This window comes from Vibrio cyclitrophicus (assembly GCF_024347435.1).
GTDB lineage: Bacteria > Pseudomonadota > Gammaproteobacteria > Enterobacterales > Vibrionaceae > Vibrio > Vibrio cyclitrophicus.
Genome location: NZ_AP025480.1, coordinates 1,957,217 through 2,072,559, shown reverse-complemented (window position 1 = coordinate 2,072,559; position 115,343 = coordinate 1,957,217). Strand labels below are relative to the sequence as shown.

The window sequence follows — 115,343 nt, the reverse complement described above, 5'->3', positions numbered from 1 at the left end:
ATGGCCTTCTGCCATGCCATGAACTAGAAAGAAGATAAGATCAAAATCGGGTACCAATGCTTGTGTCGCCGCTTGATCTGCGAGATCAAGGTATTCCAGTGACAAGTTGTCGTGAGGTTCTGTTCGTGCCTTTAAATAGTCGATATGCCTTGCTGCTGCAGTAACTTGATAGCCTTGTTCAAGCAGGAGGGGGAGGAGCTGTGAACCAACATATCCAGAAGCGCCTAAAACCAGTACTTTCTTCATTGTTACTCCATTTATATCTGTGGTTAAAAACCGAACATTGATATAATAGCGTGATATTTATCTTTATTCATCAATACGTTCCGTTTAGGTATCTCTATGTTGCTCTCTTCCATTCTTCATCACACTCGCGGTGATTTTGTTCGTAGGCTTATTGCGATTGCTTTGCCTATCACTTTGCAGAGCATTATGTTTTCAAGCCGAGGCTTAGTGGATGTGTTGATGTTGGGTCAGCTTGGAGAAGCAGACATTGCGGCGGTTGGAGTAGCAAGCCGTGCGATGTTTGTGACGACCATTATGTTAGTTGGTGTTACCACGGGTGGCGCGTTGTTGACGGCACAATACTGGGGAGCGGGGGACAAACAAGGTGTGAGAGAAAGTACCGCTCTGACCTGGTTGGTTTCGACGTTGTTTGCCTTACTGACTATTGTTTTCTTTGTCTCTTTCCCAGCGCAAATCATGGGTGTGACGACAGACTCTCAAGAAGTCATTAACTTGGGTATGGAATACATCGTTATCACTTCATTTAGCATGTTGGCGGTATCCTGTGTGAGCAGTATGGCTGTTGGCTTGAGAGCGATGCATAAACCAGGGCTCAGTACTTTCTTTAGTGGTATTGGCATCCTTTCTAATGTGTTCTTAAACTGGGTACTGATCTTTGGTAATTGGGGCTTTCCTGCTCTTGGAATAAAAGGCGCAGCGATTGCGACGGTAATGAGTGGGGCTATTGAAGTAGCAACCTTGTTTGGTTACCTCTATTTCTCTAAACATTTATTAGCCTTTAAATTCTGTGATATCAAAGCGGCAGCGACCGTTGAAAAAGTGATTCGCTTTTTGAAGTTATCGTTGCCGACGACGTTTAATTTCTTAGCTTGGGCTGGTGGTCTTTTTGCTTATCACGCAATCATGGGGCAATCAGGTGTACAAGGTTTGGCGGCACTGTCAGTAATGACGCCGGTTGAGTCTATCTCGTTGAGTCTATTGATTGGCATGTCGAATGCAGCTTCTGTTTTGGTCGGGAATCAACTTGGCGCAAAGAATAATGAAGCGGTTTACTATCAAGCTCTCGGCCTAACCATTTTGTGTTTCTTGACCAGTATTGTTGTGGCGGTCTTCCTTTATTTTGTGCAAGTACCAATACTTAATGCGTTCAGCGCGTTGACTGAAGAAACCAGAGCGCTCTCAGAGAAGTTTATTCTCATTTTAAGTGTCGGAATTGTTATCCGTTCTATCCCAATGACAGTGATTGTAGGTGTATTGAGAGCGGGTGGTGATGTTAAGTTCTGCCTCTATCAAGACTTAATCGCTCAGTGGGTGATTGGCATTCCATTGGCCGCGATCGCTGCTATTTATTTCAAGTTCCCGCCTGAATGGGTGTATTTACTGTTTCTTACCGAAGAAGTCATAAAGTGGGGCGGTTCGCTCTATCGAATGAAAACAAGAAAATGGATTAAGAACTTAATAGGAAGTTGAAGTGAGGCGCATCAATCTAATGACTTTCTCGTTGGCGTGTGATCTATCTTTCAAAATACTTCCTCCTAACAGGGAATTAGTGTAGATTCTCCTTCCAAATTCTAACTAATGTGAGCTGTTTAATGTTAAAGCTGTCAGACCTATGTAAAGGCTATGTCGACGGGGGGGAGTTCCACCCTGTTTTGCAAGGTGCTGAGTTAACATTAAACCAAGGCGATCAACTCGCATTAATGGGAGAAAGCGGTTCAGGGAAAAGTACATTATTGAATCTTATCGCGGGTTTAGACCTAGCAGACTCAGGTGAAATTGCTTTTCCTCATTTCAACATGCACGCCTCCACTGAACGTGATCGTACTGCTTATCGCCGAAATAATATTGGCCATATCTTCCAGTAATTCAACTTACTGCCAACGCTTAATATTGCCGATAACATTCGCTTTTGCCGTCAATTAAAGGGTTTACCAGAAGATAAAGGACTCTGGAGACAAATTCTTTCTGCTTTAGACCTTATGCCTTTACTGGGGCGTTATCCTGAAGAGGCGTCTGGTGGCCAACAACAACGTGCGGCAATTGCTCGTGCTTTGTATATGGAACCTAAAATTTTGTTGGCCGATGAACCAACAGGAAGCTTAGATGAACGTAATGCGGAAGCGGTAATGCGTTTGCTTACTTCTTTGGCTCGTCAGTTAGAGTGTACCTTATTATTGGTGACGCACAGTGAAAAAGTAGCGCTCCATATGGATGGTCGTATCCGTCTACAAGGAGGGCAACTGCATGTCATGGCCCGTAGTTAAGGCACTACTCGGTCACTATCGACGTTACCCACTTCAGATTATTTTGGTATGGCTTGGTTTAACCCTTGGCGTATCACTTTTGGTTGGTGTTACTGCCATCAACCAACACGCCAAGCAAAGCTATGCGCATGGCGAGAAACTTTTTTCGAATCCTCTTCCTTATCGTATTCGACCAAAACACAACGCTAATAAAATCCCGCAAGGTTTTTATATCCAACTTCGCCGTGAAGGCTTTCAACAGTGCTCTCCTTTTGACCACCATCGTATCACTGATGAAAACGGCGCGAACTTCATGCTAATTGGCTTAGACCCTGTGTCTATGCTTCAGCTACAGCCGGGTGTTGCATTAAAAGATCTCACTACCTTAAATCTAATGAAACCGCCATACCCGATCCTAGTCAGTGATGATCTCGCTGAACACATGGAATGGAAACACGGCGACTACATCCATCTGATGGATGGATCTGAGTTAGGGCCAGTGGCTGTCGATCAAGACAATATTATTAATGGTACTCGCCTGATTGCGGATATCTCATTGCTCAGAATGCTAAAACGCAGTGCAGGGCTTTCGGTGATTGCGTGTTCAGATATGCCAACTGAAAAGTTTGAGCGTCTTAAGAACATGCTACCAAATGGATTAACGATTACTCGTAGTTCAAAGGCGGAGCTGGAATCTCTTACCAGTGCCTTCCACTTGAACTTAACCGCCATGGGTATGTTGTCGTTTGTGGTGGGCTTGTTTATTTTTTATCAAGCGATGTCGCTTTCATTTATTCAACGTCAGCCGTTAGTTGGAATATTAAGACAAACAGGTGTGTCCGGTTGGCAACTTGCGAAAGCGCTTTGTTTAGAGCTATTGATCTTAGTTTTACTCAGCTGGATATGCGGCAATATTTTTGGCTTGATGCTCGCGAATCAACTGTTACCTGCAGTTTCTTCAAGCTTGGGCGATCTTTATGATGCTAATGTGGGCTTAACGCTGAGCTGGAGTTGGCGTTGGAGTGGTTACAGCTTATTAATGGCATTACTTGGGGCATTCTTAGCGTGCGCTTGGCCGTTGGTACGTTTGCTTAAATCTCAGCCTATTCGTTTGACCTCTCGACTGTCATTAATGCGCTTCGCTGGCACCGAGTTTACTTGGCAAGCCTTAATGGGTTGTGGGTTCTGTGTCGCTGCGGTTGCTGTGTATCAAGCGCCCCAAACCCAAGAAACGGGTTTTGCAATTATTGCCCTGATGCTGGTGAGTGTCGCGTTGTTTACGCCATTCTTGATGTGGAAGCTGTTCAATAGTTTGTCTTACTCTTTGCGTTGGGTTCGTGCTCGTTGGTTCTTTGCTGATGCAGCCTCGAGTATGAGCTATCGTGGTGTGGCGACAATGGCCTTTATGTTGGCGTTAACAGCTAATATTGGCGTTGAAACCATGGTGGGCAGTTTCAGAGATACTACGGATAAATGGCTAACGCAGCGTTTGGCCGCTGATCTCTATATATACCCAACTAACAATGCCGCTGCTCGCATGAGCAACTGGTTGTCAGATCAACCTGAAGTGGATTCTGTGTGGTGGCGTTGGGAAAAAGACGTCGCTTCACCTGTAGGCAGTATTCAAGTTGTTAGTACTGGCCCATCAGAAGGTGAACTAGAAGCACTAACGATTAAGTTAGGTATTCCGAATTATTGGTATCACTTGCATCATTCTAAAGGCGTATTGATCAGTGAATCTATGTCTTTGAAACTGGGTATTCGTCCTGGTGACTACATTGATCTTTATGACAGCCTAGGCTCTGGTTGGCAGGTTGTGGGTGTGTATTACGATTATGGTAATCCTTACCATCAAGTAATGATGTCCCATCGAAACTGGCTGTATGGTTTTGCTGGCAGGGGTAATGTGGGGCTTGGCGTCATTTTAAAAGACGACGTGAATGCAATAGGCTTACGTAGCCGACTAGAGAATGTATTCAGGCTGGGGTCGGAACGTATTTTCGATAATAACAATATCCATAGCCAAGCGATGCGTGTGTTTGATAGAACTTTCGCTATTGCCGACACTCTAGGCAACATCACTTTAGTGATTGCGGTTTTCGGTATCTTCTTTGCGACTGTTGCGGGCGAGGTATCGCGTCAAAGGCATATTTCATTACAGCGTTGTTTGGGAGTTTCGGCTAAAGAGCTGATCCTAACTGGTAGTTTACAGTTGTTTGTATTTGGACTTATTTCCTCACTAATCGCCATTCCGCTTGGCTTAGCGTTAGCGAGCTTGATCGTGGATATCGTGATTAAGCAATCTTTTGGTTGGTCACTCGAGTTACAAGTGATTCCATGGGATTATTTAGTGACATTTGCATGGGCCATGGCAGCATTAATGCTTGCTGGTGCTTTACCGGTGATGAGAATGATTCGGAACACACCGATGAAATCATTAAGGGATGCGCTTTAATATGCTTCAACGCGATAATTCAATTAAATTCAGGCACCGATTGATCTCTTCTGTATTGTTGATCTGCTTCTTTGGTGCGCTTTTAAGTATCTGGGCTTACTACTCCTATTTCGTTGACGTCGGTGAAAAGGGCGTCAATGAAGTTAACTCGGTACTGGTCAGTGAGCATTTCAATGTATTTGAACCAGTGTTACCCGATAGAACGGTTTCTCTGCCGCGAGATTTCCAATTTCATCCAGAGTTTCAACACGAATGGTGGCATTATTTTGCGTCCCTAAAAGGGAAAGATGGTAAAAAGTACTCGGTTCAATGGAGTTTCTTTCGTATCGCAACAGATGAACGCGAAACTCCGGGGTGGCAAAGCCCGCAAATCTATATTTCAAATGTAGTGATCTCTTCTGAGATGAAAGTTTGGAAAGAGCAACGTTTAGCTCGTGGTGGCATTGGTCAAGCGGGAATGACAAATCGACCGTTTAGAATTTGGATTGATAATTGGAACTGGCGAGCATTGGGTAATACGCCGTTTCCTGGCCGTCTTCAAGTCAAAACCGATACATTTGGTCTCGAGTTGGACACTGTGGCTAAAGGGCCATACGTGCTTAACGGGGACAATGGCTATCAGAAAAAACACGATCTACTACCTGTCGCTTCTTACAACTTTAGCGCACCCTTTTTATCATTGAGTGGAGTGTTGAACCTTGATGGTGTTACCAAAGAAGTTGAAGGTACGGCGTGGGTGCATAAAGAGTGGGGCAGTGGCTTACTTGGAGTGGGTCAACAAGGTTGGGATTGGTTTGTGTTTAATCTTGATGATGGCACCGCGTTAAGTATCAATCGCTATCGTCACAACCAACAATTGCCTTATGTTTTTGGTACATTGGCAACTCGCTCAGGTAAGGTTTATCACTTAACAGACTCTGATATCTCTATCAAGCCTCTGCAGAACACAACGTTATTGAATGGCAGAAGAATGCCCCTTCAATGGATAATCAACGTGCCACAGCACAATATCAATCTCACGACGCGCATTAAACGCAGAGATATGTGGCTTCCATTTGTCATACCATATTGGGAAGGGCCAATAATGGCCAGCGGAAGCCATGAAGCGACGGGCTTTATGCAGTTAACCGGCTACTGAAAAACACCTAAGGCTATCATTTGATAGCCTTTTTTATGCTTGAGGTTTCTAAAAAGCTTAAACTAAATGTGCATACAGACTCGGCTATCTCATCTATACTTAATTTATGTGACATAATAACATTATGGAATATACGACGTATTGTTTAGTATTTGTAGGAAAAACCGAAGTTAAACATCCGAAGAAGTGATTATCTATCGAGAAAGCTTGGATATAAACTCATGGCTATTCTTTGTTATTCGTTTATTTAAATAATAAATATAAGGGCGAAATCATGACCGACGTCATCCGTGACTTCTTTAAAATGGAATCTGCTGGCGGCATCATACTAGTCATCGCTGCGGCGATCGCAATGTTTGTAGCAAACTCACCACTGAACGAAATGTACCAAGGCGTATTACATAGTTACGTTTTGGGTATGTCTGTGTCTCACTGGATTAACGATGGCTTAATGGCAGTGTTCTTCCTTCTAATCGGCTTAGAGGTTAAGCGTGAGCTTTTAGAAGGTGCATTAAAATCTAAAGAGACAGCAATCTTCCCAGCTATCGCAGCCGTTGGCGGTATGCTAGCTCCGGCACTTATTTACGTGCTATTTAACTCAAGTAACCCAGAAGCGCTTCAAGGTTGGGCTATCCCAGCGGCAACTGATATTGCATTCGCATTAGGTATCATGGCGCTTCTTGGTAACCGTGTACCGGTTAGCTTGAAGGTGTTCCTATTGGCTTTAGCAATTATCGATGACCTTGGCGTTGTTGTTATCATTGCACTGTTCTACTCAGGCGACCTATCAACGCTTGCGCTAACGGTTGGTTTCATCGCAACGGGTGTGCTGTTCATGCTAAACAACAAGCATGTAACTAAGCTGAGTGTGTATCTCATTGTTGGTGCAATTCTGTGGTTTGCAGTATTGAAGTCTGGTGTTCATGCAACGCTGGCTGGTGTAGTGATTGGTTTTGCTATCCCACTGAAAGGCAATAAAGGTGAACATTCTCCGCTGAAGCATCTAGAACATGCTCTGCACCCATACGTCGCTTTTGCAATCTTGCCAGTCTTTGCTTTTGCAAACGCAGGTATTTCATTGGAAGGTATCTCAATCTCAAGCCTAACAGGTATGCTACCGCTTGGTATCGCTATGGGTCTATTGATTGGTAAGCCTCTTGGTATCTTTGCATTCAGCTGGGGTGCGGTGAAATTGGGTGTTGCTAAGCTCCCTGAAGGTGTGAACTTTATGAACATCTTCGCAGTATCTGTCCTGTGTGGTATTGGTTTTACAATGTCTATCTTTATCTCTTCGTTAGCGTTTGGCCCAACGAATGTAGAGTTTGACACACTAGCTCGACTAGGCATCCTGATGGGATCTACAACAGCTGCAATTCTAGGTTACTTCCTGCTAAGCGTTTCTTTACCGAAAACAGCAAAGCAACAAGAAGTAAAACTATAATCAGCGGTAGGCTCGTTTAACGGCGAGCCTATTCACTGATTAACAAGCTAACTTCTGAGTAGCAAGACGAGTCACAGAATCATCCTCCCCGATTCATGTGACAGCAAAGAACAAAAAAGCCGTGATAGGGTTTCCTATCACGGCTTTATTGATCCTAACTGCTAGTATTTTTACTTTGGTTAGTTATTGATGATCTAAAACTCCTAGATTCAACTCATTATTTTGATCGGCATGAATTGCGGATCGTTTTGGATGACCAGAGTGACAGTGTCATGTTATTTTTCTAGCGTGGTAAATATGGTCCACTCCTCGACGATCTGCTCATTGAGCCCGACAACCGTTGCTGTTACTCGACGGTTCAGTGCATGAGAAGTAGCATCGTTGCCATCGCTCTCTAAGCGGTTTTCACCGTAACCGACAGCTCTTACTCGGCTCGGGTCTATACCATTCGACAATAATTCATCTTCAACGTGGTGAGCGCGCTTCTTTGATAACTCTAAGTTGTATTCACTCGCGCCGACTTTACTGGCGTAACCTTGAATTTCTATCGATGCACTTTGGTAGGTTTCTAAGAACTCAGCCATGGTAGTGATTTGATCTGAGAAGATAGGGTTAACTTCATAAGAGTCATTGGCGAAAAGGATGTTCAGCTGTCTGATTTCTTCTGAGCGTATAGTCTCGCCACAACCTTCATTATCAACTAATGACGCTCTAGGTGTACTTGGGCAGGTATCTCGTGCATTGACCACCCCATCATTATCATCGTCTTGCAGGTCTGAAATTTGCTCCGCTTCTGGCGTTTCTATATAGGGCTCTTCATTTTGGCTAGAGCATGCACATAGCGTTATCGTTAATGCGGAAAGCAATAAGTAAGGTATTTTCATCATTAATACTCCACGGCCGTTGTCCACTCGTCTGGAATGTCGACCAGTAGAGCGTTCAATAGAGAGCCTGTCGCGTTCATTACACGGTATTTAGCGTACTGTTCAGAGTAATGCGCATCTAAGTAATCTTTACGGGCTTCAAACAATTCGTTTTCAGTGTTAAGCAGGTCAAGGAGTGTACGTTTGCCGATTCGATATTGTTTCTCATAAGCGATAACGGTTTCTGACGCCGAATCCACGTGATCAGACAAGAAGTTCTTTTGTTGCAACGTCAGATCCAATGCACTCCAAGATAGGCGAAGGCCTTCTTCCACTTGTCGATAAGCACGATCTCTTAGATCCTTCGCTTTATTAAGTTGGTAAGCTGCAGCTTCTGAATTAGCACTATCGGTACCACCGTTGTAGAGGTTGTATCGCATTCTTAACATTGCCAACGTCTCTTGGCTCGAACCTTCATCGCCTCCCGCATCATCGCGCCATGATTGAGATGCCTCGATAGAGAAAGTCGGGTAGTTAACCCCTTTTGATTGTTTGTACTGGAAGTGCGCCGAATCGACATCTGCAGTTGCGACTTTGATTACCGGGTGTTGGTCCAGAGCATTAACAAGGGCGTCTGATAATGACAGAGGAATCATAGAAATATCGGCTCTTGGGTAAACTAAGCCAAGCGGTTCTTGACCCACTATTCTTCTAAATTGAGTGTGGGTATCAATTAGGTTGTTCTGTGCGGCTAATAAATTGCCGTGCGCTTTTGCAATCCTAGCTTCTACTTGAGATACATCTGCGGTTGAGCCTATGCCTGAGGCTGCTCGTTTTTTGATGTCTTTATAGATTTTCTTGTGGATAGCAAGGTTACTTTCCGAAAGGGCTAAAACTTCAGTTGCTTTGACTGCATCCAGGTAGATCTGTGTGACCTCTAGCGCTTTGTCTTCGGCATCTGCGAGTAATTGTAAGCGAACCGATTCCGCTTCTGCGGCAGTACGGTCAATATCATTGAGAGTCGACGAACCATCCCACAACAACTGAGTGAGGGATATGGTGGCTTCCTTTCGTGTGAGATCGGTATCAGGACCGTTGTTTGGCGCAGGGTTTATGCCTTCATAGCCAATACCAGCATCAAGATCGATACTCGGCCTATAAGCACCACCTGCGGCATCGTTTCGTTTTTGTACACTCACAAACTCATTAAAAATACTTTTTATCTCAGGATTGGTAGCCAAGGTAATGGCAACGGCCTGTTCTAAAGTCTGAGCAGAGAGTGGGGTTGCAATAGCTAAGCAACAGATGATGGGTAATTTAAACAGTCTCAAAGTAGGTCTCCTTCTACTTTTAAAAGCTCCCGCCTCCTCTCAACTAGCGTTTAACTACTTAATTGAGAAGGGTATTAAACGAAGCTTAGGACATCTGCTAGAAATTGCTAAGTTTGTTGGCTTTATTTCGAATGTAAGTCTCTATCGCTATTGATTAATTTACCAGTTGTGACAGGTGGTAAGCTTCGAGTAGATGTGTTGAAAATAAATGCAAGGCTAGAATTCGGCTTGGGCAGAGATTGATAAACGTTGGTTAGGGGGTTGTTTGAAATACGTATCTCAGTGATAGCAATGTGCCAAGCGTGGTAGTTCGATTTTCAGTAAAAAATGACAATATATAAAGAATCGATCGCGCTGTTTAGTTTGTAGTTGTAGCTGTGAAGAAGGGCAAGTAAGGTTTCACTCTAAACAACAAACAAAAAAAAGCCCAAACCAACACGGTTTGGGCGGATACAAGTATAGGAGTTAATAAGGAAAATGCAGTAATTAAGAAAGCAGTGAGAAGAACAAGTTTGACGGCCTGTTAAACTTCTAAATACTCTGTTTTCTACTTAATTTATGACCCTCCATTTCTATTTCAGTTCCAAGAAAATTCATTAATTTTTCCTTTTTTTGTAAACACACATCGATTCAATTGGTTAGTGTCGACTTCTTCCAACTGGTACGACCAATTTGTGAAAATGTGATGTTGCTTGCTTGTTAAATAAATGTACTAAGAGTATATTTCAAACAGTTGTTTAATACGAGTGATTGAAATGGCACCAAGAAGTACAACCAAAGACAAAATCTTAGATGTGGCTGAAGGCTTATTCGCTGAGCACGGTTTTAATGACACCTCTTTACGTACCATTACGGGTAAAGCCAATGTCAATTTAGCTTCAGTGAATTACCACTTTGGCGATAAGAAAACTCTGGTTCGTGCGGTACTCAATCGGTACTTAGAGGCATTCATGCCAGCTCTACAAGATGCGCTAGTGAACTTAAACTTGAACGAAACGTATTCTATGAGTGACGTGTTTGAGTCTTTAAGACAGCCATTAAGAGCACTCAACGATGTTAGACCAAACGGTACGAGTCGCTTCATGTTGCTTATCGGTAGAGGCTATACGGATGTGCAAGGGCACCTGCGTTGGTTTATTACTACTCGTTATAGCGAAGTACTTTCTTTGTTTACGACATCAGTAATGAAGGCGAATCCGAACCTTACTCAAGAACAGTTATTTTGGCGATTGCACTTCACCCTAGGGACTTGTGTGTTCACCATGGCATCTAGCCAAGCCCTCATAGAAATTGCAGAGAATGACTATGACAGAAAGATAGATGCGAAATCAGTGGTCGATATTCTCATTCCATATTTAGCCGCTGGTATGTCAGCAAAAGAATAAAACAATAAAAAGTAAAATATTCACAAACAATATAGTGAACAAAAGGATCTGAACTATGAGCTCTCTAAGACAAAAATGGGTAAGTGACCCAGCTTTTAAACTCTTTAAAAAAGTACTACCACCACTATCTAGCACCGAGAAAGAAGCGATGGAAGCGGGTAGTGTTTGGTGGGACGGAGAGCTGTTTTCTGGTAAACCAGATTTCACTAAGCTGCATCAATATCCAAAACCTCAGCTAACAGCAGAAGAGCAATCGTTCATGGACAATGAACTTGAGACCCTGCTCGCTATGCTTGATGACCACCAAATTGTAAAAGAAGACCGAGACCTTCCCGAGGAAGTTTGGAACTTCTTACGCAAAGAGCGTTTCTTCTCGTTAATTATTGCGAAAGGATACGGCGGTCGTGAATTTTCAGCGCACGCAAACTCTACTATCGTAACTAAGATTGCGACTCGCAGTATCAGTACTGCGGTTTCGGTAATGGTTCCAAACTCTCTTGGGCCTGGTGAGCTACTGTCTCACTACGGTACTCAAGCTCAAAAAGATTACTGGCTTCCACGTCTAGCTGACGGTACAGATATACCATGTTTCGCATTAACAGGCCCTGAAGCGGGTTCTGATGCAGGCGGTATCCCTGATGTAGGCACTGTGTGTATGGGTATGCACGAAGGCAAAGAGACACTTGGCATCAAGCTTAACTGGAACAAGCGTTACATTACGCTAGCACCAGTGGCTACGGTACTTGGCCTGGCTTTCAAACTGCACGATCCAGAAAAGCTACTGGGTGACAAAGAAGACATCGGTATCACTTGTGCGCTTATCCCAGCAGACCACGAAGGTGTTGTGATCGGTGAGCGTCATGATCCACTTGGTCTTGCGTTTATGAATGGTCCAACACGCGGTCACGATGTATTTATTCCTATGGAATGGCTAATCGGTGGCGCAGATTACGCAGGTAAAGGCTGGCGTATGCTGGTGGAATGTCTGTCTGCAGGTCGCGGTATCTCATTACCCGCACTTGGCACGGCGATGGGCCACCTAACAGCGAAAACGACCGGTGCGTACGCTTATGTTCGTAAGCAGTTCGGTATGTCGATTGGTAAGTTTGAAGGTGTTGCAGAGAGCCTAGGCCGTATTGGTGGCTTAACGTATCTATTAGAAGCGACTCGTACACTGACAACCACTTCACTTGATATGAAAGAGAAGCCGGGTATCGTAACGGCTATCGCGAAATATCACATGACAGAAATGGCACGTACTATTTTGAATGACTCAATGGATACCCATTCAGGTCGTGCAATTCAAGATGGCCCAATGAACTACTTGGCTGCGCCTTACCTAGGTATTCCAGTTGCAATCACAGTAGAAGGTGCGAACATTCTAACTCGTAACCTGATGATCTTCGGTCAAGGTGCGACACGTTGTCACCCATACGTATTGAGCGAAATGGAAGCGGCTGCGAACCCAGATGAGAAGCAAGGTGCAAAAGACTTTGATAGCTTGTTGTTCAAGCATATCTCACACGCAACTAAGAACACATTCGGTGCTTTTGGTGCAGCATTAACTGGCTCTAAATTTATTAAAGCCGACATGAGTGGTCCAACGAAACCTTACTACCAAGATCTAACTCGTTTGAGCCGTGCGCTTGCTGTCAGTGCGGATTTCGCAATGCTGACGCTAGGTGGTGAGCTGAAACGTAAAGAACTTATCTCTGCACGTTTGGGCGATGGCCTAAGTTACCTATACATGGCTTCGGCTGCGCTTAAGAAGTACGAGGATGAAGGTCGTCAACAAGCTGATCTAGACTACGTACACTACGCAGTTCAACACTGTTTCCACAATGCGGCTAAGTCACTACAAGAAGCGTACCGTAACTTCCCTAACAAGATGGTTGGGAAAGTGCTGAAAGGTTTAGTTTTCCCTGTAGGTAACCACTTTGAAAAACCGAGTGACAATCTAACGGTTCAATTAGCTGAAAGCTTGATGACTCCGGGAGCGCACCGTGAACGTCTGACTCATCTTTGCTACATCGGCAAGGAAGAGGATGACAGTATTGGTCTTATGGAGAACGCTTTTAACGCGATGTACAGCATCAAGCCTCTGGAACGTAAGATCTTCAAAGCAGTGAAAGAAGGCAAAGTGGCTCGTAAAGGCTTGCTGGCCGACAAACTGGCTCAAGCACTTGCTGCCGATGTTCTAACGCAAGAAGAAGTCGACCAAATTGTCGCTGCTGATAAACTGCGTTACACCGCGATTCAAGTTGACCACTTCAGTCATGACTTTAGTGAAACTTTGACGCGAAAAGAGTTAAAACCTAAGCTAAATAGCGTTGCTTAGATAAAGAAACGATAAAAGGCACCTAATAAGGCAACACCTATCATTTAAGGTGTTTAGATCGCACAGTGTAGCGAGTCTTACTAAAACGAACGGTCCTACCTTTGGGCCGTTTTTGTTTTTCGGGCAAAATATAACGTTTCACTCGCTCTCTCATAGCTCGCAGCTTTTTGGGAATAGAACCTGGAGAAGCGATAGCACACCACATTAGCTCATCTTGAATATCTCGAAGTGCCATCGTAAAGCTTATCCTAAGTGGTGAGACTTCTGCCTCTTTTGCTATTCGGCTAATCTCCAGACGGATTAAGTTATACGCGATAAGGATACCCCATACCTCTTGCTTTACACCCTCTACAGATTGACTGCGGAGCAGAATTTCATCTTCAAGCATGTCATGCTTAATCTCGCCATAACTCTTCTCGATTTCCCACCTTTCGAAGTACACGTCTAATAATGATTTTAAACTGTATTTTCTATCTGTTAGAGAAGTCAGCAGCCCTTGTATATGATTGGGTTGTTGTTCACCATCATCGGGGTATAGAGCCAGCCTCGCTTTCCACGTTTCCGGGAGGCTCGGGTCTTGCTTTCTAGCTTGTGGAGAGACTTTCATCTCTACAATCAGATCTCGCCCATCATCATCGAGTTGCTCGATGGTTTCATACTTCACATTCGACTTTATGGGCGTCATCCAGTGACTTGTCCCATGCTCTCGTTGCCAGTTAAGCATAAGCTCTGCGCTCAGGTAGCAACGGTCAAAAATGGTCAATGAATTCGGGACAGCTGATGAAATTAAATCTTTTGCATAGCTAATTTCACCTTTAGAACTTTCCCCAAAAGCCACATCATGAATAAGTCGACTCCGTAGGGATGTGAGTGCGCACATTCGAACGATTGGATATTCAGTGTGCCTGTCTTTTCGGTAGTAAACATATTGATAATGCTCAGCTAAGCTTGGGTTATCGTGCGTTCTAAACTGTGTGCCATCAATTGAAAATAGGCTCAAACCATTCCATTTATCACCCGCATCTTCCGACTGTGTCCAGTGCTTTGCTGTGATTGAGAATAATGACTCTAAAGGTTTAGCGGTGAGGCGCTTTCTCGCCTGGGGAATCGCACTAGGTGCAATAGACTCACCCAATGAGTTAGACAATTTGAGGTCGAGTTTATCGAGTACATCGGTAATCGGTCTATCTCGATAGAGACCAATACCAACGACTAACCATACAACAAGTTCGGCAGGTAACTTTCTACGACGCATACTCGCTTTGTTCGTTTCAGATAAAGCTTGGTTTATCCAATCTAGCGGAAGGTCTTTTTGGAACAAAGAAAGAGATTCTGGATTAGCAAAATCGTCAACATCGATTAACCAGTGTGACAGCATAAAAAATACCCTTAAACAGAAGTGCTTAAGGGTATTGTCAACCATCTGCAGGATCGTTCAACTGATCAGGAAAATGCTTAAATGATCAGTGTTACCTAATAAGGTGCCTTTTTTGTTTTTGTCGCAGAAGTCGCAATAGATGCGTTAACAAATGGTGACTTAGTCAGCAAATATCAGTTGAGTGCTCCAACCACTTGCATTTTCACCACATTTTTACAGAAATTAGATGCCATTTGCGTACGAAACTTTTATCCTTAACCTGATTTTTTAAGGAAGTTGAATATGATCATCAAACCTCGAATTCGCGGATTCATCTGTACTACAACACATCCAGTCGGTTGTGAAGCTAATGTAAAAGAACAAATTGCTTACACAAAAGCTCAAGGCCCAATCGCAAACGCACCTAAACGTGTATTAGTTGTTGGCTCTTCAAGTGGCTACGGCTTGTCTTCACGTATTGCGGCTGCATTTGGTGGCGGCGCTTCAACTATCGGTGTTTTCTTCGAGAAAGCCGGTACTGAGAAAAAGCCGGGCACAGCTGGTTATTACAACTCAGCAGCGTTCGACAAGCTTGCTAAAGAAGAAGGCCTGTATTCAAAGAGCCTTAATGGTGATGCTTTCTCTAACGAAGCGAAACAGAAAACAATTGACCTGATCAAAGAAGATCTAGGCCAAATCGATATGGTTGTGTACTCACTGGCATCTCCAGTGCGTAAAATGCCAGAGACTGGTGAAGTGATTCGTTCAGCTCTAAAACCTATCGGTGAAACATACACATCAACGGCTGTTGATACGAACAAAGACCTGATCATTGAAGCAAGCGTAGAGCCTGCTACTGAAGAAGAGATTAAAGACACTGTTACTGTAATGGGCGGTGAAGATTGGGAACTTTGGATCAACGCACTTTCAGAAGCTGGTGTTCTAGCTGACGGTTGTAAGACAGTTGCTTACAGCTACATCGGTACTGAACTAACGTGGCCAATCTACTGGGATGGCGCGCTAGGTAAAGCGAAGATGGATCTAGACCGTGCAGCATCAGTGCTAAACGAGAAGCTAGGCCAAACTGGCGGTACAGCAAACGTTGCTGTTCTTAAGTCTGTTGTGACTCAAGCAAGCTCGGCTATCCCTGTTATGCCTCTTTACATCGCTATGGTGTTCAAGAAGATGCGTGAAGAAGGTATCCACGAAGGTTGTATGGAACAGATCTTCCGCATGTTCAGCCAACGTCTATACAAAGAAGACGGTAGCGCTGCAGAAGTTGATGAAGTGAACCGTCTACGCCTAGACGACCTAGAACTTCGTGACGACATCCAAGAACATTGCCGTAACCTATGGCCTCAAATCACAACTGAAAACCTAAAAGAACTGACAGACTACGTCGAGTACAAAGAAGAGTTCTTGAAGTTATTCGGTTTTGGTGTTGAAGGTGTGGATTACGAAGCCGACGTTGATACAGCGGTTGAATTTGATGTAGCTGACATCTAATTCGAACAATCGAATAAAACGAAATAGGCGCTCATTGAGCGCCTATTTTTTTATCTGTAGTTTGAGAAAAATGACGAGCTGATTTGATATGCGCAGAGAGCTAAAAGACAGATGAGAAAGATAGGGAAAGAGAAGAATATAACGAGTAATAAAAATGCACTAATCCAAAGGTGAATTAGTGCATTAAAAATATCTAACCTAAAGCGCTCTTAACACCTAAGAGATTAGCTAATAATGATGATGAAGGTACCCGCTAAGGTCATCAATATATTGGCTATCGCATAGGTACCTGCATAACCCAGAGCCGGAATGGTTGAGCGAGCGTGGTCGTTTACGATATCCATCGCAGGCGCGCAGGTTCGAGCGCCAATGATGGCTCCAAATAATAAAGCTCGGTTCATCTTCAGCACATAAGCGCCGACCAAGTAGGCGAAGAATACTGGTAGAACACTCACCACCAGAGCAATACCAATGACCTGTGGTCCAACTTGGGTTAAGTGCTCGAATATCTTGCCACCGGCGCTTAAACCTATACCGACCATAAAGAACATCAAACCGAGGTCTTTGACCATGTTTAACGCACCCTGAGGTACGTAACCAAAGGTAGGGTGGTTTGCTCTTAAGAAGCCAAGCATGATCCCCGACAATAGCAGGCCGACTGCATTGCCTAAGCCAAACGAAACCTGACCGAATGTCATGGTGATCAAACCAAACAAAATGCCCAGAATGAAGAAGCTACAGAAAGCCATCAAGTCTGCCATTTGGCTGTGGATCGAGATGAAACCAATTTTCTCAGCTAAGCCGTGAACACGACTCTTTTCACCACTCACTTGCAGCACGTCGCCTTTGGAAAGCACGATGTTTAAGTCCATCGGCATTTCAATTTGAGCTCGAACTACGCGGTTAAGGAAACAGCCATACTCAGACAGATTGAGATCTGAAAGACGTTTACCTGCGATATTGTCACTTTTAACGACGATCTCTTCTTCTACGATTCGTAGATCGAGAAGGTTACGGTCGAAAACTTCTTTACCATTACGGAAGCTTGGGTCGAGACGAGCGTGGCTATCAGGGAAGCCTACCAATGCAATCTCATCGCCTTCTTGCAAAATTGCGTCACCATCAGGGTGGGCGAGAATACCGTTACGGCGAATACGTTCAATGTAACAACCCGTTTGACGATAGATACCTAGTTCACGCAGGTTCTTACCGTCTGTCCAAGATATAAGCTCTGGTCCCACGCGGTAAGCACGAATTATTGGAAGATAAACCTTACGTTGGCCAGATGCCCCTAGACCGCGTTCTTGAGCGATTTGCTCTGCTGAGTCATGCAGGTTTACTTTTTGAAGTTTTGGAATGAGGCGAGCGAACATAATCATACTGATTAAGCCGACTAAGTAAGCCATCGCATAACCCACAGAAAGGTTTTCGATGATCAAACCTAAATCCATATTTCTTGGTAATTCTGCAATCCCAGAATTGAGAGCATCTTGAGCACCAACTAATATCGGCGTTGCCGTTAGGGCTCCCGCCATCATGCCTGCTGATAAGCCAAAGTCTAAACCAAGGTAGTGGCTGCTGAAATACGTTAAAGCAATTGCGGTAGAGAGTACGACAAGGCTAAGAATAAGGTAATGCTTACCGTCTCTGAAGAAGATACCGAAGAAATTAGGCCCGGCTTCGATACCAACACAGTAAATGAAGAGCATAAAGCCAATAGTGAGCGCATCTGCATTAAACGAAAAACCCAGATGTCCCATGATAAGGGAAGTAATCAGAACACCGATTGAGTTGCCGAGTTGGAGGCTACCGAAACGAATTTTACCAATGGCTAAACCAATCGATAAAACAACAAAGATGAGAAGGATAGGGTTTTGTTCTAGCAGAAAAACAACGTCGATATTCACAGTGGTCGCTCAATAATTGGCGTGAAACACAGGGTAAGTTTGAGAGGTGAATTGTATCTAAATATAAATAAATTATAAGCGATATTTTGCTATTTTACTTGATTTTGACCTGATTCTTATTCGGTACGAAAACTTGTTATGAAAAAGCCCGCTACAGGGAGCTAACACTGATCATTTAAGCATTTTCCTGATCAGTTGAACGATCCTGCAGATGGTTGACAATACCCTTAAGCACTTCTGTTTAAGGGTATTTTTTATGCTGTCACACTGGTTAATCGATGTTGACGATTTTGCTAATCCAGAATCTCTTTCTTTGTTCCAAAAAGACCTTCCGCTAGATTGGATAAACCAAGCTTTATCTGAAACGAACAAAGCGAGTATGCGTCGTAGAAAGTTACCTGCCGAACTTGTTGTATGGTTAGTCGTTGGTATTGGTCTCTATCGAGATAGACCGATTACCGATGTACTCGATAAACTCGACCTCAAATTGTCTAACTCATTGGGTGAGTCTATTGCACCTAGTGCGATTCCCCAGGCGAGAAAGCGCCTCACCGCTAAACCTTTAGAGTCATTATTCTCAATCACAGCAAAGCACTGGACACAGTCGGAAGATGCGGGTGATAAATGGAATGGTTTGAGCCTATTTTCAATTGATGGCACACAGTTTAGAACGCACGATAACCCAAGCTTAGCTGAGCATTATCAATATGTTTACTACCGAAAAGACAGGCACACTGAATATCCAATCGTTCGAATGTGCGCACTCACATCCCTACGGAGTCGACTTATTCATGATGTGGCTTTTGGGGAAAGTTCTAAAGGTGAAATTAGCTATGCAAAAGATTTAATTTCATCAGCTGTCCCGAATTCATTGACCATTTTTGACCGTTGCTACCTGAGCGCAGAGCTTATGCTTAACTGGCAACGAGAGCATGGGACAAGTCACTGGATGACGCCCATAAAGTCGAATGTGAAGTATGAAACCATCGAGCAACTCGATGATGATGGGCGAGATCTGATTGTAGAGATGAAAGTCTCTCCACAAGCTAGAAAGCAAGACCCGAGCCTCCCGGAAACGTGGAAAGCTAGGCTGGCTCTATACCCCGATGATGGTGAACAACAACCCAATCATATACAAGGGCTGCTGACTTCTCTAACAGATAGAAAATACAGTTTAAAATCATTATTAGACGTGTACTTCGAAAGGTGGGAAATCGAGAAGAGTTATGGCGAGATTAAGCATGACATGCTTGAAGATGAAATTCTGCTCCGCAGTCAATCTGTAGAGGGTGTAAAGCAAGAGATATGGGGTATCCTTATCGCGTATAACTTAATCCGTCTGGAGATTAGCCGAATAGCAAAAGAGGCAGAAGTCTCACCACTTAGGATAAGCTTTACGATGGCACTTCGAGATATTCAAGATGAGCTAATGTGGTGTGCTATCGCTTCTCCAGGTTCTATTCCCAAAAAGCTGCGAGCTATGAGAGAGCGAGTGAAACGTTATATTTTGCCCGAAAAACAAAAACGGCCCAAAGGTAGGACCGTTCGTTTTAGTAAGACTCGCTACACTGTGCGATCTAAACACCTTAAATGATAGGTGTTGGCTACAGGGAGCGGGCTTTATATAAATCTGACAGTCTAACGGTAAACTGGTTAGCTGCTTAAGGCTTTAACCTCGATGCTCGTAAGAGACAATTTATCTTAGTCAAAAAGGCCTAATTTTTCTTTTGCGTATGCTTCAAATTCTGTGCAACCGCCAATGTGGTCTTGGTCGATGAAAATTTGTGGCACTGTATCTACCGGCTTACCTACAGTTTTTTCCAGGTCAGCTTTGCTGATGCCTTCAGCGTGAATATCAACATAACGGTAGTTGAAATCATCACGCTTCGCTTTAAGAGTTTCAGCATGCTCTTTTGCACGAACACAGAATGGGCAAGCTGGGCGACCAAAAATAACTACAAACATTTCATTTCTCCTAAATACGGGATGAGGCTCGTTAACCTAAAATATGTCAACTATTCTTAAACTGAATACGACTCAAAAATTCTTGAAACCAACTATGCCCTAATGCCTTAGGGAAATAAAGATGGAATTGCCTCTTAATACAATAGGTTTTGCCTATCAGAGCAAATAATGTTCATAAAAAAGAACATGGCTGGTCTCTTGTGAATGTTGACGATGAGTACCCTTACTATAAGAATGTGAATTACCCCTAAAAATAGGACTTTAATCTGTCTTTAATACGACAAGTTGCACCTCGTCAAAAAAATCAGCTGCAGAACGAGGCATCTTAGAAACAGATATAGAACCACACTCTGTATTCTTCGCTGATGTTACTACGTCAATATCGTGGTTATGTTTGAAACACAAACGTCATATTCCAAATACCAAGAGTTCGCAGTTTTGTTTAGTCATAAATAGGCGCAGGAGGCACCATGTTTCAGTTTATGACATCTACAAAGATCATCTTTGGTGATGGGGCATTAAAGGCTTCATTGTCTCTCTTTAATCAATATGGCTACAGTGTTCTATTGGTTACTGGTAATACGTTAGAACGAACTTCAATCGTCACCGATTACTTTGATGCGCAAAGCATACGTTATCAACACATTGCGGTCTCAGGTGAACCCAACATAAAAATGGTAGAAGAAGCCGCCATTTCTGCTCGTCGATTTAAACCTGACATGGTAGTGGCCATGGGTGGAGGCAGTGCGATTGATATGGGGAAAGCTTTAGCGGCGGTTCTACCTAATCAAGGTAATTTATACGACTATGTAGAAGTGGTTGGTCGTAATGTTCCTTTGAAAACCAAACCTATTCCGTTTATCGCTATTCCAACAACGGCTAGTACGGGGGCAGAAGTAACTAAGAATGCGGTGCTTAAATCAGGCCAAGATCAAGTCAAGGTTAGCCTTAGAAGCCCAGACATGCTGGCGAACGTTGCGATTGTTGACCCTACTTTAACTCATGGCACCAATCTGTATCTATCGGGGCGTGGTGCGATGGATGCATTTACTCATTTAATGGAAGCCTATGTGTGTGGTGAACCTAACCCGCTGACCGATATGATTTGCGAGGAAGGGCTGCGTAAATTGAGTTCATCTGTGGTTCGGGCATGTATTGATGATGAGCCACAAGCACGTTGTGATCTAGCGTTTGCCTCCATGCTTGGTGGAATGGCAATCACTAATGCTAAGCTTGGTGCTGCTCATGGTTTAGCGTCTGCGCTAGGTGGTAAAATTTCTGCGCCACACAGTATTATTACGGCTCGGTTAGCGCCATATGTAATGTTAGAAAACATTGCCGTAGCAAGAGAACAGAAACGAGACGACATCTTAGTACGTTATAAACGAATTGCTCAAATAGTGACGTATAATATAGAGGCTAAAGAGGAAGAGGCCGTTTCTTGGTTATCTGGAACATTAAATACTCTCCAGTTACCAAGTCTACTCGAATTTGGTGTGTGTGCCGCTCAGTTTGATGAAGTGTCAGCCGATGCATTAAAATCGGTCGCAATTAAAGGCAATCCGCTACCGCTGAATCGAGAAAGGTTAGTACATATTTTACAGCAAGTTTGTGAGGAGTGCTGTTGTGATCAGAGCTCTGATAAGAACGCTTTATTGAATCAAAAAGATCGATCTCAAGAGGTTGAGTCGAGTTTTACATATATTAATTCTTATGCGTCTGAAAACGGAGTGGTTGAAAAAGGCAATAGTTGGACTATTTAACCGTATTTGTTTTGGTAAAGAGAACATTAAAAAGATTCTTTCGGAAAGACAAATAAAAACGGAGCACTAGGCTCCGTTTTTTTAATTCGACTTGTTCTCAAGTCATGTGCTTTCTGTTCATGTCTTAGCAGGTTAGAACTGAGAGTACTTCTCGTAACGTGAATCACGAAGTGACTCTTTAACGCGTTTTAGGTTCTCTCTGAAACCAGAGCCACGACGAAGCGTAAAGCCTGTTGCTAGCACATCGATAACCGTCATTTGAACGACACGGCTTGCCATTGGCATGTAAACGTCTGTGTCTTCCGGTACATCCAATGAGATAGACAGTGAACTCGCTTTATCTAGTGGAGAATCTTTTGCTGTGATAGCAATAACTGTCGCACCGTTTTCACGCGCTAAGTTCGCGATCTCAACTTGGCTTTTAGTTCGGCCTGTATGAGAGATAAGAACAATAACGTCGTTATCACTGCAGTTAATGCAGCTCATTCGTTGCATCACGATGTCTTCGAAACATGTGATCGGAATATTAAAACGGATGAACTTGTTTTGAGCATCTTTGGCTACAGCAGAAGAGGCACCCAGTCCGAAGAACGAAATGCGTTTTGCTTGAGTCAGCAAGTCAACCGCACGGTTTACCTGCATCGCGTCGAGACTGTTTTTAGCAACGTCTAAACAAGCCATAGTCGATTCGAAAATCTTGTGTGTATAAGCATCTGGGCCATCATCTTCTTCAACGTTACGGTTCACGTAAGGTGTACCGTTCGCCAAGCTTTGAGCTAGGTGAAGTTTAAAGTCAGGAAAGCCTTTTGTGTCTAAACGACGACAGAAGCGGTTAACTGTTGGCTCACTCACGTCAGCCATTTTAGCTAAGGTAGCAATGCTAGAATGAATTGCAGTTTGAGGGGAAGCCATAATTACTTCGGCTACCTTACGCTCAGACTTGCTGAAATTTTCCAGGTTTTTTTGTATTTTTTCTAATGTATTCATAGTGTTCACAAGGGTATAGAGAACAACTTGCTAGTTAATATCTTTTTACCAGGGGGTATGGCTGAAACAAATATCAGTAAAACATGACTCAAAATATTTTTTTGCATGTAAATACCGCTGCTTCAAATAGATATCAAGCTAACTAGCACCATATAGTCAGTATAAACCCAACATACTATTTACTAATACAAAAACACGGCATGAATGCTTAAGAATATGACAAACCTCAACAAAATTTTAGAAAACTACAGAACTGGAAGAGATTTTGAGTAAAAAGAGTGCAAATTGAGTACGAACTGACAGCTTAGTTACATCAAAAAGAAAGAAATTTTCAATTTGATGCAACTAAAATTGAATGGCTATGTGTTGATTTGCGTAACCAACTTGGTGATTTTACCCATCAAGTTAGGGGCTAGTGTCGATATTTCGCGCTGTTCTTCAAGTACCGAAGAAAGAATGTCGTTGCCTGTTAGTGGGTTCGCTAACACAACACGGAAAACGATGATTGGTTGATGCGCCCAAACTTCAGGGTTCAAACGAGTTCTTGAAACAAAAGATCGACCTGTTTCACGTTGTTTTTTCTGAATGAACTTAGTGAGCTCGTTCAGTAACTCATTCAGTTCAATACGTTCTTTTGCATCGGCTTTAAGTAGGGCGGCTTTAACTGATTCAGGCACATAGCGGTAAGTCAGTAGGCAAAGTTCAGGCTCTGATACCAATTCAAAATCGTTTTGTTGCTTGATCAGGTCGGCAAAGTAGCGCGCTTTGTTAATACTCTGGTCGATCAGTAGCTCATAACCTGGACGACTGATGATGTGCATCGAAGCATAAACCAGCATGGCCATGCCTGAGCGAGAGCCTTCTAACGTATGGCTGCCGAGATCTTTAGATCCTTTACGCAAAATATATTGAGCATGATGTTCAATAGCAGTCATTGCGTCTGGTTTTTTAAACAGAACCATACCCGCACCCATAGGGATATAAAGCTGTTTATGTGCATCAATCGTAACTGAATCCGCCAGCTCAATGCCATCAAGCAGGTGGCGATAATTATTCGACATTAAAGTCGCGCCGCCCCAAGCAGCATCCACATGGAAGTGGCAATCAGATTCAGCACATACCTCGGCAATGTCTCTTAACGGATCGATATTACCGGTTTCTGTTGTACCCGCTACGCCAATAACAGCGAAAGGTTTTATCTTGTTCTGCTTGAGTTGTTCTATTTTCAGTCTTAGATCGTCTGTGCAAATTCGGTTGTTGTTGTCGGTTTTAACAGACACTAGGCCTTCTTGACCGATACCGAGTACATCAGCGGCTTTTTTAAGAGAGTAGTGACCACGTTCAGAGACTAAGATGGCAAGGCCTTCATAGTCGTAGTGCTTCATGGCTTTGAATAAGCCTTCTTTCTCGACACCTTTGAACGAACCTTGTGCTTTCAGTGCATTGTTACGTGCAACCCAAAGCGCAGTAATGTTCGCGATGGTACCTCCAGAACAAAACGCACCTAGAGAGTGGTTTGCGCTGTGCATCCAACGAGAGTAAAACTGATCACTATCTTGATAAATCAAGCGATGTAGCATGCCCAGAACTTGACGTTCTAGGGGAGTAAAAGCTTTTGAGGTCTCGATTTTTACTAGATTCTGATTGAGGGCAATCATTATCTTAGAAAGCGGCATCAAGAAATACGGCAGGGCAGAAGTCATGTGGCCAATAAAACTTGGCGACGACGTATGTACCGAATGAGACACGAGAGAATCGAGTAGATGCTCAGTATGTTCAGAAACAAATTCAGGCTGCTCAGGGATATGAGCATTTGAAAAATCTTTCTCAATTTCACGCAGCGGCTTTTCTTCAGCCACAATGTGTTCACGTAAGAATTGATTCAGGTTTCGTGAAAGTTTGTCTTCAATTTGAGTGAGTGTTGAATCTGGGCCTTCAGGTACCGTGAAGATACGTAAAAGACTGTCGAAGCTAACATCTGCTGTTTTTTGTTCCGTAACCATAGCAAGCGAGTTATTTTTTTTTATATTGACGCGAGCGGGACAATCTAAACGAAAACGGGAACAATGTCCCGTCTTAATTATGAAATCCAACTTCTCAAAAAAGCATATTAAATGAGGGGTTATTTACATTTAATCGCTTCAAGTTTAGCAATTGACTGGTTGTAGCGCTGCAGTGCTGTGTCGATCTGCTTAGGGTGACTAAGCAATTCTGCAAACGCTGAACGTAGTTCGTAGTTTTGAGCGTGAGGCGTTGATTGGCGGTCATCGAACGTTGTTTTTGCGATTTGGCCAAGCTCATCATTACGCGTTGAAAGTGTCTTAATGTCGTGTTGTTCTAATTGCAACCAACCTTCAACTGGCTGCTCAGTAGCGACTTTACTTGAGTCGTTAACTAGGTAGTAATTGACCGCGGCACGATTAAGTTCAAAGTGGTGTTTACGACCTTCTAGGAACCACTCACTGACTTCTGTTAACTCTGGGTACTGTTCAGACGTTAAAGCAGCAAGGTCGGCATACCAATTCAAAGAAGCGTCGATGTACGCATCATATTTTGTTGCTTGGCACTGATTTGTTTCAGACATAGAATCTGCTGCAAAAGAGAAAGTAGAAGTTGAAGCTAGCAGTAATGCGACGCAAAGGCGTTTCATAGTGGTTCCTTTTGTAAGTTTATTCTTTTTATAACTTTGTCGTTACAGAGTACCGTGATCATTATTTGTTGAGCAATGACACTTCGTGTCTTTTTATTTCGGTAACTGTATCGGTATCTTGGGCATTTCAATTCGAGATGCATTCTAATCTAAAACAATTACTATTCCTGCGATCTAGTTAGCAAGAGATACAAAGAACAACATCAAAATCGGGACAAGCAAGCTTAAAATAAAGCCACTGACAATCGCGATAGGAACGCATCGAACGCCTCCTGTGGTTTGAATCACAGGTAAGGTGAAGTCCATCGCCGTTGCCCCCGCATAACCAATCGAGGTGCATGGATAGCTACGAATCAGAACTGGAATCAATACCAAGGCAACCAGTTCTCTTAGCAGCTCAAGCATGAAGGACGCCCCCCCATAGACTGGACCAAAGGCGTCACCCATCAAAATACCGGCCAATGAGTACCAACCAAAACCTGAAGACATCGCCAAAGCTTTGAACAGAGGTATATCAAGAAGATAAGCCGCGATAACGCCACCTACCAATGAGGTGATTACGATTGTTACCGCGATAACCATGCCGTGCTTGTTGAGCAAGATTTGCCGAAGCGTTAGTCCGCTATTACGAAGTTGGATGCCGATGAAGAACAGAAGTACAAACAAAATCCATTCACTGGCGGTATCGACCCAATCCAGGCCGATAGGCAACACCAAGCCAGCGATAAGGCCAGAGCCCACCACTAAGATTAGCTTGGCCGATTCCATCGCCATAGAGGACAGAGGGAGCTTCTTTTTGCTGCTGTCAGTTTGAAGTGGCAGTAATTTATCAATAGCAGGCAGTGCCATTAGGTTACAAGCACCCAAGCAAACAAAGAAAGTGACAGTATAAAGAAGGATTGTCTGCAGGTTGCTACCTAGGTTATCAAGCGCGGCTAAGCTTAGGCCCATAAGCGCCAAGATCACGTAAATTAAACGCGAGGTAGAGCGGTTGATAAACTCTAGCGTTTGAATATTTGAAATAGAAAAAAGATACCCCACGACGAGTGGTGCAAATATAAAGATCATCCCTGTAAACATGCTTTCCCCATTGCATTTACTTCATATTACATATACTTAGCTTTTAACGGTTGCCTAGAAGCCGCTAGTGTTTATAACGTCGTTTAGCTTTGCATTAAAATCATGTTTACTCAAGTTGCTTAATTTATAAAGCACCTCTGCACCAGTCACATTCAGTTCAACTTCGTGCTCGTCGATGTTCTCGTCCTTGTTTCTGAACATCAATAGGTGGTTAGCAATTCTAGCGATATCCAGGTAAGACACTTCACGCTCTTCTTGTATATTGATGGTGTTGCTACACACATCAATAAAGTCGCTATCGAAACCCCAACGTCGTAAAACTAGCTTACTTGTCGCCGAACACTGACCTTGGAAGATTTGCAGGGCGATATCGTGGTTGAGGTAGTTACCGTTTTCGAGATAGAGGTGATATTCGCTGACTAAACAGAACAAACCTATGTCTGCTAATAACCCAACAAGCAATGATTTTTCATGTTCAAGATAGCGATATTCAATAGGGGAAAGCTCTTTGAATCCATTGGTCACGAGAACCATGGTCGCGCCAAGCTCTTTGGACACAGAAGCACTCTGGACCAAAAGTTGGTTACATTCGTTGCTAAGGTTTACTGAATGCTTGAGTTGCTCAATTGCTTGAGCTGTAACAATGTCGCGTACTCTCAATATACCGAGGCGAGAAACCGCTGTCACAATATCGACGCAAGTAATGTTGCGTCTGTTAAAGACGACAGAGTTAGCAACGCGAATCACAACGGCCGTGAGGCCCGGGTCCTCAAGTAAGCACTCGGCAACTTCGGCAATCCCGGTTGAATCGAGGGTACAAAGTTTCTGAATTTTGAGTACAACGTTAGGTATAGGAGGAAGTGTTATTTTTCCCGCTGAGATAGAATGACCAACTAATTGGGCAAACTCTGATTCTAGGCCCTTTAATAGAAGAGCTTTATTTTGTGGTAGCCAGAAAAACGATAAATGATTCATATAAAAAACAACAGCAGGTATGTCGTACTATTTTACAAGCCACGATGCTGAGAGGCAATACTGATCGGGCCACATAAGCTCCGAAAGTTTGAACCGATGTATCACCAAATGTCAGTATTCTACTCAAATTTGATAGTTTACTGTGAAGTCAATCATGAAATACTGGAATAGACAATTAATTGATGTGAACTAAGTCCAGACTTATTTTTCTTTTCGAAGTATCATTTATTTTAAAGGTGAGAGACGAAACATAATATTCACCTAAACAATAAAAAATAGATTAAAAATTTTTCGCATAAAAAGCTGCTTGTCTGGTGATCAACCTAATCGGGGTAATTTGATTAAGGATCAACGGATATGACCGAGACAGCATTTATTAATTACATGAATCAATTTGGTAAGCATCAAAAACGTTCTATGTTCGGAGGTATGGGCCTCTTTCAAAATGACGCCATGTTCGCTTTGTTGAGCGAAGGTTGTTTATTTATTAGAGGTGGAAAGTCATTAGATAAAAAACTGGCAGATCTTGATTGTGAAAAGTATCGTCATGTAAAAAAACAGACGACAGCAACCGTAAACTATTACGATATTACTGACTTGTTTACATGTGAACACCCTGATTTGGATAGCATTATTCGTACTTCAATCGATAATTCAATTCAGCAACGTAGCTTCAAAAAATCATCAGCTAGCCGTCGATTGAGAGATCTTCCGAACATGCAACTTACACTAGAGCGCATGGTTAAGAAGGCGGGTGTGGATGATGTTTCAATGTTTATGCAGCTAGGCGCACCTGAAGTGTTTAGTAAGGTGCGCAAAGCGTACGGCAATGATGTTGACCTAAAACTACTTTGGAAATTTGCGGGTGCAATTGATGGTATCCATTGGAAACTGTTACAAGAACCACGCAAGCAGCAATTATTAAAGAGCTGCCACTAAAGAAGTTGTTCCTATATGCTTAAGATTATTGTTAATAAATAAAAACCGAGGAATATCCTCGGTTTTTTTGTTTCTGTCTTAGCCTTGATTATTGGAAAGCTAAGTGCCCATTGAGAGCAATCTCTTCAAGTATTAGTACTTGAAACGAGCTGTGAACATTAGCTGATCACCGTAGAAGTCGTTGATACGAGCTTCTGCACCTAGAGAAAATAGCTCTGTAGAGTGGAAACGTGCGTAAACAGAACCAGTCCAATCATCATTGTCATCGATTGAAACGTAACCACCTTTACCACCCACTTCTAGTTGTGGACCAAGCCATTGGCGAACACCAACGTTTATTTCCATACCTATATCCGTCGAACTAGAGTTCTCAGGTTGAACGATGCGCGCTAGCATTTCACCTGTTAGATCTGCCCAGTTGTTTAATGGTGCGTGGAAACCAAGACCTACAGCTGAATCGTAATCGCCTTCAAATTCTGAATCGATACGTGCGATAGCGTGAGCATTCGGGTGAATTGACTTACTGAACGCGCCACCAAACGTTACTGGGCTAGCACCGATACGTGCTTCAAAGTAATCGTAGTTAAAGTTGCTCATTACTTGTGGTTGTTCATCAACAGCTAGTGCTTGGCTAGATGCCAGTAGCATAGCGGTAGTAAGTAGAATTTTGCGCATAACGACAGTAAACCTTTATTTGTGTTAATTCCTTTGGTTTGAGATAAATCAGGCAAACCATAAACATTGAGACAGTTTAATCTAACTCACGGAAAAGTAATCCATAAAAATGCCATTCATTTGTCAATTAACTAAAAAATGACCAAATCAAGGGTTACTCTGCAACTGAGATCTCATGTTTTAGATACAATTCATCAAAATGTAAGCGTTAATAAATAAAATCTCAGTGCTATGCTGTGCAAGCTAAAATGCGACTCGCCGAGATTAAATCTCTATTTGACCTAATTTAATCTTTGTTCGCTCAGCTTGAACGGCTATCCCTTGCTTTAATAGCTATCAGAAAAGTTTAGTCTGACCACTTGCTTCTAATCGTCATTACCACCCGTATGGGGCTGGGAGCTATTCGCCAAAACTTGTTCGTTTGTCTGCCATGGCGGTCAGTATGCGCTCGGTATCCAAAATGGAAGTCCAGTTTAGCAATTGCTTGTCGTTAGCAATGACATAGTCAGTCAACTGTTGAGTAATCGTGTCTCGGAGTTGATCACCCTGCCAAGGTTTAGATATATAGAAATCGAGTGCAGCGTTATTAATTGCCGTCACGGTATCTTCTAACCCTGCTTGCCCTGTGAGTAGCAGTTTACGTGTCGGTTTAGTGAAGTCGTGTTGGTTGAGTTCAATAAGGAAATCGATCCCTGTTTTGTCCGGCATGATGTGGTCACATAAAATTAAAGCGAGCTTAATACCATCTTGGCCCATCTCTTTGATTACTTGTTTGGCTTCATCGACCGATTCTGCACCTTCAACGATAAAGTTTTCTTCAAATACCGCCAAGTCTTGAAGCACACTGTTGAGAACTTCCGGTTCATCATCGACACATAAAATTAGGTACTTATTCATGAGGTGCTCCTTCTTGTTTGAATGGAAGCCAAACCTGCATGTCAGTATGGCTTCCTACCTCAGACTCCACCAAAATAAATCCTTGATGAGTCGAAACAATTTGTTGAGAGATGGATAATCCAATTCCTAAACCAAAGTTGCCTTCTTTTTTGGTCGTAAAATTTGGGTCGAAAATCGTATTGATATGTTCTTTGTCGATACCGTGGCCAGTGTCGGATATTTGCACAACCAAAAAAGAGTCATCCCCTTTTTTTTGCTGAGACGTTGTGATCGAGACTTTTCCTCTTTCTGAAAGTGCGTCGAGCGCATTGGAGATAAGGTTCGTCCACACCTGTTGCAGTGCGAGTGACTGACACAATAAAGGGGGGAGGTTGGTATCGTAGTGTTTTTCTAGCTCGTGAAATTTAAGCCTGTTTTCAAAAATAACTAGCGTATCTTCTAGCCCTTCGTGAATGTCCGCGTAGTGGCGAACCTCTTCATCTTCTCGGGCGTAGCTTTTTAGGCTTTTGACCATGTCGGCAATGCGTTTGCTGCACACTTGAATTGAGCGAATCGAGTTTCCAACATAGTGATAATGCTCTAAATCATTGAGCAGCTCTTTACCTGCGACAGGGGAGTCTTTCAAGGTCTCTAGAACCGTAGAATCTTGGCATAGGTTAAGCCTGACTGCTTTTTTGGCTAGCGCTCGATCATCGATCGTTGAGGTCAAATGTTTTACTAGCTGTCTTTCTTGAGCCGTCGATAGTGGCTTGGCCAACTTCGAATGCGCTAATACTTCGGTCCCTTTGTTTGACTCTGGGAGAGACGAGTTTTCGAGTATCTGATCGAGATGTTCAGATAAGGTTTCAATACTTCTCAATATTGCTGCGATAGGGTTGTTTAACTCATGAGCGACGCCCGCGACGAGTTGACCCAACATCGCCATCTTCTCTTTTTCTATTAGCTGTTGATGTGCGGATTCCAAAGATTCGAGCGTTTGTTGGAGCTTAATCTTATTGGTGATGCTTCTTTGCAAGCGTCGGTTAAAGTGACGAAGCAATAAATTAGTAAACAGCGGTAACAGAGTGCTGTTTGAGTGCATAACCTGAGCAAAACTGTCTTTATCAAGCTTAATCACTCGTGTTTGAGTCAGAGTTATCGCGGTAGAAAACGAAGGCTCACCAGTCACGAAGGACATCCCACCGACAATGTTCCCTTTGGAGTGACGTACTACTTCTCGCTGTTGCCCTAATTCATCTTTCTTGTAGAGTGCAGCTTCACCCTCAATGAGCAACCACAGAAAGCGATTGTCTTCGCCCTCAACCGTCAGTAAATGCTCTGGTGAATAATCACGAATTGCTTTGGTTTTATCGTCTTTAGAGAAGACATCTTGCAGGGCACTAACTACGCGCTCAGCTAGAGCATTATCAGAAAGCTGGTGGTAGTCGTGAATGAACCCCGATTGGAAAGAGTGAATCTTTTGTTCAATGTGCGCTCTGAGTAAGCGCTGTTGATCCAATGCATCACTGTAAGAGAGCAGGTTTTCTGAGTCGTATTGGATAACAAAAGAAGTCAGCTCTTTTTGCGCTGATTTGAATAGAACCTGATCTTGAACCGGTTTGGTTAGACAGTGATTGAGTCGACCTTCATTGACAGCGGTTAGAATGGATTGAATGTCTGACGAGGCGCTGACTAATATCGTTCTTGCGGTATTACTATGGGGCAGCTGTTCAAGTTCAATAAGAAATTGCACGCCATTAAATTCAGAATGATGATGAGTGATCACCAAGGCAACGGTTTGGTTGTGATCATGGATATCTTCTAATGCGTGATGTGCGTCTTCTATGTTCTCGGCAGTATAAATATCGAATACAGAAGCCAACGGAGCCAGCTCCAAATGTATTCTTTCAATGCTAACCGGATTATTGTCCAAACAGATAACAGCGTATTGATTCACAGCTCAACCTTAATAGTAGCGACGCTTCTAGCCTAGCAAGAACCGACGAATAAGGATGAGAGCTAACCGTTAATTTATTGAGGCAATCGAAGTATCGAGCAATAGACTGATTTAACTCAATGTTTCTTGTTTGCTACTGATGGGTTAGACTAAAAAAAACAGACACGTGTAGAAAGAGAACTCATGGAACAGTTAAGAAAAATTGGCGCAATCGGCGGAGCAATCTCATTGGCACTTTGTTGGCCACTAGCGGTTGGGCAAATTGGACAAAACGCGATTACTGATGGCGTTGCAAAGCTTAACAATTCAAGCATTCAAGCTGAGATCGTGGAATACGATAGAGGTTATTTATCTTCTAATGTTAAAACACGTTTAACGGTGACGGATGAAAATCTCAAAGAGCAACTCGCGCTTGATGGGATTCCGAGTGAGTTTGTTATCAACAGCGCGGTTAGCCATGGTCTAGTCAGCCTAGGTGCGCTGTCGACATTTGAAAATGCAGATATTCTTCCTCTGACTCTTACTACCAGCACCGAGTTAAACGGCAACACTGATTTTAATTTCGAGTTGAGTCAGTTTAATTATCAAGGTTCTGATGATAATGGTACCTCAGTCTCTATCACGAAATCGAACCTGTCTGGCCATGCCACTGTATTAGGGCAAGTCGATTACAAGCTTACGGTTCCTTCTGTACAAATTGATTTTGAAACCGGTGAAGAAGTGACACTGTCGAACCTGACGGGTGTTGGTTCTGGCCAGCAAGCAAAAGGCTATTGGTTAGGCTCACAGAATCTTACTATCGATAGCTTCCTAGTTGCGGATTCGGCTATGCAGCCATTCATGACTATCGAAAATTCAAAGTACGATTTTGAATCTCACCTTGATGAAGCGACTAAACGTCTGCGCAGTAATCTCAAGTTGGATATCGCCAATATCGAGACCAACGAAGGTCAAGTGAATAACTTAAACGTCGATTTCGAAATGGCGAAACTGGACAGTGAATCGTTTGAGAAGATCTTTGAAATATACCAATCAAATCCGGTTCTGACTCAAGATGATGTTGCAGAGATCATTCCATTCATCGATATCCTGTTTGCTAAAGGGTTTGACCTTTCAATGAATAATATGTCTCTACAGCTAGGTCAGGGTGAATTTGACTCTAAATGGTTGCTGAGCGTACCCGAAGGAACTGAAAACATCAGTAGTAATCCTTCTATGATTGTTCCTGCATTAACGGGTAATATTCACTCGAGTTTCTCAAATGGACTTGTCGAGGAGTGCCCATTCATCCGTGAAGGTATAGATGAATTGATCGTAATGGAGATGATCAAGCAAACAGAAAGTGGTTATGAAATCAGCGCTGACATAGCAAACGGAAATCTAGTGTTTGAAAATGGACAAGAAATTCCATTAATTGCGCTACTTATGCCGGTTTTTGTTCAATAAAAAGAACAGGCCTGAATACTGGTAGGGTGTTTTAACGAGTTAAGTTAAACATTTTGTACGGTACGAAACAAAAGAGGTCTTAAGACCTCTTTTGTGGTTTTTATGTTGGGGAAAACATGGTATTACTTGCTTAGTTATTATTTAGCAGGAGCAATTACCCCCATGGAACTTACATTAGATAACGTCTTTAACTTTAGTGCTGGTCCAGCGGCACTGCCTAAACCAGTAATGAAACAAGCACAAGCTGATTTCATTGATTGGAATGGTTTGGGTACTTCCGTTATGGAAATCAGCCATCGAAGCAAAGAGTTTATTAAAGTTGCCGACGAATCTGAGCAAGACCTACGTGATCTTTTGAATATCCCAGACAACTACAAAGTTCTTTTTTGTCAGGGGGGCGCTCGTGCTCAATTCGCTGCTGTGCCTCTAAACCTTCTGGGTGACGCAAAGACTGCGACTTATATTGATGCGGGTTACTGGGCAGAAAGCGCAGTGACAGAAGCAAGTAAGTACTGTGAAATCGATGTATTCAACGCGAAAACATCAATTGATGGTAAAGCGGCGGTTGTACCAGCTAAAGATTGGAAAATCGATCCGAAAGCAGCTTACGTGCACTTCTGCCCAAATGAAACTATAGATGGCATTGAGATCAGCGAGCTACCGCAAACTGATAAACCAATCGTTGCCGACATGTCATCAAATATATTGTCTCGTCAAATCGATGTTTCTCAGTACGGCGTTATCTACGCGGGCGCTCAAAAGAATATTGGTCCTGCGGGTATCTGCATTGCTATCGTTCGTGATGATCTACTCGATCTTGCAAACGATGTGCTACCGAGTATTCTTAACTACAAAGTGCTTGCTGAAAAAGACTCAATGTTTAACACGCCACCAACGTATGCTTGGTACTTATCGGGCCTTGTATTTAAATGGCTGAAAGCTGAAGGTGGTGTTGAAGCAATGGAGCGCGTCAATCAAGAAAAAGCGGCGCTACTTTACAACGCGATTGATGATTCTGCTTTCTACAGAAACGATGTTCACACAGCAAACCGCTCAAGAATGAATGTGCCATTTCAATTGGCGAAACCAGAACTGGATAGCAAGTTCCTTGAGCTAGCTGACGCTGCAGGCCTTAAATCACTTAAAGGTCACCGCGCTGTTGGCGGTATGAGAGCTTCGTTATACAACGCAATGACACTAGAAGGTGTTCAAGCATTGGTGAGCTTTATGAAAGAGTTTGAAGAAAAATACGCTTAGTAAGCGAACTTCAATATTCACAATTCGAAAGAGGAGCTTGATGCTCCTCTTTTTCTATTTCTTTGAAGCGGTAAGCCTGCCTTCTTAGCTTCTAACTAGGCTCTTGTACGACAAGTTATTACAAAGTAGAAAGTAACACTTCACTTGTTTTATTAAGCCCCATCACTGCTCGTATCTCACCATTAGCACTTACACTCTCCGTTGACCATTAACACGAAACTGCTGTGGGGTAACATCAAAATAGGCCTTGAAAGCTTTGATGTATGAAGAGTCGTTCTGATAACCCACTTTGTCGGCAATATTTTGAATTGAGAGTTCTTCATCCAATAAAGACAGCGAGTAAATCAGTCGTATTTGCTGTCGCCATAATTGAAACGACGTATTGAATTCTTTTGAGAATAACCGCGATAACGTGCGCTCTGATGCGCCTACTTTCTTCCCCCATTCACTGAGCGACCAATCTAATGCTGGAATATCTGTAAGCGCTTCAAATATTAGTTTTAAGCGTCTGTCTTCGGGTAATAATAGTTGAAAGGTCTGTACATTACCTTTCATGATTTGGTCATGTAAAACCGCGAGCAAACGTGATACTTCCTCATCACTTTTGTGTCCTTCACACTGCCTTCGGAGCTCTTGTAACAGTTCATTTAAGAACGGCGTGAGCGTAATGGTTCGCACTTGAGGATCATAGGTCGTGCCAAAATCAGGATTGATATAAATGCCGACAAACGTCGTATGACTAAGTGCGATAGATTCATGTGGGATACTGGCAGGAACAAACAAGGCTGAGGTGTGTGGCACAAGGTGTTGGTAGTGTTCGGTTTTGGTTTGCAACAGCCCTTTGATGGGAAAGATAACTTGATGCCATGTGTGCTGATGCGTTTTGTCAATATACCCTTTGGGCATGTCGATGGTCTTCACCAATGCAGGTGAATGGAAACTGGTAGCCATCATTTCATTTGAACTCATGACATCGGATTGAGAATCAATTTGGCGGGTTAGCATTGTTAACTGTCCTTACATCCCTACCCTGACACAGGTTCACTAGGCTATCATGTTGGGAAACGTGAATGAAGCCGCGAAAGAAAATGTATGCGATATCAAGTTGGAATATCCAAAGAAAACGGCATGTTTAAGCAAGCGGCAACGTTAATCAAACGATAGATCAAGCGATAAAGTTCAGCAGACAAGTTACGGTTAAAAGGGAAGGGATATGAAAAAGTTAGGCGTAGTGAATAGTGTATTAACAGGCAAGACTGTGGACTTTGCACACGGATCAAAAAGTGCCATTAACAAACAAGTTGTGCCTAGTCGTCAACATGCCACAGAGCTTGGCTTTACAAATGACGAGCAAGGCGATCCTCGTTTCCATGGTGGTATTCAAAAAGCCCTTCATATTTATCCAAGTGAACACTACCTAGCTTGGCAACGCGAGCTAGGCGACAAATCGATTTTCCAAGCTGCAGGCGCATTTGGCGAGAACCTCAGCTCAAGTGGTATAACTGAAGCGTCAATTTGTTTGAAAGATAAGATTCGCATTGGTTCAACAGTGTTGGAAGTCTCACAGGGACGTATGCCTTGTTGGAAGTTGAACGTAAGATTCGAGCAAAATGATATGGCAAGAAGACTGCAAGATACTCTTCGTACTGGTTGGTACTTTCGAGTATTGGAACACGGGAATATTGGAGCTGGTGACGAGATTATTTTGTGCGAAAGACCTTATCCTGACTGGTCTCTAGCTCGAATCATGGGAGCGGTCTTCACTGGTTGTCTCGACAAAAGAGAGTTAAGCCAATTAGCTGATTTGCCGTTAGTTGAATCCTGGGGAAAGCTTGTTGAACGACGTTTGGAAACGGGTGAGGTTGAAGATTGGGAAATGCGATTAGTTGGGCCAACATTGGTCAACTAATTCAATAGCACCAAATGAGATGAATGCCGCTTTTGCGGTATTTTTTTTGCCTAGGCAATACTTAAGGGTATGATATGTTGTCACGTTGTCCTATTTCTTCATGGTTTTTTGCTATATAACGTATCGCCAAAAAATAACAACTAGCAAGTGATCGCGTAATGATGAGGTTGGTTTGTGTTCGAATAATTAAGTTTGACCCTGATGTTTTTTTACCTATTGGAGTGATGTGTGAGACTACTGAGTATCTTGCCGGCGTTTTTTCCGATGTTTACTTGTGCCTCTACACTCGAAATATGGGCGGGTATCAACTATGAAACCGCCGACTATGTCAAAGAACATATTGAGTCGATGACCGAGCATTACGTTGAAATTCGCCCATTCAACGTCAACAGTATTCGTTCAGAGCTTCTTGTTGCAGATCCTAGGGATAATATCTTCCCAGATGCTATTTGGGTGCCTTCCGATTTCCTAGGGTTAAGTGAATATATCGATCTTGCTACCCTCCCTGAAAATTGGGTTAATACCTCACGCTATGAGAAGAAAGCGCTTGATGCAGTGCTTATCGACGGTGAGCTTAAAGCGCTGCCTGTTGGTATTGGTAATCAGATAGTGTTGTATTCAAATAAACCACAATCTCAAGTCATTACTTGGGAGTCGTTAATCCAACGTTCTGCAGATACGAAGCAGGTAAGCCTTCTTTTCCCTAATCCAAATATGTACTTCTATTTGGCATTTTATCAGCTATTTTCAAAAAATTTGCTTTCAGCGCAGAATGTCAATGGCAAAGGTTTGGTCTCGGTTTTTGAGTTTATCGAGATGCTTGAAAAGACAAATACTATTGAACGATCTTGTGATGAAGTATGCGCTAGGCAGCAATTTATTAATGGTGAAGTTGAGTTTCTAATTGATGGAGATTGGGCGTTTAGTGAACTTGATTCGGCTTTTGGTGAGGCTTTACACGTGAATTCATTGCCGACGTATCAAGGAAGATCTATGTCCTCTTTTAGTGGCGCGAAAGTGTTCGCTATCACCAAAAAAGGTATGGAAAATCCAGAGAAAAGAGAGGCATTGAAGGAGGTGGTTGAATACTTACAATCGAATCGCTTCACCTACTTAGCTCACTCAAATGCAATGATCTCTCCATTTTACGAAGTGAATCAACGTCGAGTAAAAGAGGGGAATCACACCTTTTCCAATATGTACGATGAGTTTCAGTCGTCGCAAATGATGTCGAGTGATTACCGAATGGCGATTGTATGGGAAGCGTCTGCAAGGGCATATGAGCGATTCAAGTCAGGTATGCCAAAGGGAGAGTTGCATAAGTTCTATGATGAATTCGTGCTCTATTACTCGGCGACGATGAGGTCCGGCAATTGAAACTTTCTCTAAAGTACACCATGGGGTTAGTACTACTTGCTTGTTCATTGCTTCCTGTTTATGTCGCTGGACAGCTTATATTGAATCAACAAAGCCAAAGCTCTCTAGAGCAAAAAGAAATCAAGTTGGCCAATTCGACTATCGGTATTGAGCAAACGGTATTTGACAAAGTTAATCTCATCGCAAGCCTTACACAATGGTATTCGCAGGATCGCTCTTTGATTAAGGCGGGAGGGAATATCTTTTTCTCGAGCGTAGTCTGGGACAAGATGGATAGTTTTAATTCGTTGGCTGATAGCGTGTCAGCCACGTACATACTGGATCGTTACTGGAAACCTATTTATGACAGCAAGGGCAGTTTGTATCACTTTGAGAAAAGTCAGTTACTCGAAGATTTGAAGCAGCCGCTTTTAACCTATAAGCAAGGAAAGCTGTTTCACACTGAATTTACTGAACCTGAGTTAGTGGATGATGCCAGTGCAGGCATTGCGTTTGTTGCTCCCATTTTGCCTTATCGGCTTATTGAAGGTTCTAGTTATACACCGCAAGGTTATTTGGTTGTACTGATGGGTTACGACCGGTTGGAGTCCAAAGTCACCCCCTTCCTATATGAGAATGAGTCGGTCGAGTTTAATCACGTTCCTCACTCTGGTTTAGAACGCACTAATGCAGAGAACACTGCGTCTGAAACGAAGCTCGTTTCAATAGGCAACGACTTGTTTTCAGCACCTTTAAGGCTCTCGATAAAACATAATGTTTCTGACAGTGCTCGATTGTTAGAAATGCAGCAATCAGAGGCGGTGTTTGTCAAAATTCTATTCGCAACATTAGCCATTGCTATTGTGTGTGCTCTGCTTTTAAGTCGTTTGTTCTCACAACAGTTGAACTTGCTAACAGAGTCGGTTGGGTCATATTCGAGTAATAAGTTGCCTAATCATAAACTAGAAGAGCATCGTTTTACGGAATTCTTCACTCTCAGCAGTTTATTAGGAAAAATGTGGGCTCGAATACAGCATCAACTCAGTGAATTAACGGTACGAAATGAGCAGTTAATTTCTGCTAACTATCAGATTGCCGAGAGTAATAACAAGCTAGAAAATTTCAATATACAGTTAGAGAAAACGGTAGAAGAGAAAACCAGCAGCCTAGCGTATTCATTAGCCCGTGAAGAATCACATAAGCATCGAATTCTCAAGATTGTTCAGTTTGCTTCGATGAGAAAAAGTATTGAATATCGCCTAATTCCAGAGCTGGTTAATGTACAACTTGTATCGATATTGCCTAACTGTTGTATGCAGTTCAGTTTTAGTGATAAGCCCGAGAGCAGCAAAGCGCTATTGGATTCTAAAGCGCTGTTGGGTTCTAAAGTGCTCTTGGATTCTAAAGTATTGGTGGATTCTAAAGGCGCCACTATTGGCTACTTTGTTTCTAAAGAGTTTGATCGTCTGAGCGAAGAAGACGTATTAATTTTCGATTTGTACCAAAAACAGTTAGCCGGTTGGATAGAGCTAGAAAACATCACTCGAGTTAACATGCAGACAGGCTGCTATAACCGAAAAGCGTTTAACGAAGATTTTGAGTTTAGTAAGCGGTGTGTCGTCAACAACCGAGATACACTGTCTTTATTTATTATTGATATCAACGGATTGAAAAATACGAATGACGTCTACGGGCATGAGGTCGGAGATCAGTTGATACAGTGTAGTGTGGAAGTTATTCGTAAGCGACTGGATAGTATGAGTAATTTGTACCGTTTAGGAGGAGACGAGTTTGGGATCCTCACTTTAAGCGGTCACGGTCAAGAACTTCAAAGTGCAGGTTCATTGGTGCAGTGTCTGTATGCGGACCAAGAAGGACAAGTTATTGAAGCTAAAGCTGGTATCTCTATTCCGGTTCGATTTTCTATCGGGTCTTCGTGCAGCGAATCTACCGATCTCGATAATCTGTTCGCTGTCGCCGATGAGGATATGTATAAACAGAAACGCCATTATTATCAGTCTTTGCTTTCGACAGACAAATAACAATGAATAGAGAAAGAGGAGCATGATGCACCTCTTTTTTCATATATCTAACTCTATATTGCTCTTCTGCCACCGATTCGCCATGTAGCAGCCACTACAGCCAGAAATCCTTTAAAGGCATGTCATCGCTGTAGTGATGAGCAATCTGCGCTTGGAGTAGCTCTGCGGTTGCAATGGCATCCACTAGTGCGTGGTGTGGCGTGTAGTCCGGTAAGTGGTATCGACGACGACTTTGCCCAAGTCTTACTGATGCCGGCTTCTTGCCTTTGAGTTTATTCCACAAGCCACCGGCCAATTTATGCTGAATTTGAGATTCTATTTCTAGTGTATCTAATACTGGAAACTCAATGCCTTCGCCTAGCCTTACTTTTAACGCGTTGTCCAAGAAATCACGCTCAATTCGACGGTAATGAACAACTGGAATGTGGCCTGCCATTGCCCCCAAAATATCTTCAAGCACTTCATTTAAATCTGGAGCATCAATAATGTCATTGTGAGTAATGCCATGGATGACGACTGATTCTTCTTCTAGTTTTTGTTTAGGCCTAAGTGTCCAGTGTCTTGCCTGTCGTAGATAAATACGATTGAGCGTAAACGGGACTAACCCAATGGTAATGATGCCATCTTTAACAGGGTTTAAGCCTGTGGTTTCAAAGTCCACTGCTAAAAAGGTCACTTCAGAAAGTGGTGTATCTGGAGCCGGAAGTGGCTCACTATAAAATTTCTGCAAACGCTCATCTTTTGAACGCTCTAGCTTTTGCGCAAACTTAAAAGGCCAGTCCACCGCAGGAGTTCTAAATAATTTACTCATAGTCCCTACTTAAACTTATTGCTAGCTTGATAACGGAACTTAAGGAAGTTTTGCGCGTTGCTAAGAATTTGGAATGCGTCCTTCAAGTTACGACGTTCAAAATCTGAAAGGTTTTCGGGTTCAATGTTGTTATCAGGCTCGATGTTATTGTCAACATCGTGTGCTTGATGACGAATACGAACTAGAGAGATAAACTCCATGGCGTCTTTCAAGTCTTGTGCTCTACCTTTTGGCAAAATACCGGCGTCGATAATGTCATCCAAACGTTCAAATGAGTTCTTTGAACGAGAAGCCACCGCTAAAGAGTGAACACGAATTAAGTCTGCGAGTGGCGCGGTGCCACGACGTTTAAGGTTGATCGAGTTGTTGTGACGGCCATCTTTCTCCATTACGAAATCTTTGAAGAAACCCAGAGGCGGTGTGCGGTTGAGCGCGTTACGAGCAAGACACGCTAAGAAGCGATTATTCTTACGTGCACGTCTTACGATGAAGCTGTTCAATTGCTCAGCCCATTTTAAGCGGCCATACACGCCATCTAAATCAAAGAAGATGGAAGCATTTAGTAGTGCTTTCGGGTTCGGATCATCAATCCAATCGGCAAAGCACTCTTCCCATTGGCGACGTGTCATGCGCCAAGTAGGGTTTGTCGCCATGATGTCGCCAGTACAGTAAACGTAACCACATTGATCTAAACCGTCACAGATAAAAGTGGAAAGCTCTTCAAAGTATTTACCATGCTTTTTCTCGTCGTACGTATCGTCAAGAATGATGGCATTATCTTGGTCTGTGACTAGCAGCTGTTCGTCACGGCCCATAGAGCCGAGTGCAAGGAAACAATAAGGAATGGGCGCTTTACCCAGTTTCTCTTCACCTAACTCGATAATACGTTGTTTAAAGCTACGGCCAATTACTGACATAGCGGTACCAACCATATGTGCGTTGGCGTCTTCGTTGACTAGACGAACAAAGCTGTCTTTTACTTGTTCTGAGAGCACTTTGAGATCTTCAATACTCTGCTGTTGGAAGATACTGCTTACCAATAATAGGGAGTTTTGAGATTCGTAACGCACGATATCAGTTGCTTCGATTATACCGATTGGCTTCTTGTCTTTTAGTACTGGTAGGTGATGCACGTTGTAGCGAAGCATAGTCATCATTGCTTCGTATACATAGGCGTTATGGTCTAGCGAGATAACCTCGGCTGTCATTACGCTTGATACTTCATCGGATGGGTCGAGGCCTTCTGCGAGAACGCGTGTACACAAGTCTCGGTCCGTGATAATGCCGATAACAGGCGTTGAGTCGTCTTCATCGTCTTCAACAATATCTGGGTCAATAATGAGCAGTGAAGAGACGTTGTCTTCGGCCATCATGGTGGCAGCTTGCTGAATCGTGCGCGTTTTTTCGATCATCGGTGCTTCACTGGTGAGCAGTGTTTTCACCTTAGAGGTCGTTAAATCATTAGCGTCGTTGCTGTCTGAATTAGCTTGACGAAGGCGGGCGTTGTCTTCGACTTCAACGAAGTCGGCAAAAGAGTCATAGTTGTCATAGAGTTCTTGGAAGATTGGCTCAGGAATGCAATAGAGTAGGGTATCTTCGGTCGCTTTCACTGGAAAACGAACCTTGTTGTTGGTCAGCAAGCCCATTTGGCCGAACAAGTGCCCTTCATCAAGGCGGTTATAGAGTTCGCCTTTACGACGATAAACTTCTACTTCACCGCTTCGAACGATATAGAGATCATGAATTTGGTCACCAAAGTGAATGATAGGTGTATCTTGGCGGTAATAAGAAATTTCTACGCTACTGGTCACTTTCATCAAGGCCTCCTCAGGGAGTTCTGTGAAAGGTGGGTATTGTGCCAGAAAGTTCTGAATCTCTAATAACTCAGCATCCATAATGATCATCCATTAGTTTGTATGATTTCATGGTACAACATTTGATAATAATTTGCCGTGACAAATCAATCTGTGAGCTAAAACCTTTTTAAAGTCTTATGGATAGACTAATCTTTCAGTTAATGGAGTGATTGCTTAAGGATAATAGGAATGTCGAAGTGGAAGCTTAGTTTGGTATCTGCAGTTTTTATGTTTTCTCCAAATTTGTGGGCAGAAACTCATAGTGTGGATATTCTTGATTATGACCATATATACGCCACCGCGCATTCGGGCAGTTTAAATGAAGATGCCGGCAGTAATAACAATGCTTCGTCATATGGGTTGGGTGTGAGTTACGCCATGACTGACGACTGGTTGTTGCTAGGTGACTACAGTGCACGTTTCATCCACCCGGATGAAACGACAACTCGAATTGATACGCTTATGCCGGGTGTTGGTTATCGATATAGTATTAAAAAAGATTTAGATGTGGTGGCTTACTACCTGCTTGGTATTACTAAGGGTAAGGTTGAAGATAATGATACCAACCGAACTGAATCTTCGGACACTGAGTTCATCCAAGGGATAAAAGCCGAACTTAACTATGGATTTGCGAAACGTTGGATTGCAAACGGCAGTGTGCAAGTGAATCGCAGTGACCTGTTTGATGAAGAAATTTACCACGTGGGTTTACGTTATCTAGTGACCAATAAGTTTGCGATTGGTGGCTCTTATCAACACCGAGACGGTGAAGGTAAGATTCGCAGTGAACGCACCAATGAGCTTGGAGTGGAGTTTGTTCTAGAGTATTAGTCAACGATATGAAGACTAAGTGTTTGATACACAAAATAAGTGATTCATACATCAAAACTCAGACGTAAAAAAGCCAGCGTAACTGCTGGCTTTTTGATATCTATACGTCTTCAAGTACAGGTTTATGCTTTATGATTAAAGAACCGCAGCGATACCTTTACACAGAGGACCCATGTTTGACTTAGTCATACCAGCAACACTAATACGGCCAGAGCCAACAATGTAGATAGCGAATTCGTCTTTCAGGCGAGTTACTTGCTCTTTGCTTAGGCCAGAGAACGAGAACATGCCGTTTTGGCGTTCGATGAATGTGAAGTCTGCATCAACACCTTCAGATTTCAGTGTTGTTACGAACAGCTCACGCATCTCTTGGATACGATCACGCATTTCTGCTACTTCCGCTTCCCATTCAGCACGTAGATCAGCATCACCAAGGATGTGAGTTACTACAGCACTACCGTGCGCTGGTGGGTTAGAGTAGATAGAGCGAATGATGCTCTTAACTTGAGAGAACGCTGTCGTTGCTACGTCTGCAGATTCAGCAACAAGAGTGAATGCACCTACGCGTTCGTTGTACAAGCCGAAGTTCTTAGAGAATGAGCTAGCAACAAGGATCTCCTTGTTGTATTGAGCAAAAATACGTAAGCCAGCCGCATCTTCTTCAACGCCTTTTGCAAAACCTTGGTAAGCAAAATCGAATAGAGGAAGCAGTTTCTTCTCTGCAACTAGTTTAGCCAGTACTTCCCACTCTTCAGTTGTTGGGTCGATACCTGTTGGGTTATGACAGCAGCCGTGAAGAAGAACGATATCGCCAGCAGAAGCTTTCTCTAGGTCAGCAACCATGCCTGCGAAATCTTTGTCTTTTGTTTCAGCGTTGTAGTAGCTGTATTGAGCGGTTTCGATACCTGCCGCAGCGAAAACGCCGTTGTGGTTAGCCCAAGTTGGGTTACTGATCCAGATTTTCACGTCGCCCAGTTGGCGCTTGATGAATTCACCTGCTACGCGAAGTGCACCCGTACCACCTGGAGCTTGTGCTGTTTTAGCACGCTGAGACGTTACGATTTCTGCATCTGAACCGAAAAGAAGTTTCTGAACGGCTAGACCGTATTCAGCCGTGCCTTCAATTGTTAGGTAAGATTTGGTTTTTTCGTTTTCAAGAAGTGCAGCTTCTGCTTTCTTTACTGTTTTAAGTACAGGCGTTTGACCATCTTCATTTTTGTAGATGCCAACACCAAGGTTGATTTTCTCTGCGCGAGAGTCTTTTTTAAACTCTTCAGTAAGGCCGAGGATAGGGTCGGCGGGAGCAGCTAACACTTTTTCAAACATAATCTTCATCCATGTCAATTGAGAGGGGATAGTATCTACTGGTAGTTATACCTGTATGGAATTTTTAAGACAATACGAAGTGAACAGAAAGACCAAAAAAAATCCATTTCAATCAGATTTATTGACTAAAGAGGGTATTTGATAACAAAACACCCTACGGGTTAACCTATAGGGTGTAAGAAGTTAGTGATTTTTGAATAGATTATGCTGGTTGAGCAATGAAGCTCTCGCGTTCAAGTTCACTTGGGATGTTTTTGCCATCTTTATAGGTCGCTGCAATCTCGACAAACCGCTGTTCAACAGTAAGAAATGCTTGAACAACTTGCGGATCAAAATGCGTCCCATTGCCCTCCAAGATAATCTGTTTAGCTTGCTCGTGAGTAAAGGCTGGCTTGTACACGCGCTTCGATATGAGCGCATCATAAACATCTGCTAATGCCATTAATCGGCCAGATAACGGGATTTCTTCACCGGACAACTGATTTGGATAGCCGCTGCCATTCCATTTCTCATGATGCGTCAGTGATATCTCTTTCGCGACTTTTAAGAATGAGCAGCTTCCCAACTGCTTTTCTGCAATAGACAGGGCTTCAGCACCAATTGCAGGGTGACCTTTCATTATTTCAAATTCTTCATCGGTTAATTTACCGGGTTTTAGTAAAACCTTGTCAGGAATACCTACCTTGCCGACGTCATGTAGGGGAGCCGATTTATAAAGTAATTCGATATAATTCGGAGTTAACAAATTAGCGTGTGTTTCCGACCTGCTAAGCTCTTGTGCCAGTACCTTTACGTACTCTTGAGTTCTCAGAATGTGAGCACCCGTTTCATTATCTCGAGACTCTGCAAGCGCCGACAAGCTAACAATCGCAACATCACGTGTGGTTTTTACTTCGTTCTGCGCGGTTTCAAGGCTATCTAGCATGATGTTAGTCATGGATGCCATAGAACCTAGCTCGTTGTAGCCGAAAATCGGTAGACGAATGCCTGGTTCACCTTGGGTAACTTTATTCAAGGCGCACTCTTGGCTAAGGAGAATACGTTTAATCAACTTGTTCCAAAGTGTCATTATGGTTATCGCGTATCCACCAAGTACTAGCGCTAAATAGATGAACTCTTTAATCACGCTGACTTTGCCGGTGCCATCTAACAAGCGTTCAGGGTTGTTCTCCAGCCAAAAAATATCTTTAACAGCCACCATCGTCAGCATAGTGGTCAGTGTGATTAGAAGTACGATGACTAAACCGATCATCTGATTCACTAATGAACTTCGCTCTCCTACTAGTTGGAAGTCAAATTGCCCAGATTTTTCCATCTTGTCTATCTGATTCAATTTGGCTTTCAGTTGCAGAATGCTTCCCGTAAAAAAGCCGAACAACGTCATTCCGAAGACCACTTTTAAATTACTATCGATAGTGAAGTCGTAACTCAAGTTGTAATAAAGAGCGAAAGGGACGCTTACTACAAAAAACAACAGGGAATCGAGTTGTGCAAACCGACCTTGTTTAACCAAAGTGTGGTGTGCAAACAGGAAATGGCGCACAAGCCAAACCAAGGCAAAAACGATGCTCACTTGAGTGAATATTTCTAGGGTCGTTAAGGTGTCGAGCATAGGGCATACTCGACTGCAATAGGTGCCAAAAAGTACGCCAGCGATAACGTACAGTTGAGTTGTTAGCGACTGATTATAGTTTGATGTATCCATCGATAAGCCTTTATTCGTTTTCGTTTCTGATCTACATAATGCTTATTAGATTCACGAGTTTTAAGCACGCATACTTGCTGTGAAATACGCATTGCCTGTATTGAAATATAAATAACTTGAATGACTTGCGTAAATAAGACCGGAAATTCTATCGATAGCTTTCGTTGATTGATACAAGAAATTGATGTGTGTAAGTGATTTGTTAACTAAGTGGGGATTATTACAGCATTACTATGAGTATACGTTAATAGCCTCGATAGAGAGTCGAGGCTATTCTGTGGTCGATCTTGGCTTGCTCTTGAAGAACAGCGAAAGCCGTTACGTTTAATTGTGTATTATTTTTTTAGATTGATCTCAGCTTCAATAGAACTGGTTTCAATATCAGGATGAGACGCCAGTTTGTCAGTTGCCCACTGGTTTAAGTGCTTAAGAATTGCAGACACCGCGTGTTTCTCTGTCGGCGCTTGATCTTGCTCTACGTCGATCTTCTGCTTTGGATGCGAACCTGTTGCATCTTCAGCGATATGAAGCCAGTCTGGGTGCCAGTAATATGGCTGGCCACTCGGTGTCGTCCAACTGTGAACACCGTTTGACTCTCCTTTATAACTTAATTGGTCTGCTTTTATTCTTGTCATTGTTATCTCGCATGTTTTTTGGGTTACATCAAATGATTGAGGCTTAGAGCGAACTTGGCTCTCGCCCTGATTACAAACTTAGCAAAGCTTACAAAGTTATCTGTGAACCAATTCACACAATTATAGAAATCAGGGGTAATCATATGGATAGCAGCAATAGTTGTTAACGTTAGTGATAAAATCTCCGGCTTATTAGAATTTATCTAGGTAGTACAGTTAGATGGCGCGTTATGAAGAGCTTGCAAAGGACATTCGAACTCAGATTGCTAACAACACTTGGCGGTCCGGGGAGAAGATCCCTTCTGTGCGCATGAGTTGTCGAAATTACAACGTCAGTAATAGTACTGTTCTACAAGCCTATCAATTGTTAGAAAGTGAAGGTTGGATTATCGCCAAGCCTCAATCTGGCTATTTTGTCGCGCCCAGAATGGATGATATGGATTACCTATTAACGCCAGAGCGTGAGAAGAAAGCGATCAATGACCGCTTGTTTGATTTCTTAAAATCGAGTTCCGCAGAAGGTGTAATACCTTTTGGCTCAGCCTTCCCAGATCCTGACCTTTTTCCTTTGCCTACCTTGACCCGAAACCTCGCGAGTGCAGGAAGAAAGATGACGGGAGCGAGTGTCATTAATAATTTACCGCCGGGCAGTGAGTCACTCAGAAGGCAAATTGCCCAACGTTATTTGCAGCAGGGTATTACGGTGAATCATCAAGACATCGTGATTACTTCAGGTGCGATGGAAGCGCTCAACTTGAGCCTACAAACGGTCACCAATTCAGGTGACAACGTTGTGATTGAATCTCCAGCTTTCTATGGCGCTTTACAGGCCGTAGAGAGGTTGGGGCTCAATCCGATTGAAGTGGATGTTTGTCCAATCAATGGATTGAATATTGATCAGTTTGAAAGCGCACTACAAAACCAAGAGGTAAAAGCGTGTTGGCTGATGACGACTTTTCAAAACCCGACAGGGACAAGTTTGTCTGAAGAGGCAAAGCGCCGTGTGGTTGAGATTGCAGAACAACACGAAACCTACATTATTGAAGATGACGTATATGGTGACCTCTACTTCGAGGGTCATAAACCCAAACCGCTAAAAGCCTTCGATAAGACCGATTCTGTTCTGCTTTGTGGTTCGTACTCAAAAAGTCTGTGTCCGGGTTATCGGGTCGGCTGGGTTGTGAACACGCGTTTCAATGATGCCATTCAAAAGCTTCAGCTTCTTTCTACACTGTCGAGTAGCGCGCCTGTTCAGCTCGGAGTCGCACACTTTCTGACGCATGAAAGCTACGATAACCACCTTCGTAAACTGCGCAAAAACCTGTTGCTAAGAAAAGAGAGTTTTATCAGCGTGATCAGGCAATACTTTCCACATTCTATCCAAATTGAAGAGCCCACTGGCGGCTATTTTGTCTGGATTCGTTTTGTTGAGAAATTCGACAGCCAACAATTTCATCAACTGGCTATTGAGCAAGGTATTAGCGTCGCATCTGGCGATTTGTTTAGCGAACAGGGCAGAGTAGACAACGCGATTCGGTTGAACTTTTCGTATGAACTGACTAAAGAGAAAGAGCAAGCTCTGAAGTTACTTGGGCAATTGGCGCATCAATTAACGAATTCATAGTCTGGCAGCTTGCTCAAAAGGTTAAGTTACTCATAAAACAGCGAGTGATTTCAACTGTACGGGCTGATTACGCTGTAACTGTACGCCTTGTTGATCAAAGAGTTGTGATTCAATAACGGTAGATCAAATTTTGGAGATACCGTTATGTTGAAAGTGACTATGGGAAACGAAGTTAAGCTTATTATTGTCGCGATTGTGTGCGCACTTCTGCTTATCATCGGCCATGTTTTATTGGCCAAAGCATTCGCAGATATGGCTTGGGCTGAATATACAACTGCAGCAATCCCATTCGTTATGATGGCAATCTGTGGCTTTGCCATTAAATACGCGAAAGACCAAGATGTCGATTAGCTTTTGAATGATTAGTTTCTGCTGGTGGTATGCCGAAGCATCAGTCGTTTCTTTTATTCCGAATATAAAAAACCTCCGCAAATTGCGGAGGTTTTTATTTGTTCTTAACTTTTAGATTCTAGTAAGAGCTAAGCTCTCAATATCGAATTAGAAGTTTGCAGAGCGTGGTGTACGTGGGAATGGAATCACGTCACGAACGTTGCCCATACCTGTTACGTAAGATACGAGACGCTCGAAACCAAGACCGAAACCAGCGTGTGGCACTGTGCCGTATTTACGTAGGTCGCGGTACCAGCTCATGTGCTCAGGGTCGATACCCATAGCAATCATACGCTCGTCTAGAATGTCTAGACGCTCTTCACGTTGTGCACCACCGATGATTTCACCGATGCCTGGTGCAAGTACGTCCATTGCCGCAACTGTTTTGCCGTCGTCGTTTAAGCGCATGTAGAAAGCTTTGATGTCTTTCGGGTAGTTCTTAACGATAACAGGTGCTTTGAAGTGCTCTTCAGCTAGGTAACGTTCATGCTCAGAAGACATGCCGATGCCCCATTCAACGTCGAATTCAAATTTCTTACCAGAGTCTAGTAGGATTTGGATTGCGTCAGTGTAGTCAACTTGTGCGAAATCAGCGTCAACGAATTGCTCTAGACGAGTGATCGCTTGCTTATCGATGCGAGAAGCGAAGAACTCAAGGTCATCACGGCGCTCTTCAAGAACAGCAGCGAAAACGTACTTAAGCATGTCTTCAGCCAGCTTCGCTACATCGTCAAGGTCTGCAAACGCAACTTCAGGCTCAACCATCCAGAATTCAGCTAGGTGGCGACTTGTGTTTGAGTTTTCAGCACGGAACGTAGGACCGAACGTGTAAACCTTGCTTAGTGCACAAGCGTAAGCTTCCGCATTAAGTTGGCCAGATACCGTTAGGAAAGTTTCTTTACCGAAGAAATCTTCGTTGAAGTCAACTTTGCCTTCGTCAGTGCGAGGTAGGTTTTCCATGTCTAGCGTAGATACACGGAACATTTCGCCAGCGCCTTCTGCATCAGATGCAGTGATAAGCGGAGCAGACGTCCAGAAGAAACCTTGCTCGTGGTAGAAACGGTGAATCGCTTGAGATAGACAGTTACGTACACGTGCTACTGCGCCAATCACGTTTGTACGTGGACGCAGGTGAGCAACTTCACGAAGGTATTCGATAGAGTGACGTGTCTTAGCCATTGGGTAAGTGTCAGCGTCTTCAACCCAGCCAACAACTTTAACGTCAGTTGCTGCTAGTTCGAAGTCTTGACCTTTCGCAGGAGACTCAACAATCTTACCTGTTACTTCAACAGAGCAGCCAGTTGTTAGCTTTAATACTTCGTTTTCGTAATTATTAAGATTATTAGGAACCACGGCCTGAATCGGGTCGAAACAAGAGCCGTCATAAATGGCAAGGAAAGAGATTCCAGCTTTGGAATCACGACGTGAACGGATCCAGCCGCGAACAGTTACTTCACTGTCTACCGCTAGCTTGCCGCCAAGTACGTCTGTTACAGGCGCGTAAGTCATGTTGATTTCATTCTCCATTGAGGGACAAATTCAACTCAAAGTTACTAGCGTTACTGCAAATATATAGATATTCGCACAATAATTAGCCGAAACATCGAGTTGTATAAACTTTTTAAATCGATTGAACATATTACCTGTCATACGGACAGCTTCAACCTTTATTCTTGCTCGACGAAAGAAATATTGTGTCTGCAGACAAGAAAAACCACTAAGGGTTGTTTTTTTGTTCGATTTCATGCGGTGCAATTGCCGTTAGACGTTTATAAACGTTATGTCGGAGTTAGGTTATTAAACTAGGTTAGTAACCGTTTTGGTCAATAGCCGTAACCGTTTTAATGAATAGCCGTAACCGTTGACGAGGTGGTATAGGTTTGGAATCTTTGTTTGCAATAATGAATGTGTGATTGCATCAAGACTCACTTTATATTGGCGCGGCTCAAGCTAGCTCAATGTTTACGATCCAACTTAATACTTACGATCTAGTCTAATGTTTACTCGCTAGCTTAATTTGTACTGTTTATCTTAGTACCTATTATCAATCGGCTTGAGCTTACTTATTCAATAGCAAATAAATCACAAACCAGAGGAGTTTAATATTCACGTGTTAATTACGCCGCCTTAGCCCCTGCATTCTCTCTACACCCGCACTTTTCGAGCGCTCGCTCATTCAAGAAAAACAGTCGATCAAATTATGTCTGAACAAGGCAGGACTGGCTGTACAAGTAAAAGAGAATTACATGCTTAATTATTTAAAAAAACACTGGTTATCAAACGTTAAAGGAGATTCATTATCTGGGATTGTGGTTGCACTCGCATTAATCCCAGAAGCTATCGCATTTTCAATTATCGCAGGCGTTGACCCTAAAGTAGGGCTTTATGCTTCTTTCTGTATCTGTGTCGTCACTGCGTTGGTTGGCAGTCGTCCGGGGATGATCTCCGGTGCAACAGGTGCTATGGCACTGTTGATGGTCACCTTAGTTAGAGAGCACGGGTTAGAGTATCTGCTCGCGGCTTCATTTCTTGCAGGCGTGGTTCAAATTGCGGCTGGATATCTCAAGCTAGGAAACCTGATGAACTTTGTTTCAAAATCAGTCATAACGGGTTTTGTTAACGCACTCGCGATTCTTATCTTCATGGCGCAACTCCCTGAACTCATCAATGTGCCATCAAGCGTTTACCTGTTAGTCGCTCTTGGTTTAGCCATTATTTATCTGCTTCCTTATTTCCCTAAATTAGGCAGTGCGATACCGTCTCCATTGATTGCCATCGTAGTACTTACTATCGTCAGTCTGCTCTTTGGTTTGGATGTAAGAACAATTGGCGATATGGGTAAGCTTCCTGATTCACTGCCTGTGTTCTTAATTCCTAATATTCCATTCACGTTTGATACGTTGGCGACCATACTTCCTTATTCTATTGCTCTGTCCCTCGTCGGCTTATTAGAGTCCTTAATGACAGCGACGATCGTCGATGATCTGACCGATACTGAAAGTAATAAAAACAATGAATGTAAAGGGCAGGGCGTTGCGAACATCGTGGCTTCCCTTTTTGGTGGAATGGCGGGGTGTGCGATGATCGGCCAGTCGATAATCAATATCAAATCTGGCGGTTTGACGAGGTTATCAAGCTTAATTGCAGGGGTTGTTTTGTTATTAATGGTAGTGTTTGTCTCTGATTGGTTGAAGCTGATACCGATGGCGGCGTTAGTGTCTGTGATGATCATGGTTTCTATCGGCACATTCTCATGGCGTTCTGTTGTTGAGCTTAAAGACCACACACTCCCAACTAACGTAACCATGCTAGCAACAGTGGCGGTGGTGGTGTTTACTCACAATCTCGCAATAGGTGTTGCGGTTGGCGTGGTGCTATCGGCTCTGTTTTACGCTCATGTCAGCAAGTCAATGGTGTTTATTTCAGATGAAGTGATGACTAACGAAATACACACGGTTCATAAAGTAAAAGGGCATGTATTTTTTGCCTCTTCGGAAGCGTTTGTTGACCTATTTGATTATGACAAAGCTACATCTTTGGTGACCATCGATATATCGGATGCGTCATTCTTAGATAATACCTCTGTTGAGGCGCTTGATAAGGTGGTGTTCAAGTTCCGTAAAAAAGGCGCTTACGTTGAAGTGGCTGGAATGGATACCGTGAGTGCAAGTCTCATCTACAAGCATGCGATGTATCATAAGCATAAAGACCTAACTGCGGTTTCTATTACACACTAAATGATTGTTTAATTGGGAATTCGAGTCCTAAATAAAGAAAGCTAATAACTTAAAGCGCTCAAAATTGAGCGCTTTTTTTGTTGAAAAGGAAAGAAAAGCAACTTCAAAAACAGCGCCACACTGCGGCGTTATGGCGTTAGGCGTTATGACCTTTTCTTATCTCTGGCGTTTGCGCTCGACAAAGTGAATTGATTTATCAGTGATTCAAGGTGGTCAGACAGCTCTTCAAGGTCATTACTGATCCCGCGGGTTTCACCAGCAGATTGTGACGTATTATCGGCATGTGAAGTGATGGTCTCGACCTTCTGCTGAACGTCTTTGGTCGCCAGTGTGGTGGATTGCGTTTGCTGCTGGATATTTTGTGCATGGGCCAGCACTTGTTTCATCTCTTCCACGACACTGTTCATTTCATGCGATAGTGCATCGATATCTGTTGAGCTTTGATGTGCTTGCTCGCAAACTCGGTCGGCCGAAGTTAAAGATTCTTCGCTACCTTGTTGGAACTGATGAATAATCGATTCAATACTGCCTGTCGCTTCAGCCGTTCGTGAGGCAAGATTACGAACCTCATCAGCAACTACCGCAAAGCCACGACCTTGTTCACCTGCGCGAGCGGCTTCAATTGCTGCATTCAAGGCAAGAAGGTTAGTTTGATCGGCAATGCCTCGAATAACACTCAATATTGAAGAAACCTCTCCAGTTTGCTCATTGAGTGTCAGTATTTTGTGTTTCACCTCTTCAATGCTGGTGACTAGGTTCTTTATTTCACCACTTGCGTCATGTGCCTGGTTGGCACTTTTGCACGCTACATCAGCTGTGTGGTTGATGAGTTCGGAGGCCGTTAACGTCGCTTGTTCTACGTTGATCTGCTGAGCTTGTATCCCTTCAACATTGTTTTGTACTTCAGCCGTTTCATTCTGCTGATCACTGGCTGCTTGTTCGGTAATGTGCGCAACGCTGGTCAGTTGATTGGCAGACGCATTCAACTTATGTGAGGTGTTTTGTACCTTTTCCAAACTGTCGGAAACGGTGCCCATGAACGAGTTAATAGAGTTAGCCAGTGTTCCAATCTCATCTTTACTTTGTTCGGGCAGCCGAGTGGATAGGTTTTTATCGCTGCTGACTTGGGTCATAAAGCGAGATGTCTGTTGAAGAGGGCGAACGATGATTTTACGAATCAGCCCCATGGTTAACACGAAACCAGCAAAAGAGATCACCGCCATAATACCGATCGCGGTCATCGTTTGAGTATTGATCAGCGAGTTGACATGGCTAAGGTTATATTCAAGTCGAATCGCCCCTAAAACTTCCCCCTCCGGTGCCATGTGACAAGTGATGCAGTTTGTACCGCGATAGTTTTCACTCGATTTCATTGGTAGGGCGATAACAAGGCCTTTTCCCCAATCAGAAGAAAATGGTTCGATAACGGTTTCGCCAGCCAATGCGCGCTTGTCGATATCATCAACGGGTATTTGGTTTTCATTGCCGGGACCGTATAGTTTACTCACTGCGTCTGCACGCAAGACTCGAACATTTTCAATACCGTCTTGAGCTAGCGCTTTTTGACGGAGTGTATCTTTTTGCGCCATGGTACCAGTGAGCATCATCATATTGAGGCTATCGAAATAGTTACTCGCTTTGTCGTGTAGTTGTTCACTGAGTACCGAGTTAACCAACTCTTTTTGTTGCGAATATTGAAAATACGTCGATATGGCAAGCAGGAAGGTAAACACGACGGCCAAAGCCACCAGGATTTTGAAAGTGATTGTTGAGCGCATAGGGAATAGTTTTTATTATTTATAATGACGCGCATACTTTACGTGTCAGAGACCCTACTACCTATGGGGTATAACAAATAGTGTGACCATTCTCCGCTTATGATGATGTTTCTGTGATGTAACAAGTTTGTGTTGTTTTTTTGGCGCGTAAGTGTCAGTAATTTATCATTAAATAGCGATAAGTATGACCTTGTTTCCGTGTTCTCGAACTTTAAATGTTAAATCTATTAATAGATGCGATTGATGGTGTTTGATTTTATAAATCAGTTTGAGGGCTTACTATTGATAGAACTTGTGAAGTGGCAGGGTTTTACGTAAAATTGCGTGTCATTTTTTTAGCCTGAGAAACACAATGAGATCTGAGTTATACAAAGAGTTTATGTTTGAAGCAGCCCACCATCTTCCACACGTGCCGGAAGGGCATAAGTGCGGTCGTTTGCATGGCCACTCTTTTCTTGTTCGTTTGTACGTAGAAGGCGAAGTTGATCCGCATACTGGTTGGGTAATCGACTTTTCTGAAATCAAAGCCGTATTCAAACCAATCTACGACCGTCTCGACCACTATTACTTGAACGATATTGAAGGTTTAGAGAACCCAACGAGTGAAGTATTAGCTAAATGGATCTGGAACGAGCTAAAACCAAACTTGCCGCTTCTAAGCAAAGTTGAGATTAAAGAAACATGTACTGCAGGTTGTATCTACCGCGGTGAATAAGTTTTCAATACTGTAATTTTGAGACTGCACTTAGAAAACTGTATTTTCAAAGCAATTAACTTCAATACGATAGTATTCAATATCGCATTTAAGGTTATAGTTTTCAAAGTTTCAAAGTTTCAAAGTTTCAAAGTTTCAAAGTTACGAAAGGCGCTCACAAGAGCGCCTTTTTTGTGCTTGTTATCTGGTTTGGTTACTCTGCGCACAAGCTCTGATTTTATTGGGTTTGATGTATTTATGGAGCGGCTTTTTATCAATAATGATTATTGTTTTACAAAGTTAAGTGGTTAATTTGTATTCAAATGGCCATTTTGTTTAATTTAATAGCAAAAATTGTGGCTATAGCGTTGTGTTTCGAGGCTCATTCTATAAGATGAAAAGACCTCTATGAGAGAGGTAAGGCAGCAACGGATACGCTGCTTCAAATACTATGGAATGTGACTTATTGGACACATACATGAAATTCAAGATTACATCGCCGATTATTGAACCTACGGAAGGTTCACCACATCAGCTAACGCTCACTCACGCTTCTCGTTTTACCTCTTTTAAAACAAGCTCCCCTTTGAACGCCCTGTTCGACAATGTCTCTGCACGCTTCTCTACCGCTTATCGCTCCTATTGTTATTCGTTTTATAACTTTATTTCTATCTGAACACCTTTGTCATCTGCTCGATGTACGAAGACTTACACCTATAAAAACTAAACAAATAAGTTAAAGACAATGAATATTAAAATGATAGGGAGCTCCCTAATTATCGCTGGTACCGCTCTCGGTGCTGGTATGCTTGCGATCCCAATGGTATTAGCTCAATTTGGATTGCTTTACGGCACACTGCTGATGGTTCTGATCTGTTTCGGCACCACTTACGCAGCATTATTACTTCTAGAAGCGACCATCAAAGCGGGTGGCGGTTTAGGATTAAATTCTATTGCCCGAAAAACCTTGGGTAGACAAGGCCAGCTACTCACTAACGGCTTGCTATACGCGTTATTGATTTGCCTATTGATGGCTTATATTTTGGGCGCAGGTGACTTGCTGAGTAAGTTACTGTCTAACTTTGGCATAGAGATCACCGCGACCACGAGCCAAATCGTGTTCACGCTTATTGCCGGAGCCGTCGTCGCAAGTGGTACTGGCGTAATTGATAAGCTCAACCGTGCACTGTTCTTCGTGATGTTAGCGAGCTTGTTTGCAACCATGACTTTTTTGGCGCCGAGTATGACTCAAGAAAACCTGATGCAGGTGACAAGTCATGACCACGTTGATCTCATTAAAACCAGTGCAATTCTGTTTACCAGTTTTGGTTTTATGGTTGTGATTCCAACTTTGGTTTCTTACAACCATGAAGCGACAGACAAACAGCTGCGTAACATGGTGATCGTCGGTTCTCTGATCCCATTAGTGTGTTACTTATGTTGGTTGTTTGCGGTAGTGGGTAACTTGAGCGAAGAGCAATTCAGAAGCTTCAAAAACGTATCAGATTTGATGGCGGCGTTTGAGGCTCAGTCTCCTTGGGTGGGTAATATACTTTCTACCTTTACAGGTTTGGCGTTGTTAACCTCTTTCTTTGGTGTGGCGATGGCGTTGTTCAACCAGAACAAAGATATGTTCAATAAAAATACGGCGGTAACTTATTGCATTAGCTTCATCTTACCGTTGGTGGGCTCATTACTTGCTGCAGATAAGTTCCTACAAGTCTTGAACTACGCAGGCATCATTTTGGTATTCTTGGCGGTGTTTGTTCCTTTAGTAATGGTTCACAAGCAGCGTTTCATGAAAGTTGCTGACGATAGGTACCGCGCCGAAGGTGGCAACGTAATGATGCTGTTTTCACTGTTGTTTGGTTGCTTCTTGCTTGTTTCACAAGTGATTTAACAAAACAATTTGGTGGGTTGAATAAATCAGTCACCAAGCTTCCTTCAGATACAGAAGCTTCAGAAACAAAAAAAGGAACGCATCGGCGTTCCTTTTCATTATCTGCTCGTTATCAAGCAAACTGAGTTAAGCGTTGGTTTTTTAACTGATGCTGGCCAATAAATTAATACGGACTAGCAAGCCAATGCTAACTAACAAACGAATGTTAATTAACAAACAACCTTAACAGCCAAACCACCTTGAGACGTCTCACGGTATTTAGCGTTCATGTCTTTGCCTGTTTCTAGCATCGTTTCGATAACTTTATCTAGAGAAACAGTGGGAGCAGAAGAACGACGCAGTGCCATACGAGTCGAGTTGATTGCTTTCACTGCAGCAATACCGTTACGCTCGATACATGGTACTTGTACTTGGCCAGCAACTGGGTCACACGTTAGACCTAGGTTGTGCTCCATACCGATTTCTGCAGCCATACATACTTGCTCTGGGCTACCACCCATAAGTTCAGCAAGACCAGCCGCCGCCATAGAACATGCCACGCCAACTTCACCCTGACAGCCAACTTCAGCGCCAGAGATAGAAGCGTTACGTTTGTAAAGACCACCGATCGCGCCAGAAGCTGCGAAGTAACGGATGTAGTCTTTCTCTGTCACCGTTTGGATGAACTTATCGTAGTAAGCTAATACAGCAGGGATGATGCCACATGCGCCGTTTGTTGGTGCCGTTACTACACGGCCGCCAGCTGCGTTTTCTTCGTTTACGGCGAAAGCAAACATGTTTACCCAGTCAACAACCGTCATTGGGTCATTGGTTGTTTTTTCTGAAGTCATTAGCTGTTGGCGAAGTGCTGCTGCACGACGAGGAACACGCAGTGGACCAGGTAGGATACCTTCAGTATTCATACCGCGGTCCATACACTCACGCATCGTTTTCCAGATGTTAGCGAAGTAAGTGCGAGACTCTTCGTCTGAGTGGAAAGCCGCTTGGTTTTTCATAACCAATGTACTGATAGAAAGACCGCTTTCTTTACACTGATTAACCAGCTCTTCAGCTGTTGTGAATTCGTAAGGTGCTTTGATTGGGTTTTCTTCTTCTTTGCCGAAGTTCTCTTCGTCAACGATGAAACCGCCACCAATGGAGTAGTATGTTTTTGAGTATGCTACTTCGTCATCAACCCAAGCATGAATGCTCATGCCATTCTCGTGCAGAGAAAGGTTGCTAGTGTGGAAGTTCATTCCACCATCGCGTGGGAATGAAACAGTATGACAGTGCATACCAACAGGTAGACGTTCAGTTTCTTCTACGCGAGCAATGAAGCCAGCAATAGAGTCGATATCAACACGCTCAGGAGTATTGCCAGCAAGACCCATGATGATTGCGATATCTGTGTGGTGACCTTTCCCTGTCAGTGATAGTGATCCATATACGTCCACGGTGATTTTAGTGATGTCGCGCAATTTTCCCATTGAACGTAGGTCATCAATAAATTCTTTACCCGCTTTCATTGGTCCAACTGTGTGTGAGCTCGATGGACCAACACCGATTTTATAGATATCAAATACACTAATCATAGCGATTACCTCAAAAAGAGAGCCTCCCACGTCGAGTAGGGAGGCTCATTTATTATCATTATATTTTTTGTCTAATCTCGCGATATAAGATGGATGTCATCTTATAAAAAGTAGCGGAGATTAAAGAGCGCCGTAGATTACAGAACTAATAGCCGCTAGACCACATAAAGCTGTAAAGATCTGCACAGGTGCTGAAGTTTTGTACTTAGCCATTGCTGGTACTTTTTGCATCGCGAATACAGGCATTAGGAACAGGATAGCTGCAATCATTGGAGCACCCATTGTTTCAATCATACCTAGGATGCTTGGGTTAACTACCGCAACAATCCAAGTTGTAACAACGATGAATGCTAGAGATGCTTTCTCAATCGTGCTGATTGAAGAACCAGAGCGAGACTTGATTAGGCCAACAAGACCTTCGTGAGCACCTAGGAAGTGACCGAAGTAGCTAGAAGTAATCGCTGCAAACGCTACAAGAGGACCCATGTAAGAGATAAGTGGAGACTCGTGAACATTAGCTAGGTAAGAAAGAACAGAGATGTTTTGTGCTTGTGCTGTTGCTAGTTGCTCTGGAGATAGAGAAAGCACTACAGAGAATACGAAGAACATTACAAAACCCATCAGCATCATTGCTGCGCCGCCAGTGATCGCGTCAGTTTTCTTAACTGCGTCTTCACCGTATACACGACGTTGCTCTTTAGAGAACTGTGAAATGATTGGGCTGTGGTTGAAAGAGAACACGATGATTGGAATCGCAAGCCAGATAATAGAAGGCATTGCTGACCATTCTGGGCTTGTTTCCATCATTGAAGTGTTCCAATCAGGAACTAGGTAGAAAGATAACGCTAGTAAGATGAATACTAGTGGGTAAACCATCGCTGAAGTTGCTTTAAGCATCAACTCTTTACCGAATACAACACCCGCTGTCATAGCAAGGATAAGTGCACCAGAAAGAAGAGGACGTGGAATGGATTCCATACCCATTTGGTTTACTAAGAAAGAGTCAACCGTGTTTGTGATACCAACACCGTAGATAAGAACGATCGGGTAGATAGCGAAGAAGTAAGCAAAAGTAATAATGTTTGCGCCAGTCTTACCGAAATGTTCTTCAACTGTGTCTGTAATATCGGCTTCAGGGTTTTTAGCAGACAGTACGAAACGAGCTAGAGATTTGTGTGCGAACCAAGTCATTGGTGCCGCGATTAGAGCTAGGATAACTAATGGCCAAAAACCACCCGCACCAGCTTTGATTGGAAGAAATAGTACGCCAGCACCAACTGCTGTACCAAATAGTGATAAACACCAGGTAAAATCTTTGTAGTTAAACTTGCTTGAATCTTTAACGGCATTTGCCGAAGAAGTTGTTGTGTTCATGTTAAATTACTCATTTTTTGGGAACAGGAAATAAGTCGGCGCCAATTCTGCAGAATTTTCTTCTGCAAAAAATAGATCTAAATCATGTAATGAAACGGCGTGGCACATGATATGCGAAAAACGGATTTTTGATCACGAAAATGGTGTGCTACAGGTGATTTATATTTGGCTTGGGTATTAGTTTTTCTTATGAATTGGCGGGGCTTGTATAGTTTTATACCAGGGAATCGTTTGCGTAAAATTGCATTAATAAATCTGTTCCATGGAAAGACAGGATTTTGTTAACAGAGATTAAACAAAACGTAGTTTCTATGTAATTTGTTGCACTACGTGTCGCTGCAGTGATTGGATGATTTGAGCCGTAACGCCCCAAATTAGGTGCTCTTCGAAGGGCATCGCAAAAACACGATGCTTAATTTTCTTAAAATTCACCGTGTGACTGTGCAACTTGGCTTGGTCTAAAACATAGGTGGCTGGAACCTCAAAAATTGAGGCAACTTCGTTCTCATCGATGATGGCTTCATAGTCAGGATCGACCATGGCAACAATCGGTGTCACAGAAAATTTACTAATGGTACTCAATGCTGGTAATTGCCCAACAATTTTAACTTGATCTGATCGAATTCCGACCTCTTCGTGGAGCTCTCTCAGTGCCGTAAACTGCATGGATGGGTCGGAAAGTTCGTGCTTCCCTCCAGGAAAACTGACTTGGCCAGGATGGCGCTTAAGGTGAGCTGCTCTTTTAGTAAAAATGACATGTAAACCATCCTCTCTTTCAACTAAACCTACCACTACTGCTGCTTTACGAAGTTGATCCTCTGTTATGTGAGAAACACGCTCAACAGACTCTGGGTGATAGCCAACGGTTGGGTTAAGTTGGAATTGCTGAAGGAAGTTATCTTTATTCATATCATGCCAATATATTGATTGTTATGCTTTTAAGTATAGTCACAACACCGAGTCGAAAGCCAATCTCGCTTTTCTGTTTGCTGAACGATTTGTTTGGTACCAGTTTTAACGTTGTACTAATGTCTTCATTGTCTATTTTTATTGGCATTCTTAAATCGCAAATAGCAGGTTGATATGTGATACGTCCACCCAATCAGGAGGGGTGTATCTAAAATTCAGTGGCTTTTGCTATATTCAATAGGATCATATGAGCCGGTAAGCGTTACTCATGTCATAAAATTGAGTGGTGGATGGTTATTTTGTCCTTAAGAATTTGATAACCCTCACTTAGTGGCTCATTCTAAAAAGAAATAGAATAAAAGGTATGAGATGAAAGGAATCATATTCACCGAATTTTTAGAGCTTGTTGAAGAAAAGTTTGGTTTAGAACTTTTGGAAGAAGTTTTAGATATGTCAGAAGACGAGGGGATCTATACATCGGTCGGAAGTTACGACCACAAAGATCTCGTGAAACTCATCATTAACCTGAGTAAGAAAACCGATATCGATGCAGGAAGTTTGCAACGCGTATTTGGGCAATCTGTATTTAAAAACCTGTTAGCCTCTTTGCCGAACAAAGCCAGCCTTGCACATAGCAATACCACTTTTCAATTTATTCAACACGTAGAGCGCTATATTCATGTAGAAGTGAAGAAGCTCTATCCCGACGCTGAACCACCAGAATTCAGTTTTATTACTACGACCGAAGCACAACTTATTTTTGACTACAAAAGCGCAAGGTGTATGTCTCATGTTTGTTTGGGACTAATTGAAGGATGCGCTGAATATCACGGGGAGTCTATCTTGGTAGAAATGACACCTCAGAATGATGACCAAAGCGTGGTTAGGTTTAATTTGAAAGTCGAAAAGTAATATGGATCTGGCATCAGCCTTAGAGAAGAAGCTTAAACGTCAAGTCGCGGCACGGAAAGCGGCTGAAGCATTGTTGGAACAAAAGAGTCTTGAATTGTTTGAGGCAAACCAACAGCTTGAGCTTGCTTTGCGTCAGTTAGAAAAACGTTCGAACGCGAATATTCGCCGCATTGAGTTTCAAGAGCAAATCGACAATTTGTTGATCGATTTTGGGCGCGCGTTTCTTAGGAATGATCTCGATGACATCATGTTGTCTGAATTAACGACAAACGTGACGAACAGTTATTTAATTGAAGCCAGTCGTCTGATACTGCCACCTAAACTCATACCTCAACTTCTCACATATGATTACGGCGACGAAACGGTCGGTGGGTTAGATCAAGAGATTCAGGAACCTCAATGGCAAGGTAACTTGTTGACGGTGCCTCTTGAAGTGGAGAAGGTGATCGTTGGTGCACTGATCGTTAAGGTTAGGTTGCTCGATCAAGACTATGAGTTTATTGAGAGTCAACTTTTGTTAGTAACGGATTTGATATGCAGTGCGCTAACTCATCAGCTCGCGATTAACCGAAATATTGAATCACGCAAACGAGCAGAAGAGTCCGAAAGAGCAACTCGTGATTTCGTTGCAATGATTAACCACGAATTAAGAACCCCACTCAACGGCTTGTTAGGTAGTGCTGAATTGATCAGCGACACCGACTTGACCTTTTCTCAGCGTGAAATAGTCAACAACCTAAGTCAATCTGGTGAGTTCCTAAGAACCATCATTAATGACCTACTTGATTACAGTAAGATTAATGCGGGTATGTTGGAGCTGATTCCCAAGACATTTGCACTGGATGATTTGAGAAACACGATTCAAAGCATCTTCACCAATCGTGCGATTGAGAAGCAGCTTGAATTTAATATCAGCGTGTCCTCAAATGTACCTACTCATTTTAATGGGGATTTAGAACGCATCACTCAGCTATTTGTAAACCTAATCGGTAATGCGATTAAATTCACAGAAGAGGGACATGTGAATGTTGGTATCGAATGGAACAACAGCCAATTCGTTTTTTCTGTAGAAGATACCGGGGTTGGGATTGCCGAATCTGCACACAAAACTTTGTTTGAACCTTTTACTCAAGCTGATAATTCGAGTAGCCGAAACTATGAGGGTACCGGACTTGGCTTAGCGATTTGCCGTAAGTTGGTCGCTTTGATGAATGGTCATATTAGTGTGTCTAGTGTGGTTGAAGTCGGAACAACTTTTACTATTTCTATACCTTTAAAAGTTATCGATATATCGCGTGAAGATGAACGAGTGGCCAAAAATGTCGAATCAAACGTTGAGCTGTCTTTATTGAAAGTTCTGGTAGTTGATGATATCAAAATGAACCAAATCATCATCCAACAAATGCTACGTAAGCATGAGATTGAACCTGTTATCGCTAGTAATGGTGTAGAAGGGTTCGAGCTAGCCTCAAATAATGATTACGACATTGTTTTTATGGATTGCAGAATGCCGGTTATGGATGGCTTTGAAGCGACAGAAAAGCTCAGAGAGAAAGGTTACGCCAAATCTATAGTGGCACTGACTGCCGGCACAACATTAGAAGAGCGTGAACGTTGTATTCAGTGTGGAATGGATGACATCCTTAGTAAACCTTATACCGCGAACGACCTCACAGAGATGCTCAAGAAGTGGGGTGTTTCTGCTGTGAAGGTAGCGTAAGTCACGTTAATAGTGAGTGGTCAATTATCTACTCAGACTCAGACTCAAATACTAAAAAACCGAAGTGATCTTATGATCCTTCGGTTTTTTTATATCGAGCTTTTGCCTATGACTAAATAGCCTTCAGTGTCGTTACCTAACACTCTTCAAGCACAGGAAGGATGCGACTCAGCTTATCTAATGTTTCTTGATATTCAGAGGCGCAATCACTATCGAATACCACACCACCACCAGCCCAAGCATAAAGCGTGTTGTTCTCGGCAACTAACGTACGAATGGTAATGCTGGTGTCCATTCTGCCATTTCTACTGATGTAGCCGATACTGCCGCAATACGCTGAGCGTCGATGCGGTTCCAACTCTTCAATGATCTGCATAGCGCGCACTTTTGGAGCGCCAGTAATTGAACCTCCAGGGAAGCAAGCTCTCAGTAAGTCGGTTGCTGAGTATTTAGAATCTAGGTCGGCTCTGATTGTACTAACTAAGTGATGCACAGCAGGGAAGCTTTCGATATCAAACAGTTTAGGGACATGCACCGTACCAGGTTTTGCCACACGGCCAATATCATTACGTAACAGGTCAACGATCATCAGGTTTTCGGCCTGATCTTTTTCTGCACTCAACAAATCTTGAGCATGGGCATCATCAACTTTACGATCCTCAGAACGAGGGCGCGTACCTTTAATTGGCTTAGTTTCGATGATGTTGTCTTTAAGCTCTAAGAAACGCTCCGGAGAAACACTAATGATTGCGCACTCTGCCAATCGGATAAAACCAGAAAAGGGCGCCGAGTTGTACTGTTCAAGTTTCTCATAAGCGAGCCATTCACTACCTTGGTATTGAGCATTGAAGCGCTGAGCTAAGTTAATTTGATAACAGTCACCCGATAACAAATACTCTTGCACGCTATTAAACTTATTGGCGTAGCTCTCTTCGCTCATATTGGATTGCCACGGTGTGGTTAATCCAAAGCGCGCATGTGTTCGGTTTGGCCTAGAGGCCTGTTGTATCAGCCAATCATGATGTTCATCGATATTGCAGCCGACAATACACGCTGTTTTTAATTGATGGTCAACGATCACTGCCCATTCATATAAACCAACCGCCATGTCGGGCGCAGAAATATCATGCTTAGCAAGAGAGGGAAGAGCTTCTACTCGTCGCCCTAAATCGTAACTGAAGTAGCCTAAAGCGCCGCCAACGAATGGCAAATCAGCATGCTCTTTGGTCGCCGGTAATAACTGCTGTTGATATTGGTCGAGTAGTTCGAAAGGATCCGACTTTGAAACGAAATGCTTTTTGCTAACAAGAGTTTCTTCATTAACATTAACGGTCGTTTCTGCACCGATAGTCTCGAAGGTGGCGATGGGTTGAGCAACTAAAATATCGTATCGACTATCAACATGGCTTTCTGAAGCGGAGCGTAATAGCATTGCCCACGGTAGGTTTTCAATATGAGAAAACAGATGTTTAGCTAAAGTTGATTGATATTCAAGCGGCTTGATTTGGATAGAGCGAAATTCGTTGTTATTCATTTGTTTAATTTGTGACAAAGAGTTCGATCACTGCATGGCGTGTGAGAGGAAGCAAGAGTATCATAAATTGAAAATAAAATGGGTTCTTGATTAGAACGGTGCAAACCACATGGTTTAGTTTAAAGCTATGCAAGCGATTGCTACAGCAACTAAATACAGCTCAACATAATAAAAAGCTAAGCCAACTAATTCGGTTAGACAAAAACAGTTAAACCAAGATCCCACATGGAACCAGAACAATAAAGAGGCATGCAATGACGGTTATTCGTAAGCAAGATGTGATCAGCAGTGTCGCTGACGCACTTCAGTACATTTCTTATTATCACCCTTTAGACTTTGTCCAAGCCCTAGAAAAAGCGTACGAGAAAGAAGAAAGCCAAGCAGCAAAAGATGCTATCGCTCAGATTCTTATTAACTCGCGTATGTCTGCGGAAGGTCATCGTCCAATTTGTCAGGATACGGGTATTGTTACTTGTTTCGTGAACATCGGTATGGATGTTAGGTGGGAAACGGATCAAACAGTACAACAGATGGTTGATGAAGGCGTTCGTCAAGCTTACAACAATCCAGATAACCCATTGCGTGCATCTGTCCTAATGGACCCTGCAGGTAAGCGTATTAATACCAAAGACAACACACCAGCAGTTGTTCACATTAATATGGTTCCAGGCAACAAAGTTGAAATTCAAATCGCGGCAAAAGGCGGCGGTTCTGAGAACAAAACCAAGATGGTAATGCTTAACCCTTCTGATGATATTGCAGAGTGGGTAGAGAAGACGCTACCAACAATGGGCGCGGGCTGGTGTCCACCGGGCATGCTTGGTATAGGCATTGGCGGTACGGCTGAGAAAGCCGCGGTACTCGCTAAAGAATCTCTGATGGAACACATCGATATTCAAGACCTTATCGACAAAGGTCCAGAGAACGCAGAAGAAGAGCTTCGTTTAGACATCTTCAACCGTGTAAACAAGCTTGGTATTGGTGCACAAGGCCTTGGCGGTCTAACGACTGTGGTTGACGTTAAAATCAAAACAGCGCCAACGCATGCAGCTTCAAAGCCTGTTTGCTTGATCCCGAATTGTGCGGCAACGCGTCACGTTCACTTTACGCTAGACGGCAGCGGCCCTGCAGAACTAACACCACCCAAGCTAGAAGAATGGCCAGATATTACTTGGGAAGCTGGCGCAAATACACGCCGTGTTAACCTTGATGAAATTACTAAAGAAGATGTACAGGAGTGGAAGACTGGTGAAACTGTTCTTCTATCAGGTAAGATCTTAACCGGCCGTGATGCCGCTCATAAGCGTATTCAAGGTATGCTTGAAAGTGGTGAAGGTTTACCAGAAGGCGTCGACCTGAAAGGCAAGTTCATATACTACGTTGGCCCTGTCGATGCTGTGGGTGACGAAGCGGTAGGTCCTGCGGGCCCAACAACGTCTACTCGCATGGATAAGTTCACCGACATGATGCTAGAAGAAACCGGTATTATGGGCATGATTGGTAAAGCCGAGCGTGGCCCTGCAACGGTTGAGTCAATCAAACAGCATAAATCGGTTTACCTAATGGCCGTTGGTGGTGCAGCTTATTTAGTCGCGAAGGCAATTAAAAAAGCACGCGTGGTTGCGTTTGAAGATCTCGGTATGGAAGCGATTTACGAGTTTGAAGTTGAGGACATGCCGGTAACGGTAGCGGTTGACTCTAACGGCGTAAACGCACACCAGATCGGCCCTGACACGTGGAAAGTGAAAATTGCAGAAGCCGAAAAAGCGTAATTAACGAACGCTAGAAAGGCGCAATTAACCTTGACCTGAGTGTTTGAATTGCAATTTTTGACAGAAACTTAAGAATAAAAGTGCAGCATTGTCTGCACTTTTGTCTTATTATCAATGATATAGTTATAAACACATCGTTTGATATAAGAACATAGGAGAGAGGAATGCCTCGTTTTATTCAGATCCTACAGATTATCTTGGCAGTGGTGATTGGTAGTTTCATTGGTTACGATTTGATCTTGCACGGAATCAGCATCTTTAACGAAAAGTACGTAACTATCACATGTGTATTATGGTTGATTTCTGAGATCACACTGTTCGTTATCTACAAGCTGATAGAAGACGATTAGTCTGACATTAACTGAAAATTTTAAAGCCCCTGATTATGAATGTAGTCAGGGGCTTTTATTCATCTAGCATTAAGAATGTGTATTGCATACTCACTACTATTAGCAAAAGAACAAGCATAAGCATACAAACTAACCCAACTGGGAAAGAGCACAGGCTAACGTTTCTATTACTATATCAGTTAGCTTAACTATTACGGAGTCGTTCAAATGAAACACCTAACTCAAGAAATGAGTGACTTTATAAGCAGAGGAACGGATTCTCATATTCGAGTAGCGGTCACGGGGCTTTCTCGTGCGGGTAAGACAGCATTCATTACTTCGCTGGTTAATCAGCTTCTTCATACGTCTACCCACAAAAATCTGCCTCTACTTGCCTCGGCGAGAGATGGAAGAATCATTGGTGCTAAACGTATTCCACAACATAACATGATGATCCCGCGTTTTTCTTACGATGAAGCGATGGAGTCACTCAATGCGGAGCCACCAGAATGGCCCGTGCCAACGCGTGATGTCAGTGAGATTCGTTTAGCCATTAAATATAAGCCAGCTAAAGGTGCAAAAAAGTTATTGAGTAAAAACAGCACTCTTTATCTCGATATTGTTGATTACCCTGGTGAATGGCTGCTTGATTTACCCCTACTCGATATGGATTTCGATACTTGGAGTCAATCTCAATTTTCCGCATTGAAAGGCGATAGAGAAGTCTACTCGCAACAGTGGAACGCAATGCGCGGTGACATTGACTTGCTAGCCGAAGCCGACGAAAAGAAACTGGTCGCGATTGCCGATAGCTATACTCAGTACCTTCATACTTGTAAGGATAACGGATTGCACTGGGTACAGCCGGGTCGATTCGTATTGCCAGGTGAGCTTGAAGGTGCGCCTGTGCTGCAATTTTTCCCGTGCATCGCACCTGAGGGCAAGTTCTCAAAAACAAGTAACTATGCGGTTTTAAAAGCACGTTATGAAGAGTATCAGCAAAAGGTCGTAAAGGCGTTCTATAAGAATCACTTCGCGACGTTCGATAGACAAATCGTGCTGGTGGACTGCTTACAGCCGCTCAATGCGGGCTACGACTCTTTCATGGATATGCGTGGTGCATTAGAGCAGCTATTAAAGAGCTTTAAGTACGGCCGAAGCAATATCTTAAGACGCCTGTTTGCGCCGAAGATCGACAAGATCTTGTTTGCAGCCACCAAAGCTGACCATGTGACACCGGATCAACATCCGAACTTGGTGTCGCTGTTACAACAGATGGTACACCCAGCGTGGCAACAGGCGGCGTTTGAATATATCGACATGAGTTGCATGAGCATCGCGTCTATTCAAGCGACCAGTGCGGGTTATATTTCGTCAGGTTCAGACAATGTTCCTGCGTTGCAAGGGGTCACTTTAGATAACGTGTCTCAAACCATGTATCCTGGCGAGGTGCCGCGTAAGCTGCCGAACAAACAATATTGGGAAACTAATCAGTTTGATTTCACGAGCTTTAGGCCAATGGAACAACATTCCGATGAGCCTTGTCAGCACTTACGAGTCGATAAGGTTTTAGAGTATCTCATTGGCGATAAGTTGAAGTAATTGAGGCAATCAAAATGAGTGAATTAAAAACGAAACAAGTCTTTGATGAACCGTTGAAGACCTCGTTCGATGAGCAAGATAAGAATGAAGTTAGCCCAGATTTAGTTGCTCAACAAATGTTCACCGAACAAGAAAAATTTGTACCTGTCGCACCACAAGTAGAAATTGACCTAGATGGCGAAGCTGAGCAACAACTGGAGCAAGTGATACGCCCGAGTAAAAAGAAAAAGTGGTTTACTTCTGGCTTGTTGGTCGCTTTCTCTGGCTTAGTGGGCTGGCAAGCGGTCGATTCTGTGATCACCGCGATTCAAACCGCTGACTGGTTAGCATTAGGTTGGGCCGGTTTTATTGCTGCAATCGCGTCATTAGGCCTTGGTGCAATAGGTAAAGAGCTATGGAAGCTACGTTCACTGAAAGACCATTTCAGTGTGCAAGAGCAGAGCGAAGAGCTACTCCAAAGTCAAAGCGTTGGTAAAGGAAAAGCGTTTTGTGAACACATCGCTAAACAAGGGGGCATTGTTGCCGAGTCTCCTTCATACGATAAGTGGCGGAACAGTATCAACCCGGCACATAGCGATGCCGAAGTGCTGGATATGTACGATGCGTTGGTCGTTAGCCATCAGGATAAAGTCGCCACTCAGATCGTGACTAAGTTTTCTACTGAATCTGCAGCTTTGGTTGCAGTGAGCCCATTGGCTGCTGCAGACATGTTGTTGGTGGCGTGGCGTAATTTCACCATGATAGACAAGCTAGCCGATGTGTATGGTATTGAACTTGGCTACTGGTCGCGCATTAAGCTGTTTAAATTAGTGTTAATCAACATGGCAGCGGCAGGGGCAAGTGAATTGGCGATTGATGCGAGCATGGACCTCGTATCGATGGACTTAGCAGGCAAAATTTCTGCAAGAGCAGGGCAGGGGCTCGGTGTTGGCATTTTAACCGCTCGACTGGGCTTAAAAGCCATGACTTTGCTTCGTCCTATGCCTTGGCATAAAGAGCGAAAAGTAAAATTATCGGACCTTCGTAAAGCCGTCCTTTCTGAAATAAAGCGTATTACTCTCAAATAAAGTATTTGAGGCTCAATAGTTTGAGAAGAAGGGTAAACATATGTTTACTCTTCTTCTTGACTGAACTCAGACCTTAATCCACACTACTGTCAACTTATCCTGACACCTATAATAGGACTATTTGTGCGTCTTGAAGTATTGTGTGAAGACAGACTCGGCTTAACGCGTGAGTTGCTCGATATCTTGGCCTCAAAAAGCATTGATTTAAGAGGAATCGAAATTGATGTAAAAGGCATTATTTACCTAAATTGCCCTGATATTAATTTTGATGCTTTTAGTGAACTTATGGCTGAAATTCGCCGAATTTCAGGTGTGAAGGATGTACGAAAAATCCAATTTATGCCGAGTGAAAGGCATAATACCGAGCTGATTGCACTGCTTGCAAACCTTCCAGATCCAGTGATTGCGATTGACCTTAAAGGTTCAGTCGACATGGCAAACCACGCAGCACTCAACCTTTTTGGTAAGCAAGAAAGTGAAGTTATTGGCGAGCCGTTATCAACGTTTGTTCCTAGCTTCAATTTTGCTCGTTGGATCGACGGTGATGTAACACGTCATCGTGAAGTCGTAGTACTAGACGGTTTGGATTTTTCTATCGAGATACTGCCTATTTATCTTGGGGGTGACGTGAACGAAGCGGTACTGGCTAGCGCCGTAATGACGATTCGTTCTTGCAACCAAGAGATGAACTCGACAGATGCGATCCCAGAACAGAACAACCTGGGCTTTGAACATTTTGTCGGTGTCTCTAATCGTCACAAAGCCTTGATCAGTCAAGCTAAGAAGTTGGCGATGTTGGATCAACCTCTTCTGATTGAAGGTGATACGGGGACAGGTAAAGAGATGCTTGCAAAAGCATGTCATAACCGTTCAAACCGATCGTCTTTCCCATTCTTGATTTTAAGCTGTGCATCAATGCCTGATGACGTGGCAGAAACGGAACTGTTTGGTCATGCTCCGGGTTCATTCAACCATGAACAAGGACATAAAGGCATTTTCGAACAAGCAAATGGCGGTACTGTATTTTTAGATGAAATTGGCGAAATGAGCCCGCATCTACAAATCAAACTTTTACGCTTCCTACAGGATGGTTCATTCCGTCGTGTTGGTGAAGAAGAAGAGATGCACGCTGATGTTCGTATCATTGCATCAACGCGCCACCGTCTTTCTGAATTAGCTGACTCAGGCTCGTTTCGTGAAGACCTGTTCTACCGCTTGAATGTACTGACGCTATCAATTCCAGCCTTACGTGAGCGCTCTAACGACGTAGCACCGTTATTGGAGTTGTTTGTTGCTAAGTACGCACAGCAGTTAGGTATGCTAAAGCCAAAGTTAACTCCAGAATTGATCGACCAATTGGGCAACTATCAATGGCCGGGCAACATTCGTCAATTGGACAACATGGTTTTGCGTGCACTCACTGAATTAGATTCTGACACGTTAACGGTTGAGCAATTCCATCTGCCTCAACTTGAAACCATGACCGCTGGAATGGCGAATCTGAGCTTGGATGGTTCTCTGGACGAGATCATGAAAGATTATGAATCTCAGATCCTTGAAAAGCTCTATCAGTCTTTCCCATCGAGCCGTAAGTTAGCAAAACGTTTGAACGTCTCTCATACCTCAATTGCGAACAAGCTTCGTGACTATGGGATCAGAAAAAACTGATTGAACCTGCTTAGCCATCGTACTGAGCAAAAAAACAAGACAAGTTGACGGATTAAGAAAAACGAATGGAAGATTTAAGTACACCAGCCCGCGTTTATAAGCACGATGGAAACCTTATTCTACGTACAGCGCAAGTTGACGACGCGAGTATGATCAGTGAGTACTTTCAGATTAATAGAAAGCACCTCAAGCCATGGGAACCGATTCGCGAAGATGCGTTCTTCGAAAGAGAAGGTTGGGCTCAGCGACTGATCAAGTTAAATGAGCTTCATAAAATGGGGCTTGGCTACTACTGTTTATTGATCAATGCAGACTCAAACGAGATGCTAGGGACAATATCTTTCAGCAACTTGTCACGGTTCCCGTTCTACGCTTGTAATGTGGGCTACTCATTGGCTGAAAGTGCACAAGGCCACGGTTACATGCGGAGAGGCTTGAGCATGGCAAAAGACTACATGTTTGATGTGCAGAACATGCACCGCTTAATGGCGGGCTATATGCCTCACAATGAACGCAGTGCGAGTGTATTGGAGCATCTTGGTTTTGTTCGCGAAGGTTTTGCCAAAGATTACCTACAGATTAACGGTAAATGGGAAGATCATATACTAACGGCATTAGTTAACCCAAACTGGGAAGATAAGCGCGTTCTTTAAACGCCAATAATACTTAGACCTAGTGATTTTTAACGCTAATAGCGTCGCATACATAAAAGAATTTTAGAGGCAGCAATCATTTAAGCGACCATGAAGTCGCCGCTGCATCAAAAAGTACATATAGGCATGGTTATCCACTTGCCTTAGAAGATATTTGAGGAATTTTGATGTCATATACAACTTTGGACGAATACCAAAGAAAATGGATTTTCACTCATCAGTCAATGCCGCTGCCAGCGGAAGACTTGGAAAAGATCAAGCCAATGACTCAGGCAAGAGCGTCTCAGTTCTGGAAAGAGAACGTAAGCCCTCAAAGCCCAGATGCAGAAAGACTGAGTTCACAAGACTGGCCAAGCAAATCGTCGAACTGGAACGAAGAGATCAGCTGGATGGCGAATTGGGAAGCCGACGAACCAGAAATGCCTGAAGAAATCTTAAACTTCATTGATTGGCAAGATGACGTAACTGTTTATTTTTGTTACGAAAAATACAACGTCCTTGAAACTAAATGGTCAGTATTTAAGAAACATTGGAAGAACTTTTTGTTCTACGATGATGGACCAATTTTGCTAGGTCGTCGTCGTTCGGAAGCGCTTTGGTTTGCAACAAACGGCACGGTGAAAATCGGTAACCGCGCTTAAACTCAACGTGGCTTAATTAAGCCACGTTGTATGGGCTATAGATAAAAAGCGAGCACTTAGCTCGCTTTTTTTGTGCGCGATGATCTTTAATGATCGTTGAGGGTTTACGACTATTTGAGCCCTGCTTTTGATGTGTATTTCTGTTTGTGTCGATCGGGTGATTTACGAAATTGAGACCGCTATCCCATTGGCTCACTTGAAGTTTTAAGAGGTTTGGCTATATTTATATTACTGCCTTAGTGGAGGTGAAGTATTATGATTTGGGATACTCTCGAACGTGTAAATAAACTTCGCAAGGAAGCAATGGAGGATCCAGAATTTTTGGATTCGGCAAAAATGCATGAGCAATGGCTTTTAAGCGAAACTCATAACCAATCAACTAAAGGAACCAAGGATAAGAAACCGAAAAAACTATCAGATATTTATGAAAACACGGATTTTCCGATTAACCCAACAGGAACGAAACATTAACAATGATGAACTGCAACACGGCTAAGGCCTTTAAACAGCGAGCCTCTAATCAATTAGATATTGGCCAGCGAAACACTAGCCAACCAGACACTTGCAAACAGGCCTTTAGCCACCTATAAAAAAGCCACTTTCAACGAATCGAAAGTGGCTTTTTCTTTTCTAACTTGTGGCTAAAGCTAATCGCTATAAAACTAACAGCTTTTAAAACTAGCTATTGATCAGGCTTAATCCGCTTGGTAATGCATCGCCAAATACGCGCTTAGACTCACTTTCAGAAAGTTCTGTCACTTCATTCACCAGTGTTAACCATGAATCAGGGACCTTGCTTTGTTTAAGCTTCTCAATCACTTGATTGCGATAGTCATCAGAGATATCAAACTGACGGTCACCGGTTTTACGACAAATCATCACAGCAGCGAAGGCTATCATTTGTTCTTTGTGCCAGTTCTGCTCAAGCAGTTTCGGTAGCCACTGTTCAGCTTGTTCTCTTGGAATCACACTATGTTGGCTGCCATACAAAGGCGTTCTTGATGCTAATCGACCTAGCGCCCACCAGTGAGCTTGTTCAAATTGGTTATGGTTAATCGCTTTGCTCAAGAACCAGCTTGCCAGCAGCACTTTGTCTTCCACTTCCAGTTGCTCAAGTGATGCCGCTAAACGAACCATGGCTTCATAACCATTGTCTTGCGCATCTTTAGCTGTTTTAGGGTTCTTCATTGCGCCTGGGTGAAGGTACTTCGCGATATCAGCCAAGATAGTTTCTTGCTGTTCTTGATTCAGGCCTCCGGCAACACGACGCCAGAATACCCACCAATCTGTCCAACCTTGATGGTTCTGGAATTGGATGTTTTGTTGGTAAAGTCCCCAAATTTGTTCAATACGCCATGAGTCAGTTGGGTCACCAAAGCCAGGTCGCATAGAGTAACCCGCCAGACGAAGCCAGTTTTTCTCATGCGCTTCAGAGCGACGACGGCGTTTACGACCTAAAGAGAACGAATCAAACAGGTGACGGAGAGTAGTAAAGTCCCACTCTTCGCGCTTACCGAGTCGCTTTTCAAGATCTTTAGCAAGTGTTTTGATCTCTTTAGATTCAGCACTCTTCTTGTTACCGCTGTATAGGCGAGAAATTAGCTCCTTACATTCGTCCAGTCTTGGATGAAGTTTAGAGTTATCGGATTCATCGCCTTGCTTGTTTCTTACTTCAAACTCGAGCAACCAACGCTTAGAGTCATCTTCTGTACTCACACACTCCATTTTTAGTGTGCCGACTTCGGTTAACTGACAAGCGAGCAGTACTTCAACACGCTCTTTTTGGTTGGCTTGAAGTTCTGCAGTACCTGAGCCTTCCAACGTAGAAATATACGGTGGGAGAGGCGAGAACAAGTCGGCATCCACATTGACCATCACACCATTTTGAATAGCAGTGTCGTGAGCTATTTGGTCGTGTGTTGAAGTCAGTAGATTAAATCGTACTGGCTCACCTAACGTCAACGAAAAACGACGACTGTTTAAGCGTATCTCTTGGCCTTCCTCAGTACCTTTGGCAAGCAAACAAAGTGCTTTACCCATCTTGTTCTTCTCTTGTAGATGCAAGAAGTAAGAACGCGCAGCACCGCCACCGATTTTCAGTTGTGCACCACGGCGGGCTTTACCAAAGGCGACCGCGCCAAGGGCAACAGACCAATCAGGGTGAGGGTTATCAAGCACTGTGATTGGAGAACCGTTCCAATTGCCTAGTAGCTGAGTAATACGCTCAGTCACAAGTTCACTGTTGAACACACCACCATTGAGTAGTACACCTACAGGAATTGCAGGTTTGGTGTCATCGAACTCAACAGAGCCTGAGTTTTCCAATGCGGCTTTAGACACTTGTTGGTGTGTCGTTAGGAATTCTGCAACGTGCTTACTCACCGCAGGGTCAGCCACGTAAGGCAGACCAAACTCAACCACAGCACTGCGGCGTTTGTCGGGTGTTTCAGTAAACTCAGAAAGCGGGAAGAAACCTTCCAATGCGATTTGATGAACTTCTTGTTTGGTTAGGCCAATACTCTTAGTACCGCCAAGCAGTTTTGAACCACTGCCTAGCATGGTGATCTTCACGTCTTCTGGGGCATTGGCAGAAAGTAGGCTCTCTTTTGCGGCGCGAGTTTGTTGAATTAGTTTGGTTAGGCTAGAAGCATTCAGCTTTTTGTTTTGATTGAAGCGTTGCTCGGCTAGGTGAGCAAGCGCTAAATCTAGATTATCACCACCGAGCATCAAGTGTTCGCCAACGCCGATACGATCAAGTGCTAGCTCGCCATTCCCTTGCTTGTCCGAATCGCTGTTCGCATCGAATTTGGCTTCAATTAAGCTTAAGTCGGTAGTACCACCGCCGACATCACACACTAAGATCAACGGGATCTGTTGAAGCTCTTCCGCAGCCGTTTGTTGGTGGCGAGCATACCAGTCATAACAAACAGCTTGAGGCTCTTCGAGTAATAAAATCTTACCTAAGCCAGCAAGTTCTGCGGCTTCAAGTGTCAGCTTACGTGCTGTCTCATCGAATGATGCAGGAACCGTTACAACAACATCTTGGTCTTCAAGTTTGTTGCTTGGATTACGGTAGTTCCACGCTTGGCGGATGTGATTCAGGTAGCTCGCACTCGCGACAACCGGCGATACTTTATCGACATCAGCTGCGCCAGCCCAAGGAAGGATATCTGAACTACGATCGACGGCTTGGTGTGACAGCCAGCTTTTAGCACTGGATACTTGACGGCCTTCGACTTTAGCACCCAATTCACGTGCCCATTCACCGACGATAACGTTTTTAATATCGCCTTCAACTAAGTTCGGTGCCCAAGGCATGGTGAGGTCGGAAGGGGAGATCTGACCTTGTGCTGGGTGGTAACGAAATGATGGAAGTAGGGGTTTTCGAACCACTTCACCAGGGCCGATGAGTTGGTCAATATCGAAAAGAGAAACGGGAGCGTGTTGTAGGTCGTCGTTGATTTCACAGTAAGCAACAACGGTATTGGTTGTGCCTAAGTCAATGCCGACTAAAAAACGAGGAGATGCCATACAAAACCTTATTCTGCCAAAGTGATGACCAGTTTATTGATAGTTTTGGTCTTATTGTTGCTATTCGTAAACGTCATTCCCGAGAAGAAGGTACGACTGAGTCGGGAATATCATCACACTGTGTTTAAGACCGAAAAATTAGAACCTATAAGTTAAAACAGAGCGGTTAAAAAACACAGGGGTTAAAACAGATTCCCTAGTTTGTTCGTACTTGCGGTAGGGAATCGCATTGATAAAGTAACGGCACCCGTTAAGGTGCCGTTGATTCGTTATGCTTGGTCGTTTGAGTCGTTATTCGCGTCTTCACGAACATCAAACTCAACGTGCCATTTCTGACCGTTATCAGCAGCAATTGCTTCTAGGTAAAGCGTGCCGAGTTCAGTAACACGAGAGGCTAGGGTTACCGGAACCACTTCACCCTCACGACGACCTTCAGATACTGGCAGTGTCACTTGAATCTCTGGAAGTTCATCAAGGTCTTCTGGTGCCCAATGATCAAGGTGCGTACCCGCTACGTCTTCACGACGAGTGGTTGAACCGAAGAATTGGAAGTGAACTGGCTGGCCAATCACCAAACCAAACTCTTGGCTAGGCACTTGAACGCTTGAACCTTCTTCCATACCAAATGGCGCAACACACAGTGCTTCCATTGGCGGAGCCATACCTGGGATAGCTGGCATCGCGCTTTCAATTCCTACGTAGTAAGAAGAAGCGATACCACCACGGATACGAACGCCTTGGCCGCGACGCACTGCTCCGTAGTAAGAAGCGCCACTTGCAACCGCTAGGTCTAGATCCAAACCTGAAAGCTGTTTAGCAAATTCTGCATCAGCATTGATCAACCATTCGTTGATCGTATCTGAAAGACGATCAGCAAGTAGGTTAGATTTTAGAACACCACCATTGAACAGTACCGCTGTTGGTTTGATGAAATCTGCCGCTGGCGCTTCAGCACCTGGCATACCGGGCATGTTTGCAAACGGGTTGAAATCTTGCTGAGCCGTTTCGCTATTTCCAGAAAGCGCATTGGCTTGCTTAGAAAGAAATGCAGCTATATGACGAGTGATACCCGCATCTTGAGCGTAAGGCAGACCCATTTGAGTCAGTGCGCCACGCGTCTTTTGAACTGGGTGCTCATTCACGGCTACTTTCGGGAAGAAGCCATCAACCAATGTTTGTTGTACTTCTTGCTGAGTCAATTCTGTTTTTAGTGTTGCGCCAAGTAGTTTAGAGCCACGGCTAGGTACAACGATAGGCACAGATTGCAGTTCAGCATCGTTAAGCAGTGCTTCTTTTGCATCACGACATGCGTGAGTCATTGCTTGAACCTGCCAAGGAGCCAACTCTTTGCCTTCTTGAGCCAGTTTCATTTTCAGACGGTAAGCCAGTGCTAGGTCCATGTTGTCGCCGCCAAGTAGGATATGTTCACCTACTGCGATACGGTTCAGGCTTAGGTTGCCGTCATCTTGTGTTACTTCAACTAGCGAAAGGTCGGTTGTACCACCACCGATATCGACAACAAGAACGATGTCACCAACGTTCACTTCATCACGCCATGTGTCGTTGCTGTTATCAATCCAGCTGTAAAGAGCCGCTTGTGGCTCTTCAAGAAGCGTTAGGTGAGTGAAACCCACATTACGTGCAGCTTCTGCTGTTAGGTCACGAGCCGCAGGATCAAACGAAGCAGGAACCGTGATCGTTACATCTTGGTCTGCCAGTTTGTGTTCTGGGTTAGCGTGGTTCCAAGCGTCTTTAAGGTGCTCAAGGTACAATTCAGTGGTCTTAAGCGGAGATACTTTTTCAACTTCTTCAGGGCTGCCTGCAGGAAGGAACGCATCACGACGGTTCACACCACCGTGGCATAGCCAAGATTTTGCGCTTGCGACCAAACGGATAGGGGTTTTAGAACCTAGGTTACGAGCAATAGCACCAACCAGTGCTTTAGGCTCAGAAGACCAAGGTAGAACGCGAGAGCCCGCATTCATTTCATGTTCGTGCGGTTGGTATAGGAATGAGCCTAGTTGGCTGCGAGTTTCTACTGTACCAGGAGCCGTCAGTTGAGGTATTTGCATTACCTCTACGCGAGCGTCTTCATTTGTTGTGTCGATGAACGACAAAACGCAGTGTGTAGTACCTAAATCGATACCAACACTGAACTTAGGCGCCTGATGTTGCTCTTGAGAAGATGGCTCTTGTGAATGCTCTTGCGATGAAGAATGGTTTTGGTGTTCCATTATAGCTCCACCTCTGCCGGTGCAATGACAGATGCATCGTAATTTTCAGCAAGCTTAGGCAGGTTCATGTCAGTGGCTTTCCAACCTTTGTGAACCAATGTGCCATTGAATGGTGCGTTGCCTGTTACGTTGCCTGTTAGGCGAATTTCTTGTGGGTTGAAGCCTTCTACTACCGTGATACGCGTTTCTTCATCTTCCGTACGGATGTGAGAGAGGGTTACGTAATCAGCAAGTACTTTTTGACCGCCAGTGTGGATTACACGTGCAGCTGCGCCAACTTCTTCGTCAGAGAACGAAGTGAGATCTTCTTTTAGGAAGTCAATTAAACGTGCTTCTTGCTGCATGATAGACAATAGCTGCATTGCTGAATCGGTCGGTGCTGTTGCTAGTTTTGATTCAACTTCAACGACTCTTTCAATCACTTTTTCAACTTCAACAACTTTCTCTACTTCGACAATTTTTTCTACTGGTTTTTCAACTTCAACGATCTTTTCTACTGGTTTTTCTACGACTTTCTCAACCACTTTGGATTTACGAGAAACGGCAATAAGCAGCAGTAAAACGCTTGATGCAGTGAGGCCTGCGTGAAGCATATCAAACGTTTGTGGAATTAGGTTCAAATCAACGATCATAGTGATTTTCTCTTTAAATTGATTTAACGGTATATTCATTGGTTAAGTTGAACATACGGGTTGGAAAGAAAACTCTGTCGCACTCAGGCAAAACGGTATCTTTCAAGCTATAAATATGGATGGATACTAGCATATTCAAGGCTTAAGGGCTGTATTTAATGTTTTTATTCAAGTGGGTTTTTAGTGTGTTAGCGTGAAAATTAGTCGAGATTTGTTTGAATAATAGCCTTTGATGTAAGGGGAAGGTAAACATTGCCCATTTTGTGTCAGATTTAGGACTAAACATGAATGGAGCAGGGTTCCTTAACGTTATATACTTATGACTTTATATAATCCGACATGAGATATGTATGCCGCATACAATCGACCCGTTGACAGGGTTGAAGAGAAGAACCTTGCCAGTAGTTGCTTTTTTGGTCACCTTTCTGATTACGGTGTTATGCGTTGTGTTGGTGGCTCTCAATCAAAATCGTGCCTTGAACATGAATTTGGAGAGCTTTGCTAAACACCAAACTCTAAGCCTAAAAGCGTTTATCGATAACGATGTTGCTTACATTGGTTCTGGTGCTAATTTTTTCTACGCAAATGATCCTGAAAACTGGGATAAGTTTGATCGTTTTGCACAACAAACGATTAATGTTTCAAAAAGTCTAATTGGTTTGCAATGGATGCAAAAAGTGACAGCCGATGAGATTGAAGAACACACTGCTCAGATGGAAGAAAAGTACCCATCATATAAGTTATTCACTATTCCAAAACATGAATCAAAAGCTTTTGGTTACATCTTAGATGGTGAGCCAGCCTTTGTTGCGACTGATATCTACCCAAATACCGAACCTAATAACAGAGTTCTTGGTTTCTACTCTTCTCGTGAACGATTTAAGCGTGTTTTAGACAATATTAAACAGACACGCCAAGCGAATATTTCAGACAAAGTTCGTTTAATACAAGATGGTTTAGACCCAAAAACACCGAAAAGTGGCATGTTGGTGTATCACCCTGTATTTGAGGGTGAAAGTGACAATTTGCTCGGTGTTGTGATTGGTGTGGTTCGTACGACTTATTATTTTGAGAACTTACTGGCATCCACTGCGGGTGATATGAATGTATATGTGCGAGTGACCGATACCGGTTTTGAAGCAGAAGATTCTCCCATTTTGTTTGAAACTGAAGGTTTTGAAGGCGTAACTGGGCACCTTATTACCAAAACCATTAGCCTAACCAACCGTGATTGGAAAATTGATTACAAGATAGGTTCATGCATCTCATTTTCCGGCTACTTGGTACTCGCCGGCATTGCTTTAGTTGGGACCACTATCTCTTTACTGCTGGCCTACATAGTTAATCTACAAATTCGTGAGAAACAACGTTTGTACCAAATGCTATATGAGAGGACGGAAGAGCTGCGCTTTTTAGCCAATCATGACAGCTTAACCGAGGTCTACAACCGACGAGCGTTTAATAAGAAATTAGACAAAGCGATCGACAGCGATAAACCATTTAGCCTTATTGGTTTTGATATCGATAAGTTCAAAAACATCAACGATCAATTTGGTCATCCAGCGGGTGATGCATTGCTGATTCACGTCGTCAAACTGATCTCTGTTAATTTGAAAGATGGTGATGACCTGTTCCGTTTAGGAGGTGATGAATTTTGCATCATTTCGAGTATCTCAGATCACGAAGCGTTGGAGCGTTATTTAGAATGTATACTAAATACTGTTAGCCGCTCTCATTGTGAGCACAAAGGTCGCCAATTGAGTTGTACGCTTAGTATTGGCGCTTCTATTCGTAGCAATGAAAATACCGAAGAAATTCAGCAGCGAACCGACAGCATCTTGTATCAAAGTAAACTAAACGGTCGAAATCGAGTCACAATTGCAGGCTAAATGAGCACTTGATGTAACAAGGGTCGAGTTCCTGACTGTGCTCATGTACAATTTCACGAAATTTTTGACGAGAGAATTAGGCGACGTATGAATCACAATCGAGTGGTGTGTTTCGATTTGGAAATGTGCTGTTGGAGCGAAAATGGTGTAGGAACAACAGGGGAGATCATTGAAGTGGGTCTTGCTGAGATTGATCTAGCATCTGGCACTATCGTGAAGCGAGCGCAATACTACGTTAAGCCAGAGAAAGACGAAGTCTCTCTGTTCTGCGCCGAGTTAACGGGCATTACACCTCGTAAAATCGAAAAACAGGGGCGCCCATTAGAGTCTGTTATCAAGTCGATGATTAAGAACTTCGGTGGCCCAAAGAAAATCTATGCAGCGTGGGGACGAGATGATCTGATCTTACATAAAGAGTGTAAAGAGAAAGGCATAGAACCTCCGTTTAGCGAGTTTATAAATATCGCAACACTTTATCGAATTCAGAATCGATTGAAAGAAAAACGCATTGGTCACCGCGCGGCTCAAGAAGCGAAAAATATTGAGTGGGAAGGCCGTCAGCACTCTGGGTATGTCGATGCGTATAACCTCGCGAAGTTGGCGTTAACGATGCTCTAGATAGCAGCAGTGAACACCCGAACATAGAAAAGCCATCTACTTGTAGATGGCTTTTTGGTTTAATTTTTATCGGTATTTCTAAAGATTAACTCATTTTTTAATGACCAAGCTCGAGTTACTTACCATACCTTCGACCCTGTCGGTGATGTGAACCAGTCCGTTTGAAGTGTACCGCCAGACTCTGCCCACGTGGTTAGATGTTCATATGCTTCACAAGTATCAATACGTTCGTATGGGTGAGACCATTGGCCTGGGATATCTAGAGCCCATGGGTGGCCAGTCGTGTTTTGATAGTATTCACCTTCACTTGTTACTGTATCATCATCACCAGCACCGAATATTGCGGTATCTGCTACATCTGTATTTGGATAGTTCATCAAGTGAATCTCTCTACCTCTCGCGTTGGCTTTGTAAATGAACGGGTTAAAATCCGTATTGCTTAGCACAGGAATTGAACCATCAATCACCAGCGAGACACTGTAATCGATTAAGCTTCGTGCATCACCCGACTCTGTGTTGTAAAAGCTATAAGTGCTTGTACTTGGCAGCATCGCTGCGACACTATCAATCACAACAAATACCAACTCGCCTGAGTGACCGGCCTCTGGAGTTAACGCTACGGTAGAGCCGTTGTATGTTTTGGTCAGTGAAGTGACATCCGTGTCTTCAAGCCCTGCTAACGAAATAGCGAAACCATTGTCTTCAGCCGCTCCACGAGCAATAGCTTGGCCGTAGTAATCAAAACGAGTTATTTGGTTATTCGCGTTTGTATAAACACCTAATGCGTAGTGGCTAACAAAGTCATTCAGATCGTAGTCACCCTCATTTGGCCATAAATCTTCGTAGGCTAATGTGTACCATCCACTGGTTGGTGTTCGGCTATAGAAAGCGATTGTCGGATCGTTTGGTGCGTAGTCGTTTGCATCTGATACACCATCACCGTCACTATCCCCAATTGAAGGCCATGCAATCTCAGCGATTTCACTGATCAGCCCATTCTGGTCAATAGCGATGACCTGAACCTTCCAAAGTTCTCCAACTTCAGTTTCACTGGCCGGCAACGTGGCATTACTGTTGTCATTTTTTCCGACAAACTCATCATCCACATAGAACCCTTGACCTACATCGACAAACCAACGGTAGCTATAAGTTACAGAATCACCGTCTGGGTCTTCCGGTGTTGGACCGGTTACTGTCACAACCAAGTCGTCATTATCACCGAGTCCAGTGCTGCGACTTAGAGTTGGTGTAGAAGGAGGGGTATTAGCAATGGTGACATAAGTAACACTGATAAGGCTGTAATCCAGCGTGGTTAGCCAACCGTCGTTATTCACATCAATATCTAGGTCTACATTCACAAGACTGTCGTCAAGTGAAGCGATAGGGAGGTCAAAAACGGTTGTCGACCAGTTATTGTTGGTACCTTGTAAGAACCCGGGAGTAAGTAAAGAACCGTCAACAGCGATACTGTCGTATTCTCCGTTTTCTCCGTGGTGTGCTTCTGAATCAACATCATAAGCGTAAATAGTGAGTGTCGCTGCGGTAATCTGTGCGCCATCAGGGACCGTTAAATTATGTTGCCAAGAGTAGTCTTCGTTTGCTCGGCTGTAGATGTCGAAACCATAACCAGAAGGCGCGATGTAATGTGGTGAGGTACTACTTGCATCGATCTTTTGAGTCACTGTTATTGAGCCATCACCGTTAGTGGTTGTTGTGTTTTCTGTTGCAGCTGCAAACGTCTGTTGCGAGAAAGAACACATAGCGACTGAACCCATCACCATTAGAGATTTTTTAATATTTTTCATGGCAGCTATCCTTAGTCAGAATCCAGAACAATGTCGCAAGAAACTAGCAAATCAGTAGTGACGTTATCTAGGTCAACAGTACTTCTACACTCTTGACCACGCACCTGAGCAACGATTTCCAATCCTTCCCAGTTGGTTGGAATGCTAAAGTCACTCACTAATTCACCATCGCGGTTCGACATACCAGAGTAGAAGGCTTGAGAATCTGTTTGGTCTGAGGTCACGCTGTATAGTTTGATGATGTGGGAACCGCGAATTGGAGCCGGCTCACCGTCCCTGTATGAAAAACTACTGACGACAATGACGCTCATTGTTCGCGAAGCCGTTCCACGCCACTCAAAACTGTCTGGTACAGCAATATCAACAAAAGTCGTATTGGCAGCTGTTGCGGCAGGACTCGCAGCGCTGTCAGTTGAGCCGCTTGCACCACCTCCGCCACCAGAACTGCCTGACCCGCCACCACCACCGCCGCAGGCGATGAGAGACATTGATGTGACCGATGTTAAGAGGAGTGTTTTTAATTTCATCATCATAATCTTCCGTAATTAATTGAGGCCGTGTAAAACTTAAAGAGCAATGACTGTGCCAGTTTTTATATTGTTGATAAAAAAGGAAAAATTTGATTTTTTGATGTGGTTTAAAATTAATTGTATATCAGCATCTCAATTAGAGAATCAATCTGACGATAACGAATAAATGACGGCCTGATAATGAGATTTGATAGGGAATTGGATTCAGTTTTCACGAATGCTGAGTGAGGAAAGTTGAATCTGTAATAAGAGACATTTGACTGGTATTTCTCTTGTTCAATAGGTGGTGGGTATCGGTTTTTACATCAACACAAACAGAATGAAAAGAATGTTAATTCTTAATAAATGTCAGAAGCGCTTTAATTAATATTAAATCGCAGGTTTCGACCTTGATTGGGCAGAGCTAGATGGTAGCGTTAGTTCACCCAAAACAAATAGCACAAGAGAAGCCAAACCAAAAAGCGATGATCAGGCCTGTCTATTCCATGGCAAGTTTAGAGTTAAACCTTGGCTATGTTTAAAGGTGAGTGAGTTTACGTGACTGACTCACCTTGTCGTTATTTCATCTTGTTACTCGTCGAACTTATATTTGACTGAATTATTGGTTAAACTTCGCGCCACTCTTTTCTATGTATAGCTTGGCATTAGAATAACCAAGCAAACACCTTTTTGATGACCTTTTTATTTATGAACTCCTCGCTGAAATGAACGCCAATAGCCCTGAAAAATCACCTTAGACGCTTCGGGTATCGAGCTGATTAATAACACACTCATTGATTCTGAATCAGGTAATCAGGCCACCTTATCTCCCTCAGAAAGCTTGATCCTTGAACATTTAGTGAAGAACAGCCCAAAAGCCGTTGGTCGTAACTTTTTACTTGAACACGGCTGGCCGGGACGGGTGGTGGCGGGCAGTTCACTGAATGTTGCGGTCAAGAACATTCGTACAGCATTAAATTCGCTTGAGTATGATTGCAAAATTTTAACGGTTCAAAAGGAAGGGTATAGATTCAATGGCCCGAGACAGGTTGGTAGTTATTTATCGATGCCAACGCCTACGACTGACATACATGTTGAATCGGCAATTGTTGAATCGACATTTTCAGAGAATGCCGCCACCACAGATGACTTAACATTTGTAGCAAAGCTCACGCCTTCTGGCATGAACAGACAAGGTGGAAAATCAAAGCAACAGTACCCACAATCTCATCAGTCTATAGTGAAGCACTTTATCACTCGTCATCAATCTCGTATCGCTGGAATCGTAGTCAGCTTGTGTCTCGTCATGTTGTTTTATCAGTTTGCGTTTTTTATGGATAAGAGTCGTTATCGTGGCATGGATGTTTATCACGATAATTTGAACTTTGATCAATCGCTGTTAACTGAGTTGAACACTGTCTCAAAACTCGGTGTTGATTTACTTTACCTACATCGTATCGGAGTTGGGTGCCAGAATATTCAAGCCGTTGCGCTGATAAATGGGCGCTGGAGAGAGATGAGTCATCAGTTTAAATCTCTCTCTTGTGATGGCGATAAGCGAGGCTAACCGATATGAATCGTAAGTTTTGGATGCCTATCTTGCTCACGCTTTTTGTGATTATAAATGTAGGCTTAATCTCTGGGCTCGCAACTAAAAGTGCCTATAAATTTTCCGCAGAGTATCCAATGGTAGGCTGGGAAAAAATCTCACTTCGATTGGAAAGTGGTCGGGTAAAAATGCAGTACATTGGTTACGACATCGATGGAAATGTTGCTCAAACTAAGCAAATGTTTGGAGTGTTCTTTCGCTGGGGGAATCACTACTACCTTTATCAATTGGACCAAGACCAAGCCCAAGATAAACAGACTTTCAATATCAAACACTTATACATCCAACAAACGCAAGGCAAGCGCAGTGTGTTGGTGTCAAATCAGCGTGGCCTTTATGTGACAAAAAAAGGCACGCCGTTAGAGCTGAAAGGCATAATGTATGGTGATCGCTTACTCTAGTTGAGAGTATCAACGAGTAGAAAGCCTTTGGTTAGCTTTTACCCAAGACGTTCAGCTTGGTCTTAATAAAGTCACTGTGGTCAACGTAAAGCAGTTCTGCGGTTTTGCGGATCACTGAATCTTCAAGTGGATCAATCTCTCCATCAGCATGTGCCACTTCCCACATTGCCTTTATTAGATCTATGCGGACTGGTTGAGACAGCTCTCGCAGTTGAGAAGTAAAGTCGTAAAGAGAGACAGATTGTTCAACTTGAGGTTCAGCTTGCGCCAATAAGGCTTTGGATTCGTCTTCAGTTATGTTCAGCAGGCGTTGAAGCAAGTGAAGTTTAGCTTCTTGTTCGGATTCGTTAATCGCGTGGTCTGCACCGGCGACTTCACATAACAAGCTGGCGATAGCTAAGTTAGGAGAGGCGGTTGGCGTTTTACCTAAATCAGAGCCTTCAACTAATTGTTTAAATAACGAGGTAAGTGAGTTAAACATAAGATCATTCCAGTTATGATGAATATTATTACTATTGGGCCTACAGAGTGTGATCGCAAGCGTCTTTACTCAAAACTGACATTACGGATGAGCGAGCAATAAAGAACACTTGTTAATCAGGCTCAGGGAATCGTGTGACTTTCCCATCACCACTTAGTGTCGTTATTGCTTGCGGTTTGCCTTCGCTATCTAACTTTAATTCACCAATCGCACTTCGGTTTGAAAGTCGATAGAAAGTCTGATTATCAGGGCTACGTTTTTCAATCTTTAAGCGTTTTCGCTTGGTGAAATAGTTCAGAATTGAGCGTGGGCTATACAGCAATCGGTCCCATACATCACAGAATTTAAGCAATGAAGTAGGGAACTGGTTTTTAATACCACTGCAAGTAATCTGATAGATATTCGGGCTGTTACGGCGGTATCTAAGTTTAATGTCGTAAGCAAAAGAGTAGTGAACATCACCAGAAAGCACGACGAAGTTGGTTGGTGTTTTGGTGTGGGTAAAGATACTGATGAGTGTGTTAGCACTGCCCGGATGTGCCATCCAGTTTTCCGCATCAATCACCAATGGTTTACCGATTGTGGTCGCCATTTTTTGCAGTGTTTCAATAAACTTCACGCCAAACATCGGCGCAGCAGAAACAATCACCACCTTATCTTGATGGAGCAGCTGGTGCTGAAACTCAATTAAGGCTTCCCAGTCCATCAAACCAGAAGGTTTATTCATGCGAGATTCTGATCGCCAGCGACGCGTTCGAGTATCCAACACAATGACTTTTGGAGACGTATCTATCGTGTAATGCCACTCTTCAAAGCGACCGAGCATCTCAATGAAGGCCTGGTGTTTGTTTGGTTCTATGTTGCCAACAGAGTGTTCAGTATTGTTGCCGCCAGTTTCATTCTGCGCTTGATTTTCAGCATGCCATTGAAAACCAAAGAGCTGTTTTGCTTGCTTGATGAACTCTTTGTTAAAGCTCTCCGGTTTGTTACCCCAACCCTGACACATCCAGTAGGCGGCAAGGCCGTTACCAATCACTTGAGTAGCAAACTGATTTTGATCGACAGCATGTTCCCAACCCACAGTCAGGTTCCAATCATCGGTGACATCGTGATCGTCGAAGATCATGTACGTTGGAATATGAGCGAACAGACGCTGCACTTTCGGTAGACCTGCTATGAAGTCATCAATGATAATGCTCTCGTCACGCCATTGTTGTTGCTCTGCCGGTGATAATTGACGTCCAGCTTCTGTGAAATCATTTTCGATCAATTGCTCTCGGTTGATGCATTGCCACAATGTCGGAGACCAAACCAGCAAATACATCGCGATGAATTCTGACAAGGTGACCAAGTGATTCTCACAATCGGTCGAGCTGAAAATAGGGATTCCGCGCTTAGGAAATAGCTTATCAAGCAACGAAGCAGAGGTGTTGTGGTGTGGCAGTAAATGATGACGTCGATACAGCTGATATTCACTCTTAAACAAGGCTTCACTACTGTCGATTGTGCTTACCTGTGAATCCGTCGGCAAGCTCTCGCCCACAAGACCAAGCAGTTGAATCACTTGTTGAATAGCATCAAGCGTTGGACCTGCTACATGATCGGCGTAGATCTGGTCGCCGCTCATCATTAGCATATCTGGCCGTTCAAGTACCGTTTGCTTTCCGACCTTGTTATCTGCAGCAACTAGGCTGTCTTTGCTCGGGTGATGAGGATTACGACAAGAGCCATGCAGGATATAATCAGCAGTCGTTGAGATCTTAAATTCAACGCGAGACTTGTCGCTATAAACAAGGTGAGGAGCCCATGTGGCCAGTGACCCTAGTTCGGTGTGAATGTCATATTCAAGGGGCGTATTGGTAGGGAACTCACCCTTTAATTGAATCAGGGTTACCCAAGCATGTGTCCCCACTTGAATTGACCCTTGTTCATCAAGTGGCGACGAATAAAAAGGCGAATCTTGCTCTGCGTTGAATAGTTCAGTTGAGCCTGTAGGTTGTGAACTCGTCACCATCCACAGTACCACCTCGTTGGCGGTGGTTTTTCTTAAAATTGGGCCTGCAAGTAAGAAGGGAAGAGATGATGTCGTCGAACGTTTCAATGCGGTTCCTAAATCGGTAGCGTTAGTCTTTGAGTTGTCTCGTTTCAAGATCAGAGGTTTCGAACTCTGGTGTATCAGGCTCGTTAATTTCGAGAGCAGAGATGTCCTGCTCTATCGCTTCAGATTGATTTGCTTCGAGTTCCGTTGTTTCAGCTTCTGTCGTTGCCTGATCTGGCATTTCAGACTCCGTTGCCTCAAGCTCTGTCATTTCAAGTATTTCGATAACTTCTGAACTAGAAAGTTCATGGCCCATTAGAAATATTGCCAATAGGGCATCGGCTTTTGTTTTGGTATCGGACGGATCGTCCAGTACTTGTTCGAGTTTTTCTCGAATCATAGCGATTTCGTGTTCGACGAAACCACGGCCTTCATCGTCCCCTTGGTTTTCTTCAGGGGCATTATCAAACTCAAGAAACAGCATGTCGCTATCGAGTCTGGTGTTAACCAAACGCTCAGGCAACCACTCTTCGCCCATGACAATATCTGGATCGGAATCTTGGGGTAAGTGGTCTATAATGTTTTGTAATTCTGAGACTTTCACAATACTTTCATTTAACCGAGAATATTCTTCATTGTAACGGTCAAAGTCGATCAAACCTAAAACTAGTTGGCTGGCATGGCCAATAAATGTCTATTCAGTAACACAAAAATTATTACAAAGAGTAATTACACAAGAATGAAGCACAAATTTTCACCGAAGCTCATTTCGTATGGAGCGGTTTTATTGAGTAACGCTTTTCTAGGTAATAGCGTAGCCTGGGCAGCCGAAGAGCAAGAATGGGGCATTGCTGCAATGTTCCGCAGTGCGAGTATTCCCTACGATACATCAGGTGGGGATCAAACCGTCGGTTCTTTTGTTCCGATGCTATTTTTTAAGAATGACTATGTATTTATCGACGGTACTGAAATGGGGGCTTACCTCTACCAGACTGACGACGAAAAATGGTCTCTTAATGCGATATCGCGTATGCGTTTTATTGATATCCCTGCTTCAGAACAAAATGCCATTGAGGGTGATACTGCCGATTTTGGTGCGCAAGTCAGTTATCAGTGGGATGAGCAGTGGAAGCTTGAAACCGAGCTAATGAGCGACAGTGAATACAATTTTCACGGAAATCTACGCGCCAAAGCAAAGTATGAAACGGGCGATTGGGAGTTTACTCCGAGTGCGACACTTCGTTATAAAAGTGCCGATTTCAATAGTGCTTACTATTCAGCCGAAGGCGAGTCGATTGGCGCAGGTATCGATCTTAATGTGGGTGTTGAAGCACGTTACCACGTGGTTTCCAACTTATACCTACTTGGTTCAACTAGTGTCACTCGATTAGACGACAACGCTTATGATTCATCAGTAGTTGAAGATCGTTATCAAGGTGAACTTTATCTTGGTTTTGGCTTCTTCAATGACAAAGAGAAAGCGCCGAAACCGAAATTGAGTAACGCGCCGTATTTACGTGTCGCGCACGGTTGGGCAACGCCATCGAATATTGGCGAGATTATGAAGTTCAATACTGAGAAAGACGAATACAATAACCAACTGACCTCGTTTTTCTACGGCCACCCGCTAACAGACGAAATCTTTGGTCTCCCGCTGGATATCTACCTAACACCGGGTATCGCGCATCACTGGAATTCAGATGTTCAATCGAGTAGCACCGAGTACATTATTGCGATCAAAGCGTATTACACCTTTGATTGGCCGACACAGTGGAGATTTGGTGTGGCTGAAGGTATGTCGTACATCGACTCGATCACCTACATCGAAGGCTCTGAGATGGATCGTAAAGGTTACACCGCAAGCCACTTGTTGAATTACCTAGACTTCTCATTTGGTGTCAATGTGGGTGATTTGATCGGCAAGAACGACTTAAACAATTTATGGTTCGGTTATTCGTTGCATCATCGTTCTGCGATCTTTGAAAACGCCTCTCAGTTTGGACGTATCAAAGGCGGTAGTAACTACAACACGGTTTACTTCCAATACGAATTTTAAGCGCGGTTTCAGCCGTGTTTTAACGATGGTTTATGTTGTCAGTTTTAACCATCGTTTGGATAAATATGATGTGTATCCGAGTTAGCTTTCATAGCCTTCGTTAGTGTTGGCTTGAACAATCAGCCTGATAGCAAAAGGTTTTCCCTTTGATGTCAGGCTTTTTTGTTGAAGAGTTGTGGTACAATCGCGCGAGTTTAATAAGTACAAGAATAGGACACGCTTTGACTTCGTCTCCGGAAAAAGCAGACAACAACAAGAATGCAGTGCAATCTCAAGCGACAAACAAAAAGTCGACATCGACTCAACCTGCATCGAACTCGTCTGCCAAACAATCAGTAAAACCTGCTAAAACTTCTCAGAATAGCCCAGCTTCTCTTCGTAAAGCGCTCAACGAATGTATGATGCGCGATCGCTTCCGTTTGAGTAAGCGAATTGCTGGTGCAAGCAGAATCAAAAATGAACAATCTAAAAATGCTGTCTTTGATGAGATTGCATTGGACATTGCCAAGTCGATGATGACGGCAACCCAGCGTGCTGCGCAAAAGCCAACGATTGAATACCCAGAAATTCTACCCGTCAGCCAGAAGCGCGAAGACATCGCGAAAGCCATCGCTGAAAACCAAGTGGTTATCGTGGCGGGTGAAACAGGTTCAGGTAAAACCACGCAGTTACCAAAAATCTGTTCTGAGCTTGGTCGTGGCCGCTTTGGTTTAATTGGTCACACTCAGCCTCGTCGTCTTGCGGCCCGTTCGGTTGCGAACCGTATTGCCGAAGAGATGGAAACGCAACTGGGTGAGTTTGTTGGTTATAAGGTTCGTTTTAACGACCAAATTTCTGAGAACACACAAATCAAATTGATGACCGACGGTATTCTACTGGCGGAAATCCAACACGACCGTTTCTTAAATCAGTACGACACCATCATCATCGATGAAGCGCACGAACGTAGCCTTAACATAGATTTCATCATGGGTTACCTGAAAGAGTTGCTGCCAAAGCGTCCAGATCTGAAAGTGATCATCACATCGGCAACCATCGATCCAGAGCGTTTCTCTAAACACTTCAATAATGCGCCTATCATCGAGGTATCAGGTCGTACTTATCCTGTAGATACGCGTTACCGCCCGTTAGGTGGTGATGAAAGTGATTCCGATCGCGACCAAATTGAAGGCATCTTTGAAGCTGTTGATGAACTGTGTGATGAAGGGCAAGGCGATATCTTGATCTTCATGAACGGTGAGCGAGAGATTCGAGATACCGCAGATGCATTAAGTAAACGTAACCTGCGTGATACTGAAATAGTTCCACTTTACGCACGTCTATCGGCGGGCGAGCAGAACCGTATCTTTCAGTCTCATACTGGCCGACGTATCGTTCTGGCAACCAACGTGGCAGAAACTTCGTTAACCGTTCCTGGTATTAAGTATGTCATCGACCCGGGTACGGCGCGTATTAGCCGTTACAGCTACCGTACTAAAGTACAGCGCCTACCGATTGAGCCAGTGTCTCAAGCAAGCGCAAACCAGCGTAAAGGTCGTTGTGGACGTGTTGCTGAAGGTATCTGTATTCGTCTTTACTCTGAGGAAGATTTCGAATCACGCCCAGAGTTTACCGACCCAGAGATTCTCCGCACTAACTTAGCCTCCGTTATCCTTCAGATGACAGCTCTTGGCCTAGGCGACATTCAAGCGTTCCCATTTGTTGAAGCGCCAGATAAGCGCAACATTCAAGATGGTGTAAGGCTACTTGAAGAGCTAGGTGCGATAGCGACAACCGAACCCGCTGCGAACAAAAATAAGAATCAAGGCGACGACAAGAAGAAGCTAACCGCTATTGGTCGTAAATTGGCTAAGTTGCCGATTGATCCGCGTTTGGCTCGTATGGTAATTGAAGCGCCACGCAACCGATGCTTGCACGAAGTCATGGTGATTGCGTCTGCGTTGTCGATTCAAGATCCGCGTGAGCGCCCGTCAGATAAGCAGCAATCGTCTGACGATAAACACAAGCGCTTCTTCGATAAAGAGTCGGACTTCATCACGTTTGTGAACCTGTGGGATTACATCAAGCAGCAGCAAAAAGCGCTGTCGAGTAATCAGTTCCGCAAACAGTGTAAGCAAGATTACCTGAACTATTTACGTATTCGTGAATGGCAAGATGTGTACTTCCAAATTCACCAAGCAATGCGTGAATTGGATACCAAGCTGAATACTGAGCCGGGTAGCTACGATGGTATTCATATGTCTCTGCTGTCAGGTCTGCTTTCGCACATCGGTATGAAAGACCAAGAGAAGAATGAATATCAAGGTGCTCGTAACGCACGCTTCCATATCTTCCCTGCGTCTGGCTTATTCAAGAAGCAGCCTAAGTGGATCATGTCTGCTGAGCTGGTGGAAACCTCAAAACTATGGGGTCGTGTTATCGCGAAGATTCAACCGGAATGGATTGAACCGCTAGCGAAACACCTGATTAAACGTAGTTACAGCGAACCACATTGGTCGAAGAAACAAGCGGCAGTAATGGCACACGAAAAAGTGATGCTTTACGGAATCCCAATCATTCCAAAACGCTTAGTTAACTACGGTGCGATTGATGCCACTGTCAGCCGTGAATTGTTTGTACGCAGTGCATTGGTTGAAGGTGAGTGGGAAACCAAACATACGTTCTTCAAACAGAACCGCAAGCTTCTGCAAGAAGTGGAAGAGCTTGAGCATAAATCGCGTCGTCGCGACATCTTGATCGATGATGATGAACTGTTCGACTTCTATGATCAACGTGTTGGCGAAGAGGCAGTGTCAGGCCGTCATTTTGATACGTGGTGGAAGAAGACCAGTCAGAAAACACCTGAGCTGCTTAACTTTGAAAAGTCGATGCTGTTCCGAGGCGATGCTAGCCACGTTACTGATTTGGATTATCCGAACTTCTGGCACCAAAACGGTATTAAGTTGAAACTGAGCTACCAATTTGAACCAGGTGACGACAACGATGGTGTAACGGTACACATTCCGCTGCCTATCTTGAACCAAATTGACCAAAACGGTTTTGATTGGCAGATCCCAGGCCTGCGTCAGGAACTGGTGATTAGCCTAATTAAGTCACTACCAAAAACGCTACGCCGTAACTTTGTGCCTGCGCCAAACTATGCCGATGCTTTCTTGGCACGTGTAACCCCATTAGAAGCACCGTTGTTGGATTCTCTTGAGAAAGAGCTACGCCGCATGACAGGTGTCGAAGTGGTACGTGACGACTGGAAGTTAGACCAGATCCCTGAGCACTTAAAGGTAACATTCCGCGCTGTAGATCATCGCAAGCGTAAGCTGAAAGAACAGAAAGACCTGCATGAGCTAAAAGAAAGTCTGAAAGATAAGGTTCAAGAAACGCTTTCTAAGGTTGCTGACGACGATATTGAACAACAGAACCTGCATACCTGGAGCTTTGGTGAGTTACCAAAAGTTTATCAGCAGAAACGCGGCGGCTACGATGTTAAAGCCTTCCCAGCACTGGTGGATTCTAAAGACAGCGTAGAGATCAAACTGTTCGAAACCGAACAAGAGCAGATCTCGGCAATGAAATCGGGTCAGCGTCGTTTAATCCTGTTGAACGTGCCATCGCCGATCAAATACCTGCACTCTAACTTGCCGAACAAATCTAAGTTAGGCTTATACTTCAACCCATACGGACAAGTACTCGATCTTATCGATGACTGTATCGCTTGTGGTATTGATAAGCTAATTGAAGAGAAGGGCGGTTTGGTTTGGGAACCAGAGCAGTTTGAAGCACTGAAAGAACACGTACGTGCAGAGTTAGGCGATACGGTTGTTGAGATTGCTCAACAGGTAGAAACCATTCTAACTACGGCGTTCAGTATCAGTAAGAAGCTGAAGGGCCGCGTAGATCTTTCGATGGCATTTGCACTTTCAGACATCAAAGCTCAGGTAGAAGGTTTGATTTTTAAGGGGTTTGCCACAGAATGCGGGTGGAAACGCTTGCCGGATATTCTACGCTATATGAAAGCTATTGAGCGTAGAATGGAAAAACTGCCGATTGACCCTAACAAAGATCGCCTACATATGATCAAAGTTGAGTCGGTAATGAATGATTACAAAGAATTGCTGAATAAAATTCCAAAAGGGATCGCGGTTCCAGAAAACGTAAAAGAGGTGCGTTGGATGATTGAAGAGCTTCGTGTAAGCTTCTTCGCACAGCAGCTCGGTACGCCTTACCCAGTATCAGATAAGCGTGTTAAAAACGCGATTGATGCTTGCTAAAGGAATAAAGCTAGACGCAATAGCAAGGTTTGGGTATAAATCTTGCTTATTGCATTACTAATTGAATAGTTATTACATACAGGGCGACTTGGTGGCAATTTATTACCACTCAAGGCCTGCCACTAGGACGAAAAAGGTCGAATATGAAAAAAACGTTATTGGCATTAGCACTACTAGGTGCATCTTCAACAGCAATGGCTGATTCTTGGTTGTACGGTGGTGTAATGGGTGGTCAAAACTCATTAGGCAATAAAGAAGAGACAGCGATGGGTATCCACGTAGGTACTGGTATTCTTCCATTAATCGGCGTTGAAGCGGGTTATTGGGATCTTGGTTCTTTCGGCAGCGTTAATTACGGCAACCGCGATCTTAAGAATTTAGACGCAAGCACTACTTACCTAGCGATTAAACCAAGCATCGATTTTGGTCCTCTTCACGTATACGCGAAGGGTGGTCTTCACTCTTACGAGCTTAAAGCTGATGGCTTCAAGCAAGACGATGTTGATATCATGTACGGTGTAGGCGCTGAATACTTCATCTTTGGTCCACTATCTGTAGGCGCTAGCTACCAAAACTTCAAAATGAAAGATGACGACTCTGGCGTATTCACGCTAAACGCAACTATCCACCTACTGTAATTACTTGCAGTCAGTGACGGACGTACCGTTGGTCACGGATATTTGTAGAGTTCGTAAGAATTCGTAAAAAATGCCAGCTTGATAGCTGGCATTTTTGTATCTGTTAACCGTGTAATCGCTACTCTGTTTTCTTATAACAGATAGCAAGCGGATGGTTATTTTTTACTGTTCAGAATACGCTGAATTCTTGGGTTAATCGCTTTACCGTGTTTACTTTCGTACTCTTCACGTTTTAAATCGTTCAGGTTCTTTACAGAGTTAGCGGCAAGAAGGAATTCTGGTAACTCAGTTTCAAGCATGCCTTTCTCATCTAAACGTTTCGCTTCCAAGTAATACTTCTTGAACAGGCCATCGAGTTTGTTTTCAGCCGTACGCTTTAAATCGTACAGTTTATTCTGGATTAACCATTGCTCAATCTTATTATCTGCAGAGCGTGACAACACTCGAATACGGCTATCCAACAACTCTTCTTCAGTCAAAGAATCTTTCAGGATCCAAAGCTCACCCATTTGCGGCGGCCAACTGTTGCCAAGTTGAATACGTTCATGACAGTGCATTAGCACGCGGTTAAGGCCGTCTGAATCGACTGAGTTAGCAAATTCAATAAACTTACCGCTCGGCTCGCTACCGTATTGGTATTCCCATTGTGTTTCGTACACGCTTAAGAAAGAACCAAACACATGGATACACCAATCAGTCAGCTCTAACTCTGCCGGATCTTGATCGACAACAGGCACTTTTTGAGACGAGCCTGCGTCGGTAGCGTTAGGTGTCGCTACATTAACTTCAGTGCTTTTTGCTTCAATTATTTCAGATCGTGCAGGAACGTCAGATACAACAGGCTCAGAAGGTTGGCTTTTTGCCTTTTTGAATGAGCTGCTGCCTGAAGCGTTCAGATGGGCTAAGCTTTTGTCTATACCCATTTCCTTGAGCTTGTCCTGCATTTCCTGAATATTGAGCGGTCTTCTGCTGTTGTTGTCTTTCATTTTGCTTCTCGTTAACTAGCCAGTACTGCAGCTTGGATTCAATCCGAGATAGTGGCATTAATTCATTAGCTTTGGCTTTATACCAAAGGACAAATTTCTTCCATACTAAACTATGGTCACCGGCCAAGCCGGAGAATTTAAACGCACGTTCTGCCCATGATGGGATCTCTTCTTCGTTGAGATCATGAGTAGAAACGGTGTTGCTGTTCATTGAGCCTCGGCCTTGTGGGCGAGGAGCATATTGCGTGTTTTGCATTGGTGCCGGAGCAGGCTGAAACTTGGGTGCAGGTGCAGGTGCAGGTGCAGGTGCAGTAGAGTAAACCGGAATACTATTGACCGGTTGAGTTTCAACTTGAACCGCAGCTTGCTCTTGCTCAATGAGCATTTTGAACACGTGTATCTCTTTCTTGTCTCGATAATCTACTTTTACTTTATCGAGGAAACCTTGGTCGACTAGACACTTAAGGCAATCGGCTAAACCAAACGTCGAGAGAGCACAAAGTTGACTTGCTGATTGTAGGCACACATTGGTGAAACCGAACTCATCAGCACCATCTGCAAGCATCAATAAAACCAGTTTTTCTGCTGGGCTAGAAGTATTCACTTGCCAAGCTAAATAAGAATATTTGGCGCTCAATATCGTGTTCTCAAAAAGGTAAGTCGTTGTCACTATTGTAAGTCACCCCTTACCGAATTTATAGCAACTTAACAGAAAACGACATTAGTAAGCCAAATATTGACCATAAGGAGAGGTCTGCCCCAAAAAGTAAGCCTACACTCATTCATTCTCGTGGGTTATGCCTGGATTCACTAAGCAAATATCGATAACGATTTAAAGTGCTAGCACTCTTTTTCGGCTAAGAATGGCCAATTTACTTTGGTATTCGGTTCGTCAAAAACAGCTCGTTTTTATTGATATTCATTGACCGTTCTCTCACTTACTCGCCCGTTTACTTACCCTTCCATACATAAAGTGTATTTAATTTATAAAACACCTTGATATGATCAATATTTGCGCTATTATGACGATAAGTCAGAAATGACGAAGCGTCACAAAATGGTTAAGTACATGAATTTGCTATTCGTGTTAATATATTAAACAGGAGTGTTTTAAATACTGACTCAGCTTAGGTGATAGCTAAGCGAAAATACGGACTGAGAAATTATGTTTGGCTTTGGTTGTAAAGGCGATAAGCAAAGTATCTTTGGTTGTAAAGGCGGCTTGTCTAAAAAGCAGCAGTCTATTGCAGACCGAGAAGTAGAATTGATGTTGTTAGCGAAAGATCTGGTTCGAGAGCAAGGGTTCGGAAACCTCACGATGGATAAGCTAACGGCAGCGAGCTCTTATTCGAAAGGTACGATATATAATCACTTTTGTAGCAAAGAAGACGTGGTTTTAGCGTTGTGTATTCATTCTTTAAAGGCCGAGGCACTGATGTTTACTCGTTCTGGAGAGTTTGAAGGTAACACACGCGAAAAGATCGTCGCACTGCACGTTGCTTATCGAATCTATGCGCGCATGGAGCCGGTACTGTCAACTTGTGCGATCATGGCAAAAAGCCCGTGGGTACTAGAGAAAGCGTCTAGTGCACGTGTAACCGAGATGAACGAACTCGAAGAATTGGTGATTGAACAAGCCGATTCAATGGTTAACCAAGCAGTAGAAGTGGGTGACCTAAAGTTCTCTTCTGGTGTGGGTTCAGATGCCATCGTGTTTGCAAACTGGTCAATCGCATTTGGTTCAAATGCCTTGTCACAGAACGCATCAAACAGTCATTGTATTAAGCGGTTACAAGACCCGTATTCAGTATTACATAACGCGAATATGCTGCTCGACGGCCTGAACTGGCAGCCCCTTTCTACCGATTGGGACTACCGTAAAACCTGGCGTCGTGTAGAACAAGAACTGTTCAGTGAAGAGATCGCTTACTTAGAATCAGTAGGTCGATAGCTTCTATTAAGCCCACTTATGTGGGTTTATTAATAACCATTTATGACGATTCGTCACAAACTTAAGTTTAGCCTAATGTGGTTTAGGTTTTCTTGAGTGTATGACCAAGAATTGTGTCTTTTGTCAGCTTCGGCTGGCTTTTTATGACACAACTATGACGAATCGTCACAAATGGAGACTGTGATGGAACATGACAGCCAAAAGCCCGCTTTCGATCACCAAAATCGAGATAACCGTAATATCGATAGCGTAAACGGGGATCTCAATAACCGTTGGCACTCAATACCGACCAAGCGTTCGTTTATCGTTCTGCTGGTGGTTTTTTCAATCATCATGCTCTCTGCATTAGGGGCGAAGAACCTCTACTTTAGAGGGGATTACAACATCTTCTTCGAAGGCAACAACAAACAGTTGATGGCGTTCGATGAAATCCAAACTACCTTTGCGAAAACCGACAATCTCGCGATTGTTGTCGCACCTGATGGCGGCAACGTCTTCACCCCAGAAACCCTGACCTTAATTCAAAATCTCACCGTTGATGCGTGGCAGATCCCGTACTCAAGCCGTGTCGATTCTTTGGCCAATTATCAGCACACCGAAGCTGTTGAAGACGACTTATTGGTGGAAGATCTGCTGTATGAAGAATACGAACATACGCCCGAGCGAATCGCCAAAGTGAAACAGATCGCGCTAAACGAACCTCTGCTTAAGAATGCGTTGGTGTCGGCTTCTGGTGATGTGACCATTGTTAACGTGACCGTGCAATTACCTGAAGTAGATAAAACCGCGGAAGTGCAAGAAGTCATAGCAGCAATCAACACTATGATCGCCAAGTATCAAGCGGACTATCCTAACGTCGAATTCCATAAAGCGGGCATCATTGCTATGAACAATGCTTTCATGATGTCGGCTCAAGAAGACAGCTCAACACTGGTGCCATTAATGCTATTGGTGGTGTTGGTATTCCTGACCTTTATGCTGCGCTCATTCTTTAGCGTGGTGGCGACCTTAGTTGTGATTATCTCTTCGATTGTCGCGACCATGGGGTTGTCTGGCTGGGCAGGGATGTTCCTCAGCACCGCAACGGTTAACGTCCCAACTTTGGTACTGACCCTAGCGGTGGCCGATTGTGTTCATGTGATTGTGACCATGAGACAAGCCATGCAGCGTGGCATGGAAAAAGCACAAGCTATTCAATACAGCATCAAGCTTAATGCGATGCCGATTTTGATTACCTCAGTGACCACCGCGATTGGTTTCTTGATGATGAACATGTCGGACTCCCCCGTATTACGAGACTTCGGTAACTTATCGGCATTGGGCGTGATCATCGCATGTTTCCTATCCGTGACTATGCTACCTGCGCTATTAAAACTGCTACCAGTTAAGACTTTACCAACGAATGAAGTGGCACAAAGTAAAGTGACCTTCATGGATAAGCTCGGTGACTTTGTGGTAACTAATCGCAAAGCGTTATTGCCTATTTCTACTCTAGTTATCGTCGGCGCCGCGGCATTAATTCCACTGAACAAAGTGAATGATGAATCGGTGAAGTATTTCGATACCTCAAGCGAATTCAGACAAGCAGCCGACTTCATGGAACAGACTGTAAGCGGTATGACGACCATCAGTATTGCGGTCAAAACTAACGAGTCTCAAGCGATTGCTGACCCCTTGTTCTTACAAGCGATTGGTGATTTTACCGATTGGCTACGTGTTCAACCAGAAACCGACCATGTTGCTACGCTTTCTGATGTTTACATGCGTCTGAATAAGAACATGCATGGTGATGATGACCGTTATTACCAACTGCCACTTAACCGAGAGTTAGCCGCGCAATATCTACTGCTTTACGAGATGTCTCTACCTTATGGTTTGGATTTGAATAACCAAATCAACGTTGATAAATCATCGATCAAAATGGTACTGACGGTTGATAACCTCGGCAGTGTGGAATTGGTTGAACTCGAAGAGCGTATCTACTCATGGTTTGCCGCCAATGCACCTCAGTATGAAGTGGTCGCGTCGAGCCCATCATTGATGTTTGCTCACATTGGTGAAACCAACATGGCGAGCATGCTATCGACTCTGCCAATCACCTTAGTGCTTATCTCTGGTTTGATGATCTTCGCATTGCGATCGGTTCGCTTAGGCATGATAAGCCTAGTGCCCAACATTGCGCCTGCGATTATTGGCTTTGGTTTATGGGCGCTTATCTCTGGTGAGATCAACCTTGGATTGTCGGTCGTGGTCACCCTTACTTTGGGTATCGTCGTCGATGATGCGGTTCACTTCTTGAGTAAATACCAACGCGCAAGAATGGAAGGGCAATCAGCGGAGGAAGCGGTTCGTTACGCCTTCCACACCGTAGGTCGCGCTTTGTGGATCACCACTGTTGTGCTAGTGGCCGGTTTCTCTGTATTGGCAATGTCGAGCTTCAGACTCAATTCCGATATGGGCTTACTCAGTGCGATTGTGATTTTCATTGCGTTGGTGGTCGACTTCATTTTGCTACCAAGCCTGCTGATGATCTTCGACAAACAGACCCATTACTCAGACCAATCCCAATACGAATCAAAATCGTCTGTTAAAGCTCAACCTAATACGACGGCTGAACTGTCGACTTCAATCAAATAAGAAAACGTCAGCCTACTGCGGTGGGCTGACTTAAGGATTAATTTATGAAAATTATTAAACACTTTATGACAAAGAAAACACTCATAGCGTCATTGATAACCATTGGCGCATTTTCGGCTTTCCCTGCGTTAGCCGATCCTGAAAAAGGCCTAGAGATCGCCGAGCAACGTAAAGCCGTTGATATGGGGTGGGGCGATTCTGTTGCGACCATGGAAATGCTACTTCGCAATAAACAAGGTGAAAGCAGCTCTCGTCTAATGCGATTGAAGTCGCTAGAGGTTGACGACGATGGCGATAAAGGACTGACCATATTTGATGAGCCCCGCGACGTAAAAGGCACGGCTTTTTTAAACCATTCACACATCACCAAATCGGATGATCAATGGTTGTATCTGCCGGCATTGAAACGTGTAAAGCGTATCTCTTCTCGCAACAAGTCTGGCCCGTTTATGGGCAGTGAATTTGCTTACGAAGACCTAAGTTCGTTTGAGTTAGAAAAGTACACCTTCAACTACATCGAAGACGCCAATATTGAAGGTGTTGATACCTTTGTTTTAGAGCAAGTTCCGACCGACAAAAACTCTGGTTACACCATGCAAAAAGTATGGCTAGACCAGCAATATTACCGCCCAGTTCAAGTGGAGTTTTACGACCGTAAAGGCGCATTGCTGAAAACTCTATCGTTCCAAGACTACAAACAATACCTAAACCAGTACTGGCGCGCGCACACCATGTCGATGCAAAACCACCAAACAGGCAAGAGTACTGTATTAACCACGACAGATTTAGCGTTCCAGACCGGTCTTAAGGATAAGGACTTTCAGAAAAATACACTTAAACGTGCAAAGTAAGGCAAGAATATGAAAAGGATTCTGTTAACAGGAACGCAGTTATCTTTAACCTTGGCAGCGACAGTTGGGCTTATGCAGGTGTCGTTGCCATGTGTGGCGGCAGGCTTTAGCTCTGAGTTCGTAGAGCAAGTCACCCCAGAACTCGCAGGGCAAGTTAACCTTGAACACAGGCAATTCTTTAGCGACGGTTTACAGGGGCAGAACAAAGGACAAAGCTCACTGGTGTTACAACCGGAGTTTTACTGGGAGCAACAAGAAGGCAATGGCAGTTTTACCTTCACGCCATTTTATCGCTTAGACAGCGAAGACGATGAGCGAACCCATGGTGACGTTCGTGAAGCTTTGTTCCTTACCTACTGGGATGACTACGAACTGCGCGCAGGTGTTGGCAAAGTGTTCTGGGGTGTGACCGAATCAGCACACTTAGTGGACGTGGTAAACCAAACCGATGCGATTGAGTCCGTCGATGGCGAATCGAAACTGGGTCAGCCAATGGTTCACTTCACGTCGATTAAAGACTGGGGAACCATCGATGCCATGTTACTGCCGTATTTTCGAGAGCGTACCTTTGCAGGGGGAGACGGTCGGTTAAGAACGCCCGTACCCGTTTCAGACGATGCGCTGTATGAATCATCAAGAGAAGAAAAGCACGTTGATGTGGCACTGCGCTATAGCCAAATGTATGGTGATTGGGATGTCGGGTTAAGCTACTTAGGCGGTACCAATCGTGACCCTTATTATCGTGTTGAAGGTAATAATCTTAAGCCCTATTACGCGCAAATGCAGCATTTCGGCCTTGATGTTCAGGGGATTATGGGTGATTGGTTATGGAAGCTTGAAAGCGTTTATCGCGACAGCTACGACAACCACACAGGCGTAGCAACAGGCTTTGAGTATACATGGGTTGGGCCGCTAGAGTCGTATTGGGATATCGGTTTTATTGCTGAATACTTGTACGACAGTCGAGGCAACAATGCGCAGAGTGTCGGTCAAAACGACGTGTTCCTTGGGGCACGTTTCGCCTTAAATGATGAAGACGGGACCGAGGTGTTAACGGGCATCACTCAGGATCTAGATAACAGTGATGTTTACAGTGCAAAGCTCGAAGCCTCAAGTCGTATCAACAACAACCTCAAGTGGCGGTTGAACGCGTGGTTGTTTGAGAATGAAACCCCAGAAGACTTATTGTTCTTCGCTCGCAAAGATGATTTTGTTGAGATGGCGTTGGAATATTACTTTTAGTATTTTCAATAAGTTAAGTTAATGTTGGTTTATTGGGGTGTTCTTGTTGAATTGAACGCCCCAAACCCAGTGTTAATTTATATTTGTAGAGATCGAAGTCGTCTTTTTATAAAAGGAGTGAGCAATCAGGTAGGCCTACAGGTAGTATGGTTATATTTTACATGTATATATAACCTCTACATATGCACGCTTTTGACTACTGGTAACTGCCGGTAAACAAGTGTGATTTGGGCGTTAAGGGATTTATGAATTCATTTACTTGGAATAGATACTTCGAAACAGGCATTGGTGTCGTAGATGAACAACATCAATACCTCGTCGGTTTTATCAACCACTATGGCAATTTGCTGTCTGAAAACACTATCTCAATCGAAGATATTAGCATCGCTTTACTCGATCTTACGAGCTATGCCGAGTTTCACTTTAAAGAAGAAGAATCTTTGATGAGAGCTCGTAATTTATATCGCTCTCACATCGAAGAACACATCAAAGTGCATCGTGTTTTTATGCAAGATATCTACAGCATGCAAGCTTTCATTTTAGAAGAAGATCAGGCGTCTGCACGGCAGCTACTCGATTTCTTAATTCATTGGCTTGCGTATCATATCCTCGGTATTGACCAAAACATGGCTCGACAAGTGGCCGCAATAGAGGAAGGAGCGACCCCTAAACAAGCGTTTGAAGCCGAAGGAAAACAGAACGATTCTTCAACCATTCCTCTATTAGCTGCTCTTAAAGGCCTATTTGAGCAAGTATCCGAACGTAATAAAGAGTTGTTACGGTTCAACCAGCTACTCGAAGACAAAGTCGAGGAACGTACGGCAGAGCTAAAACGAGCGAACAAGAAGCTCGAAGAACTCTCCTTAACTGACTCGCTCACTAATTTGCCTAACCGCCGCTGTGCTTTTAAACAGTTAGCGGTGCATTGGCAAGAGTCCAAAGAACTTGGTATGCCTTTGGTGTGCATTATGATTGATGCCGACCATTTCAAGCGCATTAATGACACTTGCGGACACGATGCAGGTGATTTGGTGTTACAAACCCTCGCACACGAACTGAAAAACACATTTCGCAATGATGATATCGTGTGTCGATTAGGGGGCGATGAGTTCTTGGTGATCTGCCCCGATACCGATCTTAAAGGGGGCATGCACATTGCAGAAACCACTCGACAGAAAGTGTCTGAATTACAGGTCGACACCGGCGAGCAAGCTTGGCTTGGCAGCATTAGTGTCGGTGTGGCTGAAATGACCCAAGAATTCGAAACAATGAATGAATTGATTAAAGTAGCTGATGAGTCCGTTTATTTAGCGAAAAAAGCGGGCAAAAACCGCGTTTGTTCGATTCAGATTTAGAACGGGTTTATTTCAAGTTGAGAGCATAGTTCGCGTTAAATTTAAAATATAGCTCACGTCAGTTTTAGCGCTCAGGTTACTTTAGTTTTAGTTCTCAGGTCACCTTAGTTTTAGTTCTCATGATACTTTAAATCGAGCGCTTCGCTCAGTTCCAAATTAAGGAGTGGTACCAGTAATTGTTCCACTTCTTCCTATTCCTCATTAATATCCTGTTAAATTTGCCGTGTTTTTAGTCAATAACTTGTTCTTTTAGCGATTCAATTTGGCATTGGTTGCGTGTTTGATTAGTATGTGTAGCTATCTAAAAAAACTAATCATCCGATACGGACACTACCAACTGGTAGATGAGGAAATGATGCAACATCTAGAAGAGATCATTGCTAATGCAACGACTGCTATTGATACAGCAGATTCGTTAGTCGCACTTGATGAAGTGCGAGTTCAGTATTTAGGTAAGAAGGGTGAATTAACTCTTCAACTACAAAGCCTAGGTAAACTTCCACCTGAAGAGCGTCGCACTGCTGGTCAAGAGATCAACAAAGCGAAAGGTGCTGTTCAACAAGCGATCGCAGCTCGCAAAGACGCACTACAACGTGCAGAGCTTGAAGCGAAACTAGCTGAAGAAACTATCGATGTGAGCCTACCAGGTCGTCGCATTGAGAACGGTGGTCTTCACCCAGTGACTCGCACAGTTGAGCGTATCGAACAGTTCTTTGGTGAGCTTGGCTTTAGCACTGAGTCTGGCCCTGAGATCGAAGATGCATTCCACAACTTTGATGCACTAAACATCGCAGACGATCACCCAGCTCGTACTGATCACGATACTTTCTTCTTCAACCCTGATCTAATGCTACGTACGCACACTTCTGGTGTTCAAATCCGTACGATGGAAAACGGCAAACCGCCATTCCGCTTCATTGCTCCGGGTCGTGTTTACCGTAACGACTACGATCAAACTCACACGCCAATGTTCCACCAAGTGGAAGGTATGTTAGTTGATGAGAACGTAAACTTTGCACAACTTAAAGGCATTCTTAACGATTTCCTTTGTAACTTCTTTGAAGAAGAAGTTGAAGTGCGTTTCCGTCCTTCATTCTTCCCGTTCACAGAGCCTTCAGCTGAAGTTGACGTGAAACGTAAAGATGGCAAATGGCTAGAAGTTCTAGGCTGTGGCATGGTTCACCCTAACGTACTTCGCTCTGTTGGCATCGACCCTGAGAAATACTCTGGTTTTGCATTCGGTATGGGTGTAGAGCGTCTAACGATGCTTCGTTACGGCGTAAATGACCTTCGTGCGTTCTTCGAGAACGACCTTCGTTTCCTTAAACAATTCAAGTAATCCGGGGCAGTCAAAACTATGAAATTCAGTGAATCTTGGCTACGCGAGTGGGTTAAACCTGCAATTAACAGCGAAGAGCTAGCTCACCAAATCACTATGGCTGGTTTGGAAGTTGACGATGTAGAACCTGTTGCGGGTGTTTTCACCGGCGTTAAAGTAGGTAAAGTGGTTGAGTGCGGTCAGCACCCAGACGCAGACAAACTACAAGTTACAAAAATTGATATCGGCGCAGAAGAGCTGTTAGACATCGTATGTGGTGCATCTAACTGTCGTCTTGGCCTAACTGTAGCAGTAGCAACAGTTGGCGCAGTACTTCCTGGTGATTTCAAAATCAAGAAAGCAAAACTACGTGGCGTTCCATCGCACGGCATGCTTTGTTCTTTCTCTGAGCTAGGTATCGACGTAGAGTCTGACGGCATCCTTGAGCTGCCAGAAGGCACAACGCTAGGTATGGACGTACGTGAGCTTCTTGAGCTTAACGACGTAACTATCGACGTAGACCTAACAGCAAACCGCGCAGACTGCTTCAGCATCCGTGGCCTTGCTCGTGAAGTTGGCGTACTAAACCGCGCAGACGTTACAGAGCCAACAGTTGAAGCTGTTGCAACAAGCATTGAAGACACAGTATCTGTTGAAATCAAAGCAACTGATGCTTGTCCACGTTACCTTGGCCGTGTGGTTAAGAACGTAAACGTGAAAGCGGAATCTCCAATCTGGATGCAAGAAAAACTGCGCCGTTGTGGTATCCGTTCAATCGACCCAGTTGTAGACATCGCAAACTACGTGATGCTAGAGCAAGGCCAACCAATGCACGCATTTGATCTTGCTAAGATCGAAGGCGGTATTGTGGTTCGTCTAGCAGAGCAGGGCGAAAAGCTAACACTTCTAGATGGCAACGAAGCTGAACTAAACAGCAACACACTTGTTATCGCTGACCAAAACAAAGCACTAGCAATCGCTGGTATCTTTGGCGGTCAAGATTCAGGTGTTACTACTGAAACGACAGACGTACTTCTTGAAGCTGCATTCTTCGCACCGGATCACATCCGTGGTCGCGCACGTGCTTACGGCCTTCACACAGATTCTTCTCTACGTTTCGAACGTGGTGTTGATTCAACACTTCAAGCAGCAGCAATGGAGCGTGCAACACAGCTTCTAGTTGAAATCTGTGGTGGTGAAGTTGCGCCAGTAAACGGCAGCGAATCTGAAGCTGATCTTCCTAAAGCAAACGTAGTTGCTCTACGTCGCGCTAAGCTAGACAGCCTACTAGGTCACGAAATTCCATCTACAGACGTAGTGGAAATTCTTACTCGCCTAGGTTGTAACGTTGAAACGACAGACGCAGGTTGGACGGCAACGTCTCCATCTTGGCGTTTTGATATCGCAATCGAGCAAGACCTAATTGAAGAAGTAGGTCGTATCTACGGTTACGATAACATTCCAAATCAAGCGCCTAAAGCGGCACTTAAAATGAATGACCACAAAGAAGCTAACCAACCGCTTAAGCGCGTTCGTGACCTTCTTGTAGACCGTGGCTACCACGAAGCAATCACATACAGCTTCGTAGAACCAGAACAGCAAAAGCTTGTTGTACCTGGTGTTGAGCCGCTAATCCTGCCATTCCCAATCTCTGCGGACATGTCAGCAATGCGTCTTGGCCTAATCCAAGGTCTTCTAAACACAGTTGTTCACAACCAGAAGCGTCAACAGTCTCGCGTTCGTCTATTCGAATCAGGCCTACGTTTCATCCCTGAAGCAACTGCTGAAAACGGCATGCGCCAAGAAATGATGCTTGCGGGCGTTATCTCTGGTACTCGTGGCGAAGAGCACTGGGACATTGCTACTAACACTGTAGATTTCTTCGATCTTAAAGGTGACCTAGAAGCCGTTCTTGAGCTTTCTGCAAACGAAATCGCATACAGCTTCAAAGCAGCTAAGCACCCAGCACTTCACCCAGGTCAAACTGCGGCTATCGTAGTAGACGGCAAAGAAGTGGGTATCATTGGTACTGTTCACCCAGAACTAGAGCGCAAGTTTGGTCTTAACGGCCGCACTATCGTATTCGAAATCGAATGGGCAGCTATCAACACTCGCGTGCTTCCAGAAGCAGTAGCCGTATCTAAGTTCCCTGCAAACCGTCGTGATATCGCCGTTGTTGTTGATGAAGCAGTCGCTTCTGGCGACATCGTAGAAGCGTGTATTGCAGCGGGTGGCGAATTCCTAACAGGCGCTAAACTGTTCGACGTATACGTTGGTCAAGGCGTTGAAGAAGGTAAGAAGAGCCTAGCTATCGCACTTAGCCTACAGTCTGTAGAGCGCACACTTGAAGATGCAGACATCGCTGGTTCAGTAGATGCTATCGTAGCTTCAATCTCAGAGAAATTCGGCGCAGCACTTCGCGACTAATCTCTACTGATAGATAGAAAAACCAAAGGCCTCGCATTGCGAGGCCTTTTTTGTTGGGTAACTAGAGTAGAGTGCTGTCTTGCAACTGGAGAAAGTTATTTATAAATAAGTCTACCAATAAGAGATATTTTCTACCTTCGCCTTTCAAAAACTGAAACATTATTCATGATAGTGTCAATTTGTAAGTGATAGTGCACAAAAGCTTTCAATTCCTCGATAATTCTCTCATCTGAGTTTGTATCTATAAAATCCTGAGGAAAAAGCATACGAAGTCTATCGCGAAAAATCACATGATAGCGGAGAAAATAAAAGTCAGATATTTCGTGATTACCTGTTCTCATAAAATTGATGTTAGATAAGTATACGTCTAATCCAAAAGCAACCTTATTCAAATTAGATTGACTATTGTTTGCTTCGTATTGGGATATTGAAAAGTTAAGGTCTTCAATTGCACGTTTCATAGTGTCATATTTTTCACCTCGTGCAATACAAAGATCAACACGGTTTAAGCCATAAATATTAATTGAAGTTTTGGCTTTCTTGGTTTTGAATTTTGAATTACCTGATTTTTCTTTTATCAGTATGACTTTTTTTCTGATACTACTATCATAATAGTTCATGTTATTAAAATCATAGTAATCGTAATAATCATCGAAATAAGGGTTTAACAGTAAAGGTTTTTCACCTTGTACTTCTTTAATTATTGAATTTATATTATTTTGCTTTTTACGTGCGGATTTTGTAGATTTTTTGTTGCAAATTGGGAATAGGTTATGTTTTCCATATTTGTGTTCTATTGTTTTTACATGTTTTACTCTGTCAGGATCAATAACATAGCTAAGGTCATGCCCTTGCCCTGTGTTGCAAGCATCACATGCTATTAGTAAGTTTAGGTAGTCACCTCCAAAAAATGTATATCCGTTTGAATTAATTACTTTTGAGATATAGTGAGCCTTTTCAACTCTATGTGTAGTTTGTTTTCGAGAATCAATTCTATTTTTGGGTCTATAATGTTCTACTTTTGCTGTAGTTGAGCTTATATAAATACCACAATAAGAACAGAATTTAACACCTAAAAGTTTTTCAATTCTGTTATCCACCATATACTTATATCCAGCCCAGCTACAAGATGAAGAATTATTTAATTTTCTTAGGTTCTGTGTATATTCGGCCTGATATTCTACACTTGAAGTTAAAAGTATAGAGGGTGGGTTTTGTAATGGCTTAATCTTAATCATTATTTCTTAATTCCTGCACAATTTGACCCAACGAAGGATTTTCACCATTTCTAAAATATGAATCAACTGCTGATAAAGCGATTAATTCTCTATATGTTTTCCCAAAATAACCAAGTTTAAACAAAGACATTCTTAGACTTTCTACTTTTTCCCACTCTTGATTATGAATTGCACTATTGTAAGCATCAATTATTGGTTGTAAATCATCACTATCTATAGTGTCTAAACCAAAATGCGGACTCGTCAGAATCTGCTCAGTGGTCAACCCTTGAGGAGCCGGAAGGTCACTGAGGATCATTGTCTCATCCTCATTTTTTTTAAAACAAAGAACTATCGTACCATCATTAATCGACTTTAAGACTAGAGGGTCATGTGTCGTAATAATAAAAAGTACTTCTGCAAATGCAGATTGTAGATTGTAGATTATGTTCTTCTTGAATTTAGGATGTAAATGTAGTTCTATTTCATCAATCAATACAATAGAGCTACTCAACCTTAAGTTTATTTCTTTAAGACTTACATTCTCTCCAATTTTTGAAACGGAAGTAATCATCTTGGAAAAAATAGTAATTATTGAATTATATCCACTGCTAAGTTCATGTAGATATATTTTTTTATTGTTTTTTCTATCTTTCCAATATACATCACCATCAATAGTACAAAAAACATAGTAATTAGGAAGAGATAGTAATATAGATAGTTTTGTTGCTATCCAGTCGATTATTATTTGGTCTGATCTATAAGAGTTAACCCATGATATGAGGCTATTAACTGAGCTATTATTAGAGCGGTTTTCGGTGATGTTAATGAGGTTACACCTTTCACGCCTTACTAACCGCCCACTTCTTTCTTTATAGTGACACTCATTATCGGCACCGCTGTATTTTATTACATACTCCGGAGTTTGGTTGTCTATATTTTTACTACAGATATCTTCCAATGTACGTTTTGATTTACTTTTAAAAGCACGTTTAAATAACTCGAGAAAAGTACTTTTCCCAACACCATTCTCACCAAGAATAACGATTGAATTTTTTCCAGAGAAACTTATTACTTTATTTTCTTTAAAGTTCCTAATTCCAGAGAATATAAAATTATCAATTCCAGGGAATCTTTCTGAGTATTTACTTTCGTTCTTATGATGTATATTTTGAAATGAAATAGACTTATACGGAATTAACTTTGTCTTAACATCAATTTGATAGTTAGCATCTATGTTATATTTTTCCACTACCTTATTTAAGTTCGACTCTGACACCCTATCAAAATTATCATTTTTATTTATGCTTTTGAGGTAGTCAAAAATAAACAAGATATCAAACGGCGAACCTAAATCGTCATAAATGCTAGGTTCCCCACTATATAAAAAATTTTGAATTGATGACGTCCTACGATTAACCAATTCGATTCTATTAAGGTTAAACGCTTCAATCGTCCGCTCGGCTCGTTGGGATAATGGCTCCAAGCGTCCATTTTCGTTATGCTTAAAATGAAAGTATGTTGATTCAAGACCAGGTAACAGTATCTCTGGTTCAAAAGATAGCAATCTGTTAATTTTTGAACCAGAAGCAATATCAAAATCTTGAAAATGACTTGAATATCTAATGTTTTTCAAGCCATAGCTCTTCTGACATTCGTTACAAATCACACTACACGAATTAACATCGTTAAGTAGCCATAAGTTTCTTCCTGAGCCATCATGTAAAAAGTGAGGAATTATACTGCTGGATGGAGTGCCACAATAAAAGCAATACAAGTCTTCATCACCCCAAACGGCTTTGAAGGCTGATGTAATATCTTCAGCAATTAGCTCATAATCAGGATGTTTTTTAATTAGGAATTGTGATTTTTCTACCCCCAACGGTAACAAAATCTTGTGGTTTCTTCGAAGAGGGTTAGCTTGCATAACTATTGATAGCATATAAACACTGTACTTATGGTATTAGTTTCATTTTGACACATAATACACTGATAAATAGAAAGATTATATATGCTTAGCTAGTGCGCTGTCTCATTAACCTTTCGCCAAAGACTTTCTCGGTAGCTCCATATTTTGGTTAATACAGCTAAAGTTCCGCATTCGAGAGCTCGTTCATCCCTTTAATCACATAATCGATGACTTCGATCTCTTGGACAGACAGAACATAGTTAACTATGTAAAGAAGAAAGCTGCTATATGTAATGTTTATGCTCCTTTTTATTGAGCGCATTAAAACATTTGAGTTAGAAATGAGGTGGTTAAGTTACCATTGTAAGAAGAGGTCTTTATCTAAATCACTATTTGACCTGTCTACAACTTCACACTTTATAGTGACTATATTGATTGAGAGGGATGCTTTCTGTGTTCCCTCCAAAGTAAGTAGAGAGACACTATGAAACGTTTAATTCTAAACATCACATTCTTGGTATTCATGGCGCTTGGCAGCATTAATGCCATGGCTCATGATTCAACGGTTAAGTACGGTATTGCGATATCTCATGATGGTGAGCAAATTGCGTATGGCAAAAGTGGGAGTGGGGATTCGGCGCTGATCTTCATTCACGGATGGAGTTTAGACAGCAGCTCGACGCAACGTTAATGAAAGCGGTGGAGTCAGTGAAGTAGGGCGCTGTAGTTGTTAAAATATGGATGTAATCATTCGATAGATAAAACAAGGCCTCGCGATTGCGAGGCCTTTTTGTGGTCCGACTGAAACTCAATATTAATCGAGCCTAGCGAAAGCTCGGGATAATCGCTGGAATCCCCGGTAGAAGGCCAACCAACGCCATCACACCAGTTAGCACAATAAACATAGTTCCAGGCAACACCCAACGGCTCATTTTACTAAGCTCACTACTACGTTCTTTACAACCGACTAAGCCTAAGTTATCCAACAGCATGGTGAGAGCCCAACCAAATGCAGGGTTAACCAGTGCTGAAGAGAACACGACAATCGCGGCCGATTGGGTGGTTTTCCCTTCACGCGTCATTTCCATTCCAGCTTCTAGCAATGGCACAAATACCCCAACAATGAGCGCGACACAAAGCACAGGTTGCCAGATAGCTAAATCCATTGGGTAACCCCAAACAGCGGCGATGATACAGAACAGAGCTGTGAGCAAAGCGCCAGCAGGAATAGGGCGTTTAGCAATCGCCGCCGGTACGATATAAGTACCCCACGAAGACGTAAAGTTAGTACCGCCAAGCAGGGAACCGAACGTTTGACGAATTGAAGCCGTGGTCATGGTGTCGTCGATGTTCATGTGTACTTTTTCGGTACGTTCTGGGTAGCTGATCTTTTGAAATACTTGATGGCCTAAGAAATCTGGTGACCACATCGCTACGGCTAGAATCGCAAACGGCAATACCACCATGAAATGTTCAATCGTTGGTAGGCCTAGCATCCAACCTGTGTTTTCTCCCCACCAATACATAGGGTTCATGTTGGGTAAACCTGGCTCGGTTTGAAAAGAGAACGGCGCGCCCATGGCAAATGCTAACGTACCACCCAGTAAGCAGCTAAGAGGGACGGCTAACCAGCGCTTACGGAAATGTTCCAATAGCGCGTACAAAATGATGGTGCAGAAGATCACGACAAAAGCGATATGGCTCATGCCGATTCCCTCAGCCCAAGCAAACAGCTTTTTCACTTGGGAAGCGGTTCCAACAAAGCCAAGGTAGAGCAATAAGCCGCCACACACGCCTTTACTGGTGAGGTTGGCCAGCATACTGCCACCTTTACTGATGGCTAAGATGAGGCCAAAAGCGCCAATCAACAAGCCAAAGGCCATAGGGTGGCCGCCTGCTGCAACGACAATCGGAATTAAAGGAATGAGTGGACCATGTGTACCTGCGAGGTTCGCGGTCGGCAATAGGAAGCCAGAGAAAATAATAATGAAAACAGAGGCGATGAGGAGTTCATAACGAACGTTTTCTAGAATGAAGTCTTCATTTAATCCGAGTGCTCCCGCAAAGGTAGCAGCAATCGCGCCCACCATAACCACTTTACCAATCGTGGCTGCCATCGCTGGGATGGTGTCTTCTATCTCGAATCGATAATCTTTAAACGGTAAATTTGGACGCCAACGCTTAGGCGACATGATTTGTAATTCATGTTCTAAATATTGTTCGCGGGAATCAAATTCTGATCTTGGTTTGTGTTGTTGTTCATAAGTGAGTTCATCCTCATTGGCTTGAGGCTTATCTGCTTGTATATGTACGGACTCTAAAGTACTGCTCATGTTGATTCCTTTCGTTCACACTCTAAGGCGTGTTATTCCAACAAACGTTATTGACTCACGCAGAAGCGCAAACAATGTGTCAACTTATTATTAAAAATTCATTAACATTTAGTTGTTAGTACCTTATACCAAACCAAAAAAAACAAATAGTCTCAGTTAGTTAGACATTAGTCGTAGAGTTTGATAGCAAATATGAGAGACGGTAAAGAGGGTGAGTTCGCTTGTTTATAGGCCATTAATTACAGGAACAATAAAGTCACTTTCAACAACGAACGGCCGAGTGGACCTGTTCTGCAATTGAGCCTAAAAATCAAAACTCAAAAATAATTTAGAAAAGTGTGCATCCTTTCGCGACGTCAAACGTGTTAGAGGTAAATCGTTTAGAGGGTGCCACTATGTTGGACGTTTTTACTTACTTTGCCGACTGGCTGACGTATTCCATTTTTAACTTGGAAGCCAGTACTTCAATGGCAACAGGCGTTCATTTCTTTATCGAAGACACCAGTAAGATCTTAGTCTTATTGGTCGTGTTGATTTACGTTATCTCCGCGCTGAGAGCCAGTTTGAGTGTGGACAAAGTTCGACAATATCTACAAGGTAAGCGCCGCGGTGTGGGTTACTTCCTTGGCTCGCTATTTGGTGCGATTACACCGTTTTGCTCGTGCAGTTCTATTCCTCTGTTCATGGGCTTTGTCTCTGCACGTATTCCCATTGGTGTGACTATCGCATTTCTTATTACATCGCCTCTGATCAATGAGGTGGTGATCATCATGCTTGGCAGTGTCCTTGGGCTGAAATTCACCATCATGTACGTTGTGATTGGTATGTCGCTTGGCATTTTTGCAGGCTTTGTCTTAGATGCTTTTAAAGCCCACCGTTGGTTACAACCTTTCCTTGCCGAAGCGTATCAAAAAGCCAATGAGATAGATGAACAGCCTCAAACGGCGATTGAATCAACCCCAATGACGTTTAAACAGCGCCATGAATTTGCTGTGAACGACACCAGTACCATCTTCAAACGCATTTGGATTTGGGTCTTTGTTGGTGTGGGTATTGGTGCGTTTATTCATGGTTTTGTTCCGGCGGATTGGTTCGAGCAAAACCTCGCACACGGCCAGTGGTGGACGGTGCCCCTCGCGACACTTAGTGCGATTCCGATTTACACCAACGCAACGGGCATAGTTCCAATCATGGCGTCTTTGATAGACAAAGGTATGCCACTAGGAACCACGCTGGCGTTTTGTATGGGAGCGGTCGCAGTGAGCTTGCCAGAGTTCATGATGCT

General features: G+C 43.4%; 87 protein-coding genes and 1 pseudogene (2 of these 88 running past the window's edge). 49 read left to right on the top strand and 39 right to left on the bottom strand.

Features of this window, described 5'->3' with window-relative positions:
* Positions 1 to 246: the start of a DUF2867 domain-containing protein gene (locus OCW38_RS08995; protein ID WP_016793753.1), read on the bottom strand. It extends 1,194 nt beyond the left edge of the window; 246 of the gene's 1,440 nt are visible here — the first part of the coding sequence; it begins with the start codon at positions 244 to 246; its stop codon lies beyond the left edge, outside the window.
* 96 nt (positions 247 to 342) lie between these two features.
* On the opposite strand from OCW38_RS08995, the gene OCW38_RS08990 reads away from it, so the two are divergent.
* The 5 genes and pseudogenes from OCW38_RS08990 to nhaA all read left to right on the top strand — a co-directional run bounded on the left by OCW38_RS08990 (position 343) and on the right by nhaA (position 7,523).
* Complete coding sequence (locus tag OCW38_RS08990; protein ID WP_010441491.1) at positions 343 to 1,716, top strand: MATE family efflux transporter; 1,374 nt, start codon at positions 343 to 345, stop codon at positions 1,714 to 1,716.
* A 122-nt stretch (positions 1,717 to 1,838) separates the two neighbouring features.
* A pseudogene (locus OCW38_RS08985) lies at positions 1,839 to 2,510 on the top strand (ABC transporter ATP-binding protein).
* A complete protein-coding gene (locus tag OCW38_RS08980) occupies positions 2,491 to 4,944 on the top strand; it encodes an ABC transporter permease (protein ID WP_010441487.1) in 2,454 nt (817 codons plus the stop codon). Before OCW38_RS08985 ends, OCW38_RS08980 begins: the two are co-directional and overlap by 20 nt.
* Entirely contained in the window at positions 4,934 to 6,082 is a 1,149-nt protein-coding gene (locus OCW38_RS08975) for a lipocalin-like domain-containing protein (protein WP_016784577.1), read from the top strand. Before OCW38_RS08980 ends, OCW38_RS08975 begins: the two co-directional genes overlap by 11 nt.
* A gap of 274 nt (positions 6,083 to 6,356) precedes the next feature.
* The gene (gene nhaA / locus OCW38_RS08970) at positions 6,357 to 7,523 is read left to right on the top strand and encodes a Na+/H+ antiporter NhaA (protein WP_010441484.1); all 1,167 of its coding nucleotides are present in this window, start codon (positions 6,357 to 6,359) and stop codon (positions 7,521 to 7,523) included.
* 275 nt (positions 7,524 to 7,798) lie between these two features.
* Here the strand turns inward: nhaA and OCW38_RS08965 are convergent, their stop codons facing one another.
* Positions 7,799 to 8,410, bottom strand: coding sequence for an OmpA family protein (locus OCW38_RS08965; protein ID WP_261893768.1), 612 nt, complete (start codon positions 8,408 to 8,410; stop codon positions 7,799 to 7,801).
* The gene (locus OCW38_RS08960) at positions 8,410 to 9,717 is read right to left on the bottom strand and encodes a TolC family outer membrane protein (RefSeq protein WP_010441480.1); all 1,308 of its coding nucleotides are present in this window, start codon (positions 9,715 to 9,717) and stop codon (positions 8,410 to 8,412) included. Before OCW38_RS08960 ends, OCW38_RS08965 begins: the two co-directional genes overlap by 1 nt.
* A gap of 755 nt (positions 9,718 to 10,472) precedes the next feature.
* On the opposite strand from OCW38_RS08960, the gene OCW38_RS08955 reads away from it, so the two are divergent.
* Entirely contained in the window at positions 10,473 to 11,102 is a 630-nt protein-coding gene (locus OCW38_RS08955; protein ID WP_010441478.1) for a TetR/AcrR family transcriptional regulator, read from the top strand.
* Positions 11,103 to 11,157: 55 nt separating this feature from the next.
* Entirely contained in the window at positions 11,158 to 13,440 is a 2,283-nt protein-coding gene (locus tag OCW38_RS08950; RefSeq protein ID WP_261893765.1) for an acyl-CoA dehydrogenase, read from the top strand.
* Between the two features lie 40 nt (positions 13,441 to 13,480).
* On the opposite strand, the gene OCW38_RS08945 is transcribed toward OCW38_RS08950, so the two are convergent.
* Positions 13,481 to 14,818, bottom strand: a complete 1,338-nt coding sequence (locus tag OCW38_RS08945; RefSeq protein WP_261893540.1) for an IS4 family transposase — start codon at positions 14,816 to 14,818, stop codon at positions 13,481 to 13,483.
* A 282-nt stretch (positions 14,819 to 15,100) separates the two neighbouring features.
* Here OCW38_RS08945 and fabV point away from each other — a divergent pair, with 282 nt between their 5' ends.
* Positions 15,101 to 16,303 (top strand): enoyl-ACP reductase FabV, encoded by a 1,203-nt coding sequence (gene fabV, locus OCW38_RS08940; RefSeq protein WP_010441474.1) that lies wholly within the window; start codon positions 15,101 to 15,103, stop codon positions 16,301 to 16,303.
* Positions 16,304 to 16,527: 224 nt separating this feature from the next.
* Here fabV and OCW38_RS08935 read toward each other — a convergent pair whose 3' ends face one another.
* The gene (locus OCW38_RS08935) at positions 16,528 to 18,210 is read right to left on the bottom strand and encodes an aspartate:alanine antiporter (RefSeq protein WP_010441471.1); all 1,683 of its coding nucleotides are present in this window, start codon (positions 18,208 to 18,210) and stop codon (positions 16,528 to 16,530) included.
* Between the two features lie 256 nt (positions 18,211 to 18,466).
* Here OCW38_RS08935 and OCW38_RS08930 point away from each other — a divergent pair, with 256 nt between their 5' ends.
* Entirely contained in the window at positions 18,467 to 19,804 is a 1,338-nt protein-coding gene (locus OCW38_RS08930) for an IS4 family transposase (RefSeq protein WP_261893762.1), read from the top strand.
* Between the two features lie 107 nt (positions 19,805 to 19,911).
* Here the strand turns inward: OCW38_RS08930 and OCW38_RS08925 are convergent, their stop codons facing one another.
* Complete coding sequence (locus tag OCW38_RS08925; RefSeq protein WP_261893760.1) at positions 19,912 to 20,175, bottom strand: GrxA family glutaredoxin; 264 nt, start codon at positions 20,173 to 20,175, stop codon at positions 19,912 to 19,914.
* A 470-nt stretch (positions 20,176 to 20,645) separates the two neighbouring features.
* On the opposite strand from OCW38_RS08925, the gene OCW38_RS08920 reads away from it, so the two are divergent.
* Positions 20,646 to 21,938, top strand: coding sequence for an iron-containing alcohol dehydrogenase (locus tag OCW38_RS08920; protein WP_010441470.1), 1,293 nt, complete (start codon positions 20,646 to 20,648; stop codon positions 21,936 to 21,938).
* Between the two features lie 132 nt (positions 21,939 to 22,070).
* Here the strand turns inward: OCW38_RS08920 and OCW38_RS08915 are convergent, their stop codons facing one another.
* From OCW38_RS08915 to OCW38_RS08895, 5 genes are all read right to left on the bottom strand, one after another.
* A complete protein-coding gene (locus OCW38_RS08915) occupies positions 22,071 to 22,925 on the bottom strand; it encodes a MurR/RpiR family transcriptional regulator (protein WP_004734686.1) in 855 nt (284 codons plus the stop codon).
* 359 nt (positions 22,926 to 23,284) lie between these two features.
* Positions 23,285 to 24,928: a pyridoxal-dependent aspartate 1-decarboxylase PanP gene (gene panP, locus OCW38_RS08910; RefSeq protein WP_010441464.1), complete on the bottom strand. Its 1,644-nt coding sequence runs from the start codon at positions 24,926 to 24,928 to the stop codon at positions 23,285 to 23,287.
* Between the two features lie 119 nt (positions 24,929 to 25,047).
* The gene (locus tag OCW38_RS08905; RefSeq protein ID WP_010441462.1) at positions 25,048 to 25,575 is read right to left on the bottom strand and encodes a hypothetical protein; all 528 of its coding nucleotides are present in this window, start codon (positions 25,573 to 25,575) and stop codon (positions 25,048 to 25,050) included.
* A 174-nt stretch (positions 25,576 to 25,749) separates the two neighbouring features.
* Positions 25,750 to 26,655, bottom strand: a complete 906-nt coding sequence (locus tag OCW38_RS08900; protein WP_010441460.1) for a lysine exporter LysO family protein — start codon at positions 26,653 to 26,655, stop codon at positions 25,750 to 25,752.
* A 54-nt stretch (positions 26,656 to 26,709) separates the two neighbouring features.
* A complete protein-coding gene (locus OCW38_RS08895; RefSeq protein ID WP_010441455.1) occupies positions 26,710 to 27,630 on the bottom strand; it encodes an HDOD domain-containing protein in 921 nt (306 codons plus the stop codon).
* Between the two features lie 357 nt (positions 27,631 to 27,987).
* Here OCW38_RS08895 and OCW38_RS08890 point away from each other — a divergent pair, with 357 nt between their 5' ends.
* Positions 27,988 to 28,569 carry a TfoX/Sxy family DNA transformation protein gene (locus OCW38_RS08890; protein ID WP_016788025.1) on the top strand — a complete coding sequence of 194 codons (582 nt, stop codon included), beginning with the start codon at positions 27,988 to 27,990 and terminating at the stop codon, positions 28,567 to 28,569.
* Positions 28,570 to 28,701: 132 nt separating this feature from the next.
* On the opposite strand, the gene OCW38_RS08885 is transcribed toward OCW38_RS08890, so the two are convergent.
* The 3 genes from OCW38_RS08885 to OCW38_RS08875 all read right to left on the bottom strand — a co-directional run bounded on the left by OCW38_RS08885 (position 28,702) and on the right by OCW38_RS08875 (position 32,077).
* Entirely contained in the window at positions 28,702 to 29,244 is a 543-nt protein-coding gene (locus OCW38_RS08885; protein ID WP_004734692.1) for a hypothetical protein, read from the bottom strand.
* A gap of 399 nt (positions 29,245 to 29,643) precedes the next feature.
* A complete protein-coding gene (locus tag OCW38_RS08880) occupies positions 29,644 to 30,141 on the bottom strand; it encodes a response regulator (protein ID WP_010441451.1) in 498 nt (165 codons plus the stop codon).
* Positions 30,134 to 32,077, bottom strand: coding sequence for an ATP-binding protein (locus OCW38_RS08875; RefSeq protein WP_032554551.1), 1,944 nt, complete (start codon positions 32,075 to 32,077; stop codon positions 30,134 to 30,136). Before OCW38_RS08875 ends, OCW38_RS08880 begins: the two co-directional genes overlap by 8 nt.
* 183 nt (positions 32,078 to 32,260) lie before the next feature.
* Between OCW38_RS08875 and OCW38_RS08870 the strand changes: the two genes are divergently transcribed.
* Entirely contained in the window at positions 32,261 to 33,523 is a 1,263-nt protein-coding gene (locus tag OCW38_RS08870) for a YdgA family protein (RefSeq protein ID WP_261893753.1), read from the top strand.
* A gap of 162 nt (positions 33,524 to 33,685) precedes the next feature.
* Positions 33,686 to 34,780, top strand: a complete 1,095-nt coding sequence (serC, locus tag OCW38_RS08865; RefSeq protein WP_010441446.1) for a 3-phosphoserine/phosphohydroxythreonine transaminase — start codon at positions 33,686 to 33,688, stop codon at positions 34,778 to 34,780.
* Positions 34,781 to 34,969: 189 nt separating this feature from the next.
* Here serC and OCW38_RS08860 read toward each other — a convergent pair whose 3' ends face one another.
* Positions 34,970 to 35,785, bottom strand: a complete 816-nt coding sequence (locus tag OCW38_RS08860) for an AraC family transcriptional regulator (RefSeq protein WP_261893751.1) — start codon at positions 35,783 to 35,785, stop codon at positions 34,970 to 34,972.
* Between the two features lie 208 nt (positions 35,786 to 35,993).
* On the opposite strand from OCW38_RS08860, the gene OCW38_RS08855 reads away from it, so the two are divergent.
* From OCW38_RS08855 to OCW38_RS08845, 3 genes are all read left to right on the top strand, one after another.
* Positions 35,994 to 36,689, top strand: a complete 696-nt coding sequence (locus tag OCW38_RS08855; RefSeq protein ID WP_261893748.1) for an MOSC domain-containing protein — start codon at positions 35,994 to 35,996, stop codon at positions 36,687 to 36,689.
* Positions 36,690 to 36,917: 228 nt separating this feature from the next.
* A complete protein-coding gene (locus OCW38_RS08850) occupies positions 36,918 to 38,066 on the top strand; it encodes a sugar ABC transporter substrate-binding protein (protein ID WP_016767240.1) in 1,149 nt (382 codons plus the stop codon).
* A gap of 20 nt (positions 38,067 to 38,086) precedes the next feature.
* Positions 38,087 to 40,087, top strand: coding sequence for a GGDEF domain-containing protein (locus tag OCW38_RS08845; protein WP_261895660.1), 2,001 nt, complete (start codon positions 38,087 to 38,089; stop codon positions 40,085 to 40,087).
* 94 nt (positions 40,088 to 40,181) lie between these two features.
* Here the strand turns inward: OCW38_RS08845 and OCW38_RS08840 are convergent, their stop codons facing one another.
* Together OCW38_RS08840 and OCW38_RS08835 are read right to left on the bottom strand one after the other, a co-directional pair.
* Positions 40,182 to 40,898 carry a 3'-5' exonuclease gene (locus tag OCW38_RS08840; protein WP_010441437.1) on the bottom strand — a complete coding sequence of 239 codons (717 nt, stop codon included), beginning with the start codon at positions 40,896 to 40,898 and terminating at the stop codon, positions 40,182 to 40,184.
* Positions 40,899 to 40,903: 5 nt separating this feature from the next.
* A complete protein-coding gene (locus OCW38_RS08835) occupies positions 40,904 to 42,793 on the bottom strand; it encodes a DUF294 nucleotidyltransferase-like domain-containing protein (protein WP_010441436.1) in 1,890 nt (629 codons plus the stop codon).
* A 150-nt stretch (positions 42,794 to 42,943) separates the two neighbouring features.
* Between OCW38_RS08835 and OCW38_RS08830 the strand changes: the two genes are divergently transcribed.
* Positions 42,944 to 43,585: an outer membrane beta-barrel protein gene (locus OCW38_RS08830; RefSeq protein WP_016767243.1), complete on the top strand. Its 642-nt coding sequence runs from the start codon at positions 42,944 to 42,946 to the stop codon at positions 43,583 to 43,585.
* A gap of 135 nt (positions 43,586 to 43,720) precedes the next feature.
* On the opposite strand, the gene OCW38_RS08825 is transcribed toward OCW38_RS08830, so the two are convergent.
* The 3 genes from OCW38_RS08825 to OCW38_RS08815 form a co-directional block, all read right to left on the bottom strand.
* Positions 43,721 to 44,911, bottom strand: coding sequence for an amino acid aminotransferase (locus tag OCW38_RS08825; RefSeq protein ID WP_010441428.1), 1,191 nt, complete (start codon positions 44,909 to 44,911; stop codon positions 43,721 to 43,723).
* 202 nt (positions 44,912 to 45,113) lie between these two features.
* Positions 45,114 to 46,616, bottom strand: coding sequence for an HD-GYP domain-containing protein (locus OCW38_RS08820; RefSeq protein ID WP_261893744.1), 1,503 nt, complete (start codon positions 46,614 to 46,616; stop codon positions 45,114 to 45,116).
* A gap of 335 nt (positions 46,617 to 46,951) precedes the next feature.
* Positions 46,952 to 47,251: a hypothetical protein gene (locus tag OCW38_RS08815; protein ID WP_065100302.1), complete on the bottom strand. Its 300-nt coding sequence runs from the start codon at positions 47,249 to 47,251 to the stop codon at positions 46,952 to 46,954.
* 220 nt (positions 47,252 to 47,471) lie between these two features.
* Here OCW38_RS08815 and OCW38_RS08810 point away from each other — a divergent pair, with 220 nt between their 5' ends.
* Together OCW38_RS08810 and OCW38_RS08805 are read left to right on the top strand one after the other, a co-directional pair.
* Positions 47,472 to 48,875, top strand: coding sequence for an aminotransferase-like domain-containing protein (locus OCW38_RS08810; RefSeq protein WP_016800897.1), 1,404 nt, complete (start codon positions 47,472 to 47,474; stop codon positions 48,873 to 48,875).
* Positions 48,876 to 49,019: 144 nt separating this feature from the next.
* Positions 49,020 to 49,226 carry a hypothetical protein gene (locus OCW38_RS08805; RefSeq protein ID WP_016784568.1) on the top strand — a complete coding sequence of 69 codons (207 nt, stop codon included), beginning with the start codon at positions 49,020 to 49,022 and terminating at the stop codon, positions 49,224 to 49,226.
* 147 nt (positions 49,227 to 49,373) lie between these two features.
* On the opposite strand, the gene asnS is transcribed toward OCW38_RS08805, so the two are convergent.
* Positions 49,374 to 50,774, bottom strand: a complete 1,401-nt coding sequence (gene asnS / locus OCW38_RS08800; protein ID WP_261893740.1) for an asparagine--tRNA ligase — start codon at positions 50,772 to 50,774, stop codon at positions 49,374 to 49,376.
* A 737-nt stretch (positions 50,775 to 51,511) separates the two neighbouring features.
* On the opposite strand from asnS, the gene OCW38_RS08795 reads away from it, so the two are divergent.
* Positions 51,512 to 53,002 (top strand): SulP family inorganic anion transporter, encoded by a 1,491-nt coding sequence (locus OCW38_RS08795; protein ID WP_010441412.1) that lies wholly within the window; start codon positions 51,512 to 51,514, stop codon positions 53,000 to 53,002.
* A gap of 143 nt (positions 53,003 to 53,145) precedes the next feature.
* On the opposite strand, the gene OCW38_RS08790 is transcribed toward OCW38_RS08795, so the two are convergent.
* Positions 53,146 to 54,780, bottom strand: a complete 1,635-nt coding sequence (locus tag OCW38_RS08790) for a methyl-accepting chemotaxis protein (RefSeq protein WP_261893738.1) — start codon at positions 54,778 to 54,780, stop codon at positions 53,146 to 53,148.
* Positions 54,781 to 55,132: 352 nt separating this feature from the next.
* On the opposite strand from OCW38_RS08790, the gene queD reads away from it, so the two are divergent.
* The 3 genes from queD to OCW38_RS08775 all read left to right on the top strand — a co-directional run bounded on the left by queD (position 55,133) and on the right by OCW38_RS08775 (position 57,374).
* Positions 55,133 to 55,495 carry a 6-carboxytetrahydropterin synthase QueD gene (gene queD, locus OCW38_RS08785; RefSeq protein WP_010441408.1) on the top strand — a complete coding sequence of 121 codons (363 nt, stop codon included), beginning with the start codon at positions 55,133 to 55,135 and terminating at the stop codon, positions 55,493 to 55,495.
* 457 nt (positions 55,496 to 55,952) lie between these two features.
* Positions 55,953 to 56,150 carry a hypothetical protein gene (locus tag OCW38_RS08780; RefSeq protein ID WP_022570769.1) on the top strand — a complete coding sequence of 66 codons (198 nt, stop codon included), beginning with the start codon at positions 55,953 to 55,955 and terminating at the stop codon, positions 56,148 to 56,150.
* A gap of 81 nt (positions 56,151 to 56,231) precedes the next feature.
* A complete protein-coding gene (locus tag OCW38_RS08775) occupies positions 56,232 to 57,374 on the top strand; it encodes an amino acid permease (protein ID WP_261893735.1) in 1,143 nt (380 codons plus the stop codon).
* A 209-nt stretch (positions 57,375 to 57,583) separates the two neighbouring features.
* On the opposite strand, the gene OCW38_RS08770 is transcribed toward OCW38_RS08775, so the two are convergent.
* The 3 genes from OCW38_RS08770 to OCW38_RS08760 all read right to left on the bottom strand — a co-directional run bounded on the left by OCW38_RS08770 (position 57,584) and on the right by OCW38_RS08760 (position 61,228).
* A complete protein-coding gene (locus OCW38_RS08770; protein ID WP_010441404.1) occupies positions 57,584 to 58,945 on the bottom strand; it encodes an L-serine ammonia-lyase in 1,362 nt (453 codons plus the stop codon).
* Positions 58,946 to 59,065: 120 nt separating this feature from the next.
* Positions 59,066 to 60,319, bottom strand: a complete 1,254-nt coding sequence (locus tag OCW38_RS08765) for an aromatic amino acid transport family protein (protein WP_010441402.1) — start codon at positions 60,317 to 60,319, stop codon at positions 59,066 to 59,068.
* A gap of 309 nt (positions 60,320 to 60,628) precedes the next feature.
* Complete coding sequence (locus OCW38_RS08760) at positions 60,629 to 61,228, bottom strand: CoA pyrophosphatase (protein WP_261893732.1); 600 nt, start codon at positions 61,226 to 61,228, stop codon at positions 60,629 to 60,631.
* Positions 61,229 to 61,597: 369 nt separating this feature from the next.
* On the opposite strand from OCW38_RS08760, the gene OCW38_RS08755 reads away from it, so the two are divergent.
* Both OCW38_RS08755 and OCW38_RS08750 read left to right on the top strand, forming a co-directional pair.
* Complete coding sequence (locus OCW38_RS08755; protein ID WP_261893730.1) at positions 61,598 to 62,140, top strand: heme NO-binding domain-containing protein; 543 nt, start codon at positions 61,598 to 61,600, stop codon at positions 62,138 to 62,140.
* Between the two features lies 1 nt (position 62,141).
* Entirely contained in the window at positions 62,142 to 63,860 is a 1,719-nt protein-coding gene (locus OCW38_RS08750) for an ATP-binding protein (RefSeq protein ID WP_010441398.1), read from the top strand.
* 136 nt (positions 63,861 to 63,996) lie between these two features.
* Here OCW38_RS08750 and pabB read toward each other — a convergent pair whose 3' ends face one another.
* A complete protein-coding gene (gene pabB, locus OCW38_RS08745) occupies positions 63,997 to 65,394 on the bottom strand; it encodes an aminodeoxychorismate synthase component I (protein ID WP_016767252.1) in 1,398 nt (465 codons plus the stop codon).
* A 254-nt stretch (positions 65,395 to 65,648) separates the two neighbouring features.
* Here pabB and OCW38_RS08740 point away from each other — a divergent pair, with 254 nt between their 5' ends.
* From OCW38_RS08740 to OCW38_RS08705, 8 genes are all read left to right on the top strand, one after another.
* On the top strand, positions 65,649 to 67,166 hold the full coding sequence (locus OCW38_RS08740; RefSeq protein WP_010441395.1) for a fumarate hydratase: 1,518 nt from the start codon (positions 65,649 to 65,651) through the stop codon (positions 67,164 to 67,166).
* Between the two features lie 164 nt (positions 67,167 to 67,330).
* Entirely contained in the window at positions 67,331 to 67,516 is a 186-nt protein-coding gene (locus OCW38_RS08735) for a hypothetical protein (RefSeq protein ID WP_010441392.1), read from the top strand.
* 207 nt (positions 67,517 to 67,723) lie between these two features.
* A complete protein-coding gene (locus OCW38_RS08730) occupies positions 67,724 to 69,097 on the top strand; it encodes a YcjX family GTP-binding protein (protein ID WP_010441390.1) in 1,374 nt (457 codons plus the stop codon).
* Positions 69,098 to 69,111: 14 nt separating this feature from the next.
* Entirely contained in the window at positions 69,112 to 70,164 is a 1,053-nt protein-coding gene (locus OCW38_RS08725) for a YcjF family protein (protein WP_016797394.1), read from the top strand.
* Between the two features lie 123 nt (positions 70,165 to 70,287).
* Positions 70,288 to 71,832: a transcriptional regulator TyrR gene (tyrR, locus tag OCW38_RS08720; protein ID WP_010441386.1), complete on the top strand. Its 1,545-nt coding sequence runs from the start codon at positions 70,288 to 70,290 to the stop codon at positions 71,830 to 71,832.
* Between the two features lie 65 nt (positions 71,833 to 71,897).
* Positions 71,898 to 72,485: a ribosomal protein S5-alanine N-acetyltransferase gene (gene rimJ / locus OCW38_RS08715; protein ID WP_010441383.1), complete on the top strand. Its 588-nt coding sequence runs from the start codon at positions 71,898 to 71,900 to the stop codon at positions 72,483 to 72,485.
* 167 nt (positions 72,486 to 72,652) lie between these two features.
* Complete coding sequence (locus OCW38_RS08710) at positions 72,653 to 73,126, top strand: DUF2947 domain-containing protein (RefSeq protein ID WP_010441382.1); 474 nt, start codon at positions 72,653 to 72,655, stop codon at positions 73,124 to 73,126.
* 255 nt (positions 73,127 to 73,381) lie between these two features.
* Positions 73,382 to 73,597: a hypothetical protein gene (locus OCW38_RS08705; protein WP_010441378.1), complete on the top strand. Its 216-nt coding sequence runs from the start codon at positions 73,382 to 73,384 to the stop codon at positions 73,595 to 73,597.
* A 207-nt stretch (positions 73,598 to 73,804) separates the two neighbouring features.
* On the opposite strand, the gene OCW38_RS08700 is transcribed toward OCW38_RS08705, so the two are convergent.
* The 3 genes from OCW38_RS08700 to OCW38_RS08690 all read right to left on the bottom strand — a co-directional run bounded on the left by OCW38_RS08700 (position 73,805) and on the right by OCW38_RS08690 (position 79,523).
* A complete protein-coding gene (locus OCW38_RS08700) occupies positions 73,805 to 76,657 on the bottom strand; it encodes an Hsp70 family protein (RefSeq protein ID WP_016792372.1) in 2,853 nt (950 codons plus the stop codon).
* A gap of 269 nt (positions 76,658 to 76,926) precedes the next feature.
* Positions 76,927 to 78,891, bottom strand: coding sequence for an Hsp70 family protein (locus tag OCW38_RS08695; protein WP_010441375.1), 1,965 nt, complete (start codon positions 78,889 to 78,891; stop codon positions 76,927 to 76,929).
* Entirely contained in the window at positions 78,891 to 79,523 is a 633-nt protein-coding gene (locus tag OCW38_RS08690) for a DUF2760 domain-containing protein (protein WP_010441373.1), read from the bottom strand. The genes OCW38_RS08695 and OCW38_RS08690 overlap by 1 nt, the downstream gene beginning before the upstream one ends.
* 350 nt (positions 79,524 to 79,873) lie before the next feature.
* On the opposite strand from OCW38_RS08690, the gene OCW38_RS08685 reads away from it, so the two are divergent.
* Both OCW38_RS08685 and OCW38_RS08680 read left to right on the top strand, forming a co-directional pair.
* Complete coding sequence (locus OCW38_RS08685) at positions 79,874 to 81,412, top strand: sensor domain-containing diguanylate cyclase (protein ID WP_016793766.1); 1,539 nt, start codon at positions 79,874 to 79,876, stop codon at positions 81,410 to 81,412.
* A gap of 87 nt (positions 81,413 to 81,499) precedes the next feature.
* Positions 81,500 to 82,030, top strand: coding sequence for a 3'-5' exonuclease (locus OCW38_RS08680; protein WP_016767256.1), 531 nt, complete (start codon positions 81,500 to 81,502; stop codon positions 82,028 to 82,030).
* A 119-nt stretch (positions 82,031 to 82,149) separates the two neighbouring features.
* Here the strand turns inward: OCW38_RS08680 and OCW38_RS08675 are convergent, their stop codons facing one another.
* Positions 82,150 to 83,835 (bottom strand): LruC domain-containing protein, encoded by a 1,686-nt coding sequence (locus OCW38_RS08675; RefSeq protein ID WP_102277541.1) that lies wholly within the window; start codon positions 83,833 to 83,835, stop codon positions 82,150 to 82,152.
* 11 nt (positions 83,836 to 83,846) lie between these two features.
* Positions 83,847 to 84,368, bottom strand: a complete 522-nt coding sequence (locus OCW38_RS08670) for a hypothetical protein (RefSeq protein ID WP_261893723.1) — start codon at positions 84,366 to 84,368, stop codon at positions 83,847 to 83,849.
* 835 nt (positions 84,369 to 85,203) lie between these two features.
* Here OCW38_RS08670 and OCW38_RS08665 point away from each other — a divergent pair.
* Positions 85,204 to 85,911 (top strand): winged helix-turn-helix domain-containing protein, encoded by a 708-nt coding sequence (locus OCW38_RS08665; RefSeq protein ID WP_261893722.1) that lies wholly within the window; start codon positions 85,204 to 85,206, stop codon positions 85,909 to 85,911.
* Between the two features lie 5 nt (positions 85,912 to 85,916).
* Positions 85,917 to 86,354 carry a hypothetical protein gene (locus OCW38_RS08660; protein WP_102277539.1) on the top strand — a complete coding sequence of 146 codons (438 nt, stop codon included), beginning with the start codon at positions 85,917 to 85,919 and terminating at the stop codon, positions 86,352 to 86,354.
* 31 nt (positions 86,355 to 86,385) lie between these two features.
* Here the strand turns inward: OCW38_RS08660 and OCW38_RS08655 are convergent, their stop codons facing one another.
* The 3 genes from OCW38_RS08655 to OCW38_RS08645 all read right to left on the bottom strand — a co-directional run bounded on the left by OCW38_RS08655 (position 86,386) and on the right by OCW38_RS08645 (position 89,477).
* Complete coding sequence (locus OCW38_RS08655) at positions 86,386 to 86,835, bottom strand: tellurite resistance TerB family protein (protein WP_010441358.1); 450 nt, start codon at positions 86,833 to 86,835, stop codon at positions 86,386 to 86,388.
* A 112-nt stretch (positions 86,836 to 86,947) separates the two neighbouring features.
* A complete protein-coding gene (locus OCW38_RS08650) occupies positions 86,948 to 88,936 on the bottom strand; it encodes an alkaline phosphatase D family protein (RefSeq protein WP_016767262.1) in 1,989 nt (662 codons plus the stop codon).
* 22 nt (positions 88,937 to 88,958) lie between these two features.
* Positions 88,959 to 89,477, bottom strand: a complete 519-nt coding sequence (locus OCW38_RS08645; RefSeq protein WP_016786235.1) for a VC1380 family protein — start codon at positions 89,475 to 89,477, stop codon at positions 88,959 to 88,961.
* Between the two features lie 135 nt (positions 89,478 to 89,612).
* Between OCW38_RS08645 and OCW38_RS08640 the strand changes: the two genes are divergently transcribed.
* From OCW38_RS08640 to OCW38_RS08630, 3 genes are all read left to right on the top strand, one after another.
* Positions 89,613 to 90,929 carry a MipA/OmpV family protein gene (locus OCW38_RS08640; RefSeq protein ID WP_261893721.1) on the top strand — a complete coding sequence of 439 codons (1,317 nt, stop codon included), beginning with the start codon at positions 89,613 to 89,615 and terminating at the stop codon, positions 90,927 to 90,929.
* 221 nt (positions 90,930 to 91,150) lie between these two features.
* Positions 91,151 to 95,194 (top strand): ATP-dependent RNA helicase HrpA, encoded by a 4,044-nt coding sequence (gene hrpA / locus OCW38_RS08635; RefSeq protein WP_029189154.1) that lies wholly within the window; start codon positions 91,151 to 91,153, stop codon positions 95,192 to 95,194.
* Positions 95,195 to 95,337: 143 nt separating this feature from the next.
* Complete coding sequence (locus OCW38_RS08630) at positions 95,338 to 95,832, top strand: porin family protein (protein ID WP_261893720.1); 495 nt, start codon at positions 95,338 to 95,340, stop codon at positions 95,830 to 95,832.
* Between the two features lie 155 nt (positions 95,833 to 95,987).
* On the opposite strand, the gene OCW38_RS08625 is transcribed toward OCW38_RS08630, so the two are convergent.
* Positions 95,988 to 96,755, bottom strand: coding sequence for a hypothetical protein (locus OCW38_RS08625; RefSeq protein ID WP_010441345.1), 768 nt, complete (start codon positions 96,753 to 96,755; stop codon positions 95,988 to 95,990).
* Positions 96,676 to 97,488 (bottom strand): hypothetical protein, encoded by an 813-nt coding sequence (locus tag OCW38_RS08620; protein ID WP_016784551.1) that lies wholly within the window; start codon positions 97,486 to 97,488, stop codon positions 96,676 to 96,678. Before OCW38_RS08620 ends, OCW38_RS08625 begins: the two co-directional genes overlap by 80 nt.
* A gap of 495 nt (positions 97,489 to 97,983) precedes the next feature.
* Between OCW38_RS08620 and OCW38_RS08615 the strand changes: the two genes are divergently transcribed.
* From OCW38_RS08615 to pheT, 7 genes are all read left to right on the top strand, one after another.
* Complete coding sequence (locus OCW38_RS08615) at positions 97,984 to 98,769, top strand: TetR/AcrR family transcriptional regulator (protein ID WP_010441341.1); 786 nt, start codon at positions 97,984 to 97,986, stop codon at positions 98,767 to 98,769.
* 171 nt (positions 98,770 to 98,940) lie between these two features.
* Positions 98,941 to 101,406 carry an efflux RND transporter permease subunit gene (locus OCW38_RS08610; RefSeq protein ID WP_315974523.1) on the top strand — a complete coding sequence of 822 codons (2,466 nt, stop codon included), beginning with the start codon at positions 98,941 to 98,943 and terminating at the stop codon, positions 101,404 to 101,406.
* A gap of 65 nt (positions 101,407 to 101,471) precedes the next feature.
* On the top strand, positions 101,472 to 102,257 hold the full coding sequence (locus OCW38_RS08605; protein WP_371958623.1) for an outer membrane lipoprotein-sorting protein: 786 nt from the start codon (positions 101,472 to 101,474) through the stop codon (positions 102,255 to 102,257).
* 9 nt (positions 102,258 to 102,266) lie between these two features.
* Positions 102,267 to 103,499, top strand: a complete 1,233-nt coding sequence (locus OCW38_RS08600) for a hypothetical protein (RefSeq protein ID WP_065612384.1) — start codon at positions 102,267 to 102,269, stop codon at positions 103,497 to 103,499.
* A gap of 245 nt (positions 103,500 to 103,744) precedes the next feature.
* Positions 103,745 to 104,854, top strand: a complete 1,110-nt coding sequence (locus tag OCW38_RS08595) for a GGDEF domain-containing protein (RefSeq protein ID WP_010441333.1) — start codon at positions 103,745 to 103,747, stop codon at positions 104,852 to 104,854.
* 355 nt (positions 104,855 to 105,209) lie between these two features.
* Complete coding sequence (pheS, locus tag OCW38_RS08590; RefSeq protein WP_004734764.1) at positions 105,210 to 106,193, top strand: phenylalanine--tRNA ligase subunit alpha; 984 nt, start codon at positions 105,210 to 105,212, stop codon at positions 106,191 to 106,193.
* An 18-nt stretch (positions 106,194 to 106,211) separates the two neighbouring features.
* Positions 106,212 to 108,599, top strand: coding sequence for a phenylalanine--tRNA ligase subunit beta (gene pheT / locus OCW38_RS08585; RefSeq protein WP_261893719.1), 2,388 nt, complete (start codon positions 106,212 to 106,214; stop codon positions 108,597 to 108,599).
* 131 nt (positions 108,600 to 108,730) lie between these two features.
* Here pheT and OCW38_RS08580 read toward each other — a convergent pair whose 3' ends face one another.
* The gene (locus tag OCW38_RS08580; protein ID WP_146493366.1) at positions 108,731 to 109,837 is read right to left on the bottom strand and encodes an HNH endonuclease family protein; all 1,107 of its coding nucleotides are present in this window, start codon (positions 109,835 to 109,837) and stop codon (positions 108,731 to 108,733) included.
* Positions 109,830 to 111,758: an AAA family ATPase gene (locus tag OCW38_RS08575; protein ID WP_261893718.1), complete on the bottom strand. Its 1,929-nt coding sequence runs from the start codon at positions 111,756 to 111,758 to the stop codon at positions 109,830 to 109,832. The genes OCW38_RS08580 and OCW38_RS08575 overlap by 8 nt, the downstream gene beginning before the upstream one ends.
* Positions 111,759 to 112,209: 451 nt before the next feature.
* On the opposite strand from OCW38_RS08575, the gene OCW38_RS08570 reads away from it, so the two are divergent.
* Entirely contained in the window at positions 112,210 to 112,416 is a 207-nt protein-coding gene (locus OCW38_RS08570) for an alpha/beta hydrolase (protein WP_146493364.1), read from the top strand.
* Between the two features lie 133 nt (positions 112,417 to 112,549).
* On the opposite strand, the gene OCW38_RS08565 is transcribed toward OCW38_RS08570, so the two are convergent.
* Complete coding sequence (locus tag OCW38_RS08565; RefSeq protein WP_016784542.1) at positions 112,550 to 114,058, bottom strand: DUF3360 domain-containing protein; 1,509 nt, start codon at positions 114,056 to 114,058, stop codon at positions 112,550 to 112,552.
* Between the two features lie 395 nt (positions 114,059 to 114,453).
* Between OCW38_RS08565 and OCW38_RS08560 the strand changes: the two genes are divergently transcribed.
* On the top strand, positions 114,454 to 115,343 hold the 5' portion of the coding sequence (locus OCW38_RS08560) for a permease (RefSeq protein ID WP_016790587.1). 97 nt of this gene lie beyond the right edge of the window; 890 of the gene's 987 nt are visible here — the first part of the coding sequence; the start codon lies at positions 114,454 to 114,456; the stop codon falls past the right edge of the window.

Excerpts from the sequence above, each read along its gene's own strand:
- rimJ (WP_010441383.1), top strand. The coding sequence starts at position 71,898 with ATGGAAGATTTAAGTACACCAGCCCGCGTTTATAAGCACGATGGAAAC.
- OCW38_RS08780 (WP_022570769.1), top strand. The coding sequence starts at position 55,953 with ATGAAATTCAAGATTACATCGCCGATTATTGAACCTACGGAAGGTTCA.
- pheT (WP_261893719.1), top strand. The coding sequence starts at position 106,212 with ATGAAATTCAGTGAATCTTGGCTACGCGAGTGGGTTAAACCTGCAATT.
- OCW38_RS08805 (WP_016784568.1), top strand. The coding sequence starts at position 49,020 with ATGTTGAAAGTGACTATGGGAAACGAAGTTAAGCTTATTATTGTCGCG.
- OCW38_RS08605 (WP_371958623.1), top strand. The coding sequence starts at position 101,472 with ATGACAAAGAAAACACTCATAGCGTCATTGATAACCATTGGCGCATTT.
- OCW38_RS08655 (WP_010441358.1), bottom strand. The coding sequence starts at position 86,835 with ATGTTTAACTCACTTACCTCGTTATTTAAACAATTAGTTGAAGGCTCT.
- OCW38_RS08640 (WP_261893721.1), top strand. The coding sequence starts at position 89,613 with ATGAAGCACAAATTTTCACCGAAGCTCATTTCGTATGGAGCGGTTTTA.
- OCW38_RS08990 (WP_010441491.1), top strand. The coding sequence starts at position 343 with ATGTTGCTCTCTTCCATTCTTCATCACACTCGCGGTGATTTTGTTCGT.
- asnS (WP_261893740.1), bottom strand. The coding sequence starts at position 50,774 with ATGACTTACGCGCCTGTAACAGACGTACTTGGCGGCAAGCTAGCGGTA.
- OCW38_RS08765 (WP_010441402.1), bottom strand. The coding sequence starts at position 60,319 with ATGAACACAACAACTTCTTCGGCAAATGCCGTTAAAGATTCAAGCAAG.
- OCW38_RS08835 (WP_010441436.1), bottom strand. The coding sequence starts at position 42,793 with ATGGATGCTGAGTTATTAGAGATTCAGAACTTTCTGGCACAATACCCA.
- OCW38_RS08840 (WP_010441437.1), bottom strand. The coding sequence starts at position 40,898 with ATGAGTAAATTATTTAGAACTCCTGCGGTGGACTGGCCTTTTAAGTTT.
- OCW38_RS08955 (WP_010441478.1), top strand. The coding sequence starts at position 10,473 with ATGGCACCAAGAAGTACAACCAAAGACAAAATCTTAGATGTGGCTGAA.
- OCW38_RS08630 (WP_261893720.1), top strand. The coding sequence starts at position 95,338 with ATGAAAAAAACGTTATTGGCATTAGCACTACTAGGTGCATCTTCAACA.
- OCW38_RS08975 (WP_016784577.1), top strand. The coding sequence starts at position 4,934 with ATGCGCTTTAATATGCTTCAACGCGATAATTCAATTAAATTCAGGCAC.
- OCW38_RS08880 (WP_010441451.1), bottom strand. The coding sequence starts at position 30,141 with ATGAATAAGTACCTAATTTTATGTGTCGATGATGAACCGGAAGTTCTC.
- OCW38_RS08730 (WP_010441390.1), top strand. The coding sequence starts at position 67,724 with ATGAAACACCTAACTCAAGAAATGAGTGACTTTATAAGCAGAGGAACG.
- OCW38_RS08870 (WP_261893753.1), top strand. The coding sequence starts at position 32,261 with ATGGAACAGTTAAGAAAAATTGGCGCAATCGGCGGAGCAATCTCATTG.
- OCW38_RS08575 (WP_261893718.1), bottom strand. The coding sequence starts at position 111,758 with ATGCTATCAATAGTTATGCAAGCTAACCCTCTTCGAAGAAACCACAAG.
- OCW38_RS08580 (WP_146493366.1), bottom strand. The coding sequence starts at position 109,837 with ATGATTAAGATTAAGCCATTACAAAACCCACCCTCTATACTTTTAACT.
- OCW38_RS08925 (WP_261893760.1), bottom strand. The coding sequence starts at position 20,175 with ATGTTTGTAGTTATTTTTGGTCGCCCAGCTTGCCCATTCTGTGTTCGT.
- OCW38_RS08900 (WP_010441460.1), bottom strand. The coding sequence starts at position 26,655 with ATGTTTACAGGGATGATCTTTATATTTGCACCACTCGTCGTGGGGTAT.
- OCW38_RS08920 (WP_010441470.1), top strand. The coding sequence starts at position 20,646 with ATGTTTCAGTTTATGACATCTACAAAGATCATCTTTGGTGATGGGGCA.
- queD (WP_010441408.1), top strand. The coding sequence starts at position 55,133 with ATGAGATCTGAGTTATACAAAGAGTTTATGTTTGAAGCAGCCCACCAT.
- OCW38_RS08965 (WP_261893768.1), bottom strand. The coding sequence starts at position 8,410 with ATGATGAAAATACCTTACTTATTGCTTTCCGCATTAACGATAACGCTA.
- OCW38_RS08710 (WP_010441382.1), top strand. The coding sequence starts at position 72,653 with ATGTCATATACAACTTTGGACGAATACCAAAGAAAATGGATTTTCACT.
- OCW38_RS08625 (WP_010441345.1), bottom strand. The coding sequence starts at position 96,755 with ATGGGTATAGACAAAAGCTTAGCCCATCTGAACGCTTCAGGCAGCAGC.
- nhaA (WP_010441484.1), top strand. The coding sequence starts at position 6,357 with ATGACCGACGTCATCCGTGACTTCTTTAAAATGGAATCTGCTGGCGGC.
- OCW38_RS08915 (WP_004734686.1), bottom strand. The coding sequence starts at position 22,925 with ATGAATACATTAGAAAAAATACAAAAAAACCTGGAAAATTTCAGCAAG.
- OCW38_RS08825 (WP_010441428.1), bottom strand. The coding sequence starts at position 44,911 with ATGTTTGAAAAAGTGTTAGCTGCTCCCGCCGACCCTATCCTCGGCCTT.
- OCW38_RS08820 (WP_261893744.1), bottom strand. The coding sequence starts at position 46,616 with ATGGATACATCAAACTATAATCAGTCGCTAACAACTCAACTGTACGTT.
- OCW38_RS08695 (WP_010441375.1), bottom strand. The coding sequence starts at position 78,891 with ATGGAACACCAAAACCATTCTTCATCGCAAGAGCATTCACAAGAGCCA.
- OCW38_RS08760 (WP_261893732.1), bottom strand. The coding sequence starts at position 61,228 with ATGAATAAAGATAACTTCCTTCAGCAATTCCAACTTAACCCAACCGTT.
- pheS (WP_004734764.1), top strand. The coding sequence starts at position 105,210 with ATGCAACATCTAGAAGAGATCATTGCTAATGCAACGACTGCTATTGAT.
- OCW38_RS08855 (WP_261893748.1), top strand. The coding sequence starts at position 35,994 with ATGAAAAAGTTAGGCGTAGTGAATAGTGTATTAACAGGCAAGACTGTG.
- OCW38_RS08600 (WP_065612384.1), top strand. The coding sequence starts at position 102,267 with ATGAAAAGGATTCTGTTAACAGGAACGCAGTTATCTTTAACCTTGGCA.
- OCW38_RS08830 (WP_016767243.1), top strand. The coding sequence starts at position 42,944 with ATGTCGAAGTGGAAGCTTAGTTTGGTATCTGCAGTTTTTATGTTTTCT.
- OCW38_RS08950 (WP_261893765.1), top strand. The coding sequence starts at position 11,158 with ATGAGCTCTCTAAGACAAAAATGGGTAAGTGACCCAGCTTTTAAACTC.
- OCW38_RS08770 (WP_010441404.1), bottom strand. The coding sequence starts at position 58,945 with ATGATTAGTGTATTTGATATCTATAAAATCGGTGTTGGTCCATCGAGC.
- OCW38_RS08595 (WP_010441333.1), top strand. The coding sequence starts at position 103,745 with ATGAATTCATTTACTTGGAATAGATACTTCGAAACAGGCATTGGTGTC.
- OCW38_RS08750 (WP_010441398.1), top strand. The coding sequence starts at position 62,142 with ATGGATCTGGCATCAGCCTTAGAGAAGAAGCTTAAACGTCAAGTCGCG.
- OCW38_RS08685 (WP_016793766.1), top strand. The coding sequence starts at position 79,874 with ATGCCGCATACAATCGACCCGTTGACAGGGTTGAAGAGAAGAACCTTG.
- OCW38_RS08660 (WP_102277539.1), top strand. The coding sequence starts at position 85,917 with ATGAATCGTAAGTTTTGGATGCCTATCTTGCTCACGCTTTTTGTGATT.
- OCW38_RS08895 (WP_010441455.1), bottom strand. The coding sequence starts at position 27,630 with ATGAATCATTTATCGTTTTTCTGGCTACCACAAAATAAAGCTCTTCTA.
- OCW38_RS08565 (WP_016784542.1), bottom strand. The coding sequence starts at position 114,058 with ATGAGCAGTACTTTAGAGTCCGTACATATACAAGCAGATAAGCCTCAA.
- OCW38_RS08725 (WP_016797394.1), top strand. The coding sequence starts at position 69,112 with ATGAGTGAATTAAAAACGAAACAAGTCTTTGATGAACCGTTGAAGACC.
- panP (WP_010441464.1), bottom strand. The coding sequence starts at position 24,928 with ATGGTTACGGAACAAAAAACAGCAGATGTTAGCTTCGACAGTCTTTTA.
- OCW38_RS08705 (WP_010441378.1), top strand. The coding sequence starts at position 73,382 with ATGATTTGGGATACTCTCGAACGTGTAAATAAACTTCGCAAGGAAGCA.
- OCW38_RS08810 (WP_016800897.1), top strand. The coding sequence starts at position 47,472 with ATGGCGCGTTATGAAGAGCTTGCAAAGGACATTCGAACTCAGATTGCT.
- OCW38_RS08610 (WP_315974523.1), top strand. The coding sequence starts at position 98,941 with ATGGAGACTGTGATGGAACATGACAGCCAAAAGCCCGCTTTCGATCAC.
- OCW38_RS08845 (WP_261895660.1), top strand. The coding sequence starts at position 38,087 with ATGGGGTTAGTACTACTTGCTTGTTCATTGCTTCCTGTTTATGTCGCT.
- fabV (WP_010441474.1), top strand. The coding sequence starts at position 15,101 with ATGATCATCAAACCTCGAATTCGCGGATTCATCTGTACTACAACACAT.
- OCW38_RS08680 (WP_016767256.1), top strand. The coding sequence starts at position 81,500 with ATGAATCACAATCGAGTGGTGTGTTTCGATTTGGAAATGTGCTGTTGG.
- OCW38_RS08860 (WP_261893751.1), bottom strand. The coding sequence starts at position 35,785 with ATGCTAACCCGCCAAATTGATTCTCAATCCGATGTCATGAGTTCAAAT.
- OCW38_RS08905 (WP_010441462.1), bottom strand. The coding sequence starts at position 25,575 with ATGAAACGCCTTTGCGTCGCATTACTGCTAGCTTCAACTTCTACTTTC.
- OCW38_RS08675 (WP_102277541.1), bottom strand. The coding sequence starts at position 83,835 with ATGAAAAATATTAAAAAATCTCTAATGGTGATGGGTTCAGTCGCTATG.
- OCW38_RS08790 (WP_261893738.1), bottom strand. The coding sequence starts at position 54,780 with ATGCGCTCAACAATCACTTTCAAAATCCTGGTGGCTTTGGCCGTCGTG.
- OCW38_RS08930 (WP_261893762.1), top strand. The coding sequence starts at position 18,467 with ATGCTGTCACACTGGTTAATCGATGTTGACGATTTTGCTAATCCAGAA.
- OCW38_RS08690 (WP_010441373.1), bottom strand. The coding sequence starts at position 79,523 with ATGATCGTTGATTTGAACCTAATTCCACAAACGTTTGATATGCTTCAC.
- OCW38_RS08885 (WP_004734692.1), bottom strand. The coding sequence starts at position 29,244 with ATGCGCAAAATTCTACTTACTACCGCTATGCTACTGGCATCTAGCCAA.
- OCW38_RS08615 (WP_010441341.1), top strand. The coding sequence starts at position 97,984 with ATGTTTGGCTTTGGTTGTAAAGGCGATAAGCAAAGTATCTTTGGTTGT.
- OCW38_RS08890 (WP_016788025.1), top strand. The coding sequence starts at position 27,988 with ATGACCGAGACAGCATTTATTAATTACATGAATCAATTTGGTAAGCAT.
- serC (WP_010441446.1), top strand. The coding sequence starts at position 33,686 with ATGGAACTTACATTAGATAACGTCTTTAACTTTAGTGCTGGTCCAGCG.
- OCW38_RS08755 (WP_261893730.1), top strand. The coding sequence starts at position 61,598 with ATGAAAGGAATCATATTCACCGAATTTTTAGAGCTTGTTGAAGAAAAG.
- OCW38_RS08775 (WP_261893735.1), top strand. The coding sequence starts at position 56,232 with ATGATAGGGAGCTCCCTAATTATCGCTGGTACCGCTCTCGGTGCTGGT.
- OCW38_RS08740 (WP_010441395.1), top strand. The coding sequence starts at position 65,649 with ATGACGGTTATTCGTAAGCAAGATGTGATCAGCAGTGTCGCTGACGCA.
- OCW38_RS08735 (WP_010441392.1), top strand. The coding sequence starts at position 67,331 with ATGCCTCGTTTTATTCAGATCCTACAGATTATCTTGGCAGTGGTGATT.
- OCW38_RS08945 (WP_261893540.1), bottom strand. The coding sequence starts at position 14,818 with ATGCTGTCACACTGGTTAATCGATGTTGACGATTTTGCTAATCCAGAA.
- OCW38_RS08700 (WP_016792372.1), bottom strand. The coding sequence starts at position 76,657 with ATGGCATCTCCTCGTTTTTTAGTCGGCATTGACTTAGGCACAACCAAT.
- OCW38_RS08570 (WP_146493364.1), top strand. The coding sequence starts at position 112,210 with ATGAAACGTTTAATTCTAAACATCACATTCTTGGTATTCATGGCGCTT.
- pabB (WP_016767252.1), bottom strand. The coding sequence starts at position 65,394 with ATGAATAACAACGAATTTCGCTCTATCCAAATCAAGCCGCTTGAATAT.
- OCW38_RS08795 (WP_010441412.1), top strand. The coding sequence starts at position 51,512 with ATGCTTAATTATTTAAAAAAACACTGGTTATCAAACGTTAAAGGAGAT.
- OCW38_RS08670 (WP_261893723.1), bottom strand. The coding sequence starts at position 84,368 with ATGATGATGAAATTAAAAACACTCCTCTTAACATCGGTCACATCAATG.
- OCW38_RS08980 (WP_010441487.1), top strand. The coding sequence starts at position 2,491 with ATGTCATGGCCCGTAGTTAAGGCACTACTCGGTCACTATCGACGTTAC.
- OCW38_RS08815 (WP_065100302.1), bottom strand. The coding sequence starts at position 47,251 with ATGACAAGAATAAAAGCAGACCAATTAAGTTATAAAGGAGAGTCAAAC.